Origin of the sequence: Kitasatospora sp. NPDC058218 (genome assembly GCF_042882445.1) — a bacterium.
Taxonomy (GTDB): Bacteria; Actinomycetota; Actinomycetes; order Streptomycetales; family Streptomycetaceae; genus Kitasatospora.
Genome location: NZ_JBHVWC010000008.1, coordinates 1 through 115,343, shown reverse-complemented (window position 1 = coordinate 115,343; position 115,343 = coordinate 1). Strand labels below are relative to the sequence as shown.

The window sequence follows — 115,343 nt, the reverse complement described above, 5'->3', positions numbered from 1 at the left end:
CGGTTCTGGCTCGACCTCGGCATCGACGGCTTCCGGCTGGACGCCGTGCCGTACCTGTTCGCCCGCGAGGGCACCAACTGCGAGAACCTGCCGGAGACGCACGAGTTCCTCCAGCGGGTCCGCAAGGAGATCGACGCCAACTACCCCGACACCGTGCTGCTCGCCGAGGCCAACCAGTGGCCGGAGGACGTCGTCGACTACTTCGGCGACTTCGCCTCCGGCGGCGACGAGTGCCACATGGCGTTCCACTTCCCGGTGATGCCGCGCATCTTCATGGCGGTCCGCCGGGAGTCCCGCTACCCGGTGTCGGAGATCCTCGCCAAGACCCCGCGCATCCCGCACGGGTGCCAGTGGGGCATCTTCCTGCGCAACCACGACGAGCTGACCCTGGAGATGGTCACCGACGAGGAGCGCGACTACATGTACGCGGAGTACGCCAAGGACCCCCGGATGCGCGCCAACGTGGGCATCCGCCGCCGGCTCGCCCCGCTGCTGGAGAACGACCGCAACCAGATCGAACTGTTCACCGCCCTGCTGCTCTCCCTGCCGGGCTCCCCGGTGCTCTACTACGGGGACGAGATCGGCATGGGCGACAACATCTGGCTGGGCGACCGGGACGGCGTGCGCACGCCGATGCAGTGGACCCCGGACCGCAACGCGGGTTTCTCGTCCGCCGACCCGGGCAGGCTCAGTCTGCCGCCCATCATGGATCCGGTGTACGGCTACCAGGTGACCAACGTCGAGGCGCAGCAGAGCAGTTCGAGTTCACTGCTGCACTGGACGCGTCGCATGATCGAGATCCGCAAGCTCAACTCGGCATTCGGCCTCGGCACGTACACCGAACTGCCCTCCAGCAATCCCGCGGTCCTGGCCTTCGTGCGCGAGCACGAGGGCGACCTGGTCATGTGCGTGAACAACTTCTCGCGGTTCGCACAGCCGACCGAACTCGACCTGCGGCAGTACGGGGGGCGGTACCCGATCGAGCTGATCGGCGGGGTGCGCTTCCCCTCGATCGGTGAGTGGCCGTACCTGCTCACCCTCGCCGGACACGGCTTCTACTGGTTCCAGCTCCGGCAGCCCCCGCGCCTGAGCGGCACCAGGCGATCGAAGTAACGATCCGTCAGGAGCACCCGCCTCACCAAACCCTCCGGGGGCGCGAGAGTTGAACACCCCGCGCCCCCGGAGGTCTCTGCACCACCGCGTACGGAGAACAGCCCAACGGCCACCCACACGAAGGCGTGACACCTGAGCCCCGCTCGCGTGCCGTCGCCGCCGCGCCGCCGAAATCCGGAAGACTGACGGACCCGGCCAGACCCGTCGGGCAGTCCGCCCGCTTCCGGGGAAAGGGAGTCATGTCCGAAACCTCCCGTTCTCAAGCCGATGTGCACCGCGACACCCCCGCCGGCTCCGCGCCGGTGGGCACCCGCGGCGCCGCGGCCCGGAGAACCGCCCTGGGGGTCAGCGAACTCGTCCAGGCGGCCCTGCCGCTGATCGCCGAGTGGCTCCCCACCCAGCGCTGGTACGCCGGCAAGGGACGGCCCATCACCGGCCTCACCCCCGTGGTCGGCACCCCGCTCCAGGTCGGCGACCCGGCCCTGCTGCACCTGCTGCTGCGGGTCGAGCACGCCACCACCGCCGGCGCGCCCCACGGCGACATCTACCAGCTGCTGCTCGGCATCCGTTCGGAGGGGCCGGCCGACATCGAGCCGACCGCCGTCCTCGGCCGGCTCAACCAGGGCCCGTATGACGGCGCGGCGCTCTACGACGCGGTGCACGACCCCGAACTCACCGGGCGGCTGCTGGAGCACCTCGCCACCGGCGACCGGTTCGGCTCGCTGTCCTTCCGCCGCACCCCCGGCTCCGGGCTGCCCACCAACCTCCCGGGGCGCGCCTCCACCGCCGAGCAGTCCAACAGCTCGGTCATCTACGGCACCTCCTACATCCTCAAGCTGTTCCGCCGCATCCACCCCGGCACCAACCCCGACCTGGAGCTCTCGCTGGCGCTCTCCCGGGCCGGCTCCACCCGGATCCCCCGGGTCGCGGCCTGGTTCGAGAGTCGGCTGGAACGCGCCGAGCCGGCCACCCTCGGACTGCTCCAGCGCTACCTGCCGGAGGCCGAGGACGGCTGGGAGCTGGCACTGGACCAGGTCGGCCGGCTCAAGGGCGACCCGTCCCCCGGCAACTTCGCGATCGAGGCGCACCGGCTCGGTCGCGCCACCGCCGAGGTCCACCGGGTGCTGGCCCGCTCGATGCCGGTCGCCCGGCTGGACCGCACCCAGACCCGGCAGCTGGCCACCGCGATGGCCGACCGCCTCGACAGCGCGGTGGCCGCCGTACCCGGGCTGCTCCGCTACCGGGCCGCCCTGCGCACCGCCTTCCAGCAGCTCGCCGACGCCCACCCGGACGGCATGCCGGTCCAGCGGATCCACGGCGACCTCCACCTCGGACAGGCCATGCGCACCCCGCACGGCTGGGTGCTGCTGGACTTCGAGGGCGAGCCGGCCAAGTCCGTCGCCGAGCGGCGCGAACCGCAGACCGCGCTGCGGGACGTCGCCGCGATGCTCCGCTCCTTCGACTACGCGGCCGCCCACCTGCTGGCCGGCGCGCCGCCCGACCCCGAACTGGCCCACCTCGCCGCCGCCTGGGCGCAGCGCAACCGCACCGCCTTCTGCGCCGGCTACACCGCCGGCGGCGGCACCGACCCGGCCGCCTCGCCCGAACTGATGCGCGCCCTGGAGATCGACAAGGCGGTGTACGAGGTGGTCTACGAGGCCCGCCACCGGCCCGGCTGGCTGCCGATCCCGCTGGCCGCGATCAACCGGCTGGCCCTGACCGTCTGACGGCCCACCGACCGACCCGCGCCCGCCACCGGAGAACGCCCGCCCCCGCCCCCGACGCCCCCGGCCACCCCGATTCCGCAGGAGGACCACGCCGTGACGCCGCTCGACCCGCCCGGCCGCACCACCCGTACCGTGCCTGCCACCTTCCTGGCGGGCCCGGACTCCCCCCAGCGCGAGCCCTCGGCGGCGGCCCGGCGGGCCGAACCACGCCCCCCGGCGTCCGACGCCGCCCCCGACACCGCCCCCGACGGCCCGGCCGCCGTCCCGTCCGGAGCGCTGCGGCTGCCCGAGGCGCCACTGCCGCCGGCCGAGGTGGACCGGCTGGTCGCCGGCCTGCACCACGACCCGCACGGCCTGCTCGGCGCCCACCCGGTGCACGGCGGCACCGCGATCCGGGTGCTGCGCCCCTTCGCCGAGCGGGTGGTGGTGGAGACCGCGCACGGCCCGGCCGAGCTCACCCATCAGCAGAACGGCCTCTTCACCGGACTGCTGGCCGCCGCCGTGGTGCCCGAGTACCGGCTGCTGGTGACCTACCCCGGCGGCGAGCCGCTGCGGCAGCACGACGGCTACCGCACCGCGCCCACCCTCGGCGAGCTGGACCTCCACCTGATCTCCGAGGGCCGGCACGAGCAGCTCTGGCAGGCGCTCGGCTCGCACGTGCGCACCGTCGACGGGGTGTCCGGCACCGCCTTCGCGGTCTGGGCGCCGAACGCGGTGGGCGTCCGGCTGATCGGGGACTTCAACCACTGGGACGGCACCGCGTACCCGATGCGCTCGCTCGGCTCGTCCGGGGTCTGGGAGCTGTTCGTGCCGGACCTGGCCGAGGGCACCCAGTACAAGTACGAGATCCACACCCGGCAGGGCTGGGTGCTCGACAAGGCCGACCCGCTGGCCCGGGCCGCGCAGTGCCCGCCGGGCACCGCCTCGGTCGTCACCTCCTCCGCCTACCGCTGGCAGGACGGCGACTGGATGGCCCGCCGGGCCCGCGCCGCGCACCACCGGTCGCCGATGTCGGTCTACGAGCTGCACCTGCCGTCCTGGCGGCCCGACCTCACCACCTACCGGGCGATCGCCGACGAACTCCCCAAGTACCTCAAGGAGTTGAACTTCACCCATGTGGAGTTCATGCCGGTGATGGAGCACCCGTTCGGCGGCTCCTGGGGCTACCAGGTGTCCGGTTACTACGCCCCCACCGCCCGACTCGGCAGCCCGGACGACTTCCGCCACCTGGTCGACACCCTGCACCGGCACGGCATCGGGGTGATCGTCGACTGGGTGCCCGCGCACTTCCCCAAGGACGACTTCGCCCTCGCCCGCTTCGACGGCGAGCCGCTGTACGAGCCGGCCGACCCGCTGCGCGCCGAGCACCCCGACTGGGGCACCCTGGAGTTCGACTACGGCCGGACCGAGGTGCGCAACTTCCTGGTCGCCAACGCGGTGTACTGGTGCGAGGAGTTCCACATCGACGGCCTGCGGGTGGACGCCGTCGCCTCGATGCTCTACCTCGACTACTCCCGCGAGGGCGGCGCCTGGACGCCCAACCAGCACGGCGGCCGGGAGAACCTGGACGCGGCCGCCTTCCTGCAGGAGATGAACGCCACCGTCTACCGGCGCTGCCCCGGCGTGGTCACCATCGCCGAGGAGTCCACCGCCTGGGACGGCGTCACCCGGCCCACCGACGGCGGCGGCCTGGGCTTCGGCCTGAAGTGGAACATGGGGTGGATGCACGACTCGCTGGTCTACATGTCCAAGGAGCCGGTGCACCGCAAGTACCACCACAACGAGATCACCTTCTCGATGGTGTACGCCTACTCCGAGAACTACGTCCTGCCGATCTCGCACGACGAGGTGGTGCACGGCAAGCAGGCGCTGGTCTCCAAGATGCCCGGCGACTGGTGGCAGCAGCGCGCCAACCACCGGGCGTACCTGGGCTTCATGTGGGCCCACCCAGGCAAGCAACTCCTCTTCATGGGACAGGAGTTCGCCCAGGGCGCGGAGTGGGACCACGAGCAGGGCCCGCAGTGGTGGGTGCTCGACGAGCAGGCGTGGCCGGCCGCCCCGGAGCACCTCGGAGTGCGCCGCCTGGTCCGCGACCTCAACCGCCACTACCTCGACGCCCCCGCGCTCTGGGAGCAGGACACCACCCCGGACGGCTTCCGCTGGCTGGACGGCGGCGCGGCCGAGGACAACCTGCTCTCCTTCGTCCGGTACGCCGCCGACGGCACCCCGCTGGTCGCCGTCTGCAACTTCTCCCCCGTCGTCCGGCACGGCCACCGGGTCGGGCTGCCCGCCCTCGACGGCCGCGAGCAGCTCTGGGAGGAGGTGCTGAACACCGACGCCGAGACCTACGGCGGCGCCGGCATCGGCAACTCCCACCCGGTGAAGGCCGAGCCCGTCGCCTGGAACGACCAGCCCCGCAGCGCCGAACTCGTCCTCCCTCCGCTCGCCACCCTCTGGCTCCGCCCGGCCTGAGCGGGCCGCGGCGGTGGTCGAACCGTTGCGTCCGACCACCGCCGCCCCTAGGCTCCCCGCCTGACACTGATCGTCAGCAGGCGGGGGGCTTGCTCGTGCTCATGGTTCTGGGGCTGCTCTACGCACTGCTGCCCACGGCCTGCTGGGCCTTCGTGGTCCGCACCCGGGTGGTCGGGGTGACCGTCTTCACCGTGCTGACCGGCCTGGCCGTCGCGCTCATCGGGCTGGAGGACGAGTGGTACTTCACCCGCGCCACCGCCGAGATCGAGGCCGGCTACCCGCTCGCGTGCGGCCTGGTGCTCCTGGTCGGCGGGCTGGCCGAGCGGCGGTTGCGCGGCCCCCGGCCGAAGAAGGAGACCGACCACCGCGCCGTCGGCTCGGCCGTCGCCGTCGCCACCCATGCCCTGATCGGGGTCGTCATCGGCCTCGGCTACCAGGCCCTCGGCTACGACTCCTTCCTCCCGAGGGCCGAGGAGCTGTCGCTGCCGGCCGGGCTGACCGCCCTGAGCGGCACCGAGGGCTACTGCGGCTCCAACTTCTGCTCCCGCACCCTCACGATCGTCAGCACCACCGGCCTGCCACCCGCCGAAGTGACCGCCCGCCTGCGCGGGCACCTCGCCGCCGACGGCTGGCGCCCGGGGCCCGGCAACAGCCTTCTGCGCCCGCACGGCTGGCTGGTGGACACGCGTCTGTCCGAGGCCTGGGTCAGCGAGAGCCCGCTCGGGGCCTCGGTGGAGCTGTCCGGTTCCGAGCGCGCAGGCTAGGCCCTGTGCACCGACCCCGCCCGGCGTGACCTTCGTCCCTTGCCCCGGGCGGGCCGCCCTGCTCGCGGACGGGCGTTCGCAGTGCGAAGGTATGGTCGATATGACCACTCTCTGAGACAACGGGACGGAGAAAGCCGCCGTGGCGCGCAGCGTGTACGTGACCGGGATCGACCGGGGGGACGGCCGGCAGGCCGTCGAGCTCGGGGTCATGGAACTGCTCACCCGCCAGGTGGACCGGGTCGGGGTGTTCCGGCCCCTGGTGCACGCCCACGCGCCCGGAGAGCGCGGCTCCGACCACGTCGTCGAGCTGCTGCGCACCCGCTACCGGGTCGACCTGCCGGCCGCCGAGCTCTACGGCCTCACCTACGAGGAGGCGGCCGCCCTGCAGGCCGCCCAGGGCCAGGACGAGCTGGTCTCCACCCTCGTCGACCGGTTCCGGGCGCTGGAGCGGCGCTGCCAGGCGGTGCTGGTGCTCGGCACCGACTTCGCGGACACCAACATCCCCGACGAGCTGGCCTTCAACGCCCGGCTCGCCAACGAGTTCGGCGCCGCGGTGCTGCCGGTGGTCGGCGGCCACTCGGAGGACCCGGCGGCCGTGATCGCCGAGGTCCGCAACGCCCACCGCGCCTACACCGACCTCGGCTGCGAGACCCTGGCGATGGTCGCCAACCGGGTCGCCCCCGGTGCCAAGCAGCGGATCCAGCGCACGCTCACCGAGAAGCTGCCGATCCCCGCCTACGTCATCCCGGAGGAGCCGGCGCTGGCCGCGCCGACCGTCGCCCAGCTGGTCGAGGCCACCGGCGCCGAGGTCCTGATCGGCGACGCGGCCGGCCTGGCCCGGGACGTCCGCGGCTTCGTCTTCGGCGGCGCCATGCTGCCGACCTTCCTGGACGCGCTGACCGAGGGCGCCCTGGTGGTCACCCCCGGGGACCGCGCCGACCTGGTTATCGGCTCGCTGGCCGCGCACGCCGCGGGCGCCCCGCCGATCGCCGGCGTGCTGCTGACGCTCGGCCAGCACCCCGGCCCGAACGTGATGGCGCTGGCCGCCCGACTGGCCCCCGGCACCCCGGTCGCGGTCGTCCCCGAGGGCAGCTGGATCACCGCCGCCGCCCTCACCCACCTGGAGGGCAAGCTCTCCGCAGCCAGCCCGCGGAAGGCCGAGATAGCCCTCGGCCTTTTCGAACTCCACGTGGACACGGCCGAGTTGACCACCCGCATCGAGGTCGGCCGGACCGAGCGGGTCACCCCGATGATGTTCGAGCACGCGCTGCTGGAGCGGGCCCGGGCCGCGCGGCGGCACGTCGTCCTCCCCGAGGGCACCGAGGACCGGGTGCTGCGCGCGGCCGAAGTCCTGCTCCGCCGAAACATCTGCGACCTCACCCTGCTCGGCGACGTCGACGCGGTGCGTCGCAAGGCCGCCGCCCTCGGCATCGACCTCCCCCAGGACGACCCGACGGCCGACCGGGTCCAGGTCCGGATCGTCGACCCGGCCACCAGCCCGCTGCGCCGGCAGTTCGCCGAGCTGTACGCGAGGCTGCGCGCCCACAAGGGCATGACCGTCGAGCTGGCGCTGGACGTCGTCACCGACGTCAGCTACTTCGGCACCCTGATGGTCCAGGAGGGCATCGCCGACGGCATGGTCTCCGGCGCGGTGCACTCCACGGCCGCCACCATCCGGCCCGCCTTCGAGGTGATCAAGACCGCGCCGGGCGCCGCGATCGTCTCCTCGGTCTTCTTCATGTGCCTGGCCGACAAGGTGCTGGTCTACGGCGACTGCGCGGTCAACCCCGACCCGGACGCCCAGCAGCTGGCCGACATCGCCATCCAGTCCGCCGCCACCGCCGCCCAGTTCGGCGTCGAGCCCCGGGTCGCGATGCTCTCCTACTCCACCGGCACCTCCGGCTCCGGCGCCGACGTCGACAAGGTCCGCAAGGCCACCGAGCTGGTCCGCGCACTGCGACCGGACATCCTGGTCGAGGGCCCGATCCAGTACGACGCGGCGGTGGACGCCCATGTCGCGGCCACCAAGCTGCCGGGCTCACCGGTGGCCGGCCGGGCCACCGTGCTGATCTTCCCGGACCTCAACACCGGCAACAACACCTACAAGGCGGTCCAGCGCTCGGCCGGCGCGGTGGCGGTCGGCCCGGTCCTGCAGGGGCTGCGCAAGCCCGTCAACGACCTCTCCCGCGGCGCGCTGGTCGAGGACATCGTCAACACCGTCGCGATCACCGCCATCCAGTCGCAGGAGCACGGCCGCGCACAGGCCGCCCCCGCCGCCCCGTCGCAGGACCGCACCGAAGGAGTCCGGGCATGAGTGAAGGCACCCGCGTCCTGGTCCTGAACGCCGGCTCCTCGTCGGTGAAGTACCAGCTCATCGACATGCTGGACGGCGCCCGACTGGCCTCCGGCCTGGTCGAGCGGATCGGCGAGGCGAACGGCCGGCTGGTGCACACCGCGCGCTCCGGCGAGAAGCGCGAGGCGCTCCAGGTCTTCCCCGACCACTCCGCCGCCCTGAAGGCCGTCGCCGAGGAGCTCGCCGCGGACGGCATCGGGCTGGACTCCCCCGAGCTGGCCGCGATCGGCCACCGGGTGGTCCACGGCGGGCTCCGCTTCACCGAGCCGACCGTGATCACCGACGACGTCCTCAGGGAGATCCGCCGGCTGATCCCGGTCGCCCCGCTGCACAACCCGGCCAACATCACCGGCATCGAGGTGGCCCGCGCGCTGCGCCCGGACCTGCCGCAGGTCGCCGTCTTCGACACCGCCTTCCACGCCTCGATGCCGGAGTACGCGGCCCGGTACGCCGTGGACAAGGCGGTCGCGGACGAGCACCGGGTGCGCCGCTACGGCTTCCACGGCACCTCGCACCAGTACGTCTCGCGGGCCACCGCCCGGCTGCTCGGCAAGGACCCGGCCGAGGTGAACGTGATCGTGCTGCACCTGGGCAACGGCGCCTCCGCCTCGGCGGTCGCCGGTGGCCGCTGCGTGGACACCTCGATGGGCCTGACGCCCCTGGAGGGCCTGGTGATGGGCACTCGTTCGGGTGATATCGACGCGGGCGTGGTGTTCCACCTGCACCGGGTCGGCGGGCTCTCGATCGACGAGATCGACGACCTGCTCAACCGCCGCAGCGGGCTGCTGGGGCTGTGCGGCGACAACGACATGCGCGAGATCATGCGGCGGGCCGAGGAGGGGGACGCGGACGCCCGGCTGGCGTTCGACGCCTACGTCCACCGGCTGCGCAAGTACATCGGCGGCTACTACGCGGTGCTCGGCCGGGTCGACGCCATCGCGTTCACGGCCGGCGTCGGCGAGAATGCGGCTCCGGTGCGGGCCGCGGCCACGGCCGGGCTGGAGGAGCTGGGCATCGCGGTGGACCCCGAGCTGAACTCGGTGCGCTCCGGCGAGGCCCGGATCATCTCGCCCGCGTACGGCCGGGTCGCGGTCGCCGTGGTGCCCACCGACGAGGAACTGGAGATCGCGCGACAGGCCTTCGCCCTGGTGCACCGGCAGTCCGGGGGCTGACCCACCGTCGTCTCGCTCCTCGGAATCCTTCGTCGGCGATTCCTCACGCTTCGTGCCGAATGCACCTATAACACGAACGGATAGACTGATCCATATGCGCCGAGCGAAAATTGTCTGCACCCTGGGTCCGGCCACGGACTCCTACGAACAGCTGAAGGCCATCGTCGAGGCGGGCATGAACGTCGCCCGACTGAACATGAGCCACGGCACCCACGCGGACCACGAGGAGCGGTACCGAAAGGTCCGCCAGGTCTCGGAGGACACCGGCAAGGCCATCGGCGTCCTTGCCGACCTCCAGGGGCCCAAGATCCGCCTGGCCACCTTCGCCAACGGTCCGGTGACCGTCGACAACGGTGACGAGTTCATCATCACCACCGAGGACGTCCCCGGCGACCAGCACATCTGCGGGACCACCTACAAGGGCCTGCCCGGCGACGTGAAGCCCGGCGACCCGATCCTGATCAACGACGGCGTCATCGCCCTGGAGGTCGTCAGCGTCGACGGCCCGCAGGTGAAGACCGTGGTCGTCGAGGGCGGCGTGCTCTCGAACAACAAGGGCATCAACCTGCCCGGTGCGGCCGTGAACGTGCCCGCCCTGTCCGAGAAGGACAAGGACGACCTGCGCTTCGCGCTGGAGCTGGGCGTCGACATGGTCGCCCTCTCCTTCGTCCGCAACGCGGCCGACATCAAGGACGTCCACGAGGTCATGGACGCGGTCGGCATCCGGGTGCCGGTCATCGCCAAGATCGAGAAGCCGCAGGCCGTCGAGGCCATGGAGGAGATCGTCCTCGCCTTCGACGCCATCATGGTCGCCCGCGGCGACCTGGCCGTCGAGTACCCGCTGGAGCGGGTGCCGCTGGTCCAGAAGCGCCTGATCACGCTGGCCCGCCGGAACGCCAAGCCGGTGATCGTCGCGACCCAGATGATGGAGTCGATGATCCACGCCTCGCGCCCGACCCGCGCCGAGGTCTCCGACGTCGCCAACGCGATCCTGGACGGCACCGACGCGGTCATGCTGTCCGCCGAGTCCAGCGTCGGCAAGTACCCGGTCGAGACGGTCCGCACCATGAGCCGGATCGCCGAGAAGGCCGAGGAGGAGCTGCTCTCGCAGGGCCTCCAGCCGCTGAACCCGGGCCGCAAGCCGCGCACCCAGGGCGGCTCGATCGCCCGCGCCGCGTGCGAGCTGGGCGACTTCCTCAACGGCAAGGCGCTGGTCGCGTTCACCAAGTCCGGTGACACCGCGCGCCGGCTCTCCCGCTACCGCTCGCCGATCCCGGTGATCGCGTTCACCCCGGACAACGCCACCCGCAACCAGCTCTCGCTGAGCTGGGGCGTCGAGGCGCACGTCACCGAGCAGGTCGGCTCCACCGACGAGATGGTGGCCCAGGTCGACCGCGAGCTGCTCAAGATCGGCCAGCTGGACCAGGGCGACACCGTCATCGTCACCGCCGGCTCGCCCCCCGGCGTCCCCGGCAACACCAACATGGTCCAGGTGCACCACCTGGGCACCCGGAGCGAGTGACACCGGCTCCCCCGAACGCCCGTGGGGCGGCCCCTCCTCGACGGAGGGGCCGCCCCACGGGCGTTTCACGGCATCGGCCTACTTGTTGCCGACGTAGGGCTTGTCGTCGTTGAAGAGCTGCATCCCGGGGATCTTCAGCGTGCCGCCGAACTGGCCGGACTGGATCGCGGTGACACCGGTCATCTGCATCCAGAGCGGGATCTCCAGCTTGCCGATCAGGTCGTACAGCCACTGCGGCAGCGGACCGTCGGGGGTGAGGGTGAGCTCGCCGAGGTCGATCGGGATCGGGATGCCGAGCACCTGGGACAGGTGGCCGGAGAGCTTCTCCACGTACATGGTGACCGGGCCCTGGCGCATGGTGGAGACCGAACCCGGCGCGCCCTTGACGTGGAAGGTCTTGCCGTTGCCCTCCAGCGTCGACATGTCGAGGTTCTCGATGTCCACGCTCTCGACCACGAACTTCAGCACCCGCTTGGTGGTGGTCGGCGTCTGGACGTCGACCACTCCCATCAGCACGGCGTGGTTCAGGGTCAGCCGGCTGGTCTGCAGGGTCCAGTTCTGGTCCGGGACGAGGATCGGGTTGTCCGGCTTCGCGCCGGCGGCCAGGCCCTTCATCGGGACCAGGCAGTTCGGGTCGGCGCTCGGCGAGGACGAGGCGGACGGCGAGGACGAGGCGGACGGGGTGGCCGGACCGCCGGTCTTGGCACCCGCGGACGGCTTGGCGGTGCCGCCCGCCTTGCCGCTCGGGGTCGTGGCGGCGGACGGGCTCTGCGCACCCGACGGAACGGCCGGCGGCGTCGTGGCGGAGGACGGCTGCGCGGGCACGGGCGCGGCGGGCGACTGGGTGCCCGCGGCCGGAGCGGCCGGGGCCACCGCGCGGTTGCCCGCGGCGGGCGCGGCAGGTGTCGACGGCGCCGGGCTCGCGGTGGTCGCGGAGGCCGACGGGCTCGGTGAACCGCTCGGGTGGATCAGGTTGGTGATGCCGCCGACGATGTCGTCGATCAGCCCGGCCTGGACGACCCCGCCGGAGCCGCCGGTGGTCGCGGACCGGACGGGGGTGCCCGAGACGGGCGTCGACGCGGGCGCCGTGGGCGTGGTCGGCGCCGTGGGAGCCGTCGTGGGAGCCGTCGCGGGCGTGCTCGTCGGACCGCTCGTCGGTGCGGCCGTCGGCGCTGCCGTCGTGGTGGCGGGCAGCGGCACGGACGGGCCCGGCAGCGGCGGGGGCAGCTCGCTCTTGGGAACGGGCGTCTCCGCCACCTTCGGCGACTGCGGGGCGACGTCGGGCGCCGTGGCGCACGGCTTGCCGGCGGAGGTCTCGGCGATCGCGGCGTTCGGTGTGTAGGCGGCGGCCATCAGCAGTGCGGTCGGCACCGCGGCCATCGCCAGCGCGCGGCCTCTGAGCCGGACCCGGACGGGCGTGCGGGGCGCCGCGTGCCGTGCGGAGCGCTGCTCCGGCAGACCCGGGCCGCCCTGCGGCTCCTGCGGCGCGCTCACCGTGCCTCCTTCGGCTCACCGGTCTGCTGCGGCGGAACGTCGGCGGCCGTCGGGGCCGTCGGCTCGGCCTGCGCGGGGACGACCGGCAGCGGCGCGGTGGCGGGTTCGGCGGCGGCGGTGGTGGCAACGGTGTCGGTGTCGGTGGTGGCCGTCTGCGCGGTGGGCTCGGTGGCCGTCGACTCGGCGGTGCCGGCCTCGACCGCCCCGACCGCCTCCGGCGGGTTCGGCGCCCAGGCGAGCATCAGCCCGCCGCCGATCAGACCCGGCAGCAGCGACAGCCCGAACCCGGAGAGGTTGGAGACCGGGACCGAGACCAGGGTGAGCAGGGTGGTGGCGACACCCGCGAAGAACCGGACGGCCGGCTGGAACCAGGCGGTCAGCCCCAGCACGATCAGCAGGACGCCGATGATCAGCGACCCGGCGCCGCCGGTGGTGGCCATCTGCACGGTCATGCCGCTCAACGACAGCTTGGCGTAAGGGAAGTACATGATCGGAACGCCGGCGATCATGGCCAGCAGGCCGCCGTAGAACGGCCGGGACCGGCGGAAGGTACGGAACACCCGACGCACCCACTGGGCGGGGTTCTCGTGCTCGGCGGGCCGGAACTCGGCAAGGGCGCTGGACACGGTGCAGCTCCTCGATGGTGTGAACGAGGCGAAAAACGGGAGGTGGAGGACCGGGAGCGGCGCGCGCACCGCCCCGGCCCCCCGGGTACCGCGGTCGGCGGCGGGCCGGGGGCCCGCCGCCGGTCAACGGCCTAGAAGCACTCGTGCCCGCCGTCGGTGTGCAGCGCGAGCTTCAGGCCCTGGAGCTTGAAGGTGCCGGCCGAGGTGGCCCAGGCGGTCTGCTGCACGTTCGACAGGTCGGCCTTGTCGGCGGCCTGGGCGAAGCCGGTGCCGCCGGAGGGCAGGCCGGTGCCGAGCCGGGACTTCCAGCCCTGGGTGGCGGTGCCCTTCAGGGTGGAGGCGTCCTGGCCGATGTTGATGTTGGTGAAGGTGGCGTCCGCGTTGAGCTGGTCGAGGTCGATCAGCAGGTTCTTGGCGCTGACCTGCTTCTCCGGGTCCTCGCTGTTGCCGGCCTCAAGACGCAGGGTGATCTTCGGCAGCTTCCACGGCAGGCCGGGGATGATGTTCGGGTCCGTCACCACCGACTGGCACAGGCCCTTGATCCGGGCCTCGTCGAAGGCCGAGACGGCGACCGGGTGCGGCGTGCCGTTGGACTCGGCGTCGATCGAGCCGAACTGCGCGAAGTTCGTGCCGTGCAGCTCCTGGGTGGAGACCTTGAAGTTCTGGCCGGAGACGCTGAACGAAGCCGCCAGCGCGTTGTTCGCCAGCGCGACGCCCACCGCGGCGGTGGCCGCGAGGCTGGGCACCATCACGAGGGCGAAGCGCTTCCAGCGGGTCTTGCCGTAGGTCTGGGACATGCGAGTCCTCCTTCTAGGACGTACATCTCCGGCTCCCCGGCGGTGCGTCCCGCACCGGTGGGGGCCTGGGATGGGAGAGAGCTACGTCCTCGGTAGCGGAGAGCGCCATGGGTGCCGTCGGACGCGGGAGCGGCCGGCACACAGCGGCACTCCCGTCCCTTCACCGACCACCCCTGCGGGGCGGCGGGCAGGACCGACGACATCGGCGATCACCCCCGAGCGACAACCAGCGACCGCGCGGGCCGCGCGGCCGGATCGAAGGACAGGAACCGCCGTGGGACCGCGGATACCCCCCTGCCCTCCCACCGTCGGCCGGGGCCGACGGCTCACCCGGTGGGGATCCCTCGCTCCGCCCGCCGACCGGATCGTCGGGGGTTGGAGTCTGGGACCGGGCGTCGCCGATGCTGCTCGAATCCCGGGCGAAGCACAAGGGGTTCATTACTGACGGGTAATCCAACATCCGATGGCGGCGATCATGGAATTGGCCACCCGCACACCCAGAGTGATGAATTGAAGGAACCGTGAGGACGAAATCCGCCGGAAACACCAGCGAAACACCCGTGGACGGTCACCTGAAGTGACCGTCCACGGGTGTTGTCAAGATTTGGTAAACCTCTGACACGATGACCGGATTGTCGCCAAATCGCCAGCGACACCGCAGGTCATCCGCCGTGCCAGGAAGGGGTCGGGAAGGAGCCCGGCGAGGGCCCTCAGAACAGGACGCGGGCCAGGGCGCCGCGCGCCGCCGTCACCCTCGGGTCCTCGCTGCCGATCACCTCGAACAGCTCCAGCAGCCGGAGCCGGACGGTGTCCCGGTCCTCGCCGAAGGTCCGCCCGACGGTGGCCACCAGGCGCCCGAAGGCGTCCTCGACATGACCGCCCACCAGGTCCAGGTCGGCCGCCTTCAGCTGGGCCCCGACGTCCTTCGGGTCGGCCGCGGCCGCCGCGCGGACCGTCGCCAGGTCCAGCCCCTCCACCCGGCGCAGCAGCTCCGCCTGGGCCAGGCCGAGCTTGGCCTCGGTGTTGCCCGGCTCGTCGACCAGCACGTTCTGGTACGCCTGGATGGCGCCGCCGAGGTCCCCCCGGTCCAGCGCCTCGTGCGCGGCCGCCAGGGCCGGGTCCTCCGGCAGGTACGGGCCGGCCTCGCCCGGCGCCTCGGCCGGTGCCCCGGCGCCGCCCACCACGCCGAAGCGCTGCTCGGCGACCAGGATCAGCTGGTCCAGCACCTTGCGGACGTTGGGCTCGCTCTCGGCGCCCTGGAACAGCGGCACCAGCTGGCCCGCCACCACGGCCATCACGGCCGGAACGCCCTGGATGCCGAACTGCTGGGTGAGCAGCTGGTTGGCCTCGACGTCGATCTTGGCGAGCACGATCCGGCCCGCGTACTCCTCGGCCAGCCGCTCCAGCATCGGGCTGAGCTGCTTGCAGGGCTCGCACCACTCGGCCCAGAAGTCGATGACCACCGGCACTTCGGTGGAGCGCTGGACGACCTCGGTCTCGAAGGTGTCCTCGGTGACATCGATGACGAGCGGGTACGCGGACGGGTCCGGGGCGATGCCGGCCGCCGCCTGGCGGGCCCGCTCGGCCCTGGCCTGCTCGGCCTTCTGGGCAGCCTCGCCGGCTGCCTTCACTGCGGCGAGGTCGACCGCACCGCGCAGAGCGGAGCTGTTGAGACGCGAATTCCGTGGCTGCATGGCACTATCCTCCCCCGTCCGTGCTGCTGGCGGGCACCAACCTCCGGAAAGTCGCACCACGCGGGCTGCGCGGCGCCGATTTCCGGGGTGGACGACCCGTCCCCCGGTAGCCTGAACCGTTCGGCGCGGATCCCCATCCGCACCCGCGCCGCCCCCGTCCCACGGGGTCGCGGCGCCTGGTTGTCACTGCTTTCGCTACGAGTCGTAGCGTAACTGGACCGAGGCCCCCCGCCGCAACCCCATCGGAGCGTCCCGGGACGTGAGCTGTCCCACTTTCGCGCACACCCCGGCTGACCCGGACGGCGAACAGTCGCTACCGTTACCTGCCCCACCCATGTTACTTACCAGTACATCGCAAGGAGGCCCGGTGCCGGCCCCCCAGTCCCCCGTGACCCCGGCACGCCCGGCGGGCCGTGAAGACCCCGCCGGGGCCCCGGAGAGCCCCGACGGCACCACCGCCCGGGCCAAGGGGCGCCCGCGCAGCGCGGCCGCCGACACCGCCATCCTCGACGCCACCCGCGAGGCCCTGGCCGAACTCGGCTGGGGCGGGCTGACCATGGGTCACGTGGCCGCCCGCGCCAAGGTCGCCAAGACCACCCTGTACCGCCGCTGGCCCTCCAAGAACGAGCTGGTGGTGGACGCCGTCGCCAGCCTCTTCGACGAGCTGGTGATGCCCGACCTCGGCAGCCTGCGGGCCGACATCGAGGCCGTGGTCGCCCAGTTCGCCGATCTGCTGGCCCGCCCGGAGACACAGGCCGCCCTGCTCGCCCTGTTCGCCGAGGGCACCCGGGACCGGCAGCTGCGGCGGCGGATCCGGGAGGCGATCGTCGACCCGCAGAAGCGCCTGGTCCGGCAGGGCCGGGCCGCCGCCCAGGCGCGCGGCGAACTCGCCCCCGACGACGACCCGACGACGGCCGCCGAGGAGATCGACATCATCTTCGACACCATCGCCGGCACGGTCGAGCACCGGGTGCTGGTCAGCGGCGAGCCGATCACCGCGGGGTGGATCAGCCGGTTCACCGATCTGCTGCTCGGCCCGTTCCCGCACCTCGCCGCGGGCTGAACGAACACCGAGAACCGCCCCGCGCGAAGAGCGTGCGGGGCGGTTCTCGGCACCATCGCCAGGATGTGGCGGGCGGCTCAGAAGCTGGCGGTCTCCCGGTAGATGCCCCACTCCTCGCGCAGCACGTTGCAGATCTCGCCGAGGGTCGCCTCGGCCCGCACCGCGTCCAGCATCGGCGGGATCATCGACGCGCCCGAGCGCGCCGCCGCGAGCATCGCGTCCAGCCCGGCCCGCACCGCCGCCTCGTCCCGCCCGGCCTTGCGCTCGGCCAGGACGCGGACCTGCTCGCGCTCGACCTCGTGGCTGACCCGCAGGATCTCCAGCTCGGGGGTGACGCTGCGCGGGTGGCAGTTGACCCCGACGACCCGCTTCTCGCCCTTCTCGACCCCCTGCTGGTACTGGAAGGCCGCCTCGGCGATCTCCCCGGTGAAGAAGCCCTCCTCGATCCCGCGCAGGATGCCGGAGGTGATCGGGCCGATCTCGTGGTCCTCGCGGCCCTTGTCCAGGATCCGCCGGAAGATCGCCTCGGCCTGCTCCTCGATCCGGTCGGTGAGCGCCTCGACGTACCAGGAGCCGCCCAGCGGGTCGGCCACGTTGGTGATGCCGGTCTCCTCCATCAGCACCTGCTGGGTGCGCAGGGCGATCTCGGCGGCCTGCTCCGAGGGCAGCGCCAGGGTCTCGTCCAGGGCGTTGGTGTGCAGCGAGTTGGTGCCGCCGAGCACCGCCGAGAGGGCCTCGACGGCGGTGCGGACCACGTTGTTGTACGGCTGCTGGGCGGTCAGCGAGACACCGGCGGTCTGGGTGTGGAAGCGCAGCCACTGCGCCTTGTCCGTCCGGGCACCGAAGCGGTCGCGCATCCAGCGGGCCCAGATCCGGCGCGCGGCACGGAACTTGGCGATCTCCTCGAAGAAGTCGAGGTGCGCGTCGAAGAAGAAGGAGAGGCCGGGCGCGAAGACGTCCACGTCCAGCCCCCGGGACAGGCCCAGCTCGACGTAGGCGAAGCCGTCCGCCAGCGTGTACGCCAGCTCCTGCGCGGCCGTCGAGCCGGCCTCGCGGATGTGGTAGCCGGAGACCGAGAGCGGCTTGTACGCCGGGATGCCCTCGGCGCAGTACGCCATCAGGTCGCCGATCAGGCGCAGGTGCGGCTCGGGCGCGAAGAGCCACTCCTTCTGCGCGATGTACTCCTTGAAGATGTCCGTCTGCAGGGTGCCGTTGAGCACCGCCGGGTCGACGCCCTGGCGCTCGGCGGCGACCAGGTACATGCAGAAGATCGGGACGGCCGGGCCGCTGATCGTCATCGAGGTGGTGACCTCGCCGAGCGGGATCCCCTTGAAGAGGACCTCCATGTCGGCCGCCGAGTCGATCGCGACACCGCAGTGCCCGACCTCGCCGAGCGACTTGGCGTCGTCGGAGTCGTAACCCATCAGGGTGGGCATGTCGAAGGCGACCGAGAGGCCGCCGCCGCCCGCCTCCAGGATCATCCGGTAGCGCTCGTTGGTCTGCTCGGCGTTGCCGAAGCCGGCGAACTGGCGGATGGTCCACGTCCGCCCCCGGTAGCCGGTGGCGTGCAGCCCTCGGGTGTACGGGTACTCGCCCGGCCAGCCGATCCGCTCGAAGCCCTCGACCGGCTGCCCCGCGGGCGGGCCGTAGACCGGCTCGACCTCGTCGCCGGAGAGGGTGGTGAAGTCCGCGTCCCGCTTGCGGGCACTGTCGTACCGCTGCTGCCAGCGCTGCCGCCCGCGCTCGATCTCCTCGGCGTCCATGGCCCCGAACTCCGCTCCGTACGGCCGCCACGGCACGTGGACGGCACAGCTGTTAGGACGTCCTGCCAATTTACTCGGACGTCCTACTAATTGTCGATGGAGCAGCGGTCGACCGGGCGGCGAACGCGCCGGGGAACGCCGAAGACCCCGCCCCGGGCGCGGGCGGCGCCGACCCGGGGCGCCCGAGAACGAAGGGCGCCCCTCCCCGCATGCGGGGAGGGGCGCCCTCGGAGGCTCGGCGGGTGGATCAGACGCCGGCGGTCTGCCGGGCGGCGCCACCGGCGGGGAGCTGCTCGACGGCCTCGCGGACCACCCGGCGCTCGGCGACGAAGGAGGCGAACGGGATGCAGCCGGCGGCCAGGGTGAGGATCATCCGGCCCAGCGGCCACTTGAGCTTCTGGCCGAGCAGGAAGGTGACCACGAAGTACCCGATGTAGAGGTAGCCGTGCAGCATCGCGACGTAGGTGGTCACGTCCTCGGCCGCGTCGAAGCCGTACTTCGCGACCATGAAGCCGCAGAACACGAGCAGTGCCACACCGGTCGCAATGGCCAAGGCCCGGTACCAGCCCAGCAGGGGGGTCGCCTTCATACTCTTCATCGCCTCGCTCGCCAGGATTCGGCCGGTACGCCCGGATCCGCGCACCGCTCCCACGAGGGTAGCCGCCGCTTACGGGTGCGCCGCGCAGCGCCCTACTCCGCCGCCCCCGCGTCCGGCTCGGTGAAGTCCCCGGCGGCGATGCGCAGCGGCCGGAGCAGGTCGAACACCTGGCGGCACTGGTCGGCGCCGTACTCCTCCAGGCCGAACTCCATCGCCATCAGCTCCCGGGTGGCGTCCTCCACCACCTCGCGACCGCGGGCGGTGATGCTCGCGAGCACCCCGCGGCCGTCCAGCGGGTTGGGCCGGCGGGCGACCAGGCCGGCCCGCTCCAGGCGGTCGACGGTGTTGGTGACGCTGGTCGGGTGGACCATCAGCCGCTCGCCGATCTTGGACAGCGAGAGCTCTCCGGTCCGGCTGAAGGTGAGCAGCACCAGCGCCTCGTAGCGGGCGAACGTCAGCCCGTACGGCTTGAGCACGGCGTCCACCCGCGCGAGCAGGATCTGGTGGGCGCGCATGATCGAGGTGATCGCCGCCATCGAGGGGACTCCGCCCCAGCGGCGGGTCCAGAGCTCGTCGGCGCGGGCGATCGGATCGAAGTCGAGTGCGAGGGGCTTGGCCACGCCCCTTACCGTACCGGCGGGTGGGCAGGGTGTTATCAGGCGTCCTGATGGTGGACAAGCGCGACACGTGGCGGGATCACGCCAGTGGGACGCCCAGGTCCGTACCAGGACATTGCGGGGGTGTGAACCACCGCCAATCGCCCTCCACCGGGGCACGGTTGGCCACCGAGCGGGCGTCCGGCCCGCAGCCAGGCCTCCGTTCGGACGGTAACCCGCTGCAAGGCGGGGTGATTCAACCGTTTTGTCGCCCCGTTTACCTTCCGCCGGGCTGGCGAGACCTGGCCAATCGATGAACGAGACCTGTCATTTCACTTGTTGGATTGTCATGCTTTCGGCCAGCCCCGTTCGGCAGGCCACCTCCCCACTCACGGGTGGCCCCGCCGCTCGACCGCACGGAGCAGCTCGTCAGCGCCCGTTCCGCCCCTCAGGTGTCAACCCCGGCACCCCGGGACGAGGCGCGCCCGCACACCCGCGGTTTCCCGGAAGGACCCTGTACGTGAAGCGAAAGCTCGCAGCCGGCGCCGTACTCTCCGCCACCGCCCTCCTCACCGGCGTCATCCAGGTGAGCACCGCCGCCCAGGCCGCCCCGACCCCCTCGGCGCAGGCCCAGGCCTCGCAGCAGCGCGAGGCCGTCCTCGCCGTGGCGAAGGGTCAGGCCGACCCGCTGGCCAAGGCGCTCGCCCTCGGCGGCCAGGAGAAGCTGGTCGCCAAGGACGCCGTGGTGGACGCCGACGGCACCCGTCACCTCCGCTTCGAGCGCACTTTCGCCGGCCTGCCCGTCCTCGGCGGCGACCTGGTCGTGCACCAGGCCGCGGGCGGTGCGGTCAAGGCCGTGGACAAGGCCGTCACCGCGCCGATAGCCGTGCCGAGCCTCACCCCGGCCATCCCCGCCGACAAGGCGGCCGCGCAGGCCTCCGGCGCCGTGCAGGCCACCGTCGGCATCACCGCCGACAAGGACGAGTCGCCGCTCACCGAGGTCCACCAGACCGGCGCCGCGCAGCTGGTGGTCTGGGCCGCGGACGGCAACCCGCGCCTGGCGTACCGGACGACCGTCGAAGGCCTGCGCGCCGACGGCACCCCGTCCAGCCAGCTGCTGGTCACCGACGCCGCCACCGGCGAGGTGCTCTCCACCCACGAGCAGGTGCAGACCGCGACCGGCTCCGGCAAGGGCGTCTTCGTCGGCAGCGTCCCGCTGACCACCACCACCGCCAGCGGCGGCTACTCGCTGAAGGACGCCTCCCGCGGCGGCCAGTCCACCGTCGACTTCAAGAACCGGACCTCCGGCTCGGGCACGCTGTACACCGACGCGGACAACGTCTGGGGCACCGGCCTCGTCTCCAACGGCCAGTCGGCCGCGGTGGACGCCCAGTACGGCGCGGCGGCCACCTGGGACTTCTACAAGAACACCTTCGGCCGCAACGGCATCAAGAACAACGGCGTCGGCGCCACCAGCCGCGTTCACTACGGCAAGAACTACGTGAACGCGTTCTGGAGCGACCAGTGCTTCTGCATGTCCTACGGTGACGGCGCGAGCAACACCCACCCGCTGACCGAGATCGACGTGGCCGGCCACGAGATGACCCACGGCGTCACCTCGGCCACCGCGGGCCTCAACTACTCGGGCGAGTCCGGCGGCCTGAACGAGGCCACCTCGGACATCTTCGGCACCATGGTCGAGTTCTACGCCAACCTCGCCACCGACAAGCCGGACTACCTGATCGGCGAGGAGATCGACCTCAACGGCGACGGCACGCCGCTGCGCTACATGGACAAGCCCTCCAAGGACGGCGGCTCGGCCGACTCCTGGTCGTCCGGCGTGGGCAACCTCGACGTCCACTACTCCTCGGGCGTGGCCAACCACTTCTTCTACCTGCTGGCCGAGGGCAGCGGCGCCAAGACCATCAACGGCGTCAGCTACAACAGCCCGACCTCCAACGGCTCCACGATCACGGGCATCGGCCGGGACAAGGCCGCCGCGATCTGGTACCGCGCGCTGACCGTGTACTTCACGTCCACCACCAACTACAAGGCGGCCCGCACCGGCACGCTGAGCGCGGCGGCGGACCTCTACGGCGCGGGCAGCGCCGAGTACAACGCGGTGGCGGCCGCCTGGAGCGGCGTCAACGTCAGCTGACGTCCGCGCCAAGGACGCCCGGGGCCTCACTGGGAGGGGAGGCCCCGGGCGTTCGCGCGTCCGCACGGCGCGGAGGTGACTCCGGCTCCGTAGCAATCCGCACGGCGGGCGACAAGGGCGGCCGCTGGCGGGATCCCGCCAGCGGGACAAAGCACCCGGAGCGGTTCACCCGCCGCACCCGAACCACGCGCACCGGCGGCTGGCGAGACCTGGCCAATCGCCGGCGGCGCCCTGTCCTTTCACGACCTGCATTGTCATGCTTCTGCCCAAGCCCCGTTCGACGGCTGTCGCCCCCACCCACCGACCGGCCGTCAAGGACCGCACGGGAGCAGCACGTCAGCGCCCTACCGCCCCACGGTGCCAACCCCGGCGCCCCGGTACGCGGCGCGACCGCGCACACGCGGTTTCGTGGAAGGAACCCCGTACGTGAAGCGAAAGCTGACAGCCGGAGCCGTACTCTCCGCCACCGCCCTGCTCGCCGGCGCCATCCAGGTCGCCGCCGCCCCCGCCCAGGCCGCCGCCCCCTCGGTGGTGCAGCAGCGCGACGCGCTGATCACGCTGGCCTCCGGCGAGGCCGCGCCGCTCGCGCGGGCGCTCGCCCTCGGCGGCCAGGAGCGGCTGGTCGTCAAGGACGCCGTGGTGGACGCCGACGGCGCCCGCCACCTGCGCTACGAGCGGACGCTGGGCGGCCTGCCGGTCCTCGGCGGCGACCTCGTGGTGCACCAGAAGGCCAACGGCTCGATCACCTCGGTGGACCGGGCCTTCGGCGGGCAGCTCTCGCTGCCGAGCCTCACCCCGGCACTGTCCGCCGACAAGGCCGGTGCCCAGGCGCTCGGCGCCGTCCGGGCCACCGTCGGCATCGCCGCGGACAAGGACGAGTCGGCGATCAGCCGGGTCGACGGCGCCGGCGCGGCCACCCTGGTGGTCTGGGCGGCCGACGGCACCCCGCGGCTGGCGTACCAGACCGTGGTCCGCGGCGAGCGGGCCGACGGCACCCCGTCCAGCCAGCGGCTGGTCACCGACGCGGCCACCGGCGAGGTGCTCTCCACCCACGAGGAGTTCCAGACCGCGACCGGCAGCGGCAAGGGCGTCCACGTCGGCTCGGTCACCCTGACCACCACCCAGAGCGGTTCGACCTACCAGCTCAAGGACGCCTCCCGGGGCAACCAGTCGACCGGCAACGCCGACAACGGCAACGCGCTGTACACCGACGCGGACAACGTCTGGGGCAACGGCCTCGCCTCCAACACCCAGTCCGCCGCCGTGGACGCCCAGTACGGCGCCGGCGCGACCTGGGACTACTACAAGAACACCTTCGGCCGCAGCGGCATCAAGAACAACGGCGTCGGCGCCACCAGCCGCGTCCACTACGGCAACGCCTACGTCAACGCCTTCTGGAACGACTCCTGCTTCTGCATGACGTACGGCGACGGCGCCAACGACAGCAACCCGCTGACCGCGATCGACGTGGCCGGCCACGAGATGACCCACGGCGTCACCTCCGCCACCGCCGGGCTGGTCTACTCCGGCGAGTCCGGCGGCCTCAACGAGGCCACCTCGGACATCTTCGGCACCATGGTCGAGTGGTACGCCAACCTGCCCACCGACGTGCCGGACTACCTGATCGGCGAGAAGCTCAACATCAACGGCAACGGCACCCCGCTGCGCTACATGGACAAGCCCTCCAAGGACGGCGCGTCCAAGGACTCCTGGTACTCCGGGGTCGGCAACGTGGACGTCCACTACTCCTCGGGCGTGGCCAACCACTTCTTCTACCTGCTGGCCGAGGGCAGCGGCGCCAAGACCATCAACGGCGTCAGCTACAACAGCCCGACCTCCAACGGCTCCACCGTCACCGGCATCGGCCGGGACAAGGCCGCCGCGATCTGGTACCGCGCGCTGACCGTGTACTTCACCTCCACCACCAACTACAAGGCCGCCCGCACGGCGACCCTGAAGGCGGCGGGGGACCTCTACGGCACCACCAGCACCCAGTACGCGGCGGTGGCCGCGGCCTGGAGCGCGGTGAACGTCAACTAGTCACCGTCTGATCACCACCGGACCACACCTGGTAACGGCGACAGGCTGTCGGGGCCCACTGGGAGAGGAGGCCCCGACAGCCTGTCGGCCTGTCCGCGGGAGGTTCAGGCGGCGGCGGGCTCGCGTGCGGGCGCGAGTTCGCCGCGCTCCTCCTTGGCGAGGGTGCGCTCGGCGAAGAAGCCGCCGGTGGGAAGCACCGAGAGGACGAAGAGCAGGACGCCGCGCTTGGCGTCCCACTTCTGCGCCTGCCAGGCCATGATCCAGAAGACCACGTACAGGATGAACAGCACCCCGTGGACCATGCCCATCACCGGGACGGCGTCGAAGCTGGTGGTGCGCTTGAGCACCGAGCAGACCAGGAGCAGGAGAAAGGAGAGGCCCTCGGGCCCCGAGATCAGACGCAGGCGGTGGACGGCGCTGCTGTTCACGATGGGTACCTCGGATAGGGGTCGAAGATCGCTTGTGAACCGGCTCACAAGCATCCCCGCCATTATCACCGAGCACACGCCCGGGCCCGCGCCCGGGGTACGCGCACGGGTACGGCCGGTGTCCGACCGGGCGTGATTTGTCGCAGACCGGTACCAGAACGGCGACACCCCCTCCCCCGGAAGCACCGGATCCCGCTACATTGCGGCGGTGGCACAGTTTCGACTCCAAGGGTCCAAGACGCTCGCCGTCGACATGACGGGCGACGCCGTGAAAGCCAGAAACGGCTCGATGGTCGCGTACAGCGGCCAGATGAACTTCAAGAAGCTCTCCGGCGGCGGCGACGGTCTGCGCGGCATGGTGACCCGGCGGCTCACCGGCGAGCAGATGACGGTCATGGAGGTGAAGGGGCAGGGCACCTGCTACTTCGCCGACCGGGCGACCGAGATCAACCTCGTCCGGCTGAACGGCGAGACGCTCTACGTCGAGTCGGACAACCTGCTCTGCACCGAGGGCACGCTGAAGACCGGCACCACCTTCACCGGCCTCAACGGGATCTCCTCCGGCAACGGCCTGTTCACCACCAAGGTGGAGGGCCACGGCTGGGCCGCGCTCACCTCCAAGGGGCCGGCGATCATCCTGCGGGTCTCCCAGGGCATGCCGCTGCGGGTGGACCCGGGGGCGTACGTCGCGCACACCGGCAACCTCAGCCGCAGCCTCAAGTCGGGCGCCGGCTGGTCCACCTTCATCGGCGAGGGCGGCGGCGAGGCCGTCCAGGTGGAGTTCTCCGGCGAGGGCCTGGTCTACGTTCAGCCGTCCGAGAAGATCACCGTCGGGGGCGACGTCTGATGCCGTTCACCAGGATCAACAACAAGATGATCGAGGCCCGGGTCGTCCCCGGGCAGCGGCTGTTCAGCCAGCGCGGCGCGATGCTCGCGTACACCGGCGAGGTCCGCTTCACCCCGAACATCACCGGCGGCCAGGGCGGGGTCATGTCGATGATCGGCCGCCGGGTGGCCAACGAGGACACCCCGCTGATGACGGTCGAGGGCCAGGGCACCGTGATGTTCGGCCACGGCGGCCACCACGTGCACGTGATCGAGCTGGCCGGCGACACCCTGTACGTCGAGGCGGACCGGCTGCTGGCCTTCGAGGGCTCGCTGCAGCAGTCCACCATGTTCATGGGCTCGCAGGGCGGCGTGATGGGCATGGTCCGCGGCCAGGTGACCGGGCAGGGCCTGTTCACCACCAAGCTGGACGGCCACGGCTCGGTCGCGGTGATGGCGCACGGCGGCGTCTTCGAGCTGCCGATCACCCCGCACCAGCCGGTCCACGTCGACCCCCAGGCCTATGTCGCGCACCGCGGTCAGGTCCAGAACAAGCTGTCCACCGCGCTGGGTTGGCGCGACATGATCGGACGCGGCTCCGGCGAGGCCTTCCAGCTGGAGCTGTCCGGGAACGGCACGGTGTTCGTGCAGGCGAGCGAGGAGAAGCTCTGATGTCCTACCCGCCGCAGCCCCCCTACGGGCAGCCGCACGACCCGTACGGCCAGCAGCAGCCGTACGGCCAGCCGTCGCCGTACAACCAGCCCACCCAGCCCGGCTTCCCGGCCGCCCCGCCGCCGCCCGGCTACGGCCCGCCGCCCGGCCAGGGCTACCCGCAGCAGGGGTACCCGCCGCCCCCGCAGCAGGGCTACCCCGCCCAGCAGCCGCCGCAGCAGTACGCCCAGGAGCAGTTCGGCGGCGCCCAGGCCCCGCTGCCCAAGGCGCAGGACGGCTCCGGCCCGGTGGTGCACGACGCGCACAGCCTGCCGGTCAACGACAACGTCAACCCGTACGCCTTCTCGGTGGACCTGAACGGGTCGTACTTCCTGCAGAAGGGCAAGATGATCGCCTACTACGGCGACATCTCCTTCAAGGGGGTCGGCGCCGGCGCGATCGACCGGATGCTCGGTCAGCACTTCAACTCGCCGATGCACGCCGCGGACTGGGTGGTCGCCGAGGGCCGGGGCAAGCTGCTGCTGGCCGACCGCGCCTTCGACCTCAACTCCTACGACCTGGAGGAGGGGAACCTCACCGTCCGCTCGGGCAACCTGCTGGCCTACGAGCCCACGCTGCGGCTCAAGCAGTCGATCATCCCGGGGTTCCTCACCCTGATCGGCAGCGGCAAGTTCGTGGCCGCGTCCAACGGTCCGGTGCACTTCGTCGAGCCGCCGATCCGGGTGGACCCGCAGGCACTGGTCGGCTGGGCGGACTGCCCGGCGCCGTGCCACCACTACGACCACGACTACATGCACGGGGTGATCGGCGGGATCCGCCGGCTCACCGGCCTGGGCGGGGCGTCCGGCGAGGAGCACCAGTTCGAGTTCATCGGGGCCGGCCAGGTGCTGCTGCAGTCGACCGAGGTGCTGATGGCCGAGCGCGCGGTCGGCCAGGTGCACGCCGAGGCGGGCGTGCCGATGGGCGGGGTGCCGTCACAGCCCGCGGCGGCCCACGGCGGAGGCAACCTCAACGTCCCCGGGCTCGGCAACCTGGGCGACCTCGGGCGACGCTTCGGCCTGTAAACTCGTACAAGATTTAACTAAATGCGGTATGCTCGCACCATGGATACGCGCACGCTCGACGCCGCCGACGTCCCCCCCTCGCAGCCGGAGGAGGGGACTCCCTGGCTCACCGCCAGGGAGCAGCGGCTGTGGCGCGCCCACCTGGAGGTGGCCAAGCTGCTGGACTACCAGCTCGGCCGCGAACTCCAGCCGCACAACCTCGCGATCAACGACTACGAGATCCTGGTCGTGCTCTCCGAGGCGCCCGAGCGGCGGATGCGGATGACCGACCTGGCCACCGCCACCCTGCAGTCCAAGAGCCGGCTCTCGCACCAGATCACGCGGATGGAGACGGCCGGGCTGGTGCTGCGGCAGGAGTGTCCGGGCGACCGGCGCGGCCTGTACGCGCACCTCACCGAGCAGGGCTGGGAGACCATGCAGAAGGTCGCCCCGGACCACGTGCGCAGCGTCCGGGCGCACTTCATCGACCGCTTCACGCCCGAGCAGCTGGACGCGATGTACGAGGCCCTGGCCCCGGTCGCCGAGCACCTGCGGGGCCTGCGCGGCCGCGCCTGATCTTCGCCCGCTCGCCTCCGGGCCGCTTTGACCCGGCGTCGACGGTCGGCGCTCCCTCGCTCCTACGTCGCTCCCTCGCGCTCTCCCTTTCGACACCGGCGCGGCCCTTCGGCTCGGGGCGGGTTTGGCGCGGGGCTCGGGCTCGGGCCGGTCCCCGTGTTCGACGGGGCCGGCCCTCTCGCTGCGTTCAGCCGTGGGTGAGCCCGGCCACCAGCGCGTCGGCGGCGCCGTAGGGGTCCAGCTCGCCGGCCACCACCCGCTCGGCCAGGGTGGCCAGGTGCCGGTCGCCGTGCAGGTCGCCGATCCGGGCCCGCAGCGCGGACAGCGCGATCGCCTCGATCTCGTCGGCGGCCCGGCGGCGGCGGCGCACGGCCAGCTCGCCGTGCTCCTCCAGCCAGGCGCGGTGCTTCTCCAGCGCCTCGACCACCTCGTCCATGCCCTCGCCGCGGGCCGCCACGGTCTTCACGATCGGCGGGCGCCAGTCCCCCGCCTCGCGGGCCTCGCCGAGGCCGAGCATGTGGTTCAGCTCCCGGGCGGTGGCGTCGGCGCCGTCCCGGTCGGCCTTGTTGACCACGAAGACGTCGCCGATCTCCAGGATCCCGGCCTTGGCGGCCTGGATGCCGTCACCCATCCCGGGGGCGAGCAGCACCACGGTGGTGTCCGCCTGGGCGGCGATCTCCACCTCGGACTGGCCGACGCCGACGGTCTCGACCAGGATCACGTCGCAGCCGGCCCCGTCGAGCACCCGCAGCGCCTGCGGGGCCGACCAGGAGAGGCCGCCGAGGTGGCCGCGGGTGGCCATCGAGCGGATGAACACCTCGGGGTCGGTGGCGTGGTCCTGCATCCGGACCCGGTCGCCGAGCAGCGCGCCGCCGGAGAACGGCGAGGACGGGTCCACGGCCAGCACCCCGACCCGCTTGCCCAGCCGGCGGTAGGCGGAGACCAGGGCGGAGGTCGAGGTGGACTTGCCCACGCCGGGTGAGCCGGTCAGCCCGACGGTGTAGGCCCGGCCGGTGTACGGGGCCAGTGCGGCCATCGCCTCGCGCAGTTGCGGGGCGGCGTTCTCGACCAGCGAGATCAGCCGGGCCACCGCGCGCGGCCGGCCTGCCCGGGCCTGCTCGACCAGGGTCGCGACATCGATCATCAGGAGCTCCTAGCGCCGAAGGGCCGCGGACCGCTGGTGGCGGTCCGCAGCCCCGAAGGTATGTCGGATGATCAGGCCTTGGCGGCCTGCTCCTGCGGGACGCGGACGATCAGCGCGTCGCCCTGGCCGCCGCCGCCGCAGAGCGCGGCCGCGCCGATGCCGCCGCCGCGGCGCTGGAGCTCCAGCGCCAGGTGCAGCACCACGCGGGCGCCGGACATGCCGATCGGGTGGCCGAGCGCGATCGCGCCGCCGTTGACGTTGACGATGTCGGAGGAGACGCCCAGGTCCTTGGTCGACTGGTGGGCGACGGCCGCGAACGCCTCGTTGATCTCGATCAGGTCGAGGTCACCGACCTCCAGGCCCTCCTTGGCCAGCGCGTGCTTGATCGCGTTGGACGGCTGCGACTGCAGCGAGTTGTCCGGGCCCGCGACGTTGCCGTGCGCGCCGATCTCGGCGATCCAGCTCAGGCCCAGCTCCTCGGCCTTGGCCTTGCTCATCACGACGACCGCGGCGGCGCCGTCGGAGATCTGCGACGAGGTGCCGGCGGTGATCGTGCCGTCCTTGGTGAAGGCCGGGCGCAGCTTGGCCAGGCCCTCGACGGTGGTGTCCGCCCGGATGCCCTCGTCCTGGCTGAAGACCAGCGGCTCGCCCTTGCGCTGCGGGATCTCCACCGGGGCGATCTCGGCCTCGAAGATGCCGTTCTGCTGGGCCTTGGCGGCCCGCTGGTGGGAGGCGGCGGCGATCTCGTCCTGGATCTCGCGCGGGATGCCGAGGCGGGTGTTGTGCTTCTCCGTCGACTCGCCCATCGGGATGTTCTCGTACGCGTCGGTGAGGCCGTCGTGCGCCATCGAGTCGAGCAGCTCGATCGCGCCGTACTTGTAACCCTCACGGGACTTCGGCAGCACGTGCGGGGCGTTGGTCATGGACTCCTGGCCGCCGGCCACCACGATGTCGAACTCGCCGGCCCGGATCAGCTGGTCGGCCAGTGCGATGGCGTCCAGGCCGGAGAGGCAGACCTTGTTGATGGCGAGCGCCGGGACGCTCATCGGGATGCCCGCCTTGACGGCGGCCTGGCGGGCCGGGATCTGGCCGGCGCCGGCCTGCAGCACCTGGCCCATGATCACGTACTGGACCTGGTCCCCCGTGACGCCGGCCCGCTCCAGGGCGGCCTTGATCGCGACGGCCCCGAGGTCGGCGCCGGAGAATCCCTTGAGCGAACCGAGCAGGCGACCCATCGGGGTCCGCGCACCGGCAACGATCACAGAGGTGGTGTTGGTCATGGGACGAGCCCCTTCGCACGTCGTGGCCAGGTGAGGATTCCGCTCAATGTACTGACCTGCTACCCGTCCGTCACCGGACCGACGGTGTGATCGAGCGCACTGGCACTGTCCAGTCAACACCGTGTCAACCCGGTCCGGGTGAACCCCGCGCGTGTGAGCAGGCTCGCACCCGGATCACTGGCGCACCCCGGCCGCATGCGCTGCACTGTTGCCGTCCCGTTGCCCGCCCAGACCCGGAGGCCACCGTGCTCACCCGCATCGACCACATCGGCATCGCCTGCCGAGACCTCGACAAGACGGTCGAGTTCTACCGCGCCACCTACGGCTTCGAGGTGTTCCACAGCGAGGTCAACGAGGAGCAGGGGGTGCGCGAGGCCATGCTCAAGATCAACGACACCGGTGACGGCGGCGCCTCCTACCTGCAGCTGCTGGAGCCGACCCGGCCCGACTCCACCGTCGCCAAGTGGCTGGAGAAGAACGGCGAGGGCGTCCACCACATCGCGTTCGGCACCGCCGACGTGGACGGCGACTCCGAGGAGATTCGCGCCAAGGGCGTCCGGGTCCTCTACGAGCAGCCCCGGATCGGCTCGATGGGCTCGCGGATCACCTTCCTGCACCCCAAGGACTGCGGTGGCGTACTGACCGAACTGGTCACCTCCGCCGAGCCCGGCGAGCACGACGAGCACTGACCCGCGCACGGGTGCCGTCGGGCTCCGACGGCACCCGCCGAGGGGCCTGCCGGGGGTCCGCCACCCTCATGACCCGTCAGTAATGTCGCCCGATGCCCGGAAAACCCCTACGCGGCCATTCCCCCGCAGGACGCTCCCACTACAATGCCCAGGTGCGCGAAGACTCCGGGGGACGGGGACGACGGGCACGGCCGATGACAGGCCTGTCCGCCCACCGGTGGTCGGCCCGTCGCAGGGGAGTCCATTACGCGGGCACGGCTGAACAGTCGCAGTTCGGATCTGTCACCATTCTCCACAAGGCAAGAGTTCGCCCAGGAGTCCACCCGGACGGGGGAACGCGGTACGACCGCGCTCCCGTGACCAGGACTTCGACGACCGTGGCGGACGCCCCCGACCAGACAGGGGCCGTCCACCGGCTGCGGATGCAAGGACCAGTCGGACCGGGGCCCCGGACACGGGAGCCCGGGAACGGCCGGGTCGAGGACGCGACCAGGAGATGGATGGGACCGCGGAGTGCGGGGCTACGACCGCTACGAGGTTGACGATCACCTCTCCCAGTTCGAGGCCGAGATGGATCGGACTCGCAAGGAGCGGGACAAGGCCGTCGAGCATGCCGAGGACCTCGCCTACCAGGTGGAGGTGCTCCGGGCCAAGCTGCACGAGTCCCGTCGCATGCTCGCCCAGCCGCGTGCCTTCGACGCCGTGTCCGGCCAGGCCGAGCAGATGCTCCGCACCGCCGAGATGCAGGCGCAGCAGCTGCGCGCCGACGCCGAGCGGCAGCTGCGCGACTCCCAGCAGGCCACCCAGCGGCTGATGGCCGAGGCCGCCGAGCGCACCGCCCGGCTGGAGGCCGAGCTGACCGCCCGCCGCCGCCAGCTGGAGGACGAGCTCACCGAGCTGCGGCGCAGCGCCGAACAGCACGTCAACGAGAACGTCAACTGGGCCGAGCAGACCCGGGCCGGCACCGAGCAGGAGGCCCAGCGCCTGCTGCAGGAGGCCCGCGCCGAGGCCGACCGGATGATGGCCGCCGCGCGCGCCGAGGCCACCGCCCTGTCCGACCAGGCCCGTGCGCAGACCGCCGCCGACGTCGACGCCGCCCGCGGCGAGGCCCAGGCCGCCGCCGAGGCCGCCATCCAGCGTGCCCACAGCGACGCCGAGCGCCTGCTGCGCGCCGCCTCCGATCAGGCCCAGCAGGCCGGCGCCCAGGCCGCCGCCGACGTGGACGCCGCCCGCGGCGAGGCCCAGCTCCAGCTGGCCGCCGCGCACGCCGCCGCCGAGCAGCAGCTCGCCGCCGCCCAGGCCGAGATCGGCCGGCTCAAGGAGCACACCGCCGCCGAGCAGGCCCGCGCCGAGGAGGCGCTCGCCCACGCCCAGGCCGAGATCGAGCGGTTGCGCGCCTCGGCGATCGCCGAGGCCGAGCGCACCCGGCGGGAGGCCACCGAGCTGCGCGCCCAGGCCGAGGTCGCCGCTGAGCAGCTGCAGGCGGACGCCGAGGCCGCCGCCGAGCGCAAGGTCGCCGACGGCGAGGCCGCCAGCGAGCAGCGCTCGCAGACCGCCCGGGCCGAGGTCGCCCGGATGGTCGCCCAGGCCACCAAGGAGGCCGAGGCCATCAAGGCCGCGGCCGCCACCAAGCAGGCCGAGGCGGAGGCCGCCAGGGCGGCCGCCGCCGAGGAGAGCGAGCGGCTGCGCGCCACCGCCGAGTCGGTGGCCGGCGAGCTGCGCGCCGATGCCGAGGCCGCCATCGCGGACCTTCGGTCGCAGGCCGAGCGCGATGTCGCCGAGCTGCGCGCCCAGGCCGAGGCCGCCGCCGAGCAGCTGCGCAGCGAGGCCGAGGAGGCCGGCCGGGCGGCCGGCGCCAAGGACGCCACCGTCCACCTCGCCAAGGCCGCCAAGACGGCCGAGGAGATGCTCGGCCGGGCCAACCAGGACGCCGAGACCGCCCGCACCGAGGCCGCCACGGAGGCCGAGCGGATCCGTACCGAGGCCGCCGCCGAGGCGGAGCGGCTGCGCGAGCAGGCGCAGGCCGCCGTCGAGCAGGCCCAGAACGCCGCCCTGGACGACGCGGCCGGCATCCGCGAGCGGGTCCGGCAGATGCAGGACGAGGCCGCCCGGCTGCGCGCCGAGGCCGAGGAGCTGCGCGCCCAGGCCGCCGCCGAGGCCGACCGGGTCCGCGGCGAGGCCCGCCGCCAGGCCGTCGTCCAGATCGAGGAGTCGGCGAAGAGCGCCGAGGAGCTGCTGACCAAGGCCAAGACCGACGCCGACGAGCTGCGCGCCGGCGCGGCCGCCGAGATCGAGCGGCTGCGCGAGCAGGCCAAGCAGCAGGCCGTCGAGACCCAGGGGCGCGCCGAGCAGACCCTCGACCGGGCCCGCGCCGAGGCCCAGAAGATCGTCGGCAACGCCGAGCAGCAGGGCCAGGACGCGCTCACCGCGGCCAAGGCCGCGGCCGCCGAGAACCGCACCGCCGCCGAGCGCGAGACCGGTGAACTGCGCCGCGAGGCAACCGAGTTCGACCAGCGGGTGCGGGCCGAGGCGAACGCCGAGGCACAGGCCGTACGGGCCGACGCCCAGGCCGAGGCCACCGCCGTCCTGGACGCCGCGGTAGCCGACGCCGAACGGCTGCGCACCGAGGCCGACGCCGAACTGGCCCGCACCCGGGCCGAGGTCGACGCCGCCGCCGAGGCACTGCGCGAGGAGAGCCGGCGCGAGCGCGAGGAGGCCGCCGCCGGGCTGCTCCGCGAGCGCGAGGAGACCGCCGAGCAGCTGGCCGCCGCCCGGGCCGCCCGCGAACAGGCCGAGTCGGCCGCCGCCGAACTCACCGAGCGCACCGCCACCGAGACCGCCGCGCTCCGCGAGGCCGCCGAAGCCCACGCGGACCGACTGCGCACCGAGGCCGAACAGAGCGCCGCCGAACTCACCGAGTACACCGCCACCGAAACGGCCGCGCTCCGCGAGGCCGCCGAGACCCACGCGGACCGACTGCGCACCGAGGCCGAACAGAGCGCCGCCGAACTCACCGAGCGCACCGCCACCGAAACGGCCGCGCTCCGCGAGGCCGCCGAGACCCACGCGGACCGACTGCGCACCGAGGCCGAACAGAGCGCCGCCGAACTCACCGAGTACACCGCCACCGAGACCGCCCGCCTGCAGGCGGAGGCCGAAGAGGCGCTGGAGTCCGCCCGGGCCACCGCCGAGCGGCGGACGACCGAGGCCGAGGCCGCTGCTTCGGCCCTGCGCGAGCGGGCCGAGGCCGACCTGGCACTGGCCGCCGAGCAGGCCGAGACCGTCCGGGCCGAGGCCGGCCGGGAGCTGTCCGAGGCCCGTGCCACCGCCGACTCGATCCGCGCCGAGGCGCAGGCGGTGCTGGAGCAGGCCGGTGTCGACGGCGACGAACTGGTCGCCGCCGCCAGGGCCGAGGCCGGCGAGCTGGTCGCCACCGCCGAGGAGGAGGCCGCCGAGGTCCGCCAGTCGGTGGCCGGTATGCACGAGGCCGCGTCCCAGCAGATCGCCGACCTGCGGGCCACCGCCGAACGCGAGTCCGCCGAGGTCCGCCGGGAGGCCGAGCAGGCCGCCGACGAACTGCGCGACACCGCCGAGCGGGAGACCACCGAGCTGCGGGCCCTGGCCGAGCGGGAGACCGCCGACCTGCGCGAGCGCACCGACCGCGCCGTCGCCGAGCTGCACGAGACGGCCGACCGGGAAACCGCCGAGCAGCGCGCCCTCGCCGACCGCGAGACCGCCGACCTGCGGGCCCGGACCGCCGCCGAGACGGCCGCGCTGCGCGAGCAGACCGAGCTGGAGCTGGCCGCCGAGCGCGCCGACGCCGAGGCCGAGCTGGCCCGCCGCCGCGCCGAGGCGCAGGCCTACGACGAGCGGCTGCGCGCCGACGCCGAGGCCGAGCTGCGCACCGCCCAGGAGTCCGCCGAGCAGCAGCGGGCCGCCGCCGAGGACCGCGCCGCCCGCACGGTGGCCGCCGCCGAGGAGCGGGCCGCCGCCACGATCGCCGAGGCCGAGGACTTCGCCGCCGCGCTGCGGGCCGAGGCCGAGGAGTACGCGCTGGCCACCCGGACCCTCGCGGACGACTACGACGCGGACACCCACGCCCGCGCCGACGCCTTCGACGCGGACACCCGCGAGGCCGCCGAGCAGTTCGACAAGGCCACCCGCGAGCAGGCCAAGTCCGTTCTGGAGCGCGCCTTCGCCGACGCCGAGGCGCTCGGCGAGGACGCCCAGACCACCGCGCTGGCCACCACCGCCGCCGCCGAGGAGCAGGCGGACGCGATGGTCGCGGCCGCCCGCAAGGAGGCCGACCGGCTGGTCGCGGCCGGCGAGGCGGCCGGGCAGGCCGAGGTCGAGAAGGGCCGGGCCGACGCCGACGCCCTGCTCTCCGAGGCCCGCCGGGACGCCACCGCGATCCGCGAGCGCGCCGAGGAGCTGCGCGAGCGCACCGACGCCGAGGTGGAGGCCCTGCACGAGCGCGCCCGCAAGGAGAACGCGCAGGCCATGAAGTCGGCCGGCGAACGGGTGGACGCGCTGGTGACGGCCGCCCAGGAGCAGCTGACCGAGGCCGAGGAGCAGGCGGTGGCCGCCGTCACCGAGGCCGAGGAGCGGGCGGCGGCGCTGGTCGCGGCCGCCGAGGAGCGCGCCAACGAGCTGACGTCGGAGGCGTCCGCCGAGGCCAGCAAGGTCCGGATCTCGGCCGTCCGCAAGGCGGAGGGCCTGCTGAAGGAGGCCGAGACCAAGCTCGCCGACTCGACCGACCGCGCCGAGGCCCTGATCATCAAGGCCGAGGCCAAGCTGAAGTCCGCCCAGGAGGAGTCCGAGGAGCGGATCGAGACGGCGGCGGCCGAGGCGGAGAAGCGCCTGCGGACCGCCGACGAGGCCGCCGACGAGCAGATCGAGCTGGCGAAGGCGGAGGCCGAGCGGGTGCTCGCCGAGGCGCGGGCCGAGGCCACGCGGGTCACCGGCGAGGGCCGGCGCGAGCTGGACGAGCTGGTGCGCCGCCGCAAGGACATCAACACCGAGATCTCCAGGGTGCAGGACGTGCTGTCCGCGCTGGAGGCTTTCGAGGCACCGTCACCGGTCGCGCAGGCAAACGGGGGAAGTACCAGCAAGAAAGACGGGGGGACCAAGGCCGGCGCCGGAGTCGGCTCCCCCCGGTCGGGTGGCAATCGCCCCGGTGGCGCACCACCCGATTGAGCGGACATTCTCCGCGAGACAACGGCATTTCGCCGACGACACTCCGGTACCGTGTCAGGATTCCCTCAACCACCTCAGCGGTTTGACGACAGGAAGCCCAGAACCCCATGAGCGACAGTCACTCCCCTCACGGCTTCGACCTGGTGCGCCGTGGGTACGAGCGCGCCCAGGTCGACGAGCGGATCACCAAGCTGGTGGCCGACCGTGACAGTGCCCTGACCCGGATCAGCGCGCTGGAGAAGCGCATCGAGGAGCTCCACCTGGAGACCCAGACCGCGCAGGCGGCGGTCACCGAGGCGGAGCCCTCCTACGCCGGTCTCGGCGCCCGGGTCGAGAAGATCCTGCGACTCGCCGAGGAGGAGGCCAAGGACCTGCGCGACGAGGCGCACCGCGCCGCCGAGCAGCACCGCGAGCTGGCCGAGGCGGCCGCCCAGCAGGTCCGCACCGAGGCCGAGAACTACGCCAAGGACCGCAAGGCCAAGGCCGAGGACGAGGGTCTGCGGATCGTCGACAAGGCCAAGAGCGACAGCGCCCAGCTGCGTGCCGAGGCCAACAAGGACGCCCAGAACAAGCGCGAGGAGGCGGACGCCCTCTTCGAGGAGACCCGCACCAAGGCCGCGCAGGCCGCGCTGGAGTTCGAGACCAACCTGGCCAAGCGCCGCGAGCAGTCCGAGCGCGACCTGGCCGCCCGTCAGGCCAAGGCCGAGAAGCGCCTGGCCGAGATCGAGCACCGGGCCGAGCAGCTGCGCCTGGAGGCCGAGAAGCTGCGCACCGACGCCGAGCGCCGCGCCCGCCAGACGGTGGAGACGGCCCAGCGCCAGTCCGAGGACATCGTGGCGGACGCGAACGCCAAGGCCGACCGGATCCGCAGCGAATCCGAGCGCGAGCTGGCGGCGCTCACCAACCGCCGCGACAGCATCAACGCCCAGCTGACCAACGTCCGCGAGATGCTGGCGACGCTGACCGGCGCGGCCGTGGCCGCCGCCTCGCTGCCGAACGACGACACCATGGGCGTGCCCGCCCAGCAGTCGCGCTGACGCCGCACCCCGCACGAGCCCTTCGGCTCGTGGGGGACAACAGCGGGCCCTCACCCTCCGGGGTGGGGGCCCGTCGTGCTGGCCCGGCGCCCGGGGCCCACCACCGAGGCCCCCGGGGCGGCCCGTGGACGCCCCTGAGGGCTCCTGTGGCGGCCGGAGCGGGAAGTCGGCCGGGTCCGACTTCCCACTCCTCGCGTTCAGCGCGGATAGGCCCCGTCCGGCCGCTGGTGGCCACAGCTCAGCTGGTTGCCGTCGTCGTCCGAGACGGTGCCGAACCACGACGTGCACCAGACCGAGACCGAGTCCCGCCAGTACTGCACCTCGAACGGGTGCCCCGGGCCGTAGTCGCCGTACGAGGTGACGATGAAGGTCTCCCCCGGGCGCATCCAGTAGTCCTCGCCGAGCGGCTCCAGGGTCAGTTCGAGCAGCCCCTCACCGCGGTTGGTGACCGGCACGCGGCCGGTCACCTCCAGTGCCGAGAAGTCCCAGCCGCCGGTCTCCGCCTGCCCCTCCCTCATCGCGTCACCCGCGCCAACAGCCGGCGCACCGCCGCGTCGAAGGCCTCCGGCGCCTCCAGCGCGCTCAGGTGCCCCACCCCGGGGATGACGGTCAACTCGGCGTCCGGCCGCGCCCGCACCATCAGCTCGGCCTCTTCCAGCGGCATCAGGCCGTCCCGCTCCCCCGCCACGATCGCGGTCGGCACCCGGACCCCGGCCAGCACGTCCAGGGTCTGCGGCCGGGCCGCCATCGCCCGCTGCGCCCAGGCCACCGCGGCCGGCGACGCGGCGGCGATCATCCCCTGCACCCGGTCGACCAGGTGCCCGGAGTCCGGCCCGAGCTGGCCCACCGCCATCCGCTCGTCGAGCAGCAGCCGGACGCTGTCGCGGGCCAGGACGGCGCCGGCGATCCGCTCGCGGTTGGCCCGGGCGGTGTCGGTGTCGGCGGTGGCCTTGGTGTTCGCCAGCAGCAGGCCGGCCATCCGCCGCGGGTGGCGGCGGGCGAAGGCGAGCGCCACGTACCCGCCCATCGACAGACCGCCGATCACCGCCCGCTCGATCCCGGCCGCGTCCAGCAACAGGGCGACGTCGTCGGCCACCGCGTCCAGCGAGGGCTCGCCGGTGCCCAGCTCGGTGCCGCCGAAGCCGCGCTGGTCGGGCGCGAGCACCCGGGCCTCGTGGCCGGTCGTCCCGGGCAGCCCGTCCAGTTGGGCGGACCACATCGAGGCGTTGAGCGGAAAGGCGTGCAACAGCACGAGAGGTGTTCCGGTACCGCTCTCGCGGACCGACACTGCGGAGGGGAGCTGGGTCATGGGCCCACCGTAGTTCGGTGCGCCCGGCGGGCCCACTCAGCGGGCCACCCTGTCCGCTTTGTCATAGCCTGACGGAGAGTGAGGGAGCGCGAATGATCGAGTTGCACGAACTGACGAAGCGTTACGGCAAGACCCTTGCCGTGGACCGCCTCAGCTTCCAGGTGCCGCAGGGCGTGGTCACCGGGTTCCTCGGCCCCAACGGCGCCGGCAAGTCCACCACCATGCGCATGATCCTGGACCTCGACCGGCCCACCGGCGGCCGCGTCACCATCGACGGCAAGAGATACGGGCAGCTCAGCGAGCCGCTGAAGTACATCGGGGCACTGCTGGAGGCCAAGGCCGTCCACCCCGGCCGCACCGCCCGTGACCACCTGCTCTGGCTCGCCCAGAGCAACCGCATCCCGACCGGCCGGGTGGACGAGGTGCTCGCCCTGGTCGGCCTCACCCCGGTCGCCCGCAAGCGCGCCCGGGGCTTCTCGCTCGGCATGGGCCAGCGGCTCGGCATCGCCTCCGCCCTCCTCGGCGACCCGGAGATCGTGATGTTCGACGAGCCGGTCAACGGGCTGGACCCGGAGGGCATCCTCTGGATCCGCAATCTGATGAAACGCCTCGCCACCGAGGGCCGGACCGTCTTCGTCTCCTCCCACCTGATGAGCGAGATGGCCGTCACCGCCGACCACCTGGTCGTCATCGGCAAGGGCCGGCTCCTCGCCGACCTGCCGATGGCCGAGTTCATCCGGCGCAACTCCCGCTCCGCCGTCCGCCTGCGCACCCCCCAGCCCGAGCGGCTGCTGGACGTCCTGGCCGGCGCCGGACTGCGCAGCGAACCGGGCCCGGACGGCTCCCACGAGGTGGTCGACGGCGACCTCGCCGAGCTCGGCGAGCTGGCCGCCACCCACGGGGTGGTGCTGCACGAGCTCAGCCCCCAGCAGGCCTCGCTGGAAGAGGCGTTCATGCAGATGACGGCCGACTCGGTGGAGTACCACGCCGGGAGCGGCGAGGGCCGCGACGCGGCCGGCGCACCCGGCACCTGGGGCGCGACCTGGCAGGGCGCGGCGGCGCAGCAGCCGGCGGCCGTACAGCAGAAGGAGAACTGAGATGGCGTCCTTCCCGGCGGTGCTGCGCTCCGAGTGGACGAAGATCCGAAGCGTCCGGTCGACGGTCTGGACGCTCGCGCTGGCCTTCGCGGTCACCCTCGGCCTCGGCGCGCTGCTGTCCCTGCTCACCAACAACAACTTCGAGGAGTTCCGGGGTGACACGGACATCCCGTTCGACGCCACCGGGACGGCCTTCTCCGGCATCATCCTCGGCGAACTGGCCATCATCGTCTTCGGCGTGCTGGCGGTCGGCAACGAGTACAGCAGCGGGATGATCAGGGTCACCCTGGCGGCCGTCCCGCAGCGCGGGACCCTGCTCGCCGGCAAGGCGGTGGTGCTCGGCGCGCTGGCCTTCGCGGTCTCCCTGGTCACCGCGTTCATCACGTTCTTCGTCGGCCAGTCGCTGCTCGGCGACCACTCCACCAGCCTCGGCGAACCGCACGTGCTGCGTGCGGTGTTCGGCGCGGCGATGTACCTGACGCTGCTCTGCCTGTTCTCGGCCGGCGTCACCGCGATGCTGCACAACCAGACGCTGGCGCTGGGCGTGCTGGTGCCGTTCTTCTTCCTGCTCTCGCCGATCCTCTCGGCGGTGCCGAAGGTCAAGACGCTGGCGCACTACTTCCCCGACTACGCGGGCTCGCGGATGATGCTGGTCTACGAGCAGCACAACCAGCCGTACGGCCCGTGGGCCGGCTTCGCGATCTGCCTGGCCTGGACGGTCGCCGCGCTGGTCGGCGGCGCGCTGGTGCTGAAGAAGCGCGACGCCTGACCGGCTCACCGGCGCGGCCGTGGCCCCCTCAGTACCGGGGGGCGCCGCGGCCGCGCTGGACGTTGGAGGCCCGCCGGTCGCGGGCGCCCCAGCAGGCCCGGTGCCAGTGCCGGCGGTCGTCCACCCCGGCGCCGTGCGCCGGCCAGGCCACCACGTGGCCGACACCCGGCGGGATCTCCTGGTCGCAGCCCGGGCAGCGGTAGTGGCGGCCGGCGGTGCCGGCCACCGTCTGCACCACCCACTCGTCGCCCTGGTAGCTCTCGGTGCGGCGCAGGGCGCCGCCGAGCGGGGCGGCCGGCGCCGAGGCCTCGTGATCGGCTGCACTCTTGATCCGGTTGCGGCGGGGCGACACGTCTGGCTACCTCTCTACGGGGGCTCGGAACCGTTCCAGGTTACGGCCGGCGCATACCCCCCGGAGCCACTATCACGGCACCGCCCGGCGCTTCGGTGTTTCCCGTGATATCCACCCGTTCTTCTGTGAAATTCGTGGTTCGGCGTGCCATTGGCACATGACATCGGTTACTCACAAGGGGACAGGCGGGGCCCGCAGACCCTGCGCGCACCCGAGGAGGCCCAAGGATGACCAAGACCAGCGCCCGCGCCGAGACCCGCCGACCCGTCGGAGTCCGGCCACCCGCAGTCGGCCCGGCACCGACGACCGCCGGCCCGGCCGCCGCCCCCGGCACCCCCCTGCCGGCGCCCCAGCGCTCCGGCTCGCGCACCGCGGACACCGCACCGGTCCGGGTCGGCGCCTTCCTGCTCTCCGCGCAGTTCCCCGGCCAGACCCACGGCGAGGCCCTGGACCGGACGGTCCGGGCCACCGTCGAGGCCGAGCGGGCGGGCCTGGACAGCGTCTGGCTGGCCGAGCACCACTTCGTCCCGTACGGGGTCTGCCCGAACGCCGCCACGCTCGCCGCGATGCTGCTCGGCCGCACCCGCCGGATCGGCGTCGGCACCGCGGTCAGCGTGCTCTCCACCGCCCACCCGGTGGCGCTCGGCGAACAGGCCGCGATGCTGCACCTCGTCTCCGGCGGACGGTTCACGCTCGGGGTGGGGCGCGGCGGCCCGTGGATCGACCTGGACGTCTTCGGCGGCGGCGTGGAGGCCTTCGAGCAGGGCTTCCCGGAGCGGCTCGACCTGCTGCTGCGCTGGCTGCGCGGCACCCGGGTGGGCGCGGACGGCCCGCAGTTCAGCTTCCCGGAGGTGGCCGTGGTGCCGCGCGCCACCGAGCCGCCCCGGCGTCCCGACCTCGGTGCCTGGCTCGGCCTCGGCGACCAGTCCGGGCTGCTGCGCTTCCCGCGCCAGCGGGTGGAGACGGACGGGCCCGGCGAGGAACTCACCGCCTCGGGACGCCCGGTGGCGGGCCCGCCGATGGTGGTGGCCTGCACCTCGCCCGGCGGGGTCCGGCTCGCCGCCGAACGCGGCCTGCCGATGCTGCTCGGCATGCACTCCGGCGACGACGACAAGCTGCAGATGCTGGAGCTCTACCGCACCGCCTGGCTCGCCGCCGGCCGGAGCGAGGAGCAGCTGCGCCGGATCGGCCGCCAGCACGTCGCGGCCGGGGTGGCGCAGGTCGACGACCGCACCTCGGCGGCCCGGGCCACGCTGCTGCGCGCGATGCCCGGCTGGTTCGAGTACGGGCTCGGCGCGCACCGCACCGTGGACGGCCGGGAGCGCAAGATGCGCGACCCGCACGCGTACACCGAACTCCTCTGCGACCTGCACGCGGTGGGCACGCCGAAGCAGTGCGCCGACCGGCTGCTGGCCACCGCCGAGCGCACCGGGATCAGGCGCTTCGCGCTGCTCGCCGAGGGCAGCGGCGACCGTGAGGCCACCCTCCAGAACATCGCCCGGCTCGGCTCCGAGGTGCTGCCGCAACTGGGCTGACACCGACGGACCGGTCCGGACGGCGGACGCCGCCGGGCCGCCCCTCCCCGCGACGGGGTGGGGCGGCCCGGTGGCGTTCCGGTGCCGCGGCGGCGGCACCGGTGCTCCCTGCACGGTCGTGCCGGCGCAGCCGGCCCGACCGATCAGCAGTCCCGGAGCTCCTCGGACTGGTTGAGCAACTGCTCCCTGACGGACGTGAAGCGATCGAACCGCGCCTCGTTGGAGTCCGACGGCAGGAACACCGCGACCCGGTGACAGTTCTGGAAGGCCAGCCGGACGCCGAAGTGGCGCTGCAGAGCGCCCCGGATGGCATCGCTGGCCAGTGCCCGCAGGAGCTGGCCACGGGCCTGCTCGCTGGGCGGCGGTACGTGGTTGTCGGCGAAGTCGGTGCCGTCGACCTTCGCCTGGGCGACCAGCGAACTGATCAGCTCCCAGGCGTACGGCAGGGAGACGCGGACGCAGTCGACGAATTCCCGCTCGTCGACCTCGCCCCGCTCGGCCTTTTCCAGCAGGGCCGGTGAGACGTCGAGCGACATGGATTCTCCTCTCGCGGTCCACCCGCGCGGCGCCCGGGTGGTGATGCGTAGTCCAAGCTGAGGGTGAGGGTGGGCGAATCGCGCGTGATGTCCGGAACACCGTCGGACGGCTGTTTCCGGCACCGTGCGGAGGCGCCGGCGCCTAGGTCGCGTCGAGGGACGCGTCGGGGGCTCCGGCCGCTCAGAACAGCGTGGCAGCCATTGGGGGGCGGGGCCGGGGATTCCTGTGGATTGCTCCGTAAATACGCCTCGCTGCACCAGATTGGCCGGATCCTGCTGGATCGTTCATCTGAAGTCTCCGTCCCCGTTGACAGCTCCGCTGCAAGCAAGCCGTCACACACCGTAGCTGCCCGTGGGAATGGGCGCCAGAGTGCCGACAGGCATTCGCGGGATCGCCGAACCTCCATGTTCGCGGGGTTCGCGGATTCTTCACCCGGCCGTCGCGGAATCGCATCAACTGGCCCCGGTGGGCTAGCGTGGTCGACCGTGCGTCTCGTAATTGCCCGCTGCTCAGTCGACTATGCCGGTCGGCTCTCCGCCCATCTGCCCTCCGCCACCAGGCTCATCCTGGTCAAGGCCGACGGCAGCGTCAGCATCCACGCCGACGACCGCGCCTACAAGCCGCTCAACTGGATGTCCCCGCCGTGCACCCTCAAGGAGGCCGACGGGGTCTGGACAGTGATCAACAAGGCCGGCGAGAAGCTCATCATCACGCTGGAGGAGGTGCTGCACGACTCCTCCCACGAACTCGGGGTGGACCCCGGCCTGATCAAGGACGGCGTCGAAGCACACCTCCAGGAGCTGCTGGCCGACCGGATGGAGGTGCTCGGCGCCGGCTGGTCGCTCATCCGCCGCGAGTACCCGACGGCGATCGGCCCGGTCGACATCCTCTGCCGCGACTCCGACGGCACGACCGTCGCCGTCGAGATCAAGCGCCGCGGCGAGATCGACGGCGTCGAACAGCTCACCCGCTACCTGGAGCTGCTCAACCGGGACCCGCTGCTCGCCCCGGTGAAGGGCGTCTTCGCCGCGCAGGAGATCAAGCCCCAGGCCCGCGTCCTCGCCACCGACCGCGGAATCGGCTGCGTGGTGCTGGACTACGACGGGCTGCGCGGCATCGACGACGACAAGCTCAAGCTGTTCTGACCGATCAGCCCGACGGCGAGGTAGCACCTGGCGTCGACGGCGAGGCCGTCCCCGGAGTGGTCGGCCCGGAAGTCGGGGTGCTCGGCGTCGAAGGCGCGGTCGTCGTCGGGGTCGCCCCCGGACCGGAACTGCTGGGCTCGACAGGCGGCACGGTCGGCTGAACCGGCGGCGGCTGCACGGGCGGCACCACCGGGGGCTGCGGCTGACCCGGGGAGGGCGACTGCGAGGCCGTCCCCGTCGCGGTCGGCGACTTGCCGGCCTTCTTCGACGCCGACCCGGACGCCGACGGCGAGTGCGACGGCCCGCTGCTGCCCTCCGACGCCTCCGGCCCCTCCGTGTCCTGCGACGGCGGGGCCTGCGGGCTCTGCGGGCCGTCGGAGGGCGTGGCGGTGGGGCTCGGGCTCGGCCGGGGCGTCGGACGGCCCGCCGGCAGGCCGCTGCCGTCGTCCGTACTGCTGTGCGGATCGGTGCCGCGGCGCTCGTCCGGGCCCGTGACGCTCAGCCCGACCGCCGTACCGAGCACGCCGAGCGCGAGGACCGCCGCCGAGGCGGCGATCACGGTGCGCCGGGTGCCGCCGGCCGTGCCGGGGGTGGTCTTGAACCGCCAGGGCACCTGCGCGATCGCCCGGATGACAGGACGTCGAACGGGCATCGGAGCGGTCGACTCGGCGGCGGGCAGCTGTCGGCCGTCGGCGCGCAGCAGATCGAGCATCCGGCGGGCACCGGCGGCCCCGCGCAGCTCGCCGAGCGCGGCCCGCAGGGTGAGCGCGGACTCCAGTTCGGCGACGGCGCGCCCGGGCTCGCGGACGCAGATCGCGTAGACGCCCAACTCGTGGTGGAACCAGGCCTCGTCGGCCCGGGAGCCGGTGTTGCGGGCGGCTTCCAGGCCGAGCAGCAGGGCGCGCTCCCAGGTGCCCCAGCGCAGCGCCAGTGCCAGCGCCGGCCCGGCCGCCCGGGCCAGCCGCAGGACGGCGGTGTGCCGGCCGGCGGTCCGGTCGGCCAGCAGCACCCCGATCACCACCTCCGCCTCGGCCGCGATCTGCTCCGTGGAGACCGAACTGTGCCCGACCCACCAGGCGAAGTGCTGGGCGGCGCCGTCGATGCTGCCGCAGGCCGGCCAGTGCGGGGCGAGGAGGTCGAGCGCGCCCGCGGTGAGCCGGTGATGGCCGCCGATGGACACCGCCAGCCCGGCGTCGGCGAGTTCGTGCAGTGCGCTCTCGCCCTGGCCGACGTCGATCAGCGCCGGCAGGTGCGGGGCGGTCGGGCACTCGCCGCCGAGCGCCACCGCGAGCCTCAGTACGGCCTGGGCCGGCTCGCTGAGCCCCTCGGCGAGCCGGACGGCGGGCGAGGCGCTCTCGGCCACGGACGGCAGCGGGACGGTCCCGCGCAGCTCGCTCTCGCGGACCGCCGGGTCGGGGTGCCGGTCGGGTTCCTCGACCGCGCCGAAGACGCCCAGCCGGTCCTCCTCGGCGGCGACCAGCGCGTCCACCGCGACATCCCGCTGGCGCAGCAGCGCGGCGGCCTGGACGAAGCGCAGCGGCAGCCCCTCGGACTCGAACCAGAGGTCGACCGCCCAGGCCTTCTCGGCCGCGTCGAGGGGCCGGCCGGCCAGCCGGGCGGCGAGCGCGAGGCAGGCGGAGCGGGAGAGTCCGGCGACGAGGTGGTCCTGCAGCCGGGAGTCGGCGGGCAGCGGCGGGCTGTCCGGGGCGACGGAGATCAGGAAGGCGCAGTCGGGGGCGGCGGCGAGCAGGTGCTCCAGTTCCGCCCCGGCCGGTTCGACCTCGTCGACGACCACGATCGCGCCGACCCGGGAGAGGTGCTCGGCGAGTTGACCCGGGTCGGGGCGGAAGCCGGGGGCCTGGTGGGTGGCGGCGAAGAGGTCCTGGAGCAGGTCGTCGCCGGTGCGGCGGTGGCCGCAGAGCTGGACGACGCCGCCGGGCGCGAGGTCGCCGGCCGCCTCGGCGACGGCCGACAGCAGCGCGCTGCGGCCCGAGCCGGCCTGGCCGACCAGGCGTATCGAACGCCCCTCGGCGAGCAGGCCGAGCAGGTGCGCGATGTCCGCCTCGCGGTCGAGCAGCGGCAGGTCGGCGGGGCCGGCGCCGAGGGCGAGCGGTCCGACCGCGCGGCCGGGGCCGCCGACCGGGCCGCGGGCGGGTTCGGTGCGCCCGATCCGGCGCGGGCGGGGCCGCCACTCGTCGGGGCAGGGCCGGACCTCGGAACCGTCCGGGGTGCCGACGGTCACCAGCAGGGCACCGGAGACCAGCTCACCGCCCCTGGTGCGTACGGCTTCCTGCCGGAACTCACCGGATGGCTGTCCCACGATCTGCTCCGCCCCTGGTCGGCCGACGACTCGGTACGGCCGCTCCGGGTGGGGGGTACGCCCCTGCCTCCGGCCGGGGGGACCCCCGCCCCGCCGGAGGCAGGGAGGAGCCGGTCCTGTCCCCGGCGGCCGTCTTTCTGACGGCAGACTCTTGCACATCCGGCCCGTCGCGCGCAGGGCGGTCCCTTCCCGAAGGGGCACGGGAGGCCGACGCGGGGCGCGCGGGAGCCGGGTGAGAGGGGCACGGGAGCCCGGCGGGAGGGCCTACAGCACCGGGCCCAGCGCGGGCAGCGTCGCGCCGCGGGGCTCCGAGACGACGCCCTCCACGGCGAGGATGCGGTGCAGCCGGGTGGCCACCAGCAGCCGCTGGAGCTGTGCGGGGACGGACCGCAGCACCAGCCGGCGGCCGATCCGGCCGGCCCGGCGGTGGGTTCCCATGATCACGCCGAGGCCGGTGGCGTCCCAGGACTCCAGCCGGGCGAGGTCCAGCACGAGGTCGCCCCGGCCGACGTCGACGGCCTGGTGCAGTCGGACCCGCGCGTCGGCGGCGGTGCGCACGTCGAGGCGGCCCTCGATGGCCAGCGCCGCGTGGTCGCCCGTGATGCGCATGGTCTCCTCCTCCGCCTGGCGGTCACTGGTACGGGTCGTTCCGCCCCGGCCGCGCGGGCCCGGGAGCGGGTGTCCATCCGGGCGGGCCTGAAGCCCCGCGCCCGGGTCCGGCCGCAGCATCGTCGGCGTGGACCGGGTCCCCCTCATCTGACGGTGAACCAGGTCCGCAGGTTGCTGGTTCCGGCCAGATCTGAAGCAACTTCACTCGTCCGAGGGAATATACGCAGGAACTCTCCACACCTACGCTCGATTACCGCCCAAATCACCCGTCTGCGGTACCCGGCGTGAGGAAACTCACCTGCCCCCGCACGGTGGGCCGTACGGTCCTGCGACCGCACGGCCCGGCCGGTCACCGGCCCCGGCGCGTCACTTGCCCGGGTGCGGGTAGAAGCCCTGGCCGCTCTTGCGGCCCAGGTCACCGGCGGTGACCATGCGCGCCATGATCTCCGGCGGGGCGAACTTCTCGTCCTGGGTCTCGACGTAGATGTTCCGGGCGGCGTGCAGCAGGATGTCGACGCCGGTCAGGTCCGCGGTCTCCAGCGGGCCCATCGGGTGGCCGAAACCGAGCCGACAAGCGGTGTCGATGTCCTCGGCGGTGGCGACGCCCGACTCGTAGAGCTTGGCGGCCTCGACGACCAGCGCGCTGATCAGGCGGGTGGTGATGAAGCCGGCCACGTCACGGTTGACCACCACGACCTCCTTGCCGACGCCCTCGGCGAAGGCGCGCGCGGTGGCGAGCGTCTCGTCGCTGGTCTTGTAGCCGCGCACCAGCTCGACCAGGCGCATCAGCGGCACCGGCGAGAAGAAGTGCACGCCGACGACCGACTCGGGGCGGCGGGTGGCGGCGGCGATCCGGGTGATCGGAATGGCCGAGGTGTTGGAGGCCAGCACCGCGCCGTCCTTGGCGAGCTTGTCGAGCTCCTTGAAGACGGCCTCCTTGACGTCCAGCTGCTCGAAGACCGCCTCGACCACGATGTCGGCCTCGGCGACCGCACCGAGGTCCGTCGTGGTGGTGATCCGGCCGAGCGCCGCCTCGGCGTCCTCGGCGGTCAGCCTGCCCTTGGCGACGAACTTCTCGTACGAGGCGCGGATGCCCGCGAGACCGCGCTGCAGCGCCTCCTCGGTGACGTCCCGCAGCACCACCGGGTGACCGGCCTGGGCGGAGACCTGGGCGATCCCGGCCCCCATCAGGCCGGCCCCGATCACGGCGATCTGCTTGCTGGACGCGTTGCTCATGGCTGGGTCTCCCGGATGCCGTCGCCGCCCTGCGGGCGGGGCCTGAAGGCGGCTCAGCGCAGGGGTCACCCGCTCATGAGCCGCGCCGCTCATGCGCCGGACTCTAATGCCCTTCCGCCCGCCGTGGTGTCATCCGGGAGTGTGATCTGCGACCGACGGCCGTCGGCCCGGACCTGGTCCGATACCGGAGGGCCGCTGCTCAGATCGTCAGACCGAGGTCCTGCGCGAGGATCGCCGCCTGCACCCGGCTGCGCAGCCGCAGCTTGGCGAGGATCCGGCTGACGTGCGTCTTGGTGGTCGCCTCGGCCATCTCCAGCCGCCCGGCGATCTCGCCGTTCGACAGCCCGGCGCCGATGCAGGCCAGCACCTCCCGCTCACGCGGGGTGAGCCCCGAGACCGACTCCCGCACCTCGGGCCCGACCGTGCGCCCGGGGCGGGCGAAGGTGCCGATCAGCCGCCGGGTCACCGAGGGCGCCAGCATGCCGTCCCCGCGCGCCACCGTGCGGATGCCCTCGACCAGGGTGTCCGCCTCCAGGTCCTTCAGCAGGAAGCCGGCCGCGCCGGCCCGCAGCGCGCCGTAGACGTACTCGTCCAGGTCGAAGGTGGTCAGCACCAGGACCTGCGCCGCTCCGGCGGCCACCACCCGGCCGGTCGCCGAGACGCCGTCCAGCCGGGGCATCTGCACGTCCATCAGGACGACGTCGGGCCGCAGTTCCAGGGCCAGGCGCACCGCCTCCTCGCCGTCCGCGGCCTGCCCGACCACCTCCAGGTCCGGCTCGGCCCCCAGGATCATCACCAGCGCCGCCCGGACGGCCGCCTGGTCCTCGGCCACCAGCACCCGAATCGTCATGCCCGCCGCTCCCCTTCCTCGGTCACCAGTTCCCGCGGCAGCACCGCGCGTACGCTCCAGCAGTCACCCTCCGGGCCGGCCTCGAAGCTGCCGCCGAGCAGCCCGGCCCGCTCCCGCATGCCCACCATCCCGGCCCGGGCGCCGGGCAGTCCCCGGCCGGCGTCGGCGCGGTAGGGACTGTCCACGGCGATGCACAACTCCCGCGGCCCGTACTCCAGCAGCACCCGGACCCGCCCCGGGCCGGCGTGCTTCAGCGCGTTGGTGAGCGACTCCTGCACGATCCGGTACGCCGCCAGCCCGACCGGCACCGCCAGCTTCCCCCGCTCGCCGCGCTCCGCGAGGTCGAAGTCCAGCCCCACGTCCCGCCCGGCCGCCCGGGCCTTGGCCAGCAGCGCGTCCACCGCCCCCAGATCGGGTGCGGCGTACGACTCGTCGGCCTCTCCGCCGCCGCTGTCGCGCAGCAGCCCGATCATGCGGCGCATTTCGGCCAATCCCTGCACGCTGTTCTCCCGGATCACCCCCATGGCCGCCACCAACGGGTCCTCCTCGGAGCGACGCTGACGCCGGGCCACCGACTGGGCGCCGGTGGCGTGGATCGCGATGGCGGACAGGTGGTTGGCCACCACGTCGTGCAACTCCCTCGCCATCCGGGACCGTTCGGCGACCACCGCCTGGCGCCGGTCCATCTCGGAGAGCAGCGCGGTCTGCTCGGCGCGCAGCCGCTGGGTCTCCGCCTCCTCCCGGTGCCTGCGCACCAGGTCCCCGGTCCAGACCGGCCCGAGGAAGATCAGCGAGGTGATCACCACGACGGCCAGCGCCGTCGGGGCGTCGCTGTACAGGAAGGACAGGCTGCTCAGGACGATCACCGAGCCGGCGCCGCTCAGGTGCAGGATGCGGGACATCCGCGGTTTGCCGTAGAGCACCGACGCGTAGAGCAGGTCGGTGTACATGATGGTGGTCGCGATCAGCGCACCGGTGAAGATGCTCACGGCGAAGACCGCCCCGCCGAGCGTCACCGTCAGGATCGGGCGGGTGCGCCGGAACAGCTCCAGCCCGGCGGTGATCAGCAACGGTGGCAGCACCGCCCAGCGCGGGACGCCCTCGGAGTGGTCGTAGACCTTGAAGGCGATCAGCACCAGCCCGCCGATCAACCCGGCGAGGGCGATCGCCCGGTCCTCCTGCCGCGGGGTGAGTGTGGGTCTGCGCACTCCCCCATCAGATCATCCCCGGCCGGGCCTCCGGCTCCGGTACGGGGAGGAGCCGCCGTACATCGAAAGGTGCAGGGCCGGCTCGGCTCCGGAGACGACGACCGGCGCGCCCCGACCGACCAGGCTGGAGGCACCGCTGATCGACCTGGGAGCACTCCATGATCGTCACTCTGATCGTCGCGGCCGAGGTCGCGTTCTGGATCCTCCTCGCACTCGGCCTCGCCACCCGCTACCTGCTGCGGCTGCGCACGGTGAGCACCGTCCTGCTGGTCGGTCTGCCGGCGGTGGACCTGACCCTGTTCGCCCTGACCGTGCTCGACCTGCGCGGCGGCGCCACCGCCGGCTGGACGCACGCGCTGGCCGCCGGCTACGCGGGCTTCTCCATCGGCTACGGGCCGTCGCTGGTCCGCTGGGCCGACCGGCACTTCCAGTACCGCTTCGCCGGCGGCCCCAAGCCCAAGGGCGCCCCCAAGTACGGCGCCGAGCGGACCGCCCACGAGTGGCGGATCTGCCGGCGCACCGTGGTCTCGGCCGCGATCACCCTGGGGCTGATCACCGCCCTCGTCCCGCTCTCCGACGGCGCCGCCCACGTCGGCACCTTCACCGGCTGGTACCTGCGGCTGGGCCTGACGGCCGTGATCAACGTGATCGTGGCCGCCTGCTACTCGTTCTGGCCCAAGGAGGCCCCGGCCGGCGCGATCGTCGAGGAGGGCCACGTGGTGGGCTGGAAGATCCCCCAGCAGCAGTAGCGGCCGGCCGGCGCCACCGGTTGCCCCGCCGACCGGCGGGGCAACCGGTTCAGCGGTTCTCGCCCGGCACCCAGAGCACGTCGCCCCGCTCCTTGTTGGCCGCCCGGGCCAGGATGAACAAAAGGTCGGAGAGCCGGTTGAGGTACTTGGCGGTCAGCGGGTTCACGGTGTCCCCGTGCTCCTCGATCGCCGCCCAGGTGGCCCGCTCGGCCCGCCGCACCACCGTGCAGGCCAGGTGCAGGTGCGCCGCCCCCACCGTGCCGCCGGGGAGGATGAAGCTGCGCAGCTTCTCCAGCGACTCCAGGTAGTGGTCGCAGTCCGCCTCCAGCTTGTCGATGTAGGACTGCAGCACCCGCAGCGGCGGGTACTTCGGGTCCTCCACCACCGGGGTGGCCAGGTCCGCACCGACGTCGAAGAGATCGTTCTGCACCCGGACGAGCACCGCGGCGACGTCCTCGGACAGACCCCCGGCGGCGATCGCCACGCCGATCGCGGCGTTGGCCTCGTTGGTGTCGGCGTACGCGACCAGGCGCGGGTCGGTCTTGGTCGTACGGCTCATGTCACCGAGCGCGGTGGTGCCGTCGTCGCCGGTACGGGTGTAGATGCGCGTCAGATTGACCATGCCGCCAGACTAGCGAGCCGGGTTAGGCGACGTTAACCCCACCGGGGCACGGGCTGCCCCGGGTCCGTCGCCACCGACGTCGACCTCCCCCACCCCGAGGGTCCGTCGCTACGCGACGTTGACCTCCCCCAGCCTCCGGCCGGGGGACCCCCACCCCCGAGAGTCTCGTCGCTACGCGACGTTCACCCTCTGCCCGGGTGGGGCGGCTTCGAGCCAGGCGAGGAAGCCGGTCAGGGCGTCGTCGCTCATCGCCAGCTCCAGCGGGGCGCCGTTGTGCAGGCAGCGGAGCACGACCGAGCCGGAGAGCAGTGCCAGCTCCTCCTGGCCCTCGGGGTAGCGCCGGCCCAGTACCTCGATCTCCCGGCGCGGAAGCACCTTGCGCGGGCGCGGGGCGTACGAGAAGACCCGGAACCACTCGATCGAGTCACCGCTGTAGCGGCCGATACCAAAAACCCACCCCTTGCCGTCGGTCTGGGGGACCGGGGCGGAGGTGGGTTTGCCGTTCTCGTCGAGGTCGGGCTGTGTCGAGGCGTCGGCGGGCATTTTGAGCCGGTAGCTGCAGTCGAACGTTCCGCCGACCCGCTGGATCACACGGCGCCGTACCGCGAATGCCACCAGGCCGATCACACCCAGCGCAACGACCGCCGCGCACACCACAAGGGCGAGGACCATGCTCACCTACCTCCTCGCTACCCGCGTTCCCCGTATCGGTCGTATCAGGCGACCGCGTTGACCTACCAACTGAGACGACAGTCCCGGGGTCACGCTCACGCGTCCCCGGGACCGTCGGTCGACCCCGCTAAGCCAGGGTCCGGCGCACTCAGGCGTGGGCCTTGAGACCGCGCGCCGCGAACAGACGCACCTCGGCGCGTCGCTCGGCGTGCTCGTCCAGGTCCGACTTCGCCTGCTCCAGCGCACGCTCGGCGCGCGCGACATCGATCTCGTCCGCCAGCTCGGCGATCTCCGCGAGCAGAGACAGCTTGTTGTCGGCGAAGGAGATGAAGCCGCCGTGCACGGCGGCGATCACGGTGCCGCCGTCCACGGTGCGGATGGTGACCGGACCGGTCTCCAGCACGCTCAGCACCGGGGTGTGACCCGGCATGATGCCGGTGTCACCGGAGGCCGTACGGGCGACGACGATGGTGGCCGCACCGGACCACACCTTGCGGTCGGCTGCGACCAGCTCGACGTGCAGCTCAGCCAACGTGGGCTCCTAGGCTCATGCAACGCCCGATTACTCGGGAGTTTCGGTAAGAATAACGGGCCCGCGCCCCCGACATGAAACCGGCGGCACGGATTTGACCGGAATCACAGCCGATGCGACGCGAGGGGTGGGTCCCAGGGCTGGGGCCCACCCCTCACAGTCACTCGCTGCTACCGGACGCGATTACTTCTTCGCGAGCTCGGCGGCGTTCTTCTCGAGGTCCTCGATGCCACCGCACATGAAGAAGGCCTGCTCGGGAACGGAGTCGTACTTGCCGTCCGCGATCGAGTTGAAGGCCTCGATGGTCTCCGACAGCGGCACGGTCGAACCCTCGACACCGGTGAACTGCTTCGCCACGTAGGTGTTCTGCGAGAGGAAGCGCTCGATGCGACGGGCCCGGTGGACCGTGATCTTGTCGTCCTCGGACAGCTCGTCCATACCGAGGATGGCGATGATGTCCTGCAGGTCCTTGTACTTCTGCAGGATCCCCTTGATACGGATGGCCGTCTCGTAGTGGGTCTGCGCGATGTACCGCGGGTCGAGGATGCGGGACGTGGAGTCCAGCGGGTCGACGGCCGGGTAGATGCCCTTCTCCGAGATCGGGCGCGACAGAACGGTCGTCGCGTCCAGGTGGGCGAAGGTGGTGGCCGGGGCCGGGTCGGTCAGGTCGTCCGCGGGGACGTAGATCGCCTGCATCGAGGTGATCGAGTGACCGCGGGTCGAGGTGATGCGCTCCTGCAGGAGGCCCATCTCGTCGGCCAGGTTCGGCTGGTAGCCCACCGCGGAGGGCATGCGGCCGAGCAGGGTCGACACCTCGGAACCGGCCTGGGTGAACCGGAAGATGTTGTCGATGAAGAGGAGCACGTCCTGCTTCTCGACGTCACGGAAGTACTCCGCCATGGTCAGCGCGGAGAGCGCGACGCGCAGACGGGTGCCCGGCGGCTCGTCCATCTGGCCGAAGACCAGCGCGGTCTTGTCCAGAACGCCCGAGTCGACCATCTCGTGGATGAGGTCGTTGCCCTCACGGGTACGCTCACCGACGCCGGCGAAGACCGACACACCACCGAAGTTCTCGGCGACGCGGTAGATCATCTCCTGGATCAGAACGGTCTTGCCGACACCGGCACCACCGAACAGACCGATCTTGCCACCGGTGACGTACGGGGTGAGCAGGTCGATGACCTTGATGCCGGTCTCGAACATCTCGGTCTTGGACTCGAGGTCCTTGAAGTCCGGCGCCTTGCGGTGGATCGGCCAGCGGACCTCGACCTGGGCCTCGAACTCGGCCTTGTCGACGTTCAGCACCTCACCGAGGGCGTTGAACACCTTGCCCTTGGTGATCTGGCCGACCGGCACCGAGATGGCGGAGCCGGTGTCGGAGACCTGCGCGCCACGGACCAGGCCGTCGGTCGGCTGCATCGAGATGCCGCGGACCATGCCGTCGCCGAGGTGCTGCGCGACCTCGAGGGTCAGGATCTTCTTGCCCGAGCCGTCGGGGTTGTCCACCTCGACGTGCAGGGCGTTGAACATGTTGGGAATCGCGTCGACGGGGAACTCCACGTCGACGACCGGGCCGATGACCCGCGCGACGCGGCCCGTCGCCGTGGTCGGCTCAACTGTGGTGGTCATTCTCATTCGCTCCCGCGGCTAGCGTCGGCGAGGGCGTTGGCACCGCCGACGATCTCGCTGATTTCCTGGGTGATCTCGGCCTGACGGGCCGAGTTGGCAAGCCGCGTGAGCGACTTGATGAGCTCGCCGGCGTTGTCCGTCGCGCTCTTCATCGCGCGCCGACGGGCGGCGTGCTCGGAGGCGGCCGACTGCAGCAGCGCGCTGTAGATCCGGCTCTCGACGTACCGCGGCAGCAGTGCGTCGAGGACGCCCTCCGCCGACGGCTCGAAGTCGTACAGCGGGAAGATCTGGTGCGTGGCCTTCGACTGGTCGCTGAGCTCGACCTCGTCGAGCTTCAGCGGCAGCAGCCGCACGTCGACCGCGGTCTGCGTCAGCATGGACTCGAACTCGGTCGAGACCACGTGGATCTCGTCCACGCCGCCGGTCTCGGCCGTGAAGGCCTCGATCAGCTCGGCCGCCACGGCCTTCGCGTCACCGTAGCTCGGCTTGTCCGAGAAGCCCGTCCACGACTGACCCACCGCGAGGTTGCGGAAGGTGTAGTACGACAGACCCTTCCGACCGACGATGTAGGTCACCACGTCCTTGCCCTCGCCGCGCAGGCGCTCGGTGAGCACCGTCGAGGCCTTGATGGCGTTGGACGAGTAACCGCCGGCCAGGCCGCGGTCCGCCGTGATCAGCAGGACGGCGGCACGCGAGGCGTTCGGGTTCTCGGTGGTGAGCGGGTGCCTGGCGTTGGACCGGGTGGCCACCGCCGTCACCGCCCGGGTGAGCTCGTCGGCGTACGGAGTGGAGGCGGCCACCGCGCGCTGCGCCTTACCGATGCGCGCCGCGGAGATCATCTCCATCGCCTTGGTGATCTTCTTCGTCGCGGTGACAGAGCGGATCCGGCGCTTGTAGACCCGAAGCTGTGCTCCCATGGGTCGTTACGTCCTTTCCCTCGTTACCGGACTCAGGCCTGCTCGGAGAGCAGCTTGCCGTCAGCCGTGGTGTAGCCCTGCTTGAAGGCCTCGATCGCGGTGGTCAGCGCGTCGATGGTGCCGTCCTCCAGCTTGGAGGTCTCGACGATGCCGGCCAGCAGGTTCTTGTGCTGCAGGCGCAGGTGGTCCAGGAACTCGCGCTCGAAGCGGCGGATCTCCGCGACCGGGATGTCGTCCAGCTTGCCGGTGGTGCCGGCCCAGATGGAGACGACCTGCTCCTCGACCGGGAACGGCTGGTACTGGCCCTGCTTCAGCAGCTCGACCATGCGGGCACCGCGCTCCAGCTGGGCCTTGGAGGCCGCGTCCAGGTCGGAGCCGAAGCCGGCGAAGGCCTCCAGCTCACGGTACTGGGCGAGGTCCAGGCGCAGACGGCCAGCGACCGACTTCATGGCCTTGATCTGGGCCGAACCGCCGACGCGGGACACCGAGATACCGACGTTCACGGCCGGGCGGATGCCGGCGTTGAACAGGTCGGACTCCAGGAAGCACTGGCCGTCGGTGATCGAGATGACGTTGGTCGGGATGTACGCCGAGACGTCGTTGGCCTTGGTCTCGATGATCGGCAGACCGGTCATCGAGCCGGCGCCCAGCTCGTCGGAGAGCTTCGCGCAGCGCTCCAGCAGGCGGGAGTGCAGGTAGAAGACGTCACCCGGGTAGGCCTCGCGGCCCGGCGGACGACGGAGCAGCAGCGACACGGAGCGGTACGCCTCGGCCTGCTTCGACAGGTCGTCGAAGATGATGAGGACGTGCTTGCCGTCGTACATCCACTCCTGGCCGATGGCCGAACCGGTGTACGGGGCGAGGTACTTGAAGCCGGCCGGGTCGGAGGCGGGAGCAGCCACGATGGTGGTGTACTCCAGCGCGCCGGCCTCCTCCAGGGCGCCGCGCACGGACGCGATGGTGGAGCCCTTCTGGCCCACGGCGACGTAGATGCAGCGGACCTGCTTCTTCGGGTCGCCCGAGCGCCAGTTGTCGCGCTGGTTGATGATCGTGTCGATCGCCACCGCGGTCTTGCCGGTCTGGCGGTCGCCGATGATCAGCTGGCGCTGGCCGCGGCCGATCGGGGTCATCGCGTCGATGGCCTTGATACCGGTCTGCATCGGCTCGTGGACCGACTTGCGGACCATGACGCCGGGGGCCTGCAGCTCCAGGGCGCGACGGCCGGTGGAGGCGATGTCGCCCAGACCGTCGATCGCGTTGCCCAGCGGGTCCACGACGCGGCCGAGGTAGCCGTCGCCGACCGGCACAGAGAGGACCTCGCCGGTGCGACGCACCGTCTGGCCCTCCTCGATGCCGCCGAACTCACCGAGGATGACGACACCGATCTCACGGGTGTCGAGGTTCAGCGCGAGGCCGAGCGTGCCGTCCTCGAACTTCAGCAGCTCGTTCGCCATGACCGAGGGCAGACCCTCGACATGGGCGATACCGTCCGCCGCGTCAGTGACCGTGCCGACCTCTTCACGCGAGGCGGCGTCCGGCTGGTACGACTGGACAAAGTCGGCCAGCGCGTCCCGGATTTCCTCCGGACGGATCGTAAGCTCCGCCATCAGGCTTCCCTGCTCTCCTAGTTTGCGATCCTCGGCCCGCCATTGAGGGCCGCAAGTATTCGACTCTCGGCCGGGTCTCTCGAACCGGCCGTACGATTTGCCGGCTCCGGTGGAGCCGGTTCCCGACCGAGGGTCGGATGTGCTTCGGTGCTCAGCCTTCGAGCGACTGGCGAGCGCCTTCGAGGCGGCTCGACACGGTGCCGTCGATGATCTCGTCACCGATCTGGACCCGGACACCGCCGACGACCTCGGGGTCGACGTCGATGTTCAGGTGCACCCGGCGGCTGTACAGCCGGCCCAGAGCACCCTCCAGGCGCTCCTTCTGGCCGTCCGACAGCGGCACCGCGGTGGTGACCAGGGCCACCACGCGCCCGCGCCGTGCGGCGGCGAGCTTCGAGTAGGACTCCAGGCCCTGCTCAAGGCTACGGCCACGCGGGTTGTTCACCAGGGCGGTGACCAGCCGGACGGTGCCCGCGTTGGCGCGGCCACCGAGCAGCTTCTTGATCAGCGCGGCCTTGGCGACGGCACCGGCCTTGGGCTCGGTCAGGCCGGCGCGCAGCTCCTGCGAGCCGCTCACCACCCGGCCGAACCGGAACAGCTCGTCCTCGACGTCGTCCAGGACACCGGCCTTGTCGGCGGCGATGACCTCGGCGTACGCGGCCAGCTCCTCGACCCCGTCGACCAGGTCGCGCGAGCCCGACCAGCGGGAGCGGACCAGGCCGGAGACCAGGTCGAGGGTCTCGCCGGAGACCTGTCCGGCCAGCAGCGAGGAGACCAGCTGGGCCTTGTCCTGGCCCGACCGGGACGGGTCGGTCAGAACGCGGCGCAGCGACACCTCACGGTCCAGGAGGACCGTGACGGAGGTGAGCTCCTCGGCCACCTTGACCGCGTCCACCGAGGTGGAGTCGGTCAGGGCTTCGAGGTTCTGCCGCCCGGCGGCGAGGGCCTCGCGGCTTGCGCCGATCACTTGGCCGCACCCTGAGCAACGGTGGCCTTGGCCTCCAGCTCGTCCAGGAAGCGGTCAATCACGCCGCTCTGCCGGGCGTGGTCCTCGAGGGACTCACCCACGATGCGGGAGGCCAGCTGCGAAGCGAGCGACCCAACGTCCTGGCGCAGGGCGGCAGTCGCCTGCTTCTTGTCGGCTTCGATCTGGGCGTGACCGGCGGCGACGATGGCCTCGCGCTGACGCTGGCCCTCCTCGCGCATCTCGGTGAGCTGGGCAGCGCCCTGCTCACGGGACTGCTCGACGATGCGGGCAGCCTCGTGACGCGCCTCGGCGAGCTCGGCGCGGTACTGCTCAAGCAGGGCCTGGGCCTCGGCCTGAGCGGCCTCGGCGCGCTCCATACCGCCCTCGATCGCATCCCGGCGCTCCGACAGCACCTTCTCGATGCTGGGGAGGAGCTTCTTGCCGAGGATCCCGAAGACGATGAAGAAGCAGAGCAGGCCGATGATGATCTCGGGCCATGCGGGGAGGAGAGGATTCATGATCTCCTCCTCCTCCGCGAGGTGAGCCACGATGCTCATATCTGGACCTTCCTCGAAGGGTCTACAGCCGGGATTACTTGGGGCCCTGGCCGAAGACGAACGGCATGACGATGCCGATGAGGGCGAGCGCCTCGGTCAGCGCGAAGCCGATGAACATGTTGGAGCGGATCAGGCCGGCGGCCTCGGGCTGGCGGGCCATGGCCTGCACGCCGTTACCGAAGATCAGACCGACGCCGATGCCGGGGCCGATCGCGGCGAGGCCGTAACCGATGGAAGCGACGGAACCGTAGACGCCGACCTCAGCGAGCATGCTCATTGCAGTGTGTCCTTTGCGGGGATGGTGTACCGGTGGTGATTGGCCACCGGGCGTTCCGGGAGTGGTTCAGGAGGGCCGTGGCCCCTGGCTCAGTGCGCCTCTTCGAGGGCACCGGCGATGTAGCTGCTGGCCAGCATCACGAAGATGTAGGCCTGCAGGAACTGGACCAGCAGCTCGAAGGCGGTCAGGCCGATGGCGACGATGAACGAGGCCGAGCCGTAGAGCGCGCCCAGGGTCGGGCTGAGCAGGTACCAGGAGGCAATGGAGAACATCACGATCAGCAGGTGGCCGGCGAACATGTTCGCGAAGGCTCGGACCGCGAGCGTGAACGGACGCACGAAGATGTTCGAGAAGAACTCGATCGGCACCAGGATGAACATGACCCAGCCGGGAATGCCCGAGGGCCAGCAGAGGTTCTTCAGACCACCGACGAAGCCGTGCTTCTTGAAGGTCAGCGTCATGTAGGTGACCCAGACGACGGCCGCGAGGCCGGCCGGGAACGCGATCGCCGCCGTCACCGGGAACTGGGCGAACGGGATGACCGACATGATGTTCATCAACCAGACGAAGAAGAACATCGAGACCAGCATCGGGACGTACTTCTCGCCCTTCTTGCCGATCGTCTCCAGCACGATGGACCGCTTGACGAAGTCGTAGCCGATCTCACCGACCAGCTGCAGCTTGCCGGGCACGAGGCGCGGCTTGGCGAAGGCGGCCCAGAAGAAGACGATGACGAGCAGCGAGACGATGATCGACAGCAGCATCGGCTTGTTGAACTCGACGCTGCCGATCGTGAAGATCGGCTCGAACTGGAACTCGTTCAGGCCCGGGGCCGGGAAGCCGCAGCCAGCGTCCCCGAAGTGGCAACTGCCTGAGGCGAGCGAAGACGTGAGTTCAGCACTCACCACGGACTCCTTCGTCGTGACGCATGGTTACGGCAACCTCGGTGTGTCGGCGTGGCCTGCGGCCACGGTGCGGCACTGGAACTTGATGGGTTTCTCGCCGACCCCGCGCGGAAGTGCTCTGCACCACAGCGGGATCATCGAAGACTGCAAGGATCCGGGGGGCGATCCGTCCATCGTGCGGACAGACCTGGCCTCTTCCCGTACTCCGTTGTTGCGACGGACGATAGCAGCCCGTCAGGACGGTATAAACACCGCCCCCCTCGTTGGGGGGACAGCCAGGCCTCGTCACTGTTGACGTCCCGAGTCGGAAGGCTTGTCGCCCTTGTTTTCGGAGGCGTCGGTGTCGACGTAGAAGGTCTTGGCCTTGAGTGCGCCGCGCACCTGGAAGCCCGTCCAGATCAGGGCGCAGCCCAGCAGCGTGAAGGCGAAGGCCTGCCGGTTGAAGAGCTCGGTGTCCTTGAAGACCGCGAGGACGATTCCGACCAGCAGGATCTGAGTGGTGTAGACCAGGAGCCCGGCAGCCATCATGATGTGCGGGTTCGACCTGGTCAGCCGGTCGAGTGCGACCTGACCGAAGCTGAAGAAGGCCATCACCAGCAGCGTTCCGAAGAGGGCGCCGAGCGCTCCCTTGCCACCCGCGACGGCATAGGAGATCACCATGGCGATGATCCCGGCGACCGCAGTGGGGATCGCGGCGCCGCGAAGGATCCGGGCGTCGTTGGACGGCATGTCGGCAACTCCGGCGGCATGTCGATGTGGCGGGGGGACGGGCACAGAACGTGGTGGTGGTACCGACCAAGGGACCGCCGTGGACCGGCCGCTCTGCGGCGAGTCCGTCGAGGGAGACCGACCGGGGACGGAAGTCCTCCACCTGTCAGGTCTTTCGGCGTGTTCTCGGTACTCGTGAACGGTATCACAAACTATTTGATGAGAGCTTTACCATGATTGTGTGGCACCTGTCACACTGGCGGCCCAACAGTGCCCCCGTACGGGTGAACCACCTTGACGACGCGTCAGACGCTTCACCCGGCCCCCGCCACCTGCCGCTCCTACCGGCCGCGACCGCTGCCGTGGCCCCGGCCGCCGACCGCCGACGAACCCCCCTTGTGCCCCAGACCGCCGAGCAGCTCCTTGTCCTTCGCGGACAGCTCGGCCATCGGCTCCGAGGTCGCCGCGGCCACCGGGGCATCGCCCTCGGCGACCCGCGCGACGGCCCGGCCCGGGTTGCGGCGCCGGTAGCGCGGCGGCACGAAGGCCTGCACGGCCCGCGGCGCGCGCGGGCGGAAGCGCGGGGTGAGCAGCACCACCAGGCCGACCAGGCAGAGCCCGGCCAGCGTCAGCACGACCGTGCGGCCGGTGTTGGTGACCGAGAAGGCGACGGTGCCGAAGGCGATCAGCGCCGCCCAGAAGTACATGATCAGGACGGCCCGGCTGTGCGAGTGGCCGACCTGGAGCAGCCGGTGGTGCAGGTGCCGCTTGTCGGCGGCGAACGGCGACTGGCCGGCCCAGGTGCGGCGGACCACGGCGAGCAGCAGGTCGGCCAGCGGCAGCGCGATGACGGTCAGCGGCAGCAGCAGCGGGATGTAGATCGGCACCAGGGCGTGCACGGTGGCGGTCTGCGAACCGGTCTCGCTGGTGATGAGGTCCGGGTCGACGCGGCCGGTGATGGAGATCGCGGCGACGGCCAGCATCAGGCCGAGCATCATCGAGCCGGAGTCGCCCATGAAGATCCGGGCCGGGTGCACGTTGTGCACCAGGAAACCCAGGCACATCCCGATCAGCAGCACGCTGAAGAGCACGGCGGGAGCCGCGTCGGTGATCGTGTAGCCGTACCAGAGCCGGTAGGAGTACAGGAAGAAGGCCATCGCGGCGATGCAGACCATGCCGCCGGCCAGGCCGTCCAGGCCGTCGATGAAGTTCACCGCGTTGACCATGACGACGACCATGGTGACCGAGATGACCATGCCCTGGGTGGGGCTCACCGCGACCGCGCCGACGCCGGGCACCGGCAGGGTGATCACCGTGACGCCCTGCCAGACCATCACACCGGCGGCGATCATCTGGCCGCCGAGCTTGACCAGGGCGTCCACGCCCCACTTGTCGTCGAGCACGCCGAGCAGCCACATGATCCCGGCACCGGAGAGCAGCGCGCGGATGTCGGTGCCCTGGGAGAACACCTTGCTGAGGTTGTCCAGCTGGGAGGCGACCAGGATGCCCGCGCAGAGGCCGCCGAACATCGCGATGCCGCCCAGCCGGGGCGTGGGCTCGCGGTGCACGTCACGGGCGCGGACCGGCGGCATCGCGCCGGCCGCGATCGCGAACTTCCGCACCGGGCCGGTCAGCAGATAGGTGACGGCCGCCGTGCAGAAGAGCACCAGCAGATACTCACGCACCACTGGCCTCCTGCGTCACTGTCCGACGGGTAGGTACCGAAGGTACTCCCGTGCCTGTCCGGGGTTCGAGGTGCGTCGCCACGGCACACACCTTATTGAGTCGGACGCCCGGCGCGTGCATCGCGGTTCGCCCTACCGGGTAGGAGAGCGCAATACCCCCCGGCCGGGGGCGGCGAAGGCCCGCGCCAGCTCGCGGACCCGGGCTCCGATCCGGACGTCCGTGCCCTCGGCGAGCAGCCGTCCGATCAGCGCCGCGATCTCGGCCAGCTCGGCCTCCCCCATGCCCTGCGTGGTGACGGCACCGGTACCGAGCCGGATCCCGGAGGCCTCGGAGGGCGGCGCGGAGTCGTAGGGCAGTGCGCACTTGCCGAGCAGCAGGCCGGCGGCGGCGCAGCGGCGTTCGGCCTCGGCGCCGCTGACGCCGAGCGGTCCGACGTCGGCCGTCACCAGATGGGTGTCGGTCCCGCCGGTCAACGGGCGCGTCCCGGCCTCCGCGAGCCCCGCCGCCAGCACCCGCGCCCCCGCCACCGTGCGATGGGCGTAGGCGCGGTACTCGGGGGTGGCCGCCTCGGCGAAGGCGACGGCCTTGCCGGCCACCTCGTTCATCGCGGCGCCGCCCTGGCTGAACGGGAAGACCGCCCGGTCGATCCGCTCGGCCAGCTCGGCGGTGGAGAGCAGCAGGCCGCCGCGCGGGCCCCGGAGCAGCTTGTGGGTGGCGGCCACGGTGACGTCCGCGTACGGCACCGGGGAGGGCGCCACCCCCGCCGCGACCAGGCCGGTGGTCTGGGCGACGGAGGCGATCAGATAGGCGTCCACCTCCTCGGCGATCTCCCGGAAGGCCGCCCAGTCCGGGTGCCGGGGGTAGGAGATCGAGCCGGCCACGATGGCCTTCGGCCGGTGCTCACGGGCGAGCTCGCGGACCTGGTCGAGATCGATCAGACCGTCGTCCCGGCGCACCCCGTAGCCGATGAAGTCGAACCAGCGTCCGGAGAAGTTGGCGCGCGAGCCGCAACTGAGGTGGCCGCCGTGCTCCAGCGACATCGCCAGCACCACGTCACCGGGGCGCAGCAGCGCGGCGTAGGTCGCCAGCATGGCCGAAGTGGCCGAGCGGGGCTGGACGTTGGCGTGCGGGGCGGCGAACAGCTGGCGAGCCCGGTCGATCGCCAGCAGCTCGGCGGCGTCCGCCAGCGCGCAGCCGGTGTGGTGGCGCCGGCCGGGGTAGCCCTCGGCGTACTTGTCGATCAGCGGGCCGCCCAGTGCGGCCAGCACGGCCGGGCCGGTGAGGTTCTCCCCCGCCAGCAGCTGGATCGTCTCGGCACGCCGCTCCGCCTCGGCGGCGAGCAGGTCGGCCAGCTGCGGGTCGGCCCGGCGCAGCGCTTCGGACGCCCACCGCCCCGTCGTCTCGGAGGAACCGGTCGCGGCATCGGTGACGGTCATGGCGGAGCTCCCGGGCAGCGTCGGGCAGGTGTCTCCAGCGTAGGACCGGGCCCCGCGACCGGCCTGCCGACGCGGTCCCGATGCACCCGGCCGGGCGCGCCGGTACTCAGGCAGAGCAGCGGGAGCCACAGTCAGGCGGAGCGGCAGCGAGAGGACGCGCCGGAGCCGAAGGGCCGCTCCGCCCGGCCTGAGCCCCGCCCCCGCACCGAACCCGCCCCGAGCCGAAGGGCCGCGCCGGTGCCGAAAGGGAGAAGGGACGGAGCGACGCAGGAGCGAGGGAGCGCCGACCGTCGGCGCCGGGTCAAGCGGCCCGGAGGCGAGCCGGGCGACAACACAGCCCGGAGCCGCCATCAAGCACTGCGCGCGGGGACCCCGGTGAGGGCGGTGACCACCGGGTCCACCGCGTGGAATATCTCCTCGCCGCAGTTGCGGAACATGCCGATCGGCGCGCCGTACGGGTCATGGACCTCGTCCGACTCCGGACTGGCGGCGAGCAGCCAGCCGCGCAGCGCGGCCGCGGCCCGGACCAGGGCGCGGGCCCGCTCGGTGACGTCGGCGCCGCGGCGCGGGTCGGGCAGGGTGCCCGGGTCTATCGTCCGGACCAGGCGGGTGAACTCCTTCAGGGTGAAGGTGCGCAGCCCGGCCTCGTGGCCCATCGAGATCACCTGGGCGCGGTGGTCCAGGGTCGCGGTGAGCACCAGGTCGGCCTCGACCACGTGCTCGTCGAGCAGCTCGCGGCCGGCGAAGCCGCCGCTGTCGGCGCCGTACTCGTCCAGCACCGTGGCGGCGTGGTCCTCCATCGGCGCGCCCTCGTGGCCCCAGGTGCCGGCGCTCTCCACCAGGATCCGCCCGGCCACCCGGGGGCTGAGCCGGGTGTCCAGCTCACGCCGGGTGAGCCGCTCGGCGATCGGCGAGCGGCAGATGTTCCCGGTGCAGACGAACAGGATCCGGAAGTGGTCCAGCGGCCTGGGGCCCACGCTCAGGTACGGCGATATGCCGGGCCCGGCATGGAGGGAAGCGGTCGTCAACTGCCGGCCTCCAGGTCGGGGACGACCTCCCTCAGCTGCTCGGCGCTGATCGCGCCGGCCCGCAGCAGGACCGGGACCTTGCCCGTGACGTCGACGATGGAGGAGGCGGTGGCGTGGTCGGCCCGGCCGCCGTCCAGGTAGACGGAGATGGCGTCGCCGAGCTGCTGCTGGGCCTCGTCGCAGGTGGCCGGGGACGGGCCGCCGGTCAGGTTGGCGCTGGAGACGGCGAGCGGGCCGGTGGCGTTCAGCAGCTCGATCGCGACCGGGTGCAGCGGCATCCGGACGGCGACCGTGCCGCGGGTCTCGCCGAGGTCCCAGCGCAGCGACGGCTGGTGCTTGGCGACCAGGGTGAGCCCGCCCGGCCAGAAGGCGTCGACGAGCTCCCAGGCCTGCTCGGAGAAGTCCGTGACGAGGCCGTGCAGGGTGGTCGGCGAGCCGACCAGGACGGGCGAGGGCATGTTGCGGCCCCGGCCCTTGGCGGCCAGCAGCGCGGCGACGGCCTCCGGCGAGAAGGCGTCGGCGCCGACCCCGTACAGGGTGTCGGTGGGCAGCACGACGATTTCGCCGCGGCGGATGGCCGAGGCGGCCTCGCGCAGACCGGTGGCGCGGTCCCCGGCATCGGCACAGTCGTAGCGGCGGCTCATCGGTGCGGTCCCCTTCCGAGATGACTCATGACGGCGTTCACAGCGCGGCCCCGCGCCCGGTGCTGCCGCACCGGGTGTTCACGACGAGGCCCTTCGAGCTGTTGTGCGGCGCTCGATGTTCACAACGAGACCCTTCGGGCCGTCGTGCTGTGCTTGATGTTCACAACGAGACCCTTCGGGCCGTCGTGCTGTGCTTGATGTTCACAACGAGACCCTTCGGGCCGTCGTGAAACGAGGCCTGTTGTTGAGGTCGCGGTGGTCGGCGGTGTCCGTCCAGCCGCCTTCCTCGTTGAAGATCCACGGCACCTGGCCGCCCTGGGTGTCGGCGTGCTCGATCACCACGGCGCCTCCCGGGCGCAGCAGGCGGGCGGCGACCCGCTCGATGCCTCGGATGGTGTCCAGCCCGTCCTCGCCGGAGAACAGCGACATCTGCGGGTCGTGGTCGCGGGCCTCGGGGGCGACGTACTCCCACTCGGTGAGCGGGATGTACGGCGGGTTGGAGATCACCAGGTCGAAGCGGCCGTCCCAGGAGCGGTCGTCCTCGAAGGCCTTGGTGGCGTCGCCGGCGTGCAGGGTGACCCGGGCGCGGTCGGAGCTGGCCTCGATGTTGCGCCGGGTGTACTGCAGCGCGCCCTCGTCCAGCTCGAAGGCGTGCACGGTGGAGCGCGGCAGTTCCTGGGCGAGGGCGAGCGCGATGGCGCCCGAGCCGGAGCAGAGGTCGACCACCAGCGGCTCGGCGACGTCCATGTCGCGGACGGCGTCTATGGCCCACTCCACGACCGACTCGGTCTCCGGGCGGGGCACGAAGACCCCGGGGCCGACCGCCAGCTCCAGATAGCGGAAGAACGCCCGGCCGGTGATGTGCTGCAGCGGCTCACGAGCCTCGCGGCGGGAGACCGCCTCCCAGTAGCGGGCGTCGAAGTCCGCGTCCTTGACCGTGTGCAGCTGGCTGCGCTTCACGTTGTGGACGTGCGCGGCGAGCTCCTCCGCGTCGAAGCGCGGCGACGGCACGCCGGCCGCGGCCAACCGCTGGGTGGCCTGGGCCACCTCGGCAAGCAGCAGGTTCACGAACGACCTCTTGTTTCTGCGCTGCGGCTTCTCTGGTGCATTCGGACCCGGACGCCGGTCTCAGTTCTGCTGGGCCGCGGCGAGCTTGGCCGCGGCGTCCGTGTCCACGCAGGACTGGATCACCGCGTTCAGCTCGCCGTCCAGGACCTGGTCCAGGTTGTAGGACTTGAAGCCCGTGCGGTGGTCCGAGATGCGGTTCTCGGGGTAGTTGTACGTGCGGATCCGCTCGGAGCGGTCCACGGTGCGGACCTGGCTGCGACGCGCGTCCGAGGCCTCCCGCTCGGCCTCCTCCTGCGCGGCGGCCAGCAGCCGCGAACGCAGGATGCGCATCGCCTGCTCCTTGTTCTGCAGCTGGCTCTTCTCGTTCTGGCAGGACGCCACGATACCGGTCGGGAGGTGGGTGATCCGGACCGCGGAGTCGGTGGTGTTGACCGACTGACCGCCGGGGCCGGACGAGCGGTAGACGTCGATCCGCAGGTCGTTGGCGACGATCTCGACCTCGACCTCCTCCGCCTCGGGGGTGACCAGCACGCCCGCCGCGGAGGTGTGGATGCGGCCCTGCGACTCGGTGGCGGGGACGCGCTGCACCCGGTGGACGCCGCCCTCGTACTTCAGCTTGGCCCAGACGCCCTGGCCGGGCTCGGTGCTGCCCCTGGTCTTCACGGCCACCGAGACGTCCTTGTAGCCGCCGAGGTCGGACTCGTTGGCGTCGATGATCTCGGTCTTCCAGCCGATCCGCTCGGCGAAGCGCAGGTACATCCGGAGCAGGTCGCCGGCGAACAGCGCCGACTCCTCGCCGCCCTCACCCGCCTTGATCTCCAGGATGACGTCCTTGTCGTCGTTGGGGTCGCGCGGCACGAGCAGCAGGCGCAGCTGCTCGGTCAGCTCCTCGCGGCGGGCCTCGGAGTCCTTCACCTCGGCGAGGAACTCCGGCTCTTCGGCGGCGAGTTCGCGCGCGGCCTCGATGTCCTCGCCGGCCTGGCGCCAGGCGCGGTAGACCCGGGTGATCGGGGTCAGCTCGGCGTACCGCTTGGCGAGCTTGCGCGCGTTGGCCTGGTCGGCGTGGACGGACGGGTCGGCCAGCCTCGTTTCGAGGTCGGCGTGCTCGACGAGGAGCTCTTCGACTGCCTCGAACATGAAGGGGCCTTCTTCCCTGAGATCCGGTGGAGAGATGGCGCGGATGCGCCGTGGGACGCGAACGGCGCCGGTCTCCAGCGCCCCCGGAACGAGTACGGGGGCACCGGAAACCGGCGCCGAGGGAGCGCTAGGCCTTCGCGCTGTGCTGCTTGCCGAAGCGGGCCTCGAAGCGGGCCACGCGGCCACCGGTGTCGAGGATCTTCTGCTTGCCGGTGTAGAACGGGTGGCACTGCGAGCAGACCTCGGCGCGGATCTCGCCACTGGTCTCGGTCGAGCGGGTCGTGAACTCGGCGCCGCAGGTGCAGGTCACACGGGTGACCACGTACTCGGGGTGAACGTTGGGCTTCAAGGGGTTCTCCTAGTGTTCGGGAGGGCACCGGGTCGGCGGCTTGAATGCCGCACGTGAACCGGGACCGACGGACCAGTCTGCCAGGACCGGCCGCTTCTTCCCAAACCGGGTCGCGTTCCGGGATATTCCGGGCCTCTCCGGCAGGCCCGCCGCAGCGGCCCTAGCGCCTCGGGGAGGGGCTCGCGCCGGTGCCGGCCGTGGGCTTCGCCGAGGCCTTGGCGGGGGCCTTCGCGGGGGCCGTGGGGGCCGCCGGGGTCGTCTGGGCGGGGTTCTGCGGCTGCTCGGCCAGCACGGCCTGCGGGAGCGGCCGGTCGGCCTTCAGGGCCGCCCAGAGCTGGTCGGCCTGCGGCTGCTGGGCGACCACGCGGTTCGCGTCGCCGGGCGCCGTCTCCACCGGCAGGGTGACCATCGTGAGCTGGTCCGGGCCGATCCCCTTGAGTTCCTCGGCCAGCCCCACCAGGGAGTTCACCGAGGCCAGCGCCGAGTCGGTGGTGATGCTGCGGGTCAGGGTGTCGCCGACCGACCAGAGCTTGACCGGGTTGCCGAACAGCCCGATCCCGCCGGCCTGTCCGAGCAGCGACTTGACCATCTGCTTCTGCAGCTCGATCCGGCCGAGGTCGCTGCCGTCTCCGACGCCGTGCCTGGTCCGGACGAAGGCCAGCGCCTGCTCCCCGTCGAGGTGGTGCTCGCCGGCCGGGAGGTCCAGCCCGCTGTCCTTGTCGTGGATGGGGACGGTGGTGGTCACGGTGGCACCGCCGATCGCGTCCACGACCCGGGCGAAGCCGGCGAAGTCGATCTCGATGTAGTGGTCCATCCGCAGGCCGGTGAGCTGCTCGGTGGTCTTGACCGCGCACGCGGCGCCACCGGTCTCGTACGCGCTGTTGAACATCGCGCGCTTGGCCCCCGGGGCGGCCTTGCCGCTCCCGTCGGTGCAGTCGGGGCGGGTGACCAGGGTGTCCCGGGGTATGGAGACCACCTCGGCCCGCGCGTGGCCCTGGTCGACGTGGACCACCATCGCGGTGTCCGAGCGGGCGGTGTCACCGGTGTCTCCCCCGGCCAGGGCGCCGTTCCCGCCGGCCCGCGAATCCGAGCCCAGGACCAGGATGTTGAACGAGCCGTCGGTGGCGGACGGCGGCCGGGCCGTACCCAGCCGGGCGTCGATGTCGACGCTCTTGATGTTGCCGTTGAGCTTGAAGTAGGCGTAACCGGCCGCACCGGCGCCGAGGACGACGAGCGCGGCGAACGCACACGCGGCCGCGCGCAGGACCTTGCGGCGGCGGGTGAGAACCCTCTTGTGGTCGGCCATACGGTCCAGAGTAAATCGGACAACATGATCCAAAGGGCTCCAAATGTCCCAACTCTGGAACAAGCACAGAACCCTGGCCCGCTCGCGCGGACCAGGGTTCTGTGCTCACGAGCCGCTCGGATGCGGTCAGTCGCCGGACCCGGGGGTCGTCTTGGCGATCTGCATCAGGAACTCGGCGTTGCTCTTGGTCTGCTTCATCTTGTCCAGCAGCAGCTCGATCGCCTGCTGCGAGTCGAGCGCGTGCAGCACCCGGCGGAGCTTCCAGACGATGGCCAACTCCTCGCTGCCCAGCAGGATCTCCTCCTTGCGGGTGCTGGAGGCGTCGACGTCGACGGCCGGGAAGATGCGCTTGTCCGAGAGCTTCCGGTCGAGCTTGAGCTCCATGTTGCCGGTGCCCTTGAACTCCTCGAAGATGACCTCGTCCATCCGCGAGCCGGTCTCGACCAGCGCGGTGGCCAGGATCGTCAGCGAGCCGCCGTTCTCGATGTTGCGCGCGGCACCGAAGAACTTCTTCGGCGGGTACAGCGCGGTCGAGTCGACACCACCGGACAGGATGCGGCCGGAGGCCGGCGCCGCCAGGTTGTAGGCGCGGCCCAGACGGGTGATCGAGTCCAGCAGGATCACCACGTCGTGGCCCAGCTCCACCAGGCGCTTGGCGCGCTCGATGGCCAGCTCGGCGACGGTGGTGTGGTCCTCGGCCGGGCGGTCGAAGGTCGAGGAGATGACCTCGCCCTTCACCGACCGCTGCATGTCGGTGACCTCCTCCGGACGCTCGTCCACCAGGACGACCATCAGGTGGCACTCGGGGTTGTTGTGGGTGATCGCGTTGGCGACCGCCTGCAGCACCATCGTCTTGCCGGTCTTCGGCGGCGCGACGATCAGACCGCGCTGGCCCTTGCCGATCGGCGACACCAGGTCGATGATCCGGGTGGTCAGCACGCCCGGGTCGGTCTCCAGGCGGAGCCGGTCCTGCGGGTAGAGCGGGGTCAGCTTGTTGAACTCGGGACGGCCGCGGCCGCTCTCCGGGTCCATGCCGTTGACCGAGTCCAGCCGCACCATGGCGTTGAACTTCTCGCGGCGCTCGCCGTCACGGGGCTGGCGGACCGCACCGGTGATGGCGTCACCCTTGCGCAGGCCGTTCTTGCGGACCTGGGCGAGCGAGACGTAGACGTCGTTCTGGCCCGGCAGGTAGCCGGAGGTGCGCACGAACGCGTAGTTGTCGAGGATGTCGAGGATGCCCGCGACCGGGATCAGCACATCGTCGTCGCCGACCTGCGGCTCGGCGGGGCCGACCTCGAAGCCCTCGCGGCGGCTGCCACGGCCCCGGCGGTCGCGGTAACGACCGCGGCGGCCGCGCCGGCCGTCGCCGAACTCGTCGTCGTCGTAGCCGCCCTGCTGCACCTGCGGCTGGGCCTGCTGGCCGCCGCCACCGCTCTGGCGGCTGGGCTGGCTCTCGGTCTGGGCACCCTGCTGCTGGCTCTGGCCGCCCTGGCCCTGACCGCCCTGGCGGTCGGCACGGTCCCGGCGGTTGCGGCGGTCACGGCGCGACTCGCGGGAGTCGGCGTCCTGGCCGGCCTGGGCGTCGCCGCCCTCCTGACGGCCCTCGCGCTCGCCGCCCTCGCGGCGGTCGCGACGGTCCCGGCGGTCGCGGCGGGTCTCGGTGCGACCCTCCTCGCGGCCCTCGAAGCCACGGGTCTCGGCCGGGCGGGCCTCGGCCTGCTTGGCCTCGGTGGCGACCGCGGCGGGCGCCTCGGCGGCCACGGCGTCGGCGGTCGGCGCACCGGCGGCCGAGGTGGCCCGGCGGCGGGTGCGCTCGGTACGGGCGGGCGCGGCGGTCTCGGCTGCGGCCTGGACCGGGATCTCGATCTGGGCCTGCTCGTCGGCGACCGGGGCCTCGGCCGGGGCGGCCTTGGTCCGGCGGGCGGGCTTCTCCGCCGGCTCGGCGGTGTCGGCCTTGGCGGCGGAGCGCTTGGCGGCCGGAGCGGCGGCGGGGGCCGCACCGGCGGCGAGCAGCGGGTCCCCGCCGCTCTTCTCCTTGATGGCCTCGATCAGCTGGCTCTTGCGCAGGCGTCCCGTGCCGCTGATACCGAGCGTCGAGGCGAGCTTCTGCAGCTCGGCCAGGACGAGGCCGTCCAGGCCCGCGGCAGCGGTGCGACGGCGCCGGGCCGGGGCCGCGGGGGCGGCGGCTGCGTCCGACGCCTCGGCGTCCGGGCGCGCGCCCATCAGATCGGTGGTGTCGCTCACTAAGGGTCCTTCCCTGGAGCGGACGTCGGCCTGTCTGGCTCGGCGACCGGTTGTGCTGTCCTGACCAACGCTCGACTGCGTCGGTCCGAGGCGGTGATCCCCCGGATGGCGGGTAGCCAGTCGGAGGAGAGCTGCGAGGTGCGGTGCGTGAAGCACGGTGGTGCTGAGTGGCGCGGTGGGACGGTCGCATGCCGACCCTCCCCCAGCCGGCCTTGGCCGGGTGGTACCCCCACGCTGCCTGCGAATCCCGGGCCCCCGTCGCGTGACGGTGGCCCGTGCTCCGCCCGTCCTTGCCTCAAGGTGGGAGGCCGCGGGGTGGGAGTCAGGTGCCGTCACGGCTTCGGGATGCGGCCGCAAGTCGCGCAGGCAGGCTGCGTACGCGCTGCGGTGGGCTCCCGGAGAATCGTCGCCCCGTATATCGCCGGGACTCCGCGCGAGCGGAGTGCTGGGATCGGGACGCGGCGCACCGAGCCCCGGAGGGCACCTGGTGCAGCAATGAGGTTAACACTACCGACCCCCTCAGACATTCCCCAGCCTTGCGCTTGCCAATCGTGTCCGGACGGTCCGGCCCGGCACGGCCGGATCCGGGCCGCCGGGGCCGGCGCTCAGCCGTCGAGCGGGAGCACCGACGCCCCGGTCCGGTCGAGCTCCAGCCGGTGCGCGGCGAACACCGCACCGCCCTGACCTGCGTCGTCGGCGAAGGCCAGCACCTTGTCGGCGCCCGCCTCGTCGGTGAGCGCGAGCACGGTCGGGCCGGCCCCGGAGATCACCGCGGGGATGCCTTCCGCGCGCAGCGCACCCACCAGGGCGGCGCTGTCCGGCATCGCCGAGGCCCGGTAGTCCTGGTGCAGCCGGTCCTCGGTGGCGGCGAGCAGCAGCTCGGGGCGGCGGGTCAGGGCCTCGACCAGCAGCGCGGCGCGGCCCGCGTTGACGGCGGCGTCGGCCAGCGGCACCGTCCGGGGCAGCAGACCGCGGGCGGTCTCGGTGAGCACCTCGGTGGCCGGGACGAAGACCACCGGGACGACCCGCTCGGACGGCTCCAGGGTGACGGCCTTGGCCGACTCCTCGTCCGTCCAGGCCACCGTGAAGTTGCCGCGCAGGCAGGCCGCCACGTTGTCGGGGTGGCCCTCCAGCTCGGAGGCGAGGGCCAACAGCGCGTCGTCGTCCAGCGCGGACGGGCCGCCGATGGTGACGGCACGGGCGGCCACGATGCCGGCCACGATCGCGGCGGACGAGGAGCCCAGGCCACGGCCGTGCGGTATCCGGTTGGCGCAGACCACTTCGAGGCCGCGCGGCTGACCGCCGAGCCGGTCGAAGGCGGCGCGCATCGCGCGGACCACCAGGTGGCGCTCGTCCCGGGCGAGCGTCTCGGCGCCCTCGCCGGCGATGTCGACGGAGAGCCCGGAGTCGGCGACCCGGACGACCACGTCGTCGTACAGACCCAGCGCGAGTCCGAAGGCGTCGAAGCCCGGGCCGAGGTTGGCGCTGGTCGCGGGAACCCGGACCCGGACGGCGGCGGCACGGAACGCAGGACCGGCCATGCGGTGGACTCTCCTGGGGAAATCGGGCGGCGCGAAGCGCGTCGGTGCGAGGGTGGGAGGGGGCCGCGGGCCCCGATCGGGGCGGGCGGTCACAGTCGTCGGCGCGACCCGTGGACGGGTCGGACCCGGGGCATGTGCCACACGGCCGAACCCAGAGTATCGAAGAGAGGTTCCACAGTGGTACACCCCGTGGGCCTTCGATCTGGTGTGTTGCCGGTTCTGGCCGGAATTCATGCCGGAATGACACCGGAATGAGCGCCGGAATTGACACAAAAGTGTCAGCGGAGAACGAGCCCGGGCCGACCCCCGAAAGGGTCGGCCCGGGGGGCGGAATCCGGTCAGTCGAGCAGGCCGAGGCGCTGGGCCGCGGCCTCGGCGTCGATCGGGACGATCTGCGGCTGCGGCGCGCCGGCCACCGCCCAGTCCGGGTCCTTGAGGCCGTTGCCGGTCACCGTGCAGACGATCCGCTGGCCCGGGTCGACCAGGCCGGCCTCCGCCTTGGCCAGCAGACCGGCCACCGAAGCGGCCGAGGCGGGCTCCACGAAGACGCCCTCCTGTGCGGCCAACAGCCGGTAGGCGGACAGGATCTGACGATCCGTCACCTTGTCGATGAGGCCGCCCGACTCGTCCCGCGCGGCGAGCGCGAAGTCCCAGGAGGCGGGGTTGCCGATCCGGATCGCGGTGGCGATGGTCTGCGGCTTGAGCACCGGCGCACCGTCCACGATCGGGGCCGAGCCGGAGGCCTGGAAACCCCACATCCGGGGCGTCCGGGTGGCCAGCCCGTCGGTGGCGTATTCGCGGTAGCCCTTCCAGTACGCGGTGATGTTGCCCGCGTTGCCGACCGGGAGGACGTGGATGTCCGGCGCGTCGCCGAGCATGTCCACGATCTCGAAGGCGGCGGTCTTCTGACCCTCGATCCGCACCGGGTTCACCGAGTTGACCAGGGCCACCGGGTACTTCTCGGACAGTTCACGCGCAAGAGTGAGGCAGTCGTCGAAGTTCCCGTCCACCTGAAGGATCTTGGCGCCGTGGACCAGCGCCTGGCCCATCTTGCCGAGCGCGATCTTGCCCTGCGGCACCAGCACCGCCGACACCATCCCGGCGCGCACCGCGTAGGCGGCGGCGGAGGCCGAGGTGTTGCCGGTGGAGGCGCAGATGACGGCCTGGGCGCCGTCCTCCTTCGCCTTGGAGATGGCCATCGTCATGCCGCGGTCCTTGAAGGACCCGGTGGGGTTGGCGCCCTCGACCTTGAGGTAGACCTCGCAGCCGGTGCGCTCGGAGAGCACCTGGGCGGGGACCAGCGGCGTGCCACCCTCCAGCAGGGTGACCACCGGCGTGGTGTCGCTGACCGGCAGGCGGTCGCGGTACTCCTCGATCAGCCCGCGCCACTGGTGGGTGTGCGCCGCCACTCGCCCGCTCGCCGCCGACCGCTCGGACCCGGCGCCGGCACTCCTCGCTTCGGCGCTCGTGCCTCGCTTGTCGCTCGTCGCTCCCGGCACCGGCGCACCCTTTGGCTCGGGGCGGCCCGCGATCACGTCGTTCATGGCTCTTCCTACTCCCCTTCGACCCGCATGATGCTGGCCACGTCCCGCACGCTGTCCAGCGCGCGGAGCTTGTCGACCGTCGCCGACAGCGCGGCGTCGGTGGCACGGTGGGTGACCACGACGAGCGAGGCGTCGCCGTCGCGGCCCTGCTGGCGCACGGTGTCGATGGAGACCCCGTGCTCGGCGAAAGTGGACGCCACCTGGGCGAGCACGCCCGCGCGGTCGTCCACGTCCAGGCTGACGTGGTACCGGGTGATGACCTCGTCCATCGGCTTGGCCGGCAGCCGGGTGTAGACCGAGTCGCCGGGGCCGGTGGCGCCGGCGAGCTTGTTGCGGCAGACCGCGACGAGGTCGCCGAGGACCGCCGAGGCGGTCGGCGCGCCGCCCGCGCCCGGGCCGTAGAACATCAGCCGACCGGCCGCCTCGGCCTCCACGAACACCGCGTTGTACGCCTCGCGGACGGAGGCCAGCGGGTGCGAGAGCGGGATCATCGCCGGGTGGACCCGCGCGGTGACGGACGCGCCGTCCGCCGCCCGCTCGCAGATCGCGAGCAGCTTGACGACGCAGCCCATCTGCTTGGCGGAGGCGATGTCGGCGGCGGTCACCTCGGTCAGGCCCTCGCGGTAGACGTCCGCCGCGGTGACCTTGGTGTGGAACGCGATGCCGGCCAGGATCGCGGCCTTGGCGGCGGCGTCGAAGCCCTCCACGTCGGCCGTCGGGTCCGCCTCGGCGTAACCGAGCGCGGTGGCCTCCTCCAGCGCCTCCGAGTAGCCGGCACCGGTGCTGTCCATCTTGTCGAGGATGAAGTTGGTGGTGCCGTTGACGATCCCGAGCACCCGGTTGACCTTGTCGCCGGCGAGGGACTCGCGCAGCGGGCGGATCAGCGGGATCGCGCCGGCCACCGCGGCCTCGTAGTAGAGGTCCACCCCGGCCTCGGCGGCCGCGGCGTGCAGCTCGGTGCCGTCCTTGGCGAGCAGCGCCTTGTTGGCGCTGACCACCGAGGCGCCGCGCCGGAACGCCGACAGGATGAGGTGTTTGGAGGGCTCGATGCCTCCCACCACCTCGATGACCACGTCGATGTCGCCCCGGTTGACCAGGGCCTCGGCATCGGTGGTGATCAGGTGCTCGGGCACGCCCGGGCGCACCCGCCCGGCCCTCCGGACCGCGATACCGGCGAGCTCGACCGGCGCGCCGATGCGCGCGGCGAGGTCGGCGGCGTCCGTCGTCATGATGCGCGCCACCTCGGAGCCCACCACACCACAGCCCAGCAACGCCACCTTCAGCGGCCGCGTACGCATCATCCGACTCCGCTCTGCATTCTTCGTGCTTCGGTTTCCGGCGGTATTTCGGGGGTCCGCCGGATCTTCGGTCTGTACCAGTCTCCGGGACTTTCCGTACGGATCTACGGTCGTTCCATGATCTGAGACAAGAATTTCGTCATCCGATATCGAGACGCAGGAGATCCTCCTCCGTCTCGCGCCGGACGATCACCCGGGCCGAGCCGTCCTTGACGGCCAGCACGGGAGGCTTCAGGGCGTGGTTGTAGTTGCTCGCCATCGAGCGGCAGTAGGCCCCGGTGGCGGGCACCGCGATCAGGTCGCCCGCGGTCAGGTCGGCCGGCAGGAAGGCGTCCCGGACGACGATGTCGCCGGACTCGCAGTGCTTGCCGACCACCCGGACCAGCATCGGCTCGGCGTCGCTGTCGCGCGACACCAGGGCCACCGAGTACTCCGCGTCGTAGAGCGCGGTGCGGATGTTGTCGGACATGCCGCCGTCCACGCTGACATAGGTGCGCAGGCCCTCCAGCGGCTTGACGGTGCCCACCTCGTACAGCGTGAAGGCCGTCGGGCCGACGATCGCACGGCCGGGCTCGACCGAGAGCCGGGGGGCGCTCAGGTTCGCGGCGGCGCACTCGCGGCGGACGATGTCGGCCAGCGCGGCGGCGATCTCGGCCGGCTCGCGCGGGTCGTCCTCGCTGGTGTAGGCGATGCCGAGGCCGCCGCCGAGGTCGATCTCGGGCAGCTCGACGCCGTGTTCGTCACGGATCTGGGCGAGCAGGCCGACCACCCGGCGGGCGGCGACCTCGAAGCCGGCCGTGTCGAAGATCTGCGAGCCGATGTGCGAGTGGATGCCGCGCAGCTCCAGGCCGGCGTGGCCGAGCACCCGGCGGACCGCCTCGGCCGCCGCGCCCCCACCCAGCGAGAGGCCGAACTTCTGGTCCTCGTGGGCGGTCGCGATGAACTCGTGGGTGTGCGCCTCGACGCCGACCGTGATCCGGATCAGCACCGGCTGGCGCACGCCCTGCCGGCCGGCGATCGCGGCCAGCCGCTCGATCTCCTCGTAGGAGTCCAGCACGATGTGCCCGACGCCCGCCTTCACGGCCTGCTCCAGCTCGTGGGCGGTCTTGTTGTTGCCGTGCAGCGCGATCCGCTCGGCGGGCATCCCGGCGGCCAGCGCCACCGCCAGCTCGCCCGGGCTGCAGACGTCGAGGTTGAGCCCCTCCTCGTGCAGCCAGCGCACGACCGCCTTGGAGAGGAAGGCCTTGCCCGCGTAGTAGACGTCCGCGTCGGTGCCGAAGGCCTCGCGCCAGGCGCGGGCCCGGGTGCGGAAGTCGTCCTCGTCCATGACGTAGGCCGGGGTGCCGAACTCGGCGGCGATCCGCTTGACGTCGAGGCCGCCGACGGTGACCACGCCGTCGGCGCCGCGGGCGACGGTCTTCGACCAGACCTTGGGGTCGAGCGCGTTCAGGTCGCTCGGCGGCGCCTGGTAGTGACCCTCGGGCAGCACGTCGCCGTGACGGGGGCCTGCGGGGTGTGCGGAGCGACTCATCTCTGCTGACTTCCTAGACCTATGGCGAGGGGCGGCGACGGTCCTCGTTGACCGTCCGCCGCCCCCGCTGTGCGCTTGGGGGTGGTACTACATCCGCTCGGGCGCCGTCACGCCCAGGAGCGTGAGGCCGTTGGCGATCACCGTGCGCGTCGCGTCGGCGAGCCAGAGCCGGGCGTGCGTGAGGTCCGTGACCTCCTCGTCGCCCTTGGGCAGGATCTGGCAGTTGTCGTAGAACCGGTGGTAGTCGCGGGCGACGTCCTCCAGGTAGCGCGCGACGTGGTGCGGCTCGCGCAGCTCCCCGGCCTTGGCCAGCACCCGGGGGAACTCCCCGAGCTGGCCGAGCAGGTCGGACTCCCACTCGGTGGAGAGCAGCTCCGGTTTGAAGTCCGGCGCCTTGGTGATGCCGAGCTCGGCGGCCTTGCGCTGCACCGAGCTCATCCGGGCGTGCGCGTACTGGACGTAGAAGACCGGGTTCTCGTTGGTCTGGCTGGTCAGCACGTTGATGTCGAGCGTGATGGTGGAGTCGGTGGAGGAGCGCGCCAGGGTGTAGCGGGCGGCGTCCACGCCGATCCAGTCGACCACGTCGTCGATCGTGATGATGTTGCCGGCCCGCTTGGACATGCGGACCTCTTCGCCGTCGCGAAGCATCTTCACGAACTGGCCGATCTTGATCTCGATGTTGCGGTCCATGTCGTCGCCCGCGCAGGCCGAGATGGCCTTGAGGCGGTTGACGTAGCCGTGGTGGTCCGCGCCCAGCATGTACAGCGAGACCTCGGAGCCGCGGTCGCGCTTGGAGAGGTAGTAGGCGGCGTCGGCGGCGAAGTAGGTGGTCTCGCCGTCCGCCTTGATCAGGACGCGGTCCTTGTCGTCACCGAAGTCGGTGGTGCGCAGCCAGATCGCGCCGTCCTGGTCGAAGACGTGGCCCTGCTCGCGCAGCCGCTCGATGGCCTTCTCGACGGCGCCGGAGTCGTGCAGCGACTTCTCCGAGAACCAGACGTCGAAGTGGGTGCCGAACTCCTCCATCGAGCGCTGGATCTCCGCCACCATGAGCTTGAGGCCCTCGGTGCGGAAGGCCAGCAGCTGCTCGCCCTCGGGCAGGTCGAGCACGCCCGGGACGCCGTCCACGATCGCCTTGGCGATGTCGACGATGTACTCGCCGACGTAGCCGTCGGCCGGGACGGGCTGCCCGTTCGCGGCGGCCTTCAGCGAGCCGGCGAACTTGGAGATCTGCACGCCGGCGTCGTTCAGGTAGTACTCGGTGGTGACGTCGGCGCCGGAGGCCCGCAGCACGCGCGCCAGCGAGTCGCCGACGGCGGCCCAGCGGACGCCGCCGATGTGGATCGGGCCGGTCGGGTTGGCGGAGACGAACTCCAGGTTGATCCGCAGGCCCTTGAGCGCCTCGTTGCGGCCGTAGGCCTTGCCCGCCTCGACGATGCTGCGCGCCAGCTCACCCTGGGTGGCGGCGTCGAGCTTGATGTTCAGGAAGCCCGGCCCGGCGATGTCGACACCCGCGACCCCGGGCAGCTCTCGCAGACGGGCGGCCACCAGGTCGGCCACGGCTCGCGGCGGCTTGCCGGCCGGCTTCGCGAGCTGGAGGGCCACGTTGGTCGCGTAGTCGCCGTGGTCCCTGTTCTTGGGCCGCTCGACCGTCACGTGCTCGGGCACGGCGACGGCCAGCTCGCCCGCCTCGACGGCGGCGCTCACTGCGGCCTGGACTGCCTGGGAAAGCTCTGCGGGGGTCACGACGCCAAGCGTAGGCGAGACGGGGTACCCGCTCGCCACCCGGTTTGCCGGTTGAGACGCCCGTGCGCCGTGCTCAGCCGCGATCCGTGCGCTCTGTTCGCTCAGGGCGAAACCCGTCGGGCCTCGCCGCCCGGGTCATCAACCGCCACACCAGCGCCACCAGGTCCGCCGGGTCGAAGGGCTTGCCCAGGTACCCGTCCACCCCGACCGCGTCCCCGAGATCCAGGTCGGCCGGCGTGCAGGCGCTGACGATCGCGATCGGCAATCCGCTCGTCCCCGGCGCCGCCCGCAACCGGGCCGCCGTCCGCAGGCCGTCCAGCCGTGGCATCACGACGTCCAGCGTCACCACGTCCGGCCGCACCCGGCGGACCACCTCCAGGCACTCGGCGCCGTCGGCGGCGGTCACCACCTCGAAGCCTTCGAGCTCCAGGTTGACCCTGATCAGCTGACGGATCACCTCGCTGTCGTCCACCACGAGGACCCGCCCGGACACTCCCGACACCTCACCGAGGGTATCGGCGCGCCCGCCGCCCCGTCCGGCCTTTCCCGACTTCCGCTCCCCCGCCACCGGGCCGGTGCCCGAAACCCGTGCACGGAGCACGCCGCGGGCCTGGTAATGTTCTCCACGTCGAAGCGAACGCGACGACAACACCAAGCAGGCCCCCGTAGCTCAGGGGATAGAGCACCGCCCTCCGGAGGCGGGTGCGCAGGTTCGAATCCTGCCGGGGGCACTTCGCGAGAAGTGCAAGACAGGCCCAGGTCAGTGGAGTTCATCCACGGATCTGGGCCTTCGTCATGTCGGCGACGGGTCGGGTGGCGGGCCCGGGGCCGCCGCCCCTGACGGAACGGCGGCTCCGGGCGCGCGAACGGCTCGCGGTCCGCTCGCGGGCGACTCGTGGTCAGCCGGCGATCGGGGCGGCGAAGGTCTCGGCCGGGCCGAAGTCGGAGAAGGTCACCTTGTTGACCGCCTTCACGCCCTTCATCTCGACCTGCTGCTCGACGTAGACGGTGCGGCCCTTGGCGTCGATCCACTGGTCGAAGTCGAAGCCGGCGGTGCCCTTCGCCTTCATCGACTTGTACGTCCGCGGGTCGATGGTGCTCAGCTGCTCGATGTCGATGTGACCCGCGAGGTGGTAGGCGGCGACGCCGTTGCGCGTCTCCATGCCCTTGCGGGCGCCGGGGCCGGAGGCCAGCAGCAGCTTGGCGTAGTCGGTGTAGTCGGTGGCCGCGTTGTCGGTGGAGCGCGGCATCTTGACCCACTCGTCGCCCGGCGTGGAGAGGTCGCGCATGTAGCTGGCGTTCTCCGTCGTCAGGCTCTCGATCCACAGGATCGGCTCGGCCACGCCGGGGGCGGTGGTGCGCATCTCCATGCGGCCGGTCCAGGCGGCGTTGAGGTTGTTGCGGCCCTTCACGGTCGACAGCGTCACCCCGCCGCTCTCGGTCGTCATGGTCGTGGACACGGCGTACGGCGCCTTGTCGGCCCCGGCCAGGGCCTTCTCGGGGTCGAACGCGCCGTCGGCGGGCGTCGCGGCGGCCGGGGTCGTGGGGGCGGCGGAGGTGGCCGCCGGCGAGGTGGCCGCGGTGGTGGCCGCCGCGGAGGCGGTCGGGGAGGAGGAGGCGGCAGAGGTCGGAGCCGGCTGGGCGGCCGAACCGGTGTCGTCGTTGCACCCCGCCACGGTGACGAGGGCCAGGGCCGTCGCAGCGATCGTCAGGGCGGTGGTACGGGAAGTGGTCACGAGTGGGCTCTCCGGTGGGTTGGATCGTCGACGGAGAGTTTTTCACGTACCGGAACAGCGATCGAACCAGTGCCCCGATCTCGCTCAGGAGGCCGATTCCACCGCTTCCTCGTAGAGGGCGGCGATGGTGTGGTCGAAGTAGGCGCTGTAGGAGGTGTCGGGGCCGTCGCCGCCCTGCTGGTAGCCGCCGATGGCGCCGACCACGTGGCCGGTGGTGGTGCTGATCCACGGCCCGCCGCTGGTGCCGCCGGGGTAGTCGGGGCAGTCGACGACGCGCTGGTAGGTGCCCTGGCGGCCGGTGGTGTTGGTGCACAGGATCGGCGCCTCGGCGCCGCCGGGGTAGCCGTAGAGGCGGACGGTGGCGCCGAAGGGCTCGTCGGTGCCGAGCTGGTTGGCGCCGACCACGTCCTCGATCCTGCGGCCGCCGTTGGAGGCGGTCTCCAGGACGGCGAAGTCCTCGTCCTGGTCGCCGTCCCGGGACCAGCCGGTGGCGGTGTGGATCGCGGTGACCCGCCAGGTGCCGTACGGGGCCGTGCCGTCGCGGTAGCCGGGCGCGAAGGTCACGCCGGCGGTGCCGCTCAGGCAGTGGGCGGCGGTGAGCAGCAGGTTGCCGGTCGTGCTGTGCAGCACGCTCGCGGTGCAGAAGTGGTTGCCGGCCGCGACCCCGCCGCTGAACAGGGCGCCGACGGTGGCGGATTCGGGGGTGGCCGGGGCCACCGCCGTGGTGCCGAGGGCGACCGAGGGCGTGGCGGCGGGGGCCGTCGCGGTGGCGGGGGCCGGATCCGTGGCAGCGTCGGTGGCCTGGTCGGTGGGAGCGGCGCCGGCGGCCGGGGTCCCGGTGGCGGCGGCCGCCGCCCGGACCGCGGCGTCCGCCGGCGAGGGCACGGCCGAGGGCGGCGCGGACGACGCGGCGACCGCCGGGGCGGTCACCGACGGGCTGCCGGCCGCCGTCGCCTCCGAGGTCACGCTGTGCGCGCCCGCGACGACCGCCGCCACGGTGAGCACCGAGAGCATGGTGAGGAGGGTGGGGGCCAGAAAGCGGCGTCGGGGCGGTCGGCGGCGGTGCTGGCCCATACCTGGTCGGCTCCTGACCTGGATGTCGGTGCGAGTTCGGTCCGACTATGGCCCAGGGAGCTGGGAGGGCTGTGATGCCCGGCTGGGAGGTGGATGAGAAATCCGCCGTCGGAGCCCGCCGCCCCGGCCCCGGCACCCGATCCCGCCGCCCCGAACCCCGCTCCGGATCCGCCGCCCCCGTACCCGTCAGCCCGCCAGGACCGGGGCCAGGTCGCCCGGGGTGACGAACGCGGTGTGCGTCCCCGCCGTGGTGCAGGCGAACGCCCCGGCCACCGAGCCCGCGCGGACGCAGTCCACCGGCGGGCGGCCGCGGAACCAGGCGTAGAGGAACCCGGTGACGAAGGCGTCGCCGGCACCGTTGGTGTCGACGACCGGACGGCCCGGGTCGACGGCGGGCAGGTGTCGGAGCGGGGCGTCCCGGGTGAGCAGGTAGCAGCCCTCGGCGCCCGCGGTGGCGACCACGACGGTGGCCCGGCCCTCGGCGAGGATCGCGTCCATCACCTCCGCGTGGCGGCCCCGGCAGCCGGCCACGGAGAGGAAGACCAGGTCGGAGCCGAGCGCGTAGTCCCGGTGGTGGGGGTTGCGGCCGTCCCAGTCGTGCAGGTCGGTGGAGCTGGTGCGGCCGAGCCGCTGGAGGTCCGGGTACATGTCGCGGTTGTGGCCGCTGATGGAGAGGTGGACGTGCCGGCTGCGCTCCACGTACGGCAGGTAGAACGCGCGCGGCAGGCGCAGGTCGGCGGGGTGGCGGCCGTCGAAGAAGGAGAAGCGGCGACCGGCGGCGTCGACCAGGTTGACCGCGCGCGGGGTGCCGTGCGGTGAGACCAGGTGCGCGAACGGCAGCCCCTGGCGGGCGTACTCGGCGAGGATCAGCTCGGCCTGCGGATCGTCCCCGAGGTAGTCGAGGAAGGCCGTGCGCAGGCCGAGGTGGTGGGCGCCGAGGGCGACGCCGTTGCCGGTGTGGGCGACGTAGTCGCGCACGGGCCCCACGTACCGCGAGTCGGCGTCCGGGACTTCCAGTCGGTCGACCCGGACGACGGTGTCGACACCGGCCCCGCCGACGACGAGCAGGTCGAACGTGGGCCCGGACGGCTCGGACTCCGACACGGCGGCGCCTCCTTGACTCCCTGGTGGTGGCCAGGAGTCAAGCAGGCGCCGGAGGTTGACTGCAAGACTTTGCGGCAAGTTTCAGGTTTCGGGGGGGGCGGGAGTCGGGGGTCAGGAGGCTCGCTGCCTCCCGCTCGGCGTCACCGCCCCCGCGCCCGTCTGCGCGCCCGCCGCGCCCGCCGCGGCCGGCGCGGCCCCGGATACGTCCTCCCCGGTGGCTTCGCCGGGCGCCGGGCGGTGGTTGATCATCAGGAAGGCGATCAACGCCGCCGCCAGCAGGATGCCCATCGCCACCCAGGTGGCGACCACGTACCCGTGCACGGCGCCCTGGGCCTGCACCTCGGGATTGCCGGCGATCCGGGTGGCCAGATAGGTCGCGGTGGCACTGGCCGCGATCGTGTTCAGCAGCGCGGTACCGACGGAACCGCCCACCTGCTGGGCCGAGTTGATGGTGGCCGAGGCGGCGCCGGCCTCGTTCGGGGCGACACCCAGGGTGGCCAGGCTCATCGCCGGCATGAACACCAGGCCCATCCCGAAGCCGAGCAGCAGTTCGGCGGGCAGCACCATGCCGGCCCACGGGCTGTCCACCTTCATCTGGGTCAGCCAGGCCATGGCGGCCGCGGCCAGCAGCAGCCCGGGCCCGATCAGGTTGCGCGACGGCACCCTGGTCATCAGCCGGGCCGCGAAGCCGGTCGAACTGATCACGATGGCGGCCGTCATCGGCAGGAAGGAGACGCCGGACATCACCGGCGAGAAGTGTTTGATCACCTGCAGGTAGTAGGTGAGGAACAGGAACAGGCCGAACATGCCGACCATGGCCAGGCCGACCGAGAGCGCGGCGCCGCCGCGGTTGCGCTCGCCCACGATGTGCAGTGGCAGCAACGCGTGCTCGGTGCGCCGCTCCACCAGGACGAAGACCACCAGCAGGGCCGCGCCGAGCAGCAGCGAGCCCAGCACCAGCCAGTCGACCCAGCCCCGGCTCACCGCCTCGGACGTGCCGAAGACGATGGCGAGCAGGCCGCCGCAGCCCAGGAACGCACCGGGCAGGTCGAGCTTGACCCGGCGGCCCTTGGCGACGTGGTCCGACGTGAGGATGGAGAAGGCGGCGAAGGCCGTCGCGATGGCGATCGGGGTGTTCACGAACAGGCACCAGCGCCAGTTCAGGTACTCGGTCAGCAGGCCGCCCAGGAGCAGGCCGATCGCGGCACCACCGCCGGCGATCGCACCGAAGATGCCGAACGCCGTACTGCGTTCCCGTGGATCGCTGAAGGTGGTGGAGAGCAGACCCAGCGCCGACGGGGCGAGAAGTGCGCCGAAGGCGCCCTGGAGGGCGCGGGCCGCGAACAGCATGGTCGGGCCGGTGGCGCCGCCGCCGATCGCGGAGGCGAGGGCGAAGCCGAGCAGACCGATGATGAAGACGCGTTTGCGGCCGAAGAGGTCGCCGAGCCGGCCGCCGAGGAGCAGCAGGCCACCGAAGGCCAGCGTGTAGGCGGTGATCACCCACTGCCGGTTGGCGTCGGAGATCCCGAGGTCCTTCTGGGCCGAGGGCAGGGCGATGTTCACGATGGTGATGTCGAGGACGATCATCAGCTGGGCGATGGCGATGACCGCCAATGCCCACCAGCGACGACTGTCCGCCGCCATATGTCCGGTGGCAGGTTGGGCAGACACTGGGGGAGCCTTCCGCAGGGGTTCGGAGAGGTCACGCAGTCGCCTTCAAGCCAAACGCGCCGCGCGGCGAATGGCAAGGAAAAAGCTCACCAAATCGTACGAATTGGGACCAATGAACCATGGCTCCGGGACCACAGGACGGGGACCACAGGACCGGGACCACCGGCGGCCGCGGACGGCCGGGGCGCGGACCACCGGGGGTGCGGAGCGCCCGGCGGAGCAGCCGCGACGACGCGCGGACCCCCGGGTGCCCGTGCCACCCGGGGGCCCGCCACGACGCCGTCCGCCGCAGGCCGATTCCGGTACCGACAAGGACGCCGGCACCGGCACCGCTACAGCGCGGCCAGCTCCGCGACCAGGTCGTCCAGGCCCAGCGAGCCCTGCGAGAGCGCCGCCATGTGCCAGGCCTTGAGGTCGAACTCCTCGCCGCGCGCCTCGTGCGCCGCGCGGGCCGCCGCCCGGCCGCGCAGCCAGGCCCGCTCGCCCAGCTTGTAGCCGATCGCCTGGCCGGGCATGCCCAGGTAGCGGACCAGCTCGCTGTCCAGGACCTCCGCCGACAGCCCGCAGTACCGGCCGAAGAACTCCCGGGCCGCGGCCGGCAGGACGGGCTCGCCCGGCCGGTACGGGGAGTCGGCGGGGAAGTCCAGCCCGACGTGCATGCCGATGTCGACGATCACCCGCAGCGCGCGCATCATCTGGGCGTTGAGGTAGCCGAGCCGGTGGCCCGGGTCGGTGAGGTAGCCGAGCTCGTCCATCAGACGCTCGGCGTACAGCGCCCAGCCCTCCACGTTGGCGCTCACCCCGCCGATGCTGACCTGGTAGGTGGAGAGCCGGTCGGCGACGAAGTTCCACTGCGCGAGCTGGAGGTGGTGGCCGGGAACGCCCTCGTGGTACCAGGTGGAGACGAGGTCCCAGACCGGGAAGCGCTCCCGGCCGATGGTCGGCAGCCAGGTCCGCCCCGGGCGGCTGAAGTCCAGCGAGGGGGAGGTGTAGTACGGCGCGGCGGCGCTGCCGGCCGGGGCGATCCTCGACTCGACCCGGGTGACCGGCTCGGCCAGGTCGAAGTGGGTGCCCTGGAGGTCGCGGATCGCCCCGTCCATCAGCCCCTGGAGGTAGTCACGCGCGGGCTCGGCGCCCTGGACGGCCGGGCCCTCGTCCTCCAGCCACTTCATCGCCTCCATCGGGGTGGAGCCGGGGAGCACCTTCTCGGCCTCCGCCTCCATCTGCGCGAGCAGGCCGTGGAACTCCTGCCAGGCCCAGCCGTACGCCTCGTCCAGGTCGAGGTCGGCGCCCGTCCAGTAGCGCACCCAGCGGCCGTAGCGCTCGCGCCCGGTGGTGTCGGGGGTGTCGGCGGCGGCCGGGCCGTAGACGTCGCGCAGCCAGTCGCGCAGGCCGGCCACCGCGTCGGCGGCGGCCGCGGCGGGCTCGGCCAGGCCGGTGCGCAGACCCTCGGGTGCCTGCCGGACGAACGCGCCGAACCAGCCGGCCTCGTCCCCCTCCAGCCACTCGCCGAGCTGCTCGACCACGGTGGCCACCTGGCGGGGCCCGGAGAGCAGGCCCCGCTCGACGCCCGCGGCGAGGGTCTCCCGGTACTGCTCCAGCGCGACGGGCACCCGGGCCAGCCGACGGCCGATCACCTCCCACTGCTGCTCGGTGTCGGCGGGCATCAGGGTGAAGACCTCACGCACGTGGTGGACCGGCGAGCCCAGGTTGCGAACCGCGCGGAAGCCCTCCCCCGCGTCGTGGACGGCGAGTCCGGCGGTGAGCCGCTCACGCAGCAGCCGGGCGCAGCGGCGCTCGGCCTCGTCCTCGGCGGCTCCGGCCCGCTCCGCGTCCGTGAGCCGGGCGAGCGTGCGGCGGCCGAGTTCGGCGAGCGCCTCGTCACCGGCCGGGGAGAGGTCGGGGAGGCGGTCGTCGTCGAGGTTGAGCCCCAGGTACACCGCGGTCAGCGGGTCGAGTTCGGCAAGGGCCTGCACGTAGTCATCGGCAATGCGGCGCGGGGTGGTGCCGTCGGAGCTGATCAGTTCTTCAACCATCCGGACATCATTTCGCGGCCCGAGCCGATTGCAAGCCCCTACCCTGTGGCATGGACCGGCCATTTCAGGCACCCGCCCGGCGCTCGCGCCGACGCCTGAACAGCAGGCCCGGATCCCAGGTGGGCCGGCCCCGCGCGAACCGGAAGAAGCAGAGGCCGATCAGCGCCGCGCAGAAGTGTCCGAGGTCCGTGAAGGTGTGCGAAGTGACCAGCGGCACCAGGTAGAAGAGCAGCACGCCGCCCCCGTACAGCAGGCGCCAGCGGCCGGCGAAGCGGTACGTCAGCACGGCGACCACCCCGCCCAGCGCGTACGAGACGCCGACGTCCACCACGGCGGACAGGCTCTCCTGCAGGCGGCCGCTCAGGATGCCCCGGGCGACCACCCCCTCGCTGACGAAGGTGGCCAGCACGTGCGCGGTGGCGGCCACCGTGAACCAGCGCAAGGTGCCCAGCCAGCGCTCGGCGTTGGCGTGGAAGAGGTTGAACAGCACGAAGTAGAGGAGGAAGCTCGACTGCTCCGTCCAGAGCGCGCTCGCCACCAGGACGTGCAGCGGGTCCTCGCGCAGGTTGTCCAGGTTGGTCGAGCGGGCGGCCAGGAACCAGTCCAGGTTCGCCGGGTCCATCCGCGCCACCACGAAGCTGGTGACCGCCAGGAGCAGCAGCCACAGGTACGTCCCGGGCGCCGACCGGACCCACCCCAGGACCGCTCCCGGCACCCGGCGCACGACGGCCGTCCACTGCTCTGCCCACGCCATCCGACGGTCCTCCTCGAAGCGGCGACGTCCGTCCCATCGTCGGCGGCCGGCCCGCCGCGAGGCCGCTGACCCGCCGGTGGCGGGCCGGCCCGGCCACAAACATCCGTTCGGGAAGATCGGTGCAGGCAAGGATCCGATCGGACCGGAGCCCATTACGCTGACCGCCATGGAAGCCAGCTCAGCGCCCGTCCCACCCTCCCCCGAGGCCCGTCCGCGGCGTAGCGGGTACCGGCGGCTGCCGGTGCAGCAGCGACGGGAGCAGCTGATCGCGGTGGCGCTGGAGCTGTTCGCCTCGCGGCCACCGGACGAGGTGAGCCTGGACGACGTGGCGGAGGCCGCCGGGGCCTCGCGGCCGCTGGTGTACCGGTACTTCGCGGGCGGCAAGCAGCAGTTGTACGAGGCCGCGCTGCGCACCGCGGCGCAGGAGCTCACCAGCCGGTTCACGGTGCCGCTGGCCGGCACCCCGACCGAGCAGCTGGCCGCCGTGCTGGAGAGCTACTTCGCCTTCGTGGCCGAGCACGACGCCGGGTACTCGGCCCTGCTGCGCGGCGGCTCGGTGGTGGAGACGCAGCGCACCTCGGCGATCGTGGACGACGTCCGGCGGGCGGCGCTCAAGCGGACCCTGCGCCACCTCGGCGTCCGCGAGGCCGGGCCGCTGCTGACGCTGCTGGTGCGCTCGTGGATCGCGGTGGTCGAGGGCGCCTCGCTGACCTGGCTGGACGAGGGCCGGGTCCTGCCGGTGGGCGAGCTGCGGGAGTGGCTGGTGGACCAGTTCATGGCGATGGCCGCGGCGACGGCGCTGCACGATCCGCAGACGGCGCAGGTCCTGAGCACGCTGCTGGCGCTGGAGGGACCGGACGCGCCGCGGGCCGCGCGGCTGCGGGACGTGCTCGGCGGCTGAGGCGCGGGCGCGCGCCGGGCGGGCCCCGACCGGTCTCCGAGGACCCGATCCGACCCCCGTGCCCGGGGTCGGATCGGGCCGCCCGGGCGTCAGGCCTTGCCGAGCACCTGGCGCTGGCGGCCCAGCCCGTCGATCTCGATCTCCACGATGTCCCCGGGGGTCAGGAACGGGGTGCCCGGGTGCCCCAGGGTGACGCCGGCCGGAGTGCCGGTGACGATCACGTCGCCCGGCTCCAGCACCATGAACTGGCTGACGTACCGGACGATCTCCAGCACCGGGAAGATCATCTGCGCGGTGGAGCCGTCCTGCCGCAGCTCGCCGTTGACCCACAGGCGCAGCGGCAGCCGCTGCGGGTCGGCGACCTCGTCGGCGGTGACCAGCCAGGGGCCGAGCGGGGTGAAGGTCTCCGCCGACTTGCCCTTGTCCCACTGGCCGCCGCGCTCGAACTGGAAGGCCCGCTCGGTGACGTCGTTGGCGATCGTGTAGCCGGCGATGACCTCCGCCGCCTCCCGGTGGCCGGCCAGGTACCGGGCCGTGCGACCGATCACGATCGCCAGCTCGGCCTCGTAGTCGGTCTTCTCGCCGCCACGGGGCACCAGCACCTCGTCGTAAGGGCCGACCACGGTGTTGCTGGGCTTGAGGAAGATCACCGGCTCGTCCGGGATCGCGGCGCCGGCCTCGACGGCGTGGTCCCGGTAGTTGAGCCCGATCCCGACCACCTTGCCCGGCCGTACGACCGGAGCACCGACCCGCTGCCCGGCGATGTCGGTCACCGGCAGCAGGCCGGCGGCCGCGTCACGGGCCAGCGCGTCCGGGTCGAGCCCGGACAGGAAGGCGCCGTCGATGTCCCGGGCCCGTCCGGAGAGGTCGTACGCGGTGCCGTCCTGGCCCAGCGCGACCGGACGCTCGGCGCCCGGCGGTCCGACACGGAGGAGCTTCATCTGAGCGTCACCACCACTTTCGTCTCAGCTCGCCGGAGCGGCCGCACACACCGCACCGGACTCTTGTTCCGAGGTATATCAACGTCTGCCGCCTGCGAACCAGACAGTCCAGCTCGGCGAATTCCTATCAATTCCCACAAGACGGGGCGCCGCCGAATCAGGTGCCCGTACGGTTGACAGCCCCGGCCGGCCCGGGCGGCGCGCCCGGCGCAGGCCTCCGCCGTGGGCGAACGGCCCCGTGCCCAGGGCGAACACGCGCGTGAACGGCGGGGCGGACGCGCAGGATCGACGCCATGGAGCTCACGCGGGTACGACCCGAGTTGTACATGATCACACTTGACTTCGGTACCGCCTACCTCTGGCGGGACGGGGACGGCGCCCTGACCCTGGTGGACACCGGGATCGCCGGGTCGGCCGACGCCGTCGAGGCGGCCGTCCGCGCGGCCGGGGCGGATCCGGCCGCGCTGCGGACCGTGGTGCTCACCCATCACCACCAGGACCACGCCGGCTCGGCGGCCGAGCTGGCGAGGCGCTGGGGCACCGAGGTGGTGGCGCACCGGCTGGACGCCCCGGTGATCCGGGGCGAGCGGGCCGCGGCGCCGCCGGTGCTGAGCCCGTTCGAACAGGAGCTGTGGGACGGGCTGCCGCCACTGCCGCCGGCCCCGCCGTGCGAGGTGCACCGCGAGGTGGAGGACGGCGACCGGCTCGACTTCGGCGGGGGCGCCGTGGTGGTGCACGTCCCCGGGCACACCGACGGCAGCATCGCGATACACCTGCCCGCCCCCGGCGTGCTGTTCACCGGGGACGCGGTGGCCAACGTCGGCGGGCGGACGATGCTCGGCGTCTTCAACACCGACCCGGCGCGGGCCGCCGACGCCCTGCGCCGACTCGCCGAACTGCCGGTGGAGACGGCGGTGTTCGGGCACGGCGACCCGATCGCCACCGGGGCGTCAGCCGCGCTGCGGGCCGCCGCCGAGGAGCTGGTCCAGGGATAGCGCCCGGGCCGGACCGGGGCCGGCCCCGTCGCGCTCGCGCTCCCAGCGGTCCAGGTCGCGCAGGACGTCGGCGTGCGCCCGCGGCTCGCCGATCAGGGCCGGGGCCAGCTCGCGCAGCAGCGCGGCGCCGGCGCCCGGGCTGCCGCCGCGGGCCAGCCAGAGGGCGAGGTCGTGGCAGGTGCGCAGGGTGCGGAGGTCCGCCGGGCCGAAGCTGCGGGCGAGCCGCGGGATCAGCTCGGTCAGCATCCGGACGGCCTCCTCGGGCCGGCCCTCGACGCCGTACTCCCAGGCCCGGTCGGCCCGCAGTCGCAGCGCCTCGGGCGGTTCGGGCGGCGTGGCCGGGGCGGCCTGGCCGACCGGGATGTCGCGCAGCCGGCGGCGGACCTCGGCGGCGTCGGCGGGCCGGTCGGCCGGGTTCTTGGCGAGCATCTGGCGGACCAGGGCGGCGAGCGCCGGGTAGGGGGTGCGAACCGGCGGCGGCGGGTCGTTCAGATGCTGGTACATCATGGTGGCCGGCGTTCCGGCATTGAACGGCCGCTGTCCGGTGCAGAGTTGGAAGAGCACCACACCGAGCGCGTAGAGGTCGGCCCGGCCGTCGATGGCGTCGCCGGCCCAGCACTCCGGTGCCAGGTAGGGCGGGGTGCCGATGACGACGCCGGTGGAGGTGAGCCCGCCGCCCGACTGGGTGAGGAGCCGGGCGATGCCGAAGTCCAGCACCTTGGCCTCGCCGCTCTCGGCGATCATGATGTTCTCGGGCTTGATGTCCCGGTGCACCACGCCCGAGCGGTGGGCGGCGTCGAGCGCCTTGCAGACCTGCCGGACCCACTTCAGCGCGAGCACCGGGTCGGGCGCGCCCTCCTTGATCACCGCGGACAGCGGGCGACCGCGGACCAGCTCCATCACCAGGTAGTGGGTGGACCAGGCGCCCTGCTGGACCCGGCCGTAGTCGTGCAGCGTGACGATGTGCGGATTGGACAGGCTGCCGGCGGTCTTCGCCTCGCGGATGAAGCGTGCGACCGCCTCCTCGTCGCTCGCCTTCTCCTCGGAGAGGACCTTGACCGCGACCGGCCGCCCGATGTTGCTGTCGTAGGCCGCCCAGACCACGCCGAAGCCGCCCTGGCCGAGCATCCGGTCCAGCCGGTAGCGCCCGTCCAGCACCTCCCCAGCCCTCATGTCTCCCCCAACCCCCGAGTACGCCGGATTCGAACCGCGTCCACCGTGACCGGGGCCACCATAGCGCTGGGGGAGGACATGAGGGTGAACGGACTACGGCTTGGGCTTGGGCAGCCCGGGCGGGTTGATCTCGGAGGTCTGGACGGCCTCGCCGTCGAGCCCCCAGCGCTTCAGCGCCTGGCCGTAGGTGCCGTTCTTGATGATCTCGTTGATCGCGCCGTTCAGCGCCTGGACCAGCCCGCTGTCCTTCTTGGTGGTCGCCGCGATCTTCCCGAGGACGTCCGCGCCGCCGCCGGAGTAGGTGCCGACCACCTCGGTCTCGCCGGTCTGCACGGCGTGGAAGGCCAGGCTGGGGTTGGGGCCGACATAGGCGTCGATCCGGCCGGAGGACAGGGCCAGGTAGTAGTCCGAGGAGCTCTGGAAGTACTTGATGTCGACCGGCTTGAGGCCGTTCTTGACGTTCTCCTCGCTCCAGCCGATCAGCAGCTTCTCCTGGTTGGTGCCGGAGGAGACGGCGATCGTCTTGCCCGCGACGTCCTTGGGGCCGGCGACCTTCCAGCCGGTGCCCTTCTTGGCCTCGAAGCCGAGGATGTCCAGCCGGTAGGTGGCGAAGTCGTACTTCTCCTTGCGGGCCTCGGTGACGGTGATGTTGGTCATGCCGACGTCGAACTTGCCGCTGTCCAGGCCGACGAAGACGTTCTCCCAGGAGACCGGGTTGAACTCCACCTTCAGACCGAGGACATTGCCGACCAGTTCGGTGATGTCGGGCTCGACGCCGATGATGGTCTTGTCGTCGTTCGCGTAGAAGTCCAGCGGGGGCGTGGTACCCAGTGAAGTGGCGACCGTCAGCGTCCCTCTCTTTCTGACCTCCTCCGGAACCAGCGCCGCGAGGGCGTCCACCTTGGGCGTGGTGATGCGGTTCTGATTCGGCGTCAGGTTCACGGTGATGCCGTTCGGCGCGGTGCTGCCCTTGGCGGGAGCGAGTTCCGCGGAGGCGTCCGTGGAGCTGCCGCAGGCGGCCAGGGTGAGGGTGGCGGCGAGCGCGGCGGCGGCGGTCACGAGGGCGCGACGGGGTAGGGACATGGCGGAACTCCTGATCGGTGGAAGAGGGTTGGGAGCGGGAGGGTCAGAGGACCTTGGCCAGGAAGGCGCGGGTGCGCTCGTGCTGCGGATCGTCCAGGACGGCCTTCGGCGGGCCCTGCTCGACCACCACGCCGTCGTCCATGAAGACCACGGTGTCGGCGACCTCGCGGGCGAACCCGATCTCGTGGGTCACCACGATCATCGTGGTGCCGGCCCGGGCGAGGTCCTTGATGACGTCCAGCACCTCGCCGACCAGCTCCGGGTCCAGCGCCGAGGTGGGCTCGTCGAAGAGCAGCACCTTCGGCTCCAGCGCCAGCGCCCGGGCGATCGCCACCCGCTGCTGCTGGCCGCCCGAGAGCTGGCGCGGGTAGACGTCCGCCTTGTCGGCCAGGCCGACCCGCTCCAGCAGCTGCAGGGCCGCCGCCCGGGCCGCGGCCTTGGGCCGGCGCAGCGCGCTGACCGGTGCCTCGATGATGTTCTCCACCACCGTGAGGTGCGGGAACAGGTTGAAGTTCTGGAAGACGAAGCCGATGTTGGTGCGCTGGCGCAGGACGTCGCGCTCCCTGAGCTCGTGCAGCCGGTCGCCGGAGCGCCGGTAGCCGATCAGCTCGCCGTCGATCGCGACGAAGCCGCGGTCGAGCTTCTCCAGGTGGTTGATCGAGCGCAGCAGCGTCGACTTGCCGGAGCCGGAGGGGCCGAGCACCACCGTCACCGAGCCGGCCGGCACGTCCAGGTCGACGCCGCGCAGGACGGCGAGCTGGCCGAAGCTCTTGTGCAGGCCCCTGACCTGCACCATGGGTTCCACGACGGGGGTGGTCACGAGCGTCCTCCGGAAGCGGTCTCGACGGGGGTGCGGTCGGCCCGCAGGCCCTGGACGAAGGCCCGGGCCCGCTGGAGCGGGGTGGGCGGCGGGGTGCGCTCGGCGCCCCGGGCGAAGTAGCGCTCGACGTAGTACTGGCCGATCGACAGCACCGTGGTCAGCAGCACGTACCAGACGGTGGCCACCATCAGCAGCGGCACCACCCGGCCGGTGCGGCCGTAGACGACCTGCACCTGGTAGAAGAGCTCGCCGATGGCCATCACGTAGACCACCGAGGTGCCCTTGAAGAGCGAGATCACCTCGTTGGCGGCGGCCGGCAGGATGCCGCGCATGGCCTGCGGCAGCACGATCCGCCAGGCCTGGCGCCAGCGCGGCACGCCCAGGGCGGCGGCGGCCTCGCGCTGCCCGGAGTCGACCGAGATGATGCCGCCGCGGATGATCTCCGCGGCGAACGCGGCCTGGTGCAGGCCCAGGCCCAGCACGGCGGCGCCGAGGGCGCCCAGCACCCCGATCGTCTCGAACTCGGCGAAGGTCGGGCCGAACGGGACGCCGATGCCGAACCGCTTGTAGAGGTAGGAGAGGTTGAACCAGAACACCAGCTGCACGATCAGCGGGATCGAGCGGAACGCCCAGACGTAGGCCCAGGCGATGGACTGCAGGATCGCGCTGCGCGACAGCCGCATCGCGGCCACCACGGCGCCCAGCAGGAAGCCCAGCAGGGTGCCGTAGAGGGTGAGTTCGATGGTGCGGCCGACCGCGCGCAGGATGGTGTCGGCGGAGAAGTAGATCCGGAAGGTGTCCCAGTCCCAGCCCGGGTTGGTGGCCAGCCCGTGGGCGAACTGGACGAGGACGACGAGGGCGGCCAGGCCGGCGGCCCAGCGCAGGGGGTGGCGGGCCCGGACGGTCCGCAGGCCGGCGAGCTCGCCGAGGTCAACGCGCCCGGCGGGGGCGGCCGGCGTCTTGGTGGTCGTTCTGGCCGGCGGACCGGCCTCGGTGGTGATGGTCATGGTGGGATTCCTCCAACAGGCCCGGGGCCCGGACAGGGGGTCACGCGTGCTCGGGCGGGCTGATCTGGGACTCCTTGATCGCCGAATCGACTACTCCCCACTTCTTGACGATCTTGTCGTACGTCCCGTCCTTGATCAGCTGGTTGACCGCCGCCTGGAACGCCGGGGTGAGCGTGGAGCCCTTCTTGAACGCGAAGCCGACGTCCAACCGGTGGAACTCGCCGAGGAACTTCGTCCCGGACGCCTCCTGGGACGCCTGGTAGCGCAGGCCGTTGATGGTCGACATCACGACGTCGATCCGGCCCTGCTGGAGGCCGGTCAGGACGGCGCCGTTGTCGCTGAACGCCTTGACCTCGTAGGGCTTCTTGCCGGCGTCGGTGCAGACGTTCTTCTTGCTGTTCAGCGTGGTCTCGAAGGTGGTGCCGGCCCCGGTGCCGATGACCAGCCCGCAGAGCTGGACGAGGTCGGTGACCGGCTGGAGGGAGGTGTTGTCCTTCTTGACCGCGAAGCCCTGGCCGTCGTCGATGTAGGTGACGAAGTCGATGGTCTTCAGCCGGGTGGCGGTGACCCCGAAGTTGCCGGTGCCGACGTCGTACTTGCCGCTGCCGAGCGCGGGCAGGATGGTCTCGAAGGCCGCCTCCTCGCGCTCCACGGTCAGGCCGAGCACCTTGGCCACCGCGTCGGTGAAGTCGATGTCCACCCCGGCCGCCTTCTTGGTGGCCTGGTCGGCGTAGAACGCGGCGGGCGGCGTGGCGATCGTCGAACCGAACTTGACCGTGCCGGCCTTGCGGACGTCCTCGGGCAGCAGCGCGGCCGCGGCGTCCGACTTCTGGATGCCGGAGATGAGGTCCTGCGCGGCGGCGTCGACCGCCGCCTTTCCGGCGCCGGACTTGGCGGTGGTCTTCGGGTCCGAGCCGCACGCGGCCAGGGCCAGGACCGGCAGCAGGGCGGCGGTCGCGAGCAGGCGGCGGCGGACGGTGGTGGTTCTCACGGGAGTTTGGCGCCTTTCGGGGTCGGTGCGTGGTCGGGTCGGCGTAGGTGGTCGGGTCGGCGTACGTGGTGGGGTCGGTCGCCCGGCCCGACGTGGACCCGGGGCCGACCGCCGCGGGCCGGCAGGGGCTTCTCGAAGGCCAGCGGACCGATGGTCAGCGGATCGGCGTCGACGTCGAACAGCGGGGTGTAGCCGGTGGCCAGGTAGAGCCCCTTGGCCTCGGGCTGGCGCGGGCCGGTGGTGAGGTACATCCGGGTGTAGCCGGCCGCCCGCGCGGCCCGCTCCAGCTCCACCAGCACCCGGCTGGCCAGTCCCCGGCGGCGGTGAGCGGAATGCGTCCACATCCGCTTCACCTCGGCAGTACGTTCGTCGTACCGCTTGTACGCACCACCGGCCACCGGCTCACCGTCCTCCAGGAGGAGGAGCAGTACGCCGGCCGGCTCCGCGAAGGCGTCCTTCGGGTACCGGCTCATCTCCTCCCGGGCCTCCGGCCCGTAGCGGGTGACGTACTCCTCGGTCAGCTCCCGCAGCAGTGGCTGGACCAGCGGGTCGTCGATCGTGACCCGGCGGACCTCGATCACCCGGCCGGCGTCGCTCACGCCTGGACCGCTATCAGCTGACGGCGGTCGCGCTCGGCCCGGGCCTCCCGCTCCGCGGCCTTCGCGGCGTCCCGCTTGGCGACCTCCTCGCGCACGATCGGAATGACGTAGCGGCCGAAGTCGATCGCGTCGTCGAGCAGCGCGTAACCGCGCGCGGAGAGGATGTCCACGCCGAGGTCGTAGTAGTCGAGCAGTGCCTGGGCGACCGTCTCCGGCGTGCCGACCAGGGCGTTGGAGTTGCCGGCCCCGCCGGTGACGGCCGCGGTCGGGGTCCAGAGCGCGCGGTCGTAGCGCTCGCCGGCCTCGGCGATCTCCAGCAGCCGCTGGGAGCCGGTGTTCTCCGGGGTCCAGGCCTGCGAGCGGGCCCCGCCGCGGCGGACCAGCTCGCCGGACTCCTTGCGGGCCCGGATGGTGTCCACCGTCCGGTACGCCTTCTCCCAGGCCAGCTCCTCGGTCGGCGCGATGATCGGCCGGAAGGCGACCTGGATGCGCGGCACGTCCGCCCGTCCGGCGGCGCGCGCGGCCTCCTTCACCCGCTCGATCTGCTCGGCGGTGCGGGCCAGCGGTTCGCCCCAGAGGCAGTAGATGTCCGCCTCGGCGCCGCCGGCCGCGTAGGCGGCCTCCGAGGAGCCGCCGAAGGAGACGCCCGGGCGCGGGGCCTGGACGGGGAAGACGTCCGAGACGAAGTCGTTGAAGCGGTAGTACTCGCCCTCGTGGTCGAAGGGCTCCTGGCTGGTCCACGCCTTCTTGACGATCCCGATGTACTCGCGGGTGCGGGCGTAGCGCTGGTCCTTGGTCAGGAAGTCGCCCTCGCGCTGCTGCTCGTGGTCGTTGCCGCCGGTGATGAAGTGGACGGTGAGCCGCCCGTCGCTGATCCGGTCCAGGGTGGCGAAGGTCTTGGCCGCGTAGGTCGGGTAGGAGACGTTCGGCCGGTGCGCCAGCAGGATCTGGAGCCGGTCGAGCCGGGCCGCGAGGAACGCCGCGGCCGCCGCCGGATCGGGGGCGCCGGCGCCGTAGGCGAACAGCACGCGGTCCCAGCCGTTGTCCTCGTGGGCCCGGGCCAGCCGCAGGGTGTAGTCGCGGTCGAAGGCCGCCGTGGAGCGGGGGGTGGTCTCCGAACCATCGCCGGTGGCGGCGATGCCGAGGAATTCGACGGGCATGGTGACTGAACCTTTCGGGTCGTACGGAATCCGGCGGCTGCGGGTGGGCAAGCCGGAACAGGCCGTGGCAGAGCCAGGCTTCGAGCGGTGAGCACGGAGCGGGGAGCGCGGGCACGTGACGGTGGCGACGGAAGAAGGAGAAGGCGACGGAGAACTGCCGGAGTGCAGTGGGGTGCAGAAGGCTGGAGGCGGCAGCGTGCGCCTGAAACGGCCGTCCTTACGGGGCTGGACGGCCTACCCGGCCCGCGACGGGGCACCGAGGGAGAGGTCTCCGCAGGAGGGGTCTCCGAGGGAGGAGGCTCCTAGGAGGACAGGGCCGGCTGGACGGCCCGCTGCCGGGTCAGCCGCGACACGCCGCGGACCACACCCGACCGAAGTCGATGTGGTCGCGGGTGACCAGGAGCTGCTCGGCGTACATGAGCTCAAGTTGAGCAGTGAAGGATGCGCGGCGTCAACCACGGTTCATTACCGCTCTGTTGCGATCACTTGTCGTCGTGTGCCCCGGCGGCGACACCCTTGACAGCCCTCGTTCGCGCATGCGTACGATCAATGCGGAGTGCAGTGCAGAGCCGGCCGCGTTGAGGGACGCGGGCCGGCCCGACGGCCGTACGTGACCACCCCCGTACCTCCCGCCTGCCTGCCCGCAGCTTCCGCCTGGAGTCCTCCTCATGGCCACCCCGCAGGACGTCCTTCCCGCGCCCGCCCTCACCAAGAACGCCGGCACGAACCCCGACACCGACCCAGGACCGCCCGCCGGCGCCGTCGTCGACCCCTCGGCCCGGCTCGTCGCCCGCCGCCGCCCCGGCCAGTGGATCTCCGCCGCCGTCGCCCTGCTGCTGTTCGCGATGGCCGTCAGCTCGGCGATCCGCAACAAGGCCTTCCAGTGGGACGTGGTCGCCGACTGGTTCACCGCCACCTCCGTCCTGAACGGCCTCACCCTCACCCTCTGGCTGACCGCCGTCACGCTCGGGCTCGGCTTCGTGCTGGGCACCCTGCTCGCCACCATGCGGCTCTCCTCCAACCCGGTGCTGCGCACGCTCAGTTGGATCTACATCTGGATCTTCCGCTCCACCCCGGCCCTGGTGCAGCTGCTGCTCTTCTTCAACATCGGCGCGCTCTACCCGACGCTCGGCCTCGGCATCCCGTTCGGCCCGGAGTTCATCACCGTCAAGACCGTCAACCTGTTCGGCCCCACCCTGACCGCCGTGATCGGCCTGACCCTGCTGGAGGCCGCGTACGCCGCCGAGGTGGTGCGCGGCGGAATCCTCTCCGTCGACCGCGGCCAGCTGGAGGCCGCCTCGGCGCTCGGGCTGAGCCGGTGGCGGGTGCTGCGCCGGATCATCGTTCCGCAGGCGATGCGCTCGATCGTCCCCACGGCGGGCAACATGCTGATCAGCGCGCTCAAGGGCACCAGCATCATCAGCGTGCTGGCCGTCTCCGACCTGCTCTACTCGGTGCAACTGGTCTACCTGCAGTCCTACCAGGTCATCCCGATGCTGATGGTCGCCACCATCTGGTACATCGTGATCACCACGGTGCTGTCCATCGGCCAGTACTACGTGGAGCGGCACTACGCCAAGGGCGCCACCCGCGACGGCCTGCCGCCCACCCCGCTGCAGAAGGCCCGCGCGGCCTGGCGCCGGCTGCGCGCCGCCGCGGACGCCGGGACCGCCGGCGGGACCGCTGCCGGGACCGGGACCGACGCCAAGACCGCACCCGGGGAGCAGCGTTGACCACCCTGGTGATCGTCGGAGCCGGTCCGCGCGGCACCGGGCTGCTGGAGCGGATCGCCGCCAACGCGGCCGAACTCCTCCCGGCGGAGCAGCCGTTGGAGGTCCACCTGGTCGACCCGTACCCGCCCGGCGCCGGCCGGATCTGGCGCTACGACCAGTCCCCACTGCTCCGGATGAACTCGATGGCCGAGGACGTCACGATGTTCACCGACGAGCGGTCCACCCTCGACGGACCGGTCCGCCCCGGCCCCTCGCTGGCCGAATGGGCCGCCCGGATCGAGGAGTTCGAGCCCTACCGGGAGGTCGACGACCCGGCGGTCCGGGCCGAGCTGCACACCCTGGCACCGACCGACTTCCCCACCCGGCGGGCCCAGAGCGCCTACCTGGACTGGGTGTTCCGCCGCGCCGTCGCCGACCTGCCGCCGCACATCACCGTCACCGTGCACCGGGACACCGTCCGCCGGATCGAGGGCCCGGAGGACGGCCCGCAGCTCGTCCACCTCGGCGACCGGGTCCTCACCGCCGACCACGTCACCCTCACCCTCGGCCACCTCGACTCCGCCCCGCACCCCCGGTACGCCGCGGACGCCGAGTTCGCCGCCCGGCACGGCCGGTTCCACCTGCCGCCGGCCTTCTCCGCCGACGCCGACCTCACCGGCATAGCCGCCGGTGAGCAGCTCGTCCTGCGCGGCTTCGGGCTCGCCTTCGTCGACCTGGTCTCGCTGCTCACCGAGGGCCGCGGCGGCCGCTTCGAGGAGACGCCCGACGGCCTGGCCTACCGGCCCTCCGGCCGCGAGCCGGTGATCCACGTCGGCTCCCGGCGCGGCGTGCCCTACCACTCCAAGACCGGCTACCGGCTCCAGGGGCCGCCCGCCCCGCTCCCCCGCTACTTCGACGCGGCCGCCGTGGACGCCGTGCTCGACCGGCCCGGGCCGCTCGAACTGCGCCGCGACTTCTGGCCGTTGATGGCGAAGGACATCGGCTTCGGGCACTACCACGAGCTGTTCCACGCCCACCCGGAGCGCACCGCGCTGCCCTGGGCCCGGTTCCTGGCCGGCTACGACACGCACGACTGGTACTCGCCCGAGCTCGCCCGGCTGATCGCCCGGGCCGTCCCCGACCCGGCCGACCGGCTGGACTTCGAACGGCTCGACTTCCCGCTGGCCGGCCTCGAACTCGGCTCCGACGAGGAGCTCCAGCGCCATCTGCGCGGCTACATCACCGAGAACGCCGACCGCCGCGCCGACCCGGCCCACAGCGCCGACCTCGGCGCCTTCCTGGCCCTGCTCTCGCTCTTCGGCCAGCTGCCCCGCATCCTCGCCTCCGACCGGCTCACCGCCCGCTCGGTCGGCGAGGAGGTCGACGAGTGGTTCTTCGGCTACTTCAGCTACCTCGCCTCCGGCCCGCCCGGCTTCCGGCTGCGCCAGCTGCTCGCGCTCTCCGAGGCGGGCGTGGTCCGCTTCCTGGGCGCGGGCATCCAGGTCGAACGGGACGAGGCCACCGGCACCTGGCGGGCGTCCGGCACCACCGTTCCCGGGCACGGCGTCAGCGCCACCGCCCTGGTCGAGGCGTACCTGCCCAAGCACGCGCTGGCCCGCACCCACGACCCGGTGCTGCGCGAACTGCACCGCGCCGGGCGGATCGTGGAGGAGGTGGTCAGCGACGAGGAGCACACCCACCGCTCCGGGCTGCTCACCATCCGGCCCGGGGACAGCCGGGTCCTGGACCCGGCCCTGAGCGGCGGCCCGCACCCGCGGCGCACCGCCCTCGGCCCGCACACCAGTCTCCGCGCGGCGGCCGCCTTCGCCCGGCCGCGCACCGACTCGCCGGGCTTCCGCCAGAACGACGCCGCCGCCCGGGCCATCCTCCGCGCCCTGGCGGGCGTCCCGGCGGCGCTGGCGGCCTGAGCCGGCCGCCCGGGCCCCGGGCGGCCGGCTCAGGGCCCGAACAGCTCCTCGACCAGGTCCTCGGCGCTGACGTGGTCCGGAGCGGCGAGGATCCAGTCCCCGATCGACTTGATGCCCGTCCCGCGCTCCAGCGCGGTCAGGCAGGCGTTGGCCTCCTGGTCCGAGGCGAAGTCCCAGGCCAGGAGGCGCCGGACCAGCACCACGGCCTCGACCGGGCTGATCTTCGCCCGCCGGGCGACGCGGACCCGGCGCGCCGGGCGGGCCAGCCGCTGCTGGTAGGCCGACAGGTCCTGCCAGGCCTGCACGGTGGTCGGGTGCTGCTCGCCCAGCGCCCGGGCGAGGTCCGGCAGGAGGGTGCGCAACTGGAGGACGGCCCCGTCGAGGTCGCCCCGGTTGGCGGCGTACACCGCCAGGTCGTGCCGGGCCTTCAGGACGCGGGCGTCGTGACCGCCCCAGGCGGCGTGCATGTCGGGCAGCAGCTGGGAGAGCTGGCGGATCGCCGTGACCGTCTCGCCGCTCTCACCGATGCACCAGGTCAGGTGGTAGCGGGCGCCCAGCGTGTCCGGGTCGGTGGCGCCGAGGGCGAGCCGCATGTCCTCCACCACGGTGGTGAGCAGCCGGATCGCACCGTCGAGGTCGCCGGACCGGCTGAGGTACCAGGTGAAGTCCCGCCAGGTGCACAGGGTGTCGCGGTCGGTGGCGCCTAGGGCGACGACGCAGTCGCGGGCCAGCTCCTGCAGCCGGACGGCGGACTCCCCGGCCGTGGCCGCCCGGCACGCGGCGTCCCGGCGCTCGCTCAATGCCGCGCGGACGGCGTCGGCCGGGCCGGGCGGGGCGGTGACCGGCGGCGTGGTGAGCGGCGGGAGGACGGCCTCGGCGACCGGCCCGGCGCCGGGCCGCGGCGGGAGCGCCGGAGCCGCGGGCGGGGCAGCGGGCGGGGCGAGGGGTTGGGCCAGGGGCGGAGCGGGGGGCCGGGCCGGCGGTACCGGGGCCGGCGGCGTCGGGCGATCCAGCACCGTCGGGGTCGGCCGGGGCGGCGCGGCCGGCCCGTCCGGCGCCCACCGCCGCGCCAGGGCCGCGAGCCGCCGCTCCACCGTCCGCGCGTCGGCCGGGCGGTCCGCCGGGTCCTTGGCCAGCAGTTCGGTGACCAGCGCGGCCACCTCCGGGGGCAGCCCGAACTGCGCCGGGTCCAGCGCCGGCGGCGGCTCGTTGAGGTGCTGGTACATCAGCACCGGGGTCGAGTCGCCACTGAACGGCCTTGCCCCGGTGCAGAGTTCGACCAGCACGCAGCCGAAGGCGTAGAGGTCCGCCCGGCCGTCGACCCGCCCGCCGGTCCAGCGCTCGGGCGCCATGTACGCCGGGCTGCCGATCACCGTCCCGGTGGTGGTCAACCCGCCGGCCCCGGTGTCCAGTTGGGCGATGCCGAAGTCCAGCACCTTCACCGTGCCGGCCTCGGTGACCATGATGTTGTCGGGTTTGATGTCGCGGTGCACCATCCCCGCGTCGTGGGCGGCGGCCAGCGCGTCGCAGATCTGCCGCCCCCAGCTCAGGCTCTGCGCCGGATCGGGCAGGCCGGCCCGGAGCACGTCGGTGAGGGTGCGCCCGCCGAGCAGCTCCATCACCAGGAAGGTCACCTGCCGACCCCCGAGTTCGCTCTCGCCGAGGTCGTGCACGGTGACGATGTGCGGATGCGAGAGGTTCCCGGCGGCGCACGCCTCCCGGACGAACCGCAGCGCCGCCTTCTGCTGGTCGGCGCCGTGGTACCCGATGACCTTGACGGCCACCTGGCGCCGCATCCGGGTGTCGAAGGCCCGCCACACCACGCCGAAGCCGCCCTGGCCGAGCCGCTCCACCAGCTCGTACCGGCCGTCGAGGAGATCTCCGACCTTCACCCGCCCCACCCCCGCCTCTCGAAGCGGTCACACTCTATCGACGCCGGGCCGGGCCCGATCGGGTCCGGCACCGGGATGGCCCGGACGACTCGAACGGGTGGAAGGATGGACGGCGAGGCCCCGCGACGGCGCGGCGGCCGGACGAGCACAGCCGAGGAGCGCAGTCATGGCCAAGCGGGCCCCGCAGAGCGATCCGGCGCAGGACGCCCCCGTGGTGTCCGCGCCCCAGCACGCCGCGGCCGGGCTGCCGGCGGTCGGCCACAGCCTCCGGATGGCCACCGAGCAGATGGGCGCCCGGCGCACCCTGGCCACCCTGCGCAAGGTCAACCAGCCGGACGGGTTCGACTGCCCCGGCTGCGCCTGGCCCGAGCCGGAGAAGACGCACACCGCCGAGTTCTGCGAGAACGGCGCCAAGGCCGTCGCCGAGGAGGCCACCGAGCGCCGGATCCGCGCCGAGTTCTTCGCCGCCCACCCGGTGGCCGAGCTGGCCGAACGCTCCGGTTACTGGCTCGGCCAGCAGGGCCGCCTCACCCAGCCGATGCTGCTGGACGAGGGCGCCACCCACTACACGCCGATCGCCTGGGACGACGCCTTCGCGCTGATCGCCGAGGAGCTGCGCGCCCTGGACACCCCGGACGGCGCGGCCTTCTACACCTCCGGCCGGACCAGCAACGAAGCCGCCTTCGCCTACCAGCTGTTCGCCCGCCGGCTGGGTACCAACAACCTGCCCGACTGCTCCAACATGTGCCACGAGTCGTCCGGCTCGGCGCTCACCGAGACGCTCGGCATCGGCAAGGGCAGCGTCAGCCTCAAGGACCTCTACCAGGCCGACCTGATCATCGTGGCCGGCCAGAACCCGGGCACCAACCACCCCCGGATGCTCTCGGCGCTGGAGCGGGCCAAGCGCGCGGGCGCCACCGTGGTGAGCGTCAACCCGCTGCCCGAGGCCGGTCTCGAACGGTTCAAGAACCCGCAGAACGCCCGCGGCCTGGCCGGCCACGGCACCAAGCTGACCGACCTCTTCCTGCAGATCCGGCTCGGCGGCGACCTCGCCCTGTTCCGGGCGCTCAACCAGCTGGTCCTGGAGGCGGACGGCGGCGTCGACGAGGCCTTCGTCGCGGAGCACTGCCACGGCTTCGAGGAGTTCGCCGCCGAGGCCCGGCAGACCCGCCGCGAGGAGGTGCTGGCCGCCACCGGCCTGCCCTGGGAGCAGATCGAGGAGCTGGGCCGCATGGTGCTCTCCTCCCGGAAGATCATCGTCTGCTGGGCGATGGGCCTCACCCAGCACAAGCACTCCGTGCCGACCATCCGCGAGGTGGTCAACTTCCTGCTGCTGCGCGGCAACGTCGGCCGCCCGGGTGCCGGGGTCTGCCCGGTGCGCGGGCACAGCAACGTCCAGGGCGACCGGACGATGGGCATCTTCGAGCGGCCGTCCACGGCCTTCCTGGACGCGCTGGGCGGGGAGTTCGGCTTCGAGCCGCCGCGCGCCCACGGCCACGACTCGGTGGACACCATCCGCGCGATGCGCGACGGCCGGGTGAAGGTGTTCTTCGCGATGGGCGGCAACTTCGTCGCCGCCACCCCGGACACCGAGGTCACCGAGGCGGCGATGCGCCGCTGCCGGCTGACCGTGCACGTCTCCACCAAGCTCAACCGCTCGCACGTGGTGACCGGCGCCCGGGCGCTGATCCTGCCCACCCTCGGCCGCACCGACCGGGACGTCACCGCCAAGGGCGCCCAGTTCGTCAGCGTCGAGGACTCGATGGGCCAGGTGCACTCCTCGCGCGGCGGCCTGCGCCCGCCCGCGCCGGGCCTGCTCTCCGAGGTCGCGATCGTCTGCCGGCTGGCCCGTGCCGCGCTCGGCCCGCAGGACAGCGTCCCGTGGGAGGACTTCGCCACCGACTACGACACCCTGCGGGACCGGATCGCCCGGGTGGTGCCGGGCTTCGAGAACTTCAACGACAAGGTCCGCCGGCCCGGCGGCTTCACCCTGCCGCACGGCCCGCGCGACTCCCGGACCTTCCCGACCGCGACCGGCCTGGCCAACTTCACGGTCAACCCGCTCACCGCGCCCGAGGTCCCGCCCGGCCGGCTGCTGCTGCAGACGCTCCGCTCGCACGACCAGTACAACACCACCGTGTACGGCCTGGACGACCGCTACCGCGGCATCACCGGCGGCCGCCGGGTCGTGCTGGTCAACCCCGCCGACGCCGACGAACTGGGCCTGACCGAGGGCGGGTACGTCGACCTGGTCGGCGAGTGGAAGGACGGCGTGGAGCGGCGCGCCCCGCACTTCAGGGTGGTGCACTACCCGGTGGCCCGCGGCGGCGCCGCGGCGTACTACCCGGAGACCAACGTGCTGGTGCCGCTGGACTCCACCGCCGACATCAGCAACACCCCGACCTCCAAGGCGGTGCTGATCCGCTTCGAGCCGGACAGCGGCGCGAGCTGAGCGCGCGGACGCCCCCCGGGGCCCGGTGAGCACCGGGCCCCGGGGGGCGTCCGCGTGTCCGTCCTGGTTCCGCCGGTGGAACGCGGACGGGCCTTGCTAGTTCTGGCCGGTCGGCAGCGGGGTGGCCGAGGTGGAGCCGGGCGCCGAGGCGGCCGCCGAACCGCTGCCGGTGCTGCTGGGCGACCCGGCGGGCGTGCCGGTGGGAGTGCCCGTCGGCGTCCCCGTCGGGGTACCGGTCGGCGTCCCCGTGGGAGTGCCCGTCGGAGTGCCGGTGGGAGTGCCCGTCGGCGTCCCCGTCGGAGTGCCGGTCGGCGTGCCCGTGGGGGTCCCGGTGGGCGTGCCCGTGGGCGTGCCGGTCGACGTCCCCGGGTCGGTGGGCGTGCCTGTGCCGGGCTCCGGGGTGCCGGGCGTCGGCGTCCCCGGGGTGGGTGTGCCGGGCGCGGTCGGCGTGCCGGGCGCGGGGGTCGTCGCGTTCGGGTCGGTCGGCACCTGGTTGGCCGGGCTCGGGGCGATCGGGGTGACGGTGTCCCAGCCCGCCGGGAGGTCCGGCACCTTCCACGCGCCGCCCGCCTCGTCCGAGGCGGTCTCCGGGTCGGGCCGGACGGCACCGAGGATCGGCATCGAGCCGATCGGCGACACCTTGATCACCGCACCCGGCCGGGGCGCCTGGACGACCAGCCCGCCGCCGATGTAGAGCGCGACATGGGTGGCGCCCTCGAAGTAGATGACCAGGTCACCGGGGCGCAGCTGGTTCAGCGCGACGTGCTGGAGCTGGGCCCACTGCTCCTGGCTGGTGCGCGGGATCGGCTTGCCGGCGTGCAGCCAGGCCTGCGAGGTGAGGCCGGAGCAGTCGAACATGTCCGGCCCGGCGCCGCCCCACAGGTACGGCTTGTTGAGCTGCGCCAGCGCGTACGCGACGGCGGCGCGGCCGGCCAGCGACGGGGTGCGCTCGCCCTTGCCGAGCGCGCCGGAGGCGAGGAAGGCCAGCTGGGCCTCGTCGGCCTTGGCCTTCTCCAGCTGCTCCAGCTCGGTGCGCTGGGCCCCGGTGAGCGAGGAGACCAGCTGCTCGACGGCGGCCAAGTCGGTGGCGACCTTGGCCTTGGCGGCGTCCTGCTGGGCGACCAGCTCCTGAGAGCTCTTCAGCGCCTCCTCGCTCTGCTTCTGCAGACCGGTGAGCGCTTCGCGGTCGAGCTTGAGCCGGTCCAGGAACTCGGACTGCGAACGGCTGGCGGCCGCGAGCAGTTCGGCGATGGTGACGGCCTCGTACGGGTCCTTGGAGAGCAGCAGTTCGGCGTAGGCGGAGGCGGCGCCGTTGCGGTACTGGGCCGCGGCGAGCTGGGCGGCCACGTCGGTGCCGGCGTCCACCTGCTTCTGCTGGCGGTCCAGCCGGTCCTTGAGGTCGGCGAGCGCGGCCTGCTGCTCGACGACCTTGGCGACGGCGGTGTTGAACTGCTCGGTCGCGGCCTCGGCCCCCTTGTACAGCTCGTGCAGCCGGTCGAGCAGCGGTCCGAGGGTGGCCTTGGCCTCCGCGAGCGGGTCGGTGCCGGGGGCGACCGGGGCGGTGATGCCCGGGGTGCCCGGGTCGGGCGCCGCGTAGGCGGCCTGGGTGGCCAGCGGCAGCGCCAGCGCGGCGGCCGCGAGGACGGCTCCGCAGCGCAGGGCGGCCCGCACCCACGGTCGTGTTCCCGCAGACTCCGCGCGCTGTGCAGCCCCACCCATGGATTCGTCCTCCCCGCCCCTGTCCGACCCCCGGGTTGCCCGGATCCTCGCCGATCCTGTCATGGGTTACTCGCCAGAAACAGACCGCACCCGTACGGGTCGGTGAATTCTTCGGTCAGTTGTGAGACAGGTCTCAGCAAACCGGAGCGAACCAGGACGTTCTGCGCCAATGCCCAGTTCAGAGGCCCCGAAGACACCTTCTGGCAAGGCCATGGCAACCCCTCGGACACGTCCGGAACCATGAAGCCCGGCTCAGTTCACCTTCCGTTCACCGAGCCTCCCTACCGTCGCGAGCGACACCAACATCAGTGCGACAACTACGACGATTGTTTGGGTATGGAACACATCTCGTTCCTGGTGGCCGTTGTGATCATCACGGCGCTCGCCTTCGACTTCACCAACGGGTTCCACGACACCGCCAACGCGATGGCCACCTCCATCGCCACCGGAGCCCTTCGGCCCAAGGTCGCGGTCACCATCGCGGCCGTCCTGAACTTCGCGGGGGCGTTCCTCTCCGTGAAGGTCGCCACCACCATCTCCGGTGGCATCGTCAACGAGAAGGCCGGTATCCATCCGGAGATCATCTTCGCCGCACTGGTCGGCGCGATCCTCTGGAACCTGCTCACCTGGCTGAGAGGCCTTCCGTCCAGTTCCTCGCACGCGCTCTACGGCGGCCTGATCGGCGCCACCGTGGTCGGTGTCGGTCTCAACGGCGTCAACTTCGACACCGTGCTCACCAAGATCCTCATCCCGGCGATCGCCTCCCCGCTGGTCGCGGGCCTGGCCTCCTGGGGCGCCACCAAGCTGGCGTACGCGATCACCCGCAAGAGCGACGGCAACACCGTCACCAAGGGCTTCAAGACCGGCCAGGTGTTCTCCTCCTCGCTGATCTCGCTGGCCCACGGCACCAACGACGCCCAGAAGACGATGGGCATCATCACCCTGACCCTGGTGTCGGTCGGCGCCCTGCCGAAGGGCGCGCTGCCCCCCACCTGGGTGATCGTCTCGGCCGGTGCGGCGATCGCGCTCGGCACCTACATGGGCGGCTGGCGGATCATCCGCTCGATGGGCAAGGGCCTGGCGGACATCCAGGCGCCGCAGGGCTTCGCCTCCGAGTCCGCCGCCGCGACCGTCATCCTGACCTCCTCGCACATGGGCTTCGGCCTCTCCACCACCCAGGTCTGCTCCGGCGGCATCATGGGCGCGGGCCTCGGCGGCCCGAAGGGCGAGCTGCGCTGGAGCCTGGTGCGCCGCATGGTCTACACCTGGGGCCTGACCCTGCCCGCCGCCGCCACGGTGGCCGGCCTGGCGGCCCTCCTCGTCGAGCAGGGCACCTGGGGCGTGGTCGTGGTCGGCGCCGTCCTGGTCTCCGGATCGGGCGCGATGTGGCTGATCTCGCGCCGCCAGCCGGTCGACGCGGACAACGTCAACGAGGTCAGCGACGTCACCCCGGTCGAGATCGCGCCGACCAGCGCCTCCACCACCCCCACCCCCGCCTCGACCACGGTCGCGGCCTGAGCGCCGACGGCTGAGGAGCACACAGCATGCACATCAAGTGGAACGCCCTGGCCCAGACCGCCGGCTTCAGCTTCGGCATCACCGTCGCGGTGGTCACCGTCTTCGCGCTCGGCATCCTGGCCCTCTCCCGCCGTGAGGCCGCGCTGACCGCGCAGCGCTCGGCGGCGGGCCCCGACGCCCCGGCCGCCGGCGGCAAGCTGGCCCTGGCCGGCGCCTACGCCTGCTTCGCCGTCTGCGGCGCCGCCGTCCTCTACGGCCTGAGCCTGATCGCCGGGCACTAGCACCCGGAACGGGTACGGCGAAGGGCCGGGGAGTGGCATCCACTCCCCGGCCCTTCGCCGTACCAGCGCCGCCGCGACCGGTCAGTCCTGCTGACCGGTGCGCAGCACCGTCTCGCGGATGAACAGCACCGTGACGAAGGCCAGCAGCGCGAACGGCGCCGCGACCAGGAACACCACGCCCACCCCGTGCCCGAAGGCGTCCGTCACCAGTGGCACGAGCGGGGCCGGCAGCGTGTGCAGGTCCGGGATCCCGCCGCCGGCCGCGGCGCCGGCGGCCGGGATGTGCGCGGCCGCCAGGTTCTCGGTCAGGTAGTGGCCGACCCGGTTGGTCATCAGGGCCCCGAGCGCGGAGACGCCCATCGCGCCGCCCATGGTGCGGAAGAAGGTGACCACCGAGCTGGCCGCGCCGAGTTCGTGGCGGGGCACGGTGTTCTGCACCGCGAGCACGAGGTTCTGCATGGTCAGGCCGAGGCCGATGCCGGTGATCGCCATGTAGACGGAGAGCAGCCCGTAGTCGGTGTCGACCCGGGCGGTGCCGAGCAGCCCGAAGCCGATGGCCAGCATCAGCGTGCCCGCGACCAGGTAGGCCTTCCACCGGCCGTACTTGGTGATCAGCTTGCCCGCCACGGTGGAGGCGACGGCCAGGCCGAGGATCATCGGCAGCGTCATCAGACCGGCGATGGTCGGGGACTTCTCCTTGGCCAGCTGGAAGTACTGGCTGAGGAAGGTGGTCGCGCCGTACATCCCGATGCCGACCAGCACGCTGGCGAGCGCCGCCAGGGTGACGGTGCGGTGACGGAAGAGGCTCGGCGGGATGATCGGCTCGGCGGCGCGCTTCTCGATCACCACGGCGAGCGCGCCCAGCACCAGGCCTCCGCCGACCATGGCCGCGGTCTGCCAGGAGAGCCAGGCGTAGTTCTTGCCGGCCAGCGTGATCCAGATCATCAGCAGGCTGACGGCTCCGGTGATGACCAGGGCGCCCAGGTAGTCGATCTTCACCTTGCGCTTGACCACCGGCAGCTTCAGGGTGCGCTGGAGCACCGCGATCGCGGCCAGCGCGAACGGGATCCCGACGTAGAAGCACCAGCGCCAGCCCAGCCAGGAGGTGTCCACGATGACGCCGCCGATCAGCGGTCCGCCGATGGTGGCGAGGGCGAAGACCGCGCCGAAGTAGCCGCTGTACCGGCCGCGCTCGCGCGGCGGGACCATCGCCGCCAGGCAGATCTGGGCCAGCGCGGTGACACCGCCGGCGCCGATGCCCTGCAGGGCGCGGCAGGCGATCAGCTCACCGGTGTTCTGGGCGAGGCCGGCCAGCGCGGAGGAGGCGATGTAGATCACCAGGGCGATCTGCAGCAGCAGCTTCTTGCTGGCGAGGTCGGACAGCTTGCCCCAGATCGGGGTGGAGGCGGTGAGGGTGAGCAGGGTGGCGGTGATGACCCAGGTGTAGGCGGACTGGCCGCCGTGCAGGTCGGTGAGGATGCGCGGCAGGGCGTTGGAGACGACCGTCGACGAGAGCACGGCCACGAAGAGGCCGAGCAGCAGGCCGGACAGCGCTTCCATCACCTGCCGGTGCGTCATGGGTCGGTCGTCGGCGGTGGCGGCTCCGGTCGCGGCTGGGGTGGTGACGGTCATCTGGGTCCTTCGGCGGGGGCGGGGCGGAGGCGGGGGGCGGCAGACGGGAAGCAGAAATCGTTGCCTTAGGCAACCATAGGATCGATGGTTGCTTAAGGCAACTTTCTTCAAGCCCAAGTAAAGCCCCGCCGTTACTCGCCCACTCGCCTCCGGGGCGCTTGACCCGGCACCGACGGTCGTCGCTCCAACGCCCCTCTCCCCCAGCCTTCGGCCGGGGGGACCCCCATCTCGGGGCGTCCTCGCTCCTCCCTTTCGGCACCGGCGCGCCCCTTCGGCTCGGGGCGGGTTCGGTGCGGGGCGGGGCTCCGGCCCGGGGCCGGGCTCCGGGCGCCCTCAGGTCCCGACGGCCTCCCCGACCACGTCGTTGAAGCGGTGCAACAGCCCGGCGAAGCGGATCACGTCCTCCTGGGACCAGTTGGCCATCAGCTCGCGCACCCGCTCGATCCGGGCGTCCCGCGCCCCCAGGTAACGCCGCCGGCCGTCCTCGGTGAGCGAGACCAGCGCCGACCGGCGGTCCTGCGGATCCACCTCCCGGGCCACCAGGCCCAGCTCCTCCAGCGTCCGGACCTGCCGGCTCACCGTGGCCTTGCCGACCGCGAAGTGCACGCCGACGTCGGTCACCCGCACCCGCCCGGCCTGCTCGATGTAGCCGAGCATGCTGTACGCCGTCCCCTCCAGGCTGGGGTGGACCCGGCGGGAGAGCTCCGCCACCCTCGCCCGGCCCCGGCGGAACATCAGCGCGACCTCGCGCTCCACCGCCAGCAGGGGCTCCTCGTCATTCGCCGCACTCACCGCGCAAGTATCCCGCAGCACACCGCGCCCGCATGCGGCGCGGGGAATCGGGAAACCCAACTAGTTGATGGTATGAATTATCCCGTTTTCCCCGATACGCAAGGAGATGTGGATGACCGCCCCAGGGCAGGGACCGAGGCCCGGACTCGTCGCCGAACTGAAGGGGGCGGTCACCCCGCGCGCGGCGCTGCTGGTGATCGCCGTCCTCCTCCTCCAGCTCGGCTTCATCACCTCGTACGTCGGGGCCCTCCACAGCCCCACCCCGCACGAGCTCTCGATCGCGGTGGTCGCCCCGCCACAGGTCTCCCCCAAGCTGGTCGAGGCGCTGGAGGCGGTGCCCGACGACGCGGTGAGGGCCGTCACCGCGCCCGACGCGCAGACCGCCGCCGCGCAGATCAAGGACCAGAAGATCTACGCCGCGCTGGTGGTGGACCCGGCCGGCACCGAGGACACCCTGCTGGTCGCCAACGCCCGCGGCCCGGCCGCCGCCCGGGCCGCCGAGAGCATCGTCACCGCGATCGACCACAGCCAGGGGCGGACCGTCCGGACCGTGGACACCATTCCGCTGGCCAAGGGCGACACCAACGGCCTCTCCTCCTTCTACCTGGTGATCGGCTGGTGCGTCGGCGGCTACCTGGTCGCCTCGATCCTCGGCGTCAGCGCCGGCTCGAAACCCGCCAACGCCTACCGGGCGCTGATCCGGCTCGCCACCCTGGCGCTGTACTCGATCGCCGCCGGCATCGGCGGCGCGGTGATCGTCGGCCCGGCGCTGAACGCGCTGCCCGGATCGTCCTGGGGCCTGTCCGCCATGGGCGCCCTCGTGGTGTTCACGGTCGGCGCGTTCACCATGGCGCTGCAGTGCCTGTTCGACATCATCGGCATCGGCGTCGCGGTGCTGATCTTCGTGGTGCTGGGCAACCCCAGCGCGGGCGGGGTCTTCCCGCCGCCGATGATGCCCCCGTTCTGGCGGGCCATCGGCGCCTGGATCCCGAACGGAGCCGGCACGGACGCCGCGCGCTCGATCGCCTACTTCGGCGCGACGAACCTCGCCATGCCGCTGCTGGTGCTGCTGGTCTGGGCGCTGGTCGGCGTCGCGGTCACCTTCGCCGCCGTCCTGCGCCGCCCGCGCGGCGGCCGCGAGCTGGTGCACCCGTCGTAGGGCCCGCCCCGCAGGCGGGAGCTTGAGGGCGGACCCCGGGTCGGGTGCGGACCCGGGGTCCGCTACGCGTCGAGCCGGCCCGGGTCGGCGACGACCGCCCGGACCACGCCGACCGCCGCCCCCAGCAGCGGACCGCGCCGGCCCAGCCGGGAGACCGTCAGCCGCTCGTCCGACCAGGGGCGGACGGTCACCCGGGCCGCCAGCTCGGCCCGCATCCCCGGTAGCAGCCAGGGCGCCAGCCGGGCGTAGCCGCCGCCCAGCACCACCTCGGCCGGGTCGAGGAGGTTGACCGCCCCGGCCGAGGCGATCCCCAGCGCCGAACCGGCCCCGCCCAGCGCCCGGCGCACGTCCTCGTCCCCGGCCTCGGCCCGCTCGGCGAGCAGCGCCACCCAGTCGCCCCGGATCCCCTCCAGGCCCGCGACCCGCATGACCGCCGTCTCCCCCGCGTACTGCTCCAGGCAGCCGTGCGCCCCGCAGGCGCAGCGCGGTCCGGCCGGGTGGACCGGCACGTGCCCCAGCTCGCCCGCGTAGCCGTGCGCCCCGCGCATCAGCCGGCCGCCGACCACGATCGCCGCGCCGACGCCGGCCTCGGCCGAGACGTGCAGGAAGTGCTCCGGGGCGCCGCCCAGCCAGAGTTCGGCGAGCCCGCCCAGGTTGGCCTCGTTGTCGGCGCTCACCGGCAGCTCGGCCAGGCCCTCGGCGCCGGCCGCACGCAGCGCGAGCCGCAGTTCGGCGGCCAGCGACACGTCCCGCCAGCCGAGGTTGGCGGCGTGCCGGAGCACCCCGCCGTCGTCCCCGACCAGGCCGGGCACGGCCAGCATCAGCCCGGCCGGGCGCAGCCCCGCGTCGGCGACGGCCCGGCGCAGCAGCTCGGCCAGGTCGGCCATCACGGCGGCCGGCCGCCGGTCCCGGTTGCGGATCTCCTGGCGGCGCCAGGAACGGACCTCGCCGCGCAGGTCGACCACGCAGGCACCGAGGTGCTCCACACCGATCTCGGCGCCCAGACCGGCCGGCCCCTCGGGGTTGAGGCCGAGGGCGGTGCCGGGCCGACCGACCTTGCCGCTGGGCGCGGCCGGGCCCTCCTCGACCACCAGCTCGGCCGCGATCAGCTCCTCGGCGAGCGAGGACACCGCCGCCCTGGTCAGCCCGCTCTCGGCGGCCACCTCGGCGCGCGAGCGCGGGGCGCTCGCGATCACGCCGAGCACCAGCGCCAGATTGGCCCGGCGCATGCCCTGCTGGCTGGCCGGTCCGGCCCGGAGGCCGTCCGTCTCGCGCATCGCGCTCACCCCGCTCAGCTTCCGCCCGCCTCGTCGGTGGGCGGGTCCCGCAGTTCCGGACAGGCGTTTGCAGCGTAACCGCGTTCGGCCGGCCGTTCCCGGTGGGCGGGAGCGGCCGGCCGGCCGGCGTCCGACCCGGCCGCTACGGGATCCGCTGCGGCTGCTCCACCCGGGTGACGGCGGGCTCGGCGAAGCGGATGAACACCCAGCGCTGCATCGCCCAGAAGCGGAACAGCATCGCGACGAAGGTGCCGACCACCATCCCGCTCAGGAAGTCGGCCACCTCCTGGGTGAAGGCCGTCACCTGGGGCTCGCGCAGGTCCAGGACGTAGCGCGAGACGACCAGCGGGAGGTCGTTGACGCCGATCGCCACCACGCTGACCAGGAGGAACAGCAGCACCTCACGCCGGTGGCCGCGGGCCCGGAAGGCCCACCGGCGGTTGAGCACGTACGAGACCGCGGTGGCCACCACGGTCGCGATGGTGAGCGCCACCACCGGCTTGTGCTCCAGCACGGTGAACTTCAGCGAGAAGTTGATCACCGTCGTCAGCACGAAGCAGGTGCTCCCGACCAGCAGGACCTTCACCAGCCTGCGGTGCTTGACCAGGAACGGACGCAACCCGGCCGGCACCTTGGCCAGGGCGCGCTGAGTGGGGGACGGCATCTTCGCAGTCTCCCGCACGAGGCCCGCCGACGCCCCCTCCGACGGCCCGGGCGCTACCCGGCGGCGGTGATCCGCAGCACCCCGGTGGTGGTGCCCTGGTAGACCACGCCGCCCGGGGCGATCGAGCCGACCATCTGCAGGGTGTCGAAGAGGAAGCCGGCCCCGGTGTACCGGGTGCGCACCACGGCGCCGGTGCGCGGGTCGATCTCCGCGTAGTAGTAGGGGTCCAGCGCCGAGGTCGCGTCCGTCCCGGGGATGACGGGGGCGCGCAGCACGGTGTGGATCAGCCCGTCGGCGGTGGAGAGCCGCGGGACGGCGGCGGACCGCACCCGGTTGTCCCAGGCGAGGTCGCAGCCCGAGCCGTCGGCCCGGACGTCCACCCGGCTGAGGCCGCCGCGGAACGCGCCCGACGAGGGCACGGCGGGCCCGGCGTCCTCGGGCAGCTTCGGGTACGGGTAGCCGTAGGTGGAGGCGACCAGGACGGTGTTGCCGACCGCCACCGGGGAGTTCTCGCTGCCGCTGCCACCGGCCCGGAGCACCGGCACCGAGCAGACCGGCGAGCCGTCGCCGGCCCGGTAGACCAGCAGGTTCACGGTCGGCGCGGCGTTGTCGACGACGGTGACGTAGTCCGTGCCGGTGCTCGGCCCGAAGAAGGTCGGCGTCGAACCGGTGCCCCAGCTGAGCTGTCCGGGCTTGCGGCCCGGCCCCCGGTCGTACGCCCGGCGCCAGGCGATCCGCGGGGCGCCGTCGGGGTCGGCGGTGAGCAGGTAGGTGGCGTGGGTGGTGGCGACGGCGGTGCCGGCCGGGGCGGTGGAGATCGAGTTGGCGATCCGCTCGCCGGCCGGCAGGGCCAGCGCGTGGACGGCGCCGGTGCGGTCGTCCGCGGTGCCGACCACGCCGCCGCCGGTGGCGAACCAGACCCGGCCCTGCCAGTCGGGCGAGAGCCCGGTGACGGCGTCGCCGTCGGGCACCGCACCGGCCAGCGTGAGCGTGCTGTCCACGGTCAGCGTCCAGGCCCCGGAGGCGGTGCGGTGGTGGCCGATCCGCAGCAGCCTGCGCTCACCGTCGACGGCGACCAGCCGGTCCTGCTGGTCCAGGTACGCGTAGACGCCGCCGAGCAGCGAGCCCTTGGCCAGCGGCAGTTCGGCGAGCGAGCCGCCGTCGGCCGGGTCGAGCAGGTGGACGGTCGGGGTGAGGCCGAAGATCGCGGTGCAGAGCGCGACGGGGTAGCCGTCGGAGCCGACCAGGACGGTCGGGCAGGCGGACTGCAGCGCCACCCGGTCCGAGGCGAGCGGTCCGGGCCGGGGCCCGGGCAGCGGGGTGGCGTCCGAGGAGCCGGTGTCGCCGTGCATGGTGGCGGTGCCGTCGGGGCCCGCGTAGGGGTTGTGCGGCGGCAGCGGGCCGTAGCCGGCCTCGGCGTGGGCCGGGCCCGCGGCGGCGGCCAGCAGGAGAGCGGCGGCCGCGAGTACGGCGGCGCGCGTGGGCAGCGCGAAGCGCATGGAGGTGTCCCATCGGGTGAGTGGAAACGGAGGGCCGCGCACGGCGGTGCGTTCCACCCGGCCTGGGGTCCCGGCGGGGGCGCCGGGCGGATCACCGCACTGGTCAGAGGGCGCGGCGACAGATCGCGGAGCAGGCGTACGCCAGGTCGACGTCGAGTCGACGGCTCAGGTACGCGTGGCGGATCACCCGGCCAGCCTGGCGCACTGACGGTCCGTCTCACAAGCACCGTCTCAGCAGACGGGCAGCGGCCCGGCGGAGCGTGACGC

General features: G+C 72.5%; 96 protein-coding genes and 1 tRNA gene (1 of these 97 running past the window's edge). 31 read left to right on the top strand and 66 right to left on the bottom strand.

Annotated elements, in window-relative coordinates; all coding sequences use genetic code 11:
• From treS to pyk, 7 genes are all read left to right on the top strand, one after another.
• Positions 1-1,113, top strand: partial view of a maltose alpha-D-glucosyltransferase gene (treS, locus tag ACFVYI_RS07095; protein WP_387882123.1) — the 3' portion only. The gene continues 612 nt to the left of window position 1, outside the view; only the last 1,113 of its 1,725 coding nucleotides appear in the window; its start codon lies beyond the left edge, outside the window; its stop codon occupies positions 1,111-1,113.
• Positions 1,114-1,352: 239 nt separating this feature from the next.
• Positions 1,353-2,840, top strand: a complete 1,488-nt coding sequence (locus ACFVYI_RS07090) for a phosphotransferase (protein ID WP_387882122.1) — start codon at positions 1,353-1,355, stop codon at positions 2,838-2,840.
• 93 nt (positions 2,841-2,933) lie between these two features.
• The gene (glgB, locus tag ACFVYI_RS07085; protein WP_387882121.1) at positions 2,934-5,312 is read left to right on the top strand and encodes a 1,4-alpha-glucan branching enzyme; all 2,379 of its coding nucleotides are present in this window, start codon (positions 2,934-2,936) and stop codon (positions 5,310-5,312) included.
• A 95-nt stretch (positions 5,313-5,407) separates the two neighbouring features.
• Positions 5,408-6,076, top strand: a complete 669-nt coding sequence (locus tag ACFVYI_RS07080; protein ID WP_387882120.1) for a hypothetical protein — start codon at positions 5,408-5,410, stop codon at positions 6,074-6,076.
• A 139-nt stretch (positions 6,077-6,215) separates the two neighbouring features.
• Complete coding sequence (pta, locus tag ACFVYI_RS07075; RefSeq protein WP_387882119.1) at positions 6,216-8,390, top strand: phosphate acetyltransferase; 2,175 nt, start codon at positions 6,216-6,218, stop codon at positions 8,388-8,390.
• Positions 8,387-9,601: an acetate kinase gene (locus ACFVYI_RS07070; RefSeq protein WP_387882118.1), complete on the top strand. Its 1,215-nt coding sequence runs from the start codon at positions 8,387-8,389 to the stop codon at positions 9,599-9,601. Before pta ends, ACFVYI_RS07070 begins: the two co-directional genes overlap by 4 nt.
• A 94-nt stretch (positions 9,602-9,695) precedes the next feature.
• A complete protein-coding gene (gene pyk / locus ACFVYI_RS07065) occupies positions 9,696-11,123 on the top strand; it encodes a pyruvate kinase (protein WP_387882117.1) in 1,428 nt (475 codons plus the stop codon).
• A gap of 78 nt (positions 11,124-11,201) precedes the next feature.
• On the opposite strand, the gene ACFVYI_RS07060 is transcribed toward pyk, so the two are convergent.
• From ACFVYI_RS07060 to ACFVYI_RS07045, 4 genes are all read right to left on the bottom strand, one after another.
• Positions 11,202-12,617 carry a hypothetical protein gene (locus ACFVYI_RS07060; protein ID WP_387882116.1) on the bottom strand — a complete coding sequence of 472 codons (1,416 nt, stop codon included), beginning with the start codon at positions 12,615-12,617 and terminating at the stop codon, positions 11,202-11,204.
• Entirely contained in the window at positions 12,614-13,243 is a 630-nt protein-coding gene (locus ACFVYI_RS07055; protein ID WP_387882115.1) for a DUF6114 domain-containing protein, read from the bottom strand. Before ACFVYI_RS07055 ends, ACFVYI_RS07060 begins: the two co-directional genes overlap by 4 nt.
• 131 nt (positions 13,244-13,374) lie before the next feature.
• Positions 13,375-14,040 carry a DUF6230 family protein gene (locus ACFVYI_RS07050; protein WP_360638181.1) on the bottom strand — a complete coding sequence of 222 codons (666 nt, stop codon included), beginning with the start codon at positions 14,038-14,040 and terminating at the stop codon, positions 13,375-13,377.
• A 710-nt stretch (positions 14,041-14,750) separates the two neighbouring features.
• On the bottom strand, positions 14,751-15,734 hold the full coding sequence (locus ACFVYI_RS07045) for a tetratricopeptide repeat protein (protein ID WP_387882114.1): 984 nt from the start codon (positions 15,732-15,734) through the stop codon (positions 14,751-14,753).
• 367 nt (positions 15,735-16,101) lie between these two features.
• Between ACFVYI_RS07045 and ACFVYI_RS07040 the strand changes: the two genes are divergently transcribed.
• Complete coding sequence (locus tag ACFVYI_RS07040) at positions 16,102-16,797, top strand: TetR/AcrR family transcriptional regulator (RefSeq protein WP_387882113.1); 696 nt, start codon at positions 16,102-16,104, stop codon at positions 16,795-16,797.
• A 77-nt stretch (positions 16,798-16,874) separates the two neighbouring features.
• On the opposite strand, the gene ACFVYI_RS07035 is transcribed toward ACFVYI_RS07040, so the two are convergent.
• From ACFVYI_RS07035 to ACFVYI_RS07025, 3 genes are all read right to left on the bottom strand, one after another.
• The gene (locus ACFVYI_RS07035; protein ID WP_387882112.1) at positions 16,875-18,560 is read right to left on the bottom strand and encodes a methylmalonyl-CoA mutase; all 1,686 of its coding nucleotides are present in this window, start codon (positions 18,558-18,560) and stop codon (positions 16,875-16,877) included.
• A 247-nt stretch (positions 18,561-18,807) separates the two neighbouring features.
• The gene (locus tag ACFVYI_RS07030; protein ID WP_387882111.1) at positions 18,808-19,149 is read right to left on the bottom strand and encodes a DUF3817 domain-containing protein; all 342 of its coding nucleotides are present in this window, start codon (positions 19,147-19,149) and stop codon (positions 18,808-18,810) included.
• 101 nt (positions 19,150-19,250) lie between these two features.
• The gene (locus ACFVYI_RS07025) at positions 19,251-19,778 is read right to left on the bottom strand and encodes a MarR family winged helix-turn-helix transcriptional regulator (RefSeq protein WP_387882110.1); all 528 of its coding nucleotides are present in this window, start codon (positions 19,776-19,778) and stop codon (positions 19,251-19,253) included.
• 496 nt (positions 19,779-20,274) lie between these two features.
• Between ACFVYI_RS07025 and ACFVYI_RS07020 the strand changes: the two genes are divergently transcribed.
• Positions 20,275-21,912 carry a M4 family metallopeptidase gene (locus ACFVYI_RS07020; RefSeq protein ID WP_387882109.1) on the top strand — a complete coding sequence of 546 codons (1,638 nt, stop codon included), beginning with the start codon at positions 20,275-20,277 and terminating at the stop codon, positions 21,910-21,912.
• Between the two features lie 426 nt (positions 21,913-22,338).
• Positions 22,339-23,952, top strand: coding sequence for a M4 family metallopeptidase (locus ACFVYI_RS07015; RefSeq protein ID WP_387882108.1), 1,614 nt, complete (start codon positions 22,339-22,341; stop codon positions 23,950-23,952).
• Positions 23,953-24,056: 104 nt separating this feature from the next.
• On the opposite strand, the gene ACFVYI_RS07010 is transcribed toward ACFVYI_RS07015, so the two are convergent.
• Positions 24,057-24,434, bottom strand: coding sequence for a DUF3817 domain-containing protein (locus ACFVYI_RS07010; protein WP_387882107.1), 378 nt, complete (start codon positions 24,432-24,434; stop codon positions 24,057-24,059).
• 154 nt (positions 24,435-24,588) lie between these two features.
• On the opposite strand from ACFVYI_RS07010, the gene ACFVYI_RS07005 reads away from it, so the two are divergent.
• The 4 genes from ACFVYI_RS07005 to ACFVYI_RS06990 all read left to right on the top strand — a co-directional run bounded on the left by ACFVYI_RS07005 (position 24,589) and on the right by ACFVYI_RS06990 (position 27,496).
• Positions 24,589-25,227 carry an AIM24 family protein gene (locus ACFVYI_RS07005; RefSeq protein WP_360643875.1) on the top strand — a complete coding sequence of 213 codons (639 nt, stop codon included), beginning with the start codon at positions 24,589-24,591 and terminating at the stop codon, positions 25,225-25,227.
• Complete coding sequence (locus tag ACFVYI_RS07000; RefSeq protein ID WP_360643872.1) at positions 25,227-25,877, top strand: AIM24 family protein; 651 nt, start codon at positions 25,227-25,229, stop codon at positions 25,875-25,877. The genes ACFVYI_RS07005 and ACFVYI_RS07000 overlap by 1 nt, the downstream gene beginning before the upstream one ends.
• Positions 25,878-26,134: 257 nt before the next feature.
• Entirely contained in the window at positions 26,135-26,941 is an 807-nt protein-coding gene (locus ACFVYI_RS06995; RefSeq protein ID WP_387882187.1) for an AIM24 family protein, read from the top strand.
• Between the two features lie 39 nt (positions 26,942-26,980).
• Positions 26,981-27,496 (top strand): MarR family winged helix-turn-helix transcriptional regulator, encoded by a 516-nt coding sequence (locus tag ACFVYI_RS06990; RefSeq protein ID WP_387882106.1) that lies wholly within the window; start codon positions 26,981-26,983, stop codon positions 27,494-27,496.
• A gap of 187 nt (positions 27,497-27,683) precedes the next feature.
• Here ACFVYI_RS06990 and meaB read toward each other — a convergent pair whose 3' ends face one another.
• Complete coding sequence (gene meaB / locus ACFVYI_RS06985) at positions 27,684-28,640, bottom strand: methylmalonyl Co-A mutase-associated GTPase MeaB (protein WP_387882105.1); 957 nt, start codon at positions 28,638-28,640, stop codon at positions 27,684-27,686.
• Between the two features lie 71 nt (positions 28,641-28,711).
• Complete coding sequence (locus ACFVYI_RS06980; protein WP_387882104.1) at positions 28,712-29,920, bottom strand: acetyl-CoA C-acetyltransferase; 1,209 nt, start codon at positions 29,918-29,920, stop codon at positions 28,712-28,714.
• Positions 29,921-30,165: 245 nt separating this feature from the next.
• On the opposite strand from ACFVYI_RS06980, the gene mce reads away from it, so the two are divergent.
• From mce to ACFVYI_RS06965, 3 genes are all read left to right on the top strand, one after another.
• Positions 30,166-30,609: a methylmalonyl-CoA epimerase gene (gene mce / locus ACFVYI_RS06975; RefSeq protein WP_360643860.1), complete on the top strand. Its 444-nt coding sequence runs from the start codon at positions 30,166-30,168 to the stop codon at positions 30,607-30,609.
• A gap of 513 nt (positions 30,610-31,122) precedes the next feature.
• Positions 31,123-35,805 carry a hypothetical protein gene (locus tag ACFVYI_RS06970; RefSeq protein WP_387882103.1) on the top strand — a complete coding sequence of 1,561 codons (4,683 nt, stop codon included), beginning with the start codon at positions 31,123-31,125 and terminating at the stop codon, positions 35,803-35,805.
• A 107-nt stretch (positions 35,806-35,912) separates the two neighbouring features.
• The gene (locus ACFVYI_RS06965) at positions 35,913-36,842 is read left to right on the top strand and encodes a cellulose-binding protein (protein ID WP_218201876.1); all 930 of its coding nucleotides are present in this window, start codon (positions 35,913-35,915) and stop codon (positions 36,840-36,842) included.
• Between the two features lie 197 nt (positions 36,843-37,039).
• On the opposite strand, the gene ACFVYI_RS06960 is transcribed toward ACFVYI_RS06965, so the two are convergent.
• On the bottom strand, positions 37,040-37,360 hold the full coding sequence (locus tag ACFVYI_RS06960) for a hypothetical protein (protein ID WP_387882102.1): 321 nt from the start codon (positions 37,358-37,360) through the stop codon (positions 37,040-37,042).
• Positions 37,357-38,151: an alpha/beta fold hydrolase gene (locus tag ACFVYI_RS06955; protein WP_387882101.1), complete on the bottom strand. Its 795-nt coding sequence runs from the start codon at positions 38,149-38,151 to the stop codon at positions 37,357-37,359. Before ACFVYI_RS06955 ends, ACFVYI_RS06960 begins: the two co-directional genes overlap by 4 nt.
• Positions 38,152-38,243: 92 nt before the next feature.
• Here ACFVYI_RS06955 and ACFVYI_RS06950 point away from each other — a divergent pair, with 92 nt between their 5' ends.
• Both ACFVYI_RS06950 and ACFVYI_RS06945 read left to right on the top strand, forming a co-directional pair.
• Positions 38,244-39,248 carry an ATP-binding cassette domain-containing protein gene (locus tag ACFVYI_RS06950; RefSeq protein WP_387882100.1) on the top strand — a complete coding sequence of 335 codons (1,005 nt, stop codon included), beginning with the start codon at positions 38,244-38,246 and terminating at the stop codon, positions 39,246-39,248.
• 1 nt (position 39,249) lies between these two features.
• A complete protein-coding gene (locus ACFVYI_RS06945) occupies positions 39,250-40,017 on the top strand; it encodes an ABC transporter permease subunit (RefSeq protein WP_387882099.1) in 768 nt (255 codons plus the stop codon).
• Between the two features lie 28 nt (positions 40,018-40,045).
• On the opposite strand, the gene ACFVYI_RS06940 is transcribed toward ACFVYI_RS06945, so the two are convergent.
• Positions 40,046-40,369, bottom strand: coding sequence for an ATP/GTP-binding protein (locus ACFVYI_RS06940; protein ID WP_387882098.1), 324 nt, complete (start codon positions 40,367-40,369; stop codon positions 40,046-40,048).
• Between the two features lie 227 nt (positions 40,370-40,596).
• Here ACFVYI_RS06940 and ACFVYI_RS06935 point away from each other — a divergent pair, with 227 nt between their 5' ends.
• Positions 40,597-41,904: an LLM class flavin-dependent oxidoreductase gene (locus ACFVYI_RS06935; RefSeq protein WP_387882097.1), complete on the top strand. Its 1,308-nt coding sequence runs from the start codon at positions 40,597-40,599 to the stop codon at positions 41,902-41,904.
• A gap of 143 nt (positions 41,905-42,047) precedes the next feature.
• On the opposite strand, the gene ACFVYI_RS06930 is transcribed toward ACFVYI_RS06935, so the two are convergent.
• Positions 42,048-42,440 (bottom strand): SCO5389 family protein, encoded by a 393-nt coding sequence (locus ACFVYI_RS06930; RefSeq protein WP_329489629.1) that lies wholly within the window; start codon positions 42,438-42,440, stop codon positions 42,048-42,050.
• Between the two features lie 486 nt (positions 42,441-42,926).
• On the opposite strand from ACFVYI_RS06930, the gene nucS reads away from it, so the two are divergent.
• Positions 42,927-43,586, top strand: a complete 660-nt coding sequence (gene nucS / locus ACFVYI_RS06925) for an endonuclease NucS (RefSeq protein ID WP_387882096.1) — start codon at positions 42,927-42,929, stop codon at positions 43,584-43,586.
• Positions 43,587-43,590: 4 nt separating this feature from the next.
• Here the strand turns inward: nucS and ACFVYI_RS06920 are convergent, their stop codons facing one another.
• The 5 genes from ACFVYI_RS06920 to ACFVYI_RS06900 form a co-directional block, all read right to left on the bottom strand.
• Positions 43,591-45,906, bottom strand: a complete 2,316-nt coding sequence (locus tag ACFVYI_RS06920) for an ATP-binding protein (RefSeq protein ID WP_387882095.1) — start codon at positions 45,904-45,906, stop codon at positions 43,591-43,593.
• A gap of 264 nt (positions 45,907-46,170) precedes the next feature.
• On the bottom strand, positions 46,171-46,515 hold the full coding sequence (locus tag ACFVYI_RS06915) for an STAS domain-containing protein (RefSeq protein ID WP_387882094.1): 345 nt from the start codon (positions 46,513-46,515) through the stop codon (positions 46,171-46,173).
• Between the two features lie 366 nt (positions 46,516-46,881).
• The gene (locus ACFVYI_RS06910) at positions 46,882-47,751 is read right to left on the bottom strand and encodes a 3-hydroxyacyl-CoA dehydrogenase family protein (RefSeq protein WP_387882093.1); all 870 of its coding nucleotides are present in this window, start codon (positions 47,749-47,751) and stop codon (positions 46,882-46,884) included.
• A gap of 199 nt (positions 47,752-47,950) precedes the next feature.
• The gene (locus ACFVYI_RS06905; RefSeq protein WP_387882092.1) at positions 47,951-48,601 is read right to left on the bottom strand and encodes a response regulator; all 651 of its coding nucleotides are present in this window, start codon (positions 48,599-48,601) and stop codon (positions 47,951-47,953) included.
• The gene (locus ACFVYI_RS06900; RefSeq protein ID WP_387882091.1) at positions 48,598-49,809 is read right to left on the bottom strand and encodes a sensor histidine kinase; all 1,212 of its coding nucleotides are present in this window, start codon (positions 49,807-49,809) and stop codon (positions 48,598-48,600) included. Before ACFVYI_RS06900 ends, ACFVYI_RS06905 begins: the two co-directional genes overlap by 4 nt.
• Positions 49,810-49,967: 158 nt before the next feature.
• Here ACFVYI_RS06900 and ACFVYI_RS06895 point away from each other — a divergent pair, with 158 nt between their 5' ends.
• Complete coding sequence (locus ACFVYI_RS06895) at positions 49,968-50,558, top strand: hypothetical protein (RefSeq protein WP_387882090.1); 591 nt, start codon at positions 49,968-49,970, stop codon at positions 50,556-50,558.
• Between the two features lie 49 nt (positions 50,559-50,607).
• Here ACFVYI_RS06895 and ACFVYI_RS06890 read toward each other — a convergent pair whose 3' ends face one another.
• The 26 genes from ACFVYI_RS06890 to ACFVYI_RS06765 form a co-directional block, all read right to left on the bottom strand.
• A complete protein-coding gene (locus ACFVYI_RS06890) occupies positions 50,608-51,180 on the bottom strand; it encodes a cob(I)yrinic acid a,c-diamide adenosyltransferase (RefSeq protein WP_387882089.1) in 573 nt (190 codons plus the stop codon).
• A 171-nt stretch (positions 51,181-51,351) separates the two neighbouring features.
• Positions 51,352-51,852 (bottom strand): DUF2550 domain-containing protein, encoded by a 501-nt coding sequence (locus ACFVYI_RS06885; RefSeq protein ID WP_030302766.1) that lies wholly within the window; start codon positions 51,850-51,852, stop codon positions 51,352-51,354.
• A 148-nt stretch (positions 51,853-52,000) separates the two neighbouring features.
• Positions 52,001-52,384, bottom strand: coding sequence for a F0F1 ATP synthase subunit epsilon (locus ACFVYI_RS06880; protein WP_360639367.1), 384 nt, complete (start codon positions 52,382-52,384; stop codon positions 52,001-52,003).
• Between the two features lie 183 nt (positions 52,385-52,567).
• Complete coding sequence (gene atpD / locus ACFVYI_RS06875; protein ID WP_387882088.1) at positions 52,568-54,013, bottom strand: F0F1 ATP synthase subunit beta; 1,446 nt, start codon at positions 54,011-54,013, stop codon at positions 52,568-52,570.
• Positions 54,014-54,015: 2 nt separating this feature from the next.
• A complete protein-coding gene (locus ACFVYI_RS06870; protein WP_387882087.1) occupies positions 54,016-54,930 on the bottom strand; it encodes a F0F1 ATP synthase subunit gamma in 915 nt (304 codons plus the stop codon).
• A 32-nt stretch (positions 54,931-54,962) separates the two neighbouring features.
• A complete protein-coding gene (gene atpA, locus ACFVYI_RS06865; protein ID WP_387882086.1) occupies positions 54,963-56,537 on the bottom strand; it encodes a F0F1 ATP synthase subunit alpha in 1,575 nt (524 codons plus the stop codon).
• 151 nt (positions 56,538-56,688) lie between these two features.
• On the bottom strand, positions 56,689-57,504 hold the full coding sequence (locus tag ACFVYI_RS06860) for a F0F1 ATP synthase subunit delta (protein ID WP_387882085.1): 816 nt from the start codon (positions 57,502-57,504) through the stop codon (positions 56,689-56,691).
• The gene (locus ACFVYI_RS06855) at positions 57,501-58,061 is read right to left on the bottom strand and encodes a F0F1 ATP synthase subunit B (RefSeq protein WP_387882084.1); all 561 of its coding nucleotides are present in this window, start codon (positions 58,059-58,061) and stop codon (positions 57,501-57,503) included. Before ACFVYI_RS06855 ends, ACFVYI_RS06860 begins: the two co-directional genes overlap by 4 nt.
• A gap of 34 nt (positions 58,062-58,095) precedes the next feature.
• A complete protein-coding gene (gene atpE, locus ACFVYI_RS06850) occupies positions 58,096-58,338 on the bottom strand; it encodes an ATP synthase F0 subunit C (protein ID WP_030302757.1) in 243 nt (80 codons plus the stop codon).
• An 89-nt stretch (positions 58,339-58,427) separates the two neighbouring features.
• Entirely contained in the window at positions 58,428-59,243 is an 816-nt protein-coding gene (gene atpB / locus ACFVYI_RS06845; protein WP_387882083.1) for a F0F1 ATP synthase subunit A, read from the bottom strand.
• A 285-nt stretch (positions 59,244-59,528) separates the two neighbouring features.
• Entirely contained in the window at positions 59,529-59,972 is a 444-nt protein-coding gene (locus ACFVYI_RS06840; RefSeq protein WP_387882082.1) for a hypothetical protein, read from the bottom strand.
• A 320-nt stretch (positions 59,973-60,292) separates the two neighbouring features.
• Complete coding sequence (locus tag ACFVYI_RS06835) at positions 60,293-61,636, bottom strand: MraY family glycosyltransferase (RefSeq protein WP_387882081.1); 1,344 nt, start codon at positions 61,634-61,636, stop codon at positions 60,293-60,295.
• A 132-nt stretch (positions 61,637-61,768) separates the two neighbouring features.
• Entirely contained in the window at positions 61,769-63,073 is a 1,305-nt protein-coding gene (gene glyA, locus ACFVYI_RS06830; RefSeq protein ID WP_387882080.1) for a serine hydroxymethyltransferase, read from the bottom strand.
• Positions 63,074-63,423: 350 nt separating this feature from the next.
• Complete coding sequence (locus ACFVYI_RS06825; protein ID WP_387882186.1) at positions 63,424-64,068, bottom strand: protein-tyrosine-phosphatase; 645 nt, start codon at positions 64,066-64,068, stop codon at positions 63,424-63,426.
• A 29-nt stretch (positions 64,069-64,097) separates the two neighbouring features.
• Positions 64,098-64,745 (bottom strand): L-threonylcarbamoyladenylate synthase, encoded by a 648-nt coding sequence (locus ACFVYI_RS06820; RefSeq protein WP_387882079.1) that lies wholly within the window; start codon positions 64,743-64,745, stop codon positions 64,098-64,100.
• A 201-nt stretch (positions 64,746-64,946) separates the two neighbouring features.
• The gene (gene prmC / locus ACFVYI_RS06815) at positions 64,947-65,813 is read right to left on the bottom strand and encodes a peptide chain release factor N(5)-glutamine methyltransferase (protein ID WP_387882078.1); all 867 of its coding nucleotides are present in this window, start codon (positions 65,811-65,813) and stop codon (positions 64,947-64,949) included.
• A gap of 60 nt (positions 65,814-65,873) precedes the next feature.
• Positions 65,874-66,950, bottom strand: coding sequence for a peptide chain release factor 1 (prfA, locus tag ACFVYI_RS06810; RefSeq protein ID WP_387882077.1), 1,077 nt, complete (start codon positions 66,948-66,950; stop codon positions 65,874-65,876).
• Positions 66,951-67,077: 127 nt separating this feature from the next.
• Positions 67,078-67,299, bottom strand: a complete 222-nt coding sequence (gene rpmE, locus ACFVYI_RS06805; RefSeq protein ID WP_030057539.1) for a 50S ribosomal protein L31 — start codon at positions 67,297-67,299, stop codon at positions 67,078-67,080.
• 160 nt (positions 67,300-67,459) lie between these two features.
• Positions 67,460-68,605: an LCP family protein gene (locus tag ACFVYI_RS06800; RefSeq protein ID WP_387882076.1), complete on the bottom strand. Its 1,146-nt coding sequence runs from the start codon at positions 68,603-68,605 to the stop codon at positions 67,460-67,462.
• A gap of 126 nt (positions 68,606-68,731) precedes the next feature.
• Positions 68,732-70,849, bottom strand: a complete 2,118-nt coding sequence (rho, locus tag ACFVYI_RS06795) for a transcription termination factor Rho (protein ID WP_387882075.1) — start codon at positions 70,847-70,849, stop codon at positions 68,732-68,734.
• A gap of 605 nt (positions 70,850-71,454) precedes the next feature.
• Positions 71,455-72,390 carry a homoserine kinase gene (gene thrB, locus ACFVYI_RS06790; RefSeq protein ID WP_387882074.1) on the bottom strand — a complete coding sequence of 312 codons (936 nt, stop codon included), beginning with the start codon at positions 72,388-72,390 and terminating at the stop codon, positions 71,455-71,457.
• A gap of 338 nt (positions 72,391-72,728) precedes the next feature.
• Positions 72,729-73,934 carry a threonine synthase gene (gene thrC / locus ACFVYI_RS06785; RefSeq protein WP_387882073.1) on the bottom strand — a complete coding sequence of 402 codons (1,206 nt, stop codon included), beginning with the start codon at positions 73,932-73,934 and terminating at the stop codon, positions 72,729-72,731.
• 8 nt (positions 73,935-73,942) lie between these two features.
• The gene (locus tag ACFVYI_RS06780; protein ID WP_387882072.1) at positions 73,943-75,235 is read right to left on the bottom strand and encodes a homoserine dehydrogenase; all 1,293 of its coding nucleotides are present in this window, start codon (positions 75,233-75,235) and stop codon (positions 73,943-73,945) included.
• Between the two features lie 136 nt (positions 75,236-75,371).
• The gene (lysA, locus tag ACFVYI_RS06775) at positions 75,372-76,763 is read right to left on the bottom strand and encodes a diaminopimelate decarboxylase (protein ID WP_387882071.1); all 1,392 of its coding nucleotides are present in this window, start codon (positions 76,761-76,763) and stop codon (positions 75,372-75,374) included.
• A gap of 87 nt (positions 76,764-76,850) precedes the next feature.
• Positions 76,851-78,506, bottom strand: coding sequence for an arginine--tRNA ligase (gene argS / locus ACFVYI_RS06770; protein ID WP_387882070.1), 1,656 nt, complete (start codon positions 78,504-78,506; stop codon positions 76,851-76,853).
• Between the two features lie 73 nt (positions 78,507-78,579).
• The gene (locus ACFVYI_RS06765) at positions 78,580-79,008 is read right to left on the bottom strand and encodes a response regulator (protein WP_387882069.1); all 429 of its coding nucleotides are present in this window, start codon (positions 79,006-79,008) and stop codon (positions 78,580-78,582) included.
• A 157-nt stretch (positions 79,009-79,165) separates the two neighbouring features.
• Here ACFVYI_RS06765 and ACFVYI_RS06760 point away from each other — a divergent pair.
• Positions 79,166-79,237 (top strand) — tRNA-Arg (locus ACFVYI_RS06760).
• A gap of 168 nt (positions 79,238-79,405) precedes the next feature.
• Here the strand turns inward: ACFVYI_RS06760 and ACFVYI_RS06755 are convergent.
• The 6 genes from ACFVYI_RS06755 to ACFVYI_RS06730 form a co-directional block, all read right to left on the bottom strand.
• On the bottom strand, positions 79,406-80,242 hold the full coding sequence (locus ACFVYI_RS06755; protein ID WP_387882068.1) for a hypothetical protein: 837 nt from the start codon (positions 80,240-80,242) through the stop codon (positions 79,406-79,408).
• A gap of 84 nt (positions 80,243-80,326) precedes the next feature.
• Positions 80,327-81,316, bottom strand: a complete 990-nt coding sequence (locus ACFVYI_RS06750; RefSeq protein WP_387882067.1) for a trypsin-like serine peptidase — start codon at positions 81,314-81,316, stop codon at positions 80,327-80,329.
• A 186-nt stretch (positions 81,317-81,502) separates the two neighbouring features.
• Positions 81,503-82,420: a carbohydrate kinase family protein gene (locus ACFVYI_RS06745; protein WP_387882066.1), complete on the bottom strand. Its 918-nt coding sequence runs from the start codon at positions 82,418-82,420 to the stop codon at positions 81,503-81,505.
• Positions 82,421-82,531: 111 nt separating this feature from the next.
• The gene (locus tag ACFVYI_RS06740) at positions 82,532-84,064 is read right to left on the bottom strand and encodes an MFS transporter (protein WP_387882185.1); all 1,533 of its coding nucleotides are present in this window, start codon (positions 84,062-84,064) and stop codon (positions 82,532-82,534) included.
• 359 nt (positions 84,065-84,423) lie between these two features.
• The gene (locus ACFVYI_RS06735) at positions 84,424-86,127 is read right to left on the bottom strand and encodes a DUF885 domain-containing protein (RefSeq protein WP_387882065.1); all 1,704 of its coding nucleotides are present in this window, start codon (positions 86,125-86,127) and stop codon (positions 84,424-84,426) included.
• A 64-nt stretch (positions 86,128-86,191) separates the two neighbouring features.
• Positions 86,192-86,881: a rhomboid-like protein gene (locus ACFVYI_RS06730; RefSeq protein ID WP_387882064.1), complete on the bottom strand. Its 690-nt coding sequence runs from the start codon at positions 86,879-86,881 to the stop codon at positions 86,192-86,194.
• A 166-nt stretch (positions 86,882-87,047) separates the two neighbouring features.
• Here ACFVYI_RS06730 and ACFVYI_RS06725 point away from each other — a divergent pair, with 166 nt between their 5' ends.
• Positions 87,048-87,782, top strand: coding sequence for a TetR/AcrR family transcriptional regulator (locus ACFVYI_RS06725; protein ID WP_387882063.1), 735 nt, complete (start codon positions 87,048-87,050; stop codon positions 87,780-87,782).
• Between the two features lie 89 nt (positions 87,783-87,871).
• On the opposite strand, the gene ACFVYI_RS06720 is transcribed toward ACFVYI_RS06725, so the two are convergent.
• The gene (locus ACFVYI_RS06720; protein ID WP_387882062.1) at positions 87,872-88,723 is read right to left on the bottom strand and encodes a fumarylacetoacetate hydrolase family protein; all 852 of its coding nucleotides are present in this window, start codon (positions 88,721-88,723) and stop codon (positions 87,872-87,874) included.
• Positions 88,724-89,016: 293 nt separating this feature from the next.
• Between ACFVYI_RS06720 and ACFVYI_RS06715 the strand changes: the two genes are divergently transcribed.
• A complete protein-coding gene (locus tag ACFVYI_RS06715; protein WP_387882061.1) occupies positions 89,017-89,718 on the top strand; it encodes an MBL fold metallo-hydrolase in 702 nt (233 codons plus the stop codon).
• On the opposite strand, the gene ACFVYI_RS06710 is transcribed toward ACFVYI_RS06715, so the two are convergent.
• From ACFVYI_RS06710 to ACFVYI_RS06680, 7 genes are all read right to left on the bottom strand, one after another.
• Entirely contained in the window at positions 89,674-90,891 is a 1,218-nt protein-coding gene (locus ACFVYI_RS06710) for a serine/threonine-protein kinase (RefSeq protein ID WP_387882060.1), read from the bottom strand. The genes ACFVYI_RS06715 and ACFVYI_RS06710 overlap by 45 nt on opposite strands.
• 93 nt (positions 90,892-90,984) lie before the next feature.
• Positions 90,985-91,974: an ABC transporter substrate-binding protein gene (locus tag ACFVYI_RS06705; RefSeq protein ID WP_387882059.1), complete on the bottom strand. Its 990-nt coding sequence runs from the start codon at positions 91,972-91,974 to the stop codon at positions 90,985-90,987.
• A 43-nt stretch (positions 91,975-92,017) separates the two neighbouring features.
• Entirely contained in the window at positions 92,018-92,770 is a 753-nt protein-coding gene (locus ACFVYI_RS06700) for an amino acid ABC transporter ATP-binding protein (RefSeq protein WP_387882184.1), read from the bottom strand.
• A gap of 20 nt (positions 92,771-92,790) precedes the next feature.
• The gene (locus ACFVYI_RS06695) at positions 92,791-93,801 is read right to left on the bottom strand and encodes an amino acid ABC transporter permease (protein ID WP_387882058.1); all 1,011 of its coding nucleotides are present in this window, start codon (positions 93,799-93,801) and stop codon (positions 92,791-92,793) included.
• Positions 93,802-93,841: 40 nt separating this feature from the next.
• Positions 93,842-94,792 (bottom strand): ABC transporter substrate-binding protein, encoded by a 951-nt coding sequence (locus ACFVYI_RS06690; RefSeq protein ID WP_387882057.1) that lies wholly within the window; start codon positions 94,790-94,792, stop codon positions 93,842-93,844.
• Positions 94,789-95,391: a GNAT family N-acetyltransferase gene (locus ACFVYI_RS06685; RefSeq protein WP_387882056.1), complete on the bottom strand. Its 603-nt coding sequence runs from the start codon at positions 95,389-95,391 to the stop codon at positions 94,789-94,791. Before ACFVYI_RS06685 ends, ACFVYI_RS06690 begins: the two co-directional genes overlap by 4 nt.
• Positions 95,388-96,551: an LLM class flavin-dependent oxidoreductase gene (locus ACFVYI_RS06680; protein ID WP_387882055.1), complete on the bottom strand. Its 1,164-nt coding sequence runs from the start codon at positions 96,549-96,551 to the stop codon at positions 95,388-95,390. The genes ACFVYI_RS06685 and ACFVYI_RS06680 overlap by 4 nt, the downstream gene beginning before the upstream one ends.
• Before the next feature lie 668 nt (positions 96,552-97,219).
• Here ACFVYI_RS06680 and ACFVYI_RS06675 point away from each other — a divergent pair.
• Positions 97,220-98,284: an amino acid ABC transporter permease gene (locus tag ACFVYI_RS06675; protein WP_387882054.1), complete on the top strand. Its 1,065-nt coding sequence runs from the start codon at positions 97,220-97,222 to the stop codon at positions 98,282-98,284.
• Positions 98,281-100,191, top strand: a complete 1,911-nt coding sequence (locus ACFVYI_RS06670; RefSeq protein ID WP_387882053.1) for an FAD/NAD(P)-binding protein — start codon at positions 98,281-98,283, stop codon at positions 100,189-100,191. The genes ACFVYI_RS06675 and ACFVYI_RS06670 overlap by 4 nt, the downstream gene beginning before the upstream one ends.
• 29 nt (positions 100,192-100,220) lie before the next feature.
• Here the strand turns inward: ACFVYI_RS06670 and ACFVYI_RS06665 are convergent, their stop codons facing one another.
• Positions 100,221-102,083: a protein kinase gene (locus ACFVYI_RS06665; RefSeq protein ID WP_387882052.1), complete on the bottom strand. Its 1,863-nt coding sequence runs from the start codon at positions 102,081-102,083 to the stop codon at positions 100,221-100,223.
• Positions 102,084-102,249: 166 nt separating this feature from the next.
• On the opposite strand from ACFVYI_RS06665, the gene ACFVYI_RS06660 reads away from it, so the two are divergent.
• Positions 102,250-104,535: an FdhF/YdeP family oxidoreductase gene (locus tag ACFVYI_RS06660; RefSeq protein ID WP_387882051.1), complete on the top strand. Its 2,286-nt coding sequence runs from the start codon at positions 102,250-102,252 to the stop codon at positions 104,533-104,535.
• A gap of 96 nt (positions 104,536-104,631) precedes the next feature.
• On the opposite strand, the gene ACFVYI_RS06655 is transcribed toward ACFVYI_RS06660, so the two are convergent.
• On the bottom strand, positions 104,632-106,206 hold the full coding sequence (locus tag ACFVYI_RS06655; protein ID WP_387882050.1) for an NlpC/P60 family protein: 1,575 nt from the start codon (positions 106,204-106,206) through the stop codon (positions 104,632-104,634).
• A gap of 384 nt (positions 106,207-106,590) precedes the next feature.
• Here ACFVYI_RS06655 and ACFVYI_RS06650 point away from each other — a divergent pair, with 384 nt between their 5' ends.
• Together ACFVYI_RS06650 and ACFVYI_RS06645 are read left to right on the top strand one after the other, a co-directional pair.
• Positions 106,591-107,772: an anion permease gene (locus ACFVYI_RS06650; RefSeq protein WP_387882049.1), complete on the top strand. Its 1,182-nt coding sequence runs from the start codon at positions 106,591-106,593 to the stop codon at positions 107,770-107,772.
• 26 nt (positions 107,773-107,798) lie between these two features.
• Positions 107,799-108,053, top strand: a complete 255-nt coding sequence (locus ACFVYI_RS06645) for a hypothetical protein (RefSeq protein ID WP_387882048.1) — start codon at positions 107,799-107,801, stop codon at positions 108,051-108,053.
• 81 nt (positions 108,054-108,134) lie between these two features.
• Here the strand turns inward: ACFVYI_RS06645 and ACFVYI_RS06640 are convergent, their stop codons facing one another.
• Both ACFVYI_RS06640 and ACFVYI_RS06635 read right to left on the bottom strand, forming a co-directional pair.
• Positions 108,135-109,685, bottom strand: coding sequence for an MDR family MFS transporter (locus ACFVYI_RS06640; protein WP_387882047.1), 1,551 nt, complete (start codon positions 109,683-109,685; stop codon positions 108,135-108,137).
• 333 nt (positions 109,686-110,018) lie between these two features.
• Positions 110,019-110,477: a MarR family winged helix-turn-helix transcriptional regulator gene (locus ACFVYI_RS06635; protein WP_387882046.1), complete on the bottom strand. Its 459-nt coding sequence runs from the start codon at positions 110,475-110,477 to the stop codon at positions 110,019-110,021.
• Positions 110,478-110,589: 112 nt separating this feature from the next.
• Here ACFVYI_RS06635 and ACFVYI_RS06630 point away from each other — a divergent pair, with 112 nt between their 5' ends.
• The gene (locus tag ACFVYI_RS06630; protein WP_387882045.1) at positions 110,590-111,636 is read left to right on the top strand and encodes an ABC transporter permease; all 1,047 of its coding nucleotides are present in this window, start codon (positions 110,590-110,592) and stop codon (positions 111,634-111,636) included.
• Between the two features lie 62 nt (positions 111,637-111,698).
• Here ACFVYI_RS06630 and ACFVYI_RS06625 read toward each other — a convergent pair whose 3' ends face one another.
• From ACFVYI_RS06625 to ACFVYI_RS06615, 3 genes are all read right to left on the bottom strand, one after another.
• Positions 111,699-112,913: an ROK family protein gene (locus ACFVYI_RS06625; RefSeq protein WP_387882183.1), complete on the bottom strand. Its 1,215-nt coding sequence runs from the start codon at positions 112,911-112,913 to the stop codon at positions 111,699-111,701.
• Between the two features lie 142 nt (positions 112,914-113,055).
• Positions 113,056-113,577 carry a GtrA family protein gene (locus tag ACFVYI_RS06620; protein WP_387882044.1) on the bottom strand — a complete coding sequence of 174 codons (522 nt, stop codon included), beginning with the start codon at positions 113,575-113,577 and terminating at the stop codon, positions 113,056-113,058.
• A gap of 53 nt (positions 113,578-113,630) precedes the next feature.
• Positions 113,631-115,076 (bottom strand): hypothetical protein, encoded by a 1,446-nt coding sequence (locus ACFVYI_RS06615; RefSeq protein WP_387882043.1) that lies wholly within the window; start codon positions 115,074-115,076, stop codon positions 113,631-113,633.
• Positions 115,077-115,343: the final 267 nt, after the last annotated feature.

Bases quoted from the DNA above. Each gene is read 5' to 3' on its own strand.
- ACFVYI_RS06885 (WP_030302766.1), bottom strand. From the start codon at position 51,852: ATGGTCCTCGCCCTTGTGGTGTGCGCGGCGGTCGTTGCGCTGGGTGTG.
- ACFVYI_RS06910 (WP_387882093.1), bottom strand. From the start codon at position 47,751: ATGAGCAACGCGTCCAGCAAGCAGATCGCCGTGATCGGGGCCGGCCTG.
- ACFVYI_RS06820 (WP_387882079.1), bottom strand. From the start codon at position 64,745: ATGAGCCGCCGCTACGACTGTGCCGATGCCGGGGACCGCGCCACCGGT.
- ACFVYI_RS06800 (WP_387882076.1), bottom strand. From the start codon at position 68,605: ATGGCCGACCACAAGAGGGTTCTCACCCGCCGCCGCAAGGTCCTGCGC.
- ACFVYI_RS06780 (WP_387882072.1), bottom strand. From the start codon at position 75,235: ATGATGCGTACGCGGCCGCTGAAGGTGGCGTTGCTGGGCTGTGGTGTG.
- ACFVYI_RS06695 (WP_387882058.1), bottom strand. From the start codon at position 93,801: ATGACCATCACCACCGAGGCCGGTCCGCCGGCCAGAACGACCACCAAG.
- ACFVYI_RS06750 (WP_387882067.1), bottom strand. From the start codon at position 81,316: ATGGGCCAGCACCGCCGCCGACCGCCCCGACGCCGCTTTCTGGCCCCC.
- ACFVYI_RS06650 (WP_387882049.1), top strand. From the start codon at position 106,591: ATGGAACACATCTCGTTCCTGGTGGCCGTTGTGATCATCACGGCGCTC.
- ACFVYI_RS06705 (WP_387882059.1), bottom strand. From the start codon at position 91,974: ATGTCCCTACCCCGTCGCGCCCTCGTGACCGCCGCCGCCGCGCTCGCC.
- ACFVYI_RS06720 (WP_387882062.1), bottom strand. From the start codon at position 88,723: ATGAAGCTCCTCCGTGTCGGACCGCCGGGCGCCGAGCGTCCGGTCGCG.
- ACFVYI_RS06840 (WP_387882082.1), bottom strand. From the start codon at position 59,972: ATGCCGTCCAACGACGCCCGGATCCTTCGCGGCGCCGCGATCCCCACT.
- ACFVYI_RS06700 (WP_387882184.1), bottom strand. From the start codon at position 92,770: ATGGTGCAGGTCAGGGGCCTGCACAAGAGCTTCGGCCAGCTCGCCGTC.
- ACFVYI_RS06945 (WP_387882099.1), top strand. From the start codon at position 39,250: ATGGCGTCCTTCCCGGCGGTGCTGCGCTCCGAGTGGACGAAGATCCGA.
- ACFVYI_RS07010 (WP_387882107.1), bottom strand. From the start codon at position 24,434: ATGCTTGTGAGCCGGTTCACAAGCGATCTTCGACCCCTATCCGAGGTA.
- ACFVYI_RS06725 (WP_387882063.1), top strand. From the start codon at position 87,048: ATGGAAGCCAGCTCAGCGCCCGTCCCACCCTCCCCCGAGGCCCGTCCG.
- ACFVYI_RS06660 (WP_387882051.1), top strand. From the start codon at position 102,250: ATGGCCAAGCGGGCCCCGCAGAGCGATCCGGCGCAGGACGCCCCCGTG.
- ACFVYI_RS06625 (WP_387882183.1), bottom strand. From the start codon at position 112,913: ATGCGCGAGACGGACGGCCTCCGGGCCGGACCGGCCAGCCAGCAGGGC.
- ACFVYI_RS07035 (WP_387882112.1), bottom strand. From the start codon at position 18,560: ATGGACGCCGAGGAGATCGAGCGCGGGCGGCAGCGCTGGCAGCAGCGG.
- pyk (WP_387882117.1), top strand. From the start codon at position 9,696: ATGCGCCGAGCGAAAATTGTCTGCACCCTGGGTCCGGCCACGGACTCC.
- ACFVYI_RS06630 (WP_387882045.1), top strand. From the start codon at position 110,590: ATGACCGCCCCAGGGCAGGGACCGAGGCCCGGACTCGTCGCCGAACTG.
- ACFVYI_RS06735 (WP_387882065.1), bottom strand. From the start codon at position 86,127: ATGGTTGAAGAACTGATCAGCTCCGACGGCACCACCCCGCGCCGCATT.
- meaB (WP_387882105.1), bottom strand. From the start codon at position 28,640: ATGATCGATGTCGCGACCCTGGTCGAGCAGGCCCGGGCAGGCCGGCCG.
- ACFVYI_RS07000 (WP_360643872.1), top strand. From the start codon at position 25,227: ATGCCGTTCACCAGGATCAACAACAAGATGATCGAGGCCCGGGTCGTC.
- ACFVYI_RS06930 (WP_329489629.1), bottom strand. From the start codon at position 42,440: ATGTCGCTCGACGTCTCACCGGCCCTGCTGGAAAAGGCCGAGCGGGGC.
- ACFVYI_RS06675 (WP_387882054.1), top strand. From the start codon at position 97,220: ATGGCCACCCCGCAGGACGTCCTTCCCGCGCCCGCCCTCACCAAGAAC.
- ACFVYI_RS06990 (WP_387882106.1), top strand. From the start codon at position 26,981: ATGGATACGCGCACGCTCGACGCCGCCGACGTCCCCCCCTCGCAGCCG.
- ACFVYI_RS06640 (WP_387882047.1), bottom strand. From the start codon at position 109,685: ATGACCGTCACCACCCCAGCCGCGACCGGAGCCGCCACCGCCGACGAC.
- glyA (WP_387882080.1), bottom strand. From the start codon at position 63,073: ATGACCGTCACCGATGCCGCGACCGGTTCCTCCGAGACGACGGGGCGG.
- thrB (WP_387882074.1), bottom strand. From the start codon at position 72,390: ATGGCCGGTCCTGCGTTCCGTGCCGCCGCCGTCCGGGTCCGGGTTCCC.
- ACFVYI_RS06620 (WP_387882044.1), bottom strand. From the start codon at position 113,577: ATGCCGTCCCCCACTCAGCGCGCCCTGGCCAAGGTGCCGGCCGGGTTG.
- ACFVYI_RS06955 (WP_387882101.1), bottom strand. From the start codon at position 38,151: ATGACCCAGCTCCCCTCCGCAGTGTCGGTCCGCGAGAGCGGTACCGGA.
- atpA (WP_387882086.1), bottom strand. From the start codon at position 56,537: ATGGCGGAGCTTACGATCCGTCCGGAGGAAATCCGGGACGCGCTGGCC.
- ACFVYI_RS06960 (WP_387882102.1), bottom strand. From the start codon at position 37,360: ATGAGGGAGGGGCAGGCGGAGACCGGCGGCTGGGACTTCTCGGCACTG.
- ACFVYI_RS06645 (WP_387882048.1), top strand. From the start codon at position 107,799: ATGCACATCAAGTGGAACGCCCTGGCCCAGACCGCCGGCTTCAGCTTC.
- ACFVYI_RS07045 (WP_387882114.1), bottom strand. From the start codon at position 15,734: ATGCAGCCACGGAATTCGCGTCTCAACAGCTCCGCTCTGCGCGGTGCG.
- ACFVYI_RS06935 (WP_387882097.1), top strand. From the start codon at position 40,597: ATGACCAAGACCAGCGCCCGCGCCGAGACCCGCCGACCCGTCGGAGTC.
- ACFVYI_RS06895 (WP_387882090.1), top strand. From the start codon at position 49,968: ATGATCGTCACTCTGATCGTCGCGGCCGAGGTCGCGTTCTGGATCCTC.
- ACFVYI_RS07070 (WP_387882118.1), top strand. From the start codon at position 8,387: ATGAGTGAAGGCACCCGCGTCCTGGTCCTGAACGCCGGCTCCTCGTCG.
- ACFVYI_RS06730 (WP_387882064.1), bottom strand. From the start codon at position 86,881: ATGGCGTGGGCAGAGCAGTGGACGGCCGTCGTGCGCCGGGTGCCGGGA.
- ACFVYI_RS06870 (WP_387882087.1), bottom strand. From the start codon at position 54,930: ATGGGAGCACAGCTTCGGGTCTACAAGCGCCGGATCCGCTCTGTCACC.
- ACFVYI_RS07090 (WP_387882122.1), top strand. From the start codon at position 1,353: ATGTCCGAAACCTCCCGTTCTCAAGCCGATGTGCACCGCGACACCCCC.
- thrC (WP_387882073.1), bottom strand. From the start codon at position 73,934: ATGAACGACGTGATCGCGGGCCGCCCCGAGCCAAAGGGTGCGCCGGTG.
- ACFVYI_RS06715 (WP_387882061.1), top strand. From the start codon at position 89,017: ATGGAGCTCACGCGGGTACGACCCGAGTTGTACATGATCACACTTGAC.
- ACFVYI_RS06680 (WP_387882055.1), bottom strand. From the start codon at position 96,551: ATGCCCGTCGAATTCCTCGGCATCGCCGCCACCGGCGATGGTTCGGAG.
- ACFVYI_RS06710 (WP_387882060.1), bottom strand. From the start codon at position 90,891: ATGAGGGCTGGGGAGGTGCTGGACGGGCGCTACCGGCTGGACCGGATG.
- ACFVYI_RS07050 (WP_360638181.1), bottom strand. From the start codon at position 14,040: ATGTCCCAGACCTACGGCAAGACCCGCTGGAAGCGCTTCGCCCTCGTG.
- ACFVYI_RS06615 (WP_387882043.1), bottom strand. From the start codon at position 115,076: ATGCGCTTCGCGCTGCCCACGCGCGCCGCCGTACTCGCGGCCGCCGCT.
- ACFVYI_RS06890 (WP_387882089.1), bottom strand. From the start codon at position 51,180: ATGGTCAATCTGACGCGCATCTACACCCGTACCGGCGACGACGGCACC.
- ACFVYI_RS06965 (WP_218201876.1), top strand. From the start codon at position 35,913: ATGAGCGACAGTCACTCCCCTCACGGCTTCGACCTGGTGCGCCGTGGG.
- ACFVYI_RS06855 (WP_387882084.1), bottom strand. From the start codon at position 58,061: ATGAGCATCGTGGCTCACCTCGCGGAGGAGGAGGAGATCATGAATCCT.
- ACFVYI_RS07030 (WP_387882111.1), bottom strand. From the start codon at position 19,149: ATGAAGGCGACCCCCCTGCTGGGCTGGTACCGGGCCTTGGCCATTGCG.
- ACFVYI_RS06915 (WP_387882094.1), bottom strand. From the start codon at position 46,515: ATGCGCATCACGGGCGACCACGCGGCGCTGGCCATCGAGGGCCGCCTC.
- ACFVYI_RS06950 (WP_387882100.1), top strand. From the start codon at position 38,244: ATGATCGAGTTGCACGAACTGACGAAGCGTTACGGCAAGACCCTTGCC.
- ACFVYI_RS06740 (WP_387882185.1), bottom strand. From the start codon at position 84,064: ATGGCGGCGGACAGTCGTCGCTGGTGGGCATTGGCGGTCATCGCCATC.
- lysA (WP_387882071.1), bottom strand. From the start codon at position 76,763: ATGAGTCGCTCCGCACACCCCGCAGGCCCCCGTCACGGCGACGTGCTG.
- atpE (WP_030302757.1), bottom strand. From the start codon at position 58,338: ATGAGCATGCTCGCTGAGGTCGGCGTCTACGGTTCCGTCGCTTCCATC.
- ACFVYI_RS06980 (WP_387882104.1), bottom strand. From the start codon at position 29,920: ATGACCAACACCACCTCTGTGATCGTTGCCGGTGCGCGGACCCCGATG.
- atpD (WP_387882088.1), bottom strand. From the start codon at position 54,013: ATGACCACCACAGTTGAGCCGACCACGGCGACGGGCCGCGTCGCGCGG.
- ACFVYI_RS06905 (WP_387882092.1), bottom strand. From the start codon at position 48,601: ATGACGATTCGGGTGCTGGTGGCCGAGGACCAGGCGGCCGTCCGGGCG.
- prfA (WP_387882077.1), bottom strand. From the start codon at position 66,950: ATGTTCGAGGCAGTCGAAGAGCTCCTCGTCGAGCACGCCGACCTCGAA.